The sequence below is a fragment of the Massilia sp. 01N410 genome, from assembly GCF_056399665.1.
On the sequence record NZ_JBFTRV010000006.1, the window covers coordinates 222,102 to 318,665 of the forward strand.

93 protein-coding genes and 1 pseudogene (1 of these 94 cut by a window edge) are annotated in these 96,564 nt (G+C 66.1%); 37 read left to right on the top strand and 57 right to left on the bottom strand.

Going from position 1 to position 96,564, the window contains the following annotated elements; all coding sequences use genetic code 11:
• The 14 genes from AC1DOP_RS10815 to ndk all read right to left on the bottom strand — a co-directional run.
• Positions 1-295 carry the start of an ATP phosphoribosyltransferase regulatory subunit gene (locus tag AC1DOP_RS10815; RefSeq protein ID WP_442121879.1) on the bottom strand. 860 nt of this gene lie to the left of the window's left edge, so 295 of the gene's 1,155 nt are visible here — the first part of the coding sequence; its start codon is at positions 293-295; the stop codon falls past the left edge of the window.
• Positions 296-502: 207 nt separating this feature from the next.
• Positions 503-1,381: a protease modulator HflC gene (hflC, locus tag AC1DOP_RS10820; RefSeq protein ID WP_477251043.1), complete on the bottom strand. Its 879-nt coding sequence runs from the start codon at positions 1,379-1,381 to the stop codon at positions 503-505.
• Positions 1,381-2,754, bottom strand: a complete 1,374-nt coding sequence (gene hflK, locus AC1DOP_RS10825; RefSeq protein WP_442121881.1) for an FtsH protease activity modulator HflK — start codon at positions 2,752-2,754, stop codon at positions 1,381-1,383. Before hflK ends, hflC begins: the two co-directional genes overlap by 1 nt.
• Positions 2,755-2,757: 3 nt before the next feature.
• Entirely contained in the window at positions 2,758-3,939 is a 1,182-nt protein-coding gene (gene hflX, locus AC1DOP_RS10830; protein ID WP_477251139.1) for a GTPase HflX, read from the bottom strand.
• 29 nt (positions 3,940-3,968) lie between these two features.
• Positions 3,969-4,205 carry an RNA chaperone Hfq gene (gene hfq / locus AC1DOP_RS10835; protein ID WP_036168820.1) on the bottom strand — a complete coding sequence of 79 codons (237 nt, stop codon included), beginning with the start codon at positions 4,203-4,205 and terminating at the stop codon, positions 3,969-3,971.
• A 260-nt stretch (positions 4,206-4,465) separates the two neighbouring features.
• The gene (gene der / locus AC1DOP_RS10840; RefSeq protein ID WP_442121882.1) at positions 4,466-5,803 is read right to left on the bottom strand and encodes a ribosome biogenesis GTPase Der; all 1,338 of its coding nucleotides are present in this window, start codon (positions 5,801-5,803) and stop codon (positions 4,466-4,468) included.
• 7 nt (positions 5,804-5,810) lie between these two features.
• Complete coding sequence (gene bamB / locus AC1DOP_RS10845) at positions 5,811-6,965, bottom strand: outer membrane protein assembly factor BamB (RefSeq protein WP_442121883.1); 1,155 nt, start codon at positions 6,963-6,965, stop codon at positions 5,811-5,813.
• An 88-nt stretch (positions 6,966-7,053) separates the two neighbouring features.
• Positions 7,054-7,707, bottom strand: a complete 654-nt coding sequence (locus AC1DOP_RS10850; RefSeq protein ID WP_442121884.1) for a YfgM family protein — start codon at positions 7,705-7,707, stop codon at positions 7,054-7,056.
• Between the two features lie 36 nt (positions 7,708-7,743).
• Positions 7,744-9,084 (bottom strand): histidine--tRNA ligase, encoded by a 1,341-nt coding sequence (hisS, locus tag AC1DOP_RS10855; protein WP_477251047.1) that lies wholly within the window; start codon positions 9,082-9,084, stop codon positions 7,744-7,746.
• Between the two features lie 68 nt (positions 9,085-9,152).
• Positions 9,153-10,424, bottom strand: a complete 1,272-nt coding sequence (ispG, locus tag AC1DOP_RS10860; protein WP_442121886.1) for a flavodoxin-dependent (E)-4-hydroxy-3-methylbut-2-enyl-diphosphate synthase — start codon at positions 10,422-10,424, stop codon at positions 9,153-9,155.
• 37 nt (positions 10,425-10,461) lie between these two features.
• Positions 10,462-11,460, bottom strand: a complete 999-nt coding sequence (locus AC1DOP_RS10865; RefSeq protein WP_477251049.1) for a RodZ domain-containing protein — start codon at positions 11,458-11,460, stop codon at positions 10,462-10,464.
• Between the two features lies 1 nt (position 11,461).
• Positions 11,462-12,274: a type IV pilus biogenesis/stability protein PilW gene (gene pilW / locus AC1DOP_RS10870; protein WP_477251051.1), complete on the bottom strand. Its 813-nt coding sequence runs from the start codon at positions 12,272-12,274 to the stop codon at positions 11,462-11,464.
• Positions 12,271-13,440 carry a dual-specificity RNA methyltransferase RlmN gene (rlmN, locus tag AC1DOP_RS10875; protein WP_442121889.1) on the bottom strand — a complete coding sequence of 390 codons (1,170 nt, stop codon included), beginning with the start codon at positions 13,438-13,440 and terminating at the stop codon, positions 12,271-12,273. The genes pilW and rlmN overlap by 4 nt, the downstream gene beginning before the upstream one ends.
• Before the next feature lie 177 nt (positions 13,441-13,617).
• Positions 13,618-14,043 (bottom strand): nucleoside-diphosphate kinase, encoded by a 426-nt coding sequence (ndk, locus tag AC1DOP_RS10880; RefSeq protein WP_047824070.1) that lies wholly within the window; start codon positions 14,041-14,043, stop codon positions 13,618-13,620.
• 257 nt (positions 14,044-14,300) lie between these two features.
• On the opposite strand from ndk, the gene AC1DOP_RS10885 reads away from it, so the two are divergent.
• The 4 genes from AC1DOP_RS10885 (at position 14,301) to AC1DOP_RS10900 (ending at position 20,274) form a co-directional block, all read left to right on the top strand.
• On the top strand, positions 14,301-14,984 hold the full coding sequence (locus AC1DOP_RS10885) for a Bax inhibitor-1/YccA family protein (RefSeq protein ID WP_442121890.1): 684 nt from the start codon (positions 14,301-14,303) through the stop codon (positions 14,982-14,984).
• A 64-nt stretch (positions 14,985-15,048) separates the two neighbouring features.
• The gene (locus tag AC1DOP_RS10890) at positions 15,049-15,393 is read left to right on the top strand and encodes a DUF2946 family protein (protein WP_442121891.1); all 345 of its coding nucleotides are present in this window, start codon (positions 15,049-15,051) and stop codon (positions 15,391-15,393) included.
• A 79-nt stretch (positions 15,394-15,472) separates the two neighbouring features.
• A complete protein-coding gene (locus AC1DOP_RS10895; protein WP_477251055.1) occupies positions 15,473-17,506 on the top strand; it encodes a TonB-dependent receptor in 2,034 nt (677 codons plus the stop codon).
• Between the two features lie 104 nt (positions 17,507-17,610).
• Positions 17,611-20,274 (top strand): hybrid sensor histidine kinase/response regulator, encoded by a 2,664-nt coding sequence (locus AC1DOP_RS10900; protein ID WP_442121893.1) that lies wholly within the window; start codon positions 17,611-17,613, stop codon positions 20,272-20,274.
• A 95-nt stretch (positions 20,275-20,369) separates the two neighbouring features.
• Here AC1DOP_RS10900 and rlmD read toward each other — a convergent pair whose 3' ends face one another.
• The 7 genes from rlmD to AC1DOP_RS10935 all read right to left on the bottom strand — a co-directional run bounded on the left by rlmD (position 20,370) and on the right by AC1DOP_RS10935 (position 27,542).
• On the bottom strand, positions 20,370-21,782 hold the full coding sequence (gene rlmD, locus AC1DOP_RS10905) for a 23S rRNA (uracil(1939)-C(5))-methyltransferase RlmD (RefSeq protein WP_477251057.1): 1,413 nt from the start codon (positions 21,780-21,782) through the stop codon (positions 20,370-20,372).
• Positions 21,783-21,951: 169 nt separating this feature from the next.
• The gene (gene rpoS, locus AC1DOP_RS10910; RefSeq protein ID WP_442121895.1) at positions 21,952-22,977 is read right to left on the bottom strand and encodes an RNA polymerase sigma factor RpoS; all 1,026 of its coding nucleotides are present in this window, start codon (positions 22,975-22,977) and stop codon (positions 21,952-21,954) included.
• Between the two features lie 9 nt (positions 22,978-22,986).
• Positions 22,987-23,904: a peptidoglycan DD-metalloendopeptidase family protein gene (locus tag AC1DOP_RS10915; protein ID WP_442121896.1), complete on the bottom strand. Its 918-nt coding sequence runs from the start codon at positions 23,902-23,904 to the stop codon at positions 22,987-22,989.
• Positions 23,905-23,938: 34 nt separating this feature from the next.
• Positions 23,939-24,799, bottom strand: a complete 861-nt coding sequence (locus AC1DOP_RS10920; RefSeq protein ID WP_442121897.1) for a protein-L-isoaspartate(D-aspartate) O-methyltransferase — start codon at positions 24,797-24,799, stop codon at positions 23,939-23,941.
• Entirely contained in the window at positions 24,796-25,533 is a 738-nt protein-coding gene (gene surE, locus AC1DOP_RS10925; protein WP_442121898.1) for a 5'/3'-nucleotidase SurE, read from the bottom strand. Before surE ends, AC1DOP_RS10920 begins: the two co-directional genes overlap by 4 nt.
• 177 nt (positions 25,534-25,710) lie before the next feature.
• Entirely contained in the window at positions 25,711-26,925 is a 1,215-nt protein-coding gene (locus AC1DOP_RS10930; protein WP_442121899.1) for a hypothetical protein, read from the bottom strand.
• An 8-nt stretch (positions 26,926-26,933) separates the two neighbouring features.
• Complete coding sequence (locus AC1DOP_RS10935; protein ID WP_442121900.1) at positions 26,934-27,542, bottom strand: toll/interleukin-1 receptor domain-containing protein; 609 nt, start codon at positions 27,540-27,542, stop codon at positions 26,934-26,936.
• Positions 27,543-27,702: 160 nt separating this feature from the next.
• Between AC1DOP_RS10935 and AC1DOP_RS10940 the strand changes: the two genes are divergently transcribed.
• Both AC1DOP_RS10940 and AC1DOP_RS10945 read left to right on the top strand, forming a co-directional pair.
• The gene (locus tag AC1DOP_RS10940; RefSeq protein ID WP_477251062.1) at positions 27,703-28,689 is read left to right on the top strand and encodes an NADPH:quinone oxidoreductase family protein; all 987 of its coding nucleotides are present in this window, start codon (positions 27,703-27,705) and stop codon (positions 28,687-28,689) included.
• Positions 28,686-28,937: an MbcA/ParS/Xre antitoxin family protein gene (locus AC1DOP_RS10945; protein WP_477251064.1), complete on the top strand. Its 252-nt coding sequence runs from the start codon at positions 28,686-28,688 to the stop codon at positions 28,935-28,937. The genes AC1DOP_RS10940 and AC1DOP_RS10945 overlap by 4 nt, the downstream gene beginning before the upstream one ends.
• A gap of 16 nt (positions 28,938-28,953) precedes the next feature.
• Here the strand turns inward: AC1DOP_RS10945 and AC1DOP_RS10950 are convergent, their stop codons facing one another.
• On the bottom strand, positions 28,954-30,435 hold the full coding sequence (locus AC1DOP_RS10950; RefSeq protein WP_477251066.1) for an alanine/glycine:cation symporter family protein: 1,482 nt from the start codon (positions 30,433-30,435) through the stop codon (positions 28,954-28,956).
• Positions 30,436-30,478: 43 nt separating this feature from the next.
• Between AC1DOP_RS10950 and AC1DOP_RS10955 the strand changes: the two genes are divergently transcribed.
• Positions 30,479-31,258, top strand: coding sequence for an SOS response-associated peptidase (locus AC1DOP_RS10955; protein WP_477251068.1), 780 nt, complete (start codon positions 30,479-30,481; stop codon positions 31,256-31,258).
• A 35-nt stretch (positions 31,259-31,293) separates the two neighbouring features.
• Here the strand turns inward: AC1DOP_RS10955 and AC1DOP_RS10960 are convergent, their stop codons facing one another.
• Together AC1DOP_RS10960 and AC1DOP_RS10965 are read right to left on the bottom strand one after the other, a co-directional pair.
• Positions 31,294-33,402: a DNA repair helicase YoaA gene (locus tag AC1DOP_RS10960; protein ID WP_442121905.1), complete on the bottom strand. Its 2,109-nt coding sequence runs from the start codon at positions 33,400-33,402 to the stop codon at positions 31,294-31,296.
• Between the two features lie 46 nt (positions 33,403-33,448).
• On the bottom strand, positions 33,449-33,649 hold the full coding sequence (locus AC1DOP_RS10965; protein ID WP_442121906.1) for a YdcH family protein: 201 nt from the start codon (positions 33,647-33,649) through the stop codon (positions 33,449-33,451).
• A 176-nt stretch (positions 33,650-33,825) separates the two neighbouring features.
• On the opposite strand from AC1DOP_RS10965, the gene AC1DOP_RS10970 reads away from it, so the two are divergent.
• Positions 33,826-34,629 carry a PP2C family protein-serine/threonine phosphatase gene (locus AC1DOP_RS10970; protein WP_442121907.1) on the top strand — a complete coding sequence of 268 codons (804 nt, stop codon included), beginning with the start codon at positions 33,826-33,828 and terminating at the stop codon, positions 34,627-34,629.
• Positions 34,630-34,661: 32 nt separating this feature from the next.
• On the opposite strand, the gene AC1DOP_RS10975 is transcribed toward AC1DOP_RS10970, so the two are convergent.
• The 6 genes from AC1DOP_RS10975 to AC1DOP_RS11000 form a co-directional block, all read right to left on the bottom strand.
• The gene (locus AC1DOP_RS10975; protein WP_477251071.1) at positions 34,662-35,360 is read right to left on the bottom strand and encodes a hypothetical protein; all 699 of its coding nucleotides are present in this window, start codon (positions 35,358-35,360) and stop codon (positions 34,662-34,664) included.
• A gap of 14 nt (positions 35,361-35,374) precedes the next feature.
• The gene (gene zapE / locus AC1DOP_RS10980) at positions 35,375-36,472 is read right to left on the bottom strand and encodes a cell division protein ZapE (protein ID WP_442121909.1); all 1,098 of its coding nucleotides are present in this window, start codon (positions 36,470-36,472) and stop codon (positions 35,375-35,377) included.
• Positions 36,473-36,602: 130 nt separating this feature from the next.
• Positions 36,603-38,036 (bottom strand): dihydrolipoyl dehydrogenase, encoded by a 1,434-nt coding sequence (gene lpdA / locus AC1DOP_RS10985; protein WP_442121910.1) that lies wholly within the window; start codon positions 38,034-38,036, stop codon positions 36,603-36,605.
• Positions 38,037-38,161: 125 nt separating this feature from the next.
• A complete protein-coding gene (locus tag AC1DOP_RS10990) occupies positions 38,162-38,500 on the bottom strand; it encodes a PspC domain-containing protein (RefSeq protein ID WP_442121911.1) in 339 nt (112 codons plus the stop codon).
• A 70-nt stretch (positions 38,501-38,570) separates the two neighbouring features.
• Positions 38,571-39,851 carry a 2-oxoglutarate dehydrogenase complex dihydrolipoyllysine-residue succinyltransferase gene (gene odhB / locus AC1DOP_RS10995; RefSeq protein WP_477251074.1) on the bottom strand — a complete coding sequence of 427 codons (1,281 nt, stop codon included), beginning with the start codon at positions 39,849-39,851 and terminating at the stop codon, positions 38,571-38,573.
• A gap of 87 nt (positions 39,852-39,938) precedes the next feature.
• On the bottom strand, positions 39,939-42,794 hold the full coding sequence (locus tag AC1DOP_RS11000; protein ID WP_477251076.1) for a 2-oxoglutarate dehydrogenase E1 component: 2,856 nt from the start codon (positions 42,792-42,794) through the stop codon (positions 39,939-39,941).
• A gap of 311 nt (positions 42,795-43,105) precedes the next feature.
• Here AC1DOP_RS11000 and AC1DOP_RS11005 point away from each other — a divergent pair, with 311 nt between their 5' ends.
• Genes AC1DOP_RS11005 through AC1DOP_RS11025 form a run of 5 tightly spaced genes read left to right on the top strand, consistent with a single transcriptional unit; the run spans position 43,106 to position 47,544 of the window.
• The gene (locus AC1DOP_RS11005; RefSeq protein ID WP_442121914.1) at positions 43,106-43,771 is read left to right on the top strand and encodes a PepSY-associated TM helix domain-containing protein; all 666 of its coding nucleotides are present in this window, start codon (positions 43,106-43,108) and stop codon (positions 43,769-43,771) included.
• 32 nt (positions 43,772-43,803) lie between these two features.
• The gene (locus tag AC1DOP_RS11010) at positions 43,804-44,328 is read left to right on the top strand and encodes a DUF2271 domain-containing protein (protein ID WP_442121915.1); all 525 of its coding nucleotides are present in this window, start codon (positions 43,804-43,806) and stop codon (positions 44,326-44,328) included.
• A 9-nt stretch (positions 44,329-44,337) separates the two neighbouring features.
• On the top strand, positions 44,338-45,180 hold the full coding sequence (locus AC1DOP_RS11015) for a DUF4198 domain-containing protein (RefSeq protein WP_477251079.1): 843 nt from the start codon (positions 44,338-44,340) through the stop codon (positions 45,178-45,180).
• Positions 45,181-45,190: 10 nt separating this feature from the next.
• Positions 45,191-46,201 (top strand): FAD:protein FMN transferase, encoded by a 1,011-nt coding sequence (locus tag AC1DOP_RS11020; RefSeq protein ID WP_477251081.1) that lies wholly within the window; start codon positions 45,191-45,193, stop codon positions 46,199-46,201.
• Between the two features lie 2 nt (positions 46,202-46,203).
• Positions 46,204-47,544, top strand: a complete 1,341-nt coding sequence (locus AC1DOP_RS11025) for a sulfite reductase subunit alpha (RefSeq protein ID WP_477251083.1) — start codon at positions 46,204-46,206, stop codon at positions 47,542-47,544.
• 16 nt (positions 47,545-47,560) lie between these two features.
• On the opposite strand, the gene AC1DOP_RS11030 is transcribed toward AC1DOP_RS11025, so the two are convergent.
• From AC1DOP_RS11030 to AC1DOP_RS11045, 4 genes are all read right to left on the bottom strand, one after another.
• The gene (locus AC1DOP_RS11030; RefSeq protein ID WP_477251085.1) at positions 47,561-48,130 is read right to left on the bottom strand and encodes a hypothetical protein; all 570 of its coding nucleotides are present in this window, start codon (positions 48,128-48,130) and stop codon (positions 47,561-47,563) included.
• A gap of 120 nt (positions 48,131-48,250) precedes the next feature.
• Positions 48,251-48,823, bottom strand: a complete 573-nt coding sequence (locus AC1DOP_RS11035; protein ID WP_477251087.1) for a hypothetical protein — start codon at positions 48,821-48,823, stop codon at positions 48,251-48,253.
• A 113-nt stretch (positions 48,824-48,936) separates the two neighbouring features.
• Entirely contained in the window at positions 48,937-51,165 is a 2,229-nt protein-coding gene (locus tag AC1DOP_RS11040) for a TonB-dependent receptor plug domain-containing protein (protein WP_477251089.1), read from the bottom strand.
• A 103-nt stretch (positions 51,166-51,268) separates the two neighbouring features.
• Positions 51,269-51,967 carry a hypothetical protein gene (locus AC1DOP_RS11045; protein WP_477251091.1) on the bottom strand — a complete coding sequence of 233 codons (699 nt, stop codon included), beginning with the start codon at positions 51,965-51,967 and terminating at the stop codon, positions 51,269-51,271.
• 312 nt (positions 51,968-52,279) lie between these two features.
• On the opposite strand from AC1DOP_RS11045, the gene AC1DOP_RS11050 reads away from it, so the two are divergent.
• The 8 genes from AC1DOP_RS11050 (at position 52,280) to AC1DOP_RS11085 (ending at position 59,103) form a co-directional block, all read left to right on the top strand.
• Positions 52,280-53,872, top strand: a complete 1,593-nt coding sequence (locus AC1DOP_RS11050) for an ATP-binding protein (RefSeq protein WP_442121923.1) — start codon at positions 52,280-52,282, stop codon at positions 53,870-53,872.
• A complete protein-coding gene (locus AC1DOP_RS11055; RefSeq protein WP_442121924.1) occupies positions 53,869-54,543 on the top strand; it encodes a response regulator in 675 nt (224 codons plus the stop codon). Before AC1DOP_RS11050 ends, AC1DOP_RS11055 begins: the two co-directional genes overlap by 4 nt.
• An 86-nt stretch (positions 54,544-54,629) precedes the next feature.
• A complete protein-coding gene (locus tag AC1DOP_RS11060; protein WP_442121925.1) occupies positions 54,630-55,082 on the top strand; it encodes a hypothetical protein in 453 nt (150 codons plus the stop codon).
• Between the two features lie 20 nt (positions 55,083-55,102).
• Entirely contained in the window at positions 55,103-55,498 is a 396-nt protein-coding gene (locus AC1DOP_RS11065; protein WP_442121926.1) for a BlaI/MecI/CopY family transcriptional regulator, read from the top strand.
• Entirely contained in the window at positions 55,495-55,686 is a 192-nt protein-coding gene (locus AC1DOP_RS11070) for an oxidoreductase-like domain-containing protein (protein ID WP_442121927.1), read from the top strand. The genes AC1DOP_RS11065 and AC1DOP_RS11070 overlap by 4 nt, the downstream gene beginning before the upstream one ends.
• Entirely contained in the window at positions 55,673-57,427 is a 1,755-nt protein-coding gene (locus AC1DOP_RS11075; RefSeq protein ID WP_477251095.1) for a ClcB-like voltage-gated chloride channel protein, read from the top strand. The genes AC1DOP_RS11070 and AC1DOP_RS11075 overlap by 14 nt, the downstream gene beginning before the upstream one ends.
• 10 nt (positions 57,428-57,437) lie before the next feature.
• Entirely contained in the window at positions 57,438-58,118 is a 681-nt protein-coding gene (locus AC1DOP_RS11080; protein ID WP_442121929.1) for a GNAT family N-acetyltransferase, read from the top strand.
• Between the two features lie 391 nt (positions 58,119-58,509).
• A complete protein-coding gene (locus AC1DOP_RS11085; RefSeq protein ID WP_477251098.1) occupies positions 58,510-59,103 on the top strand; it encodes a CHRD domain-containing protein in 594 nt (197 codons plus the stop codon).
• A 12-nt stretch (positions 59,104-59,115) separates the two neighbouring features.
• On the opposite strand, the gene gluQRS is transcribed toward AC1DOP_RS11085, so the two are convergent.
• The gene (gene gluQRS / locus AC1DOP_RS11090) at positions 59,116-60,039 is read right to left on the bottom strand and encodes a tRNA glutamyl-Q(34) synthetase GluQRS (protein ID WP_477251100.1); all 924 of its coding nucleotides are present in this window, start codon (positions 60,037-60,039) and stop codon (positions 59,116-59,118) included.
• A gap of 178 nt (positions 60,040-60,217) precedes the next feature.
• On the opposite strand from gluQRS, the gene pyp reads away from it, so the two are divergent.
• The 3 genes from pyp to AC1DOP_RS11105 are packed head-to-tail and all read left to right on the top strand — an operon-like array spanning position 60,218 to position 62,798.
• Positions 60,218-60,607 carry a photoactive yellow protein gene (gene pyp / locus AC1DOP_RS11095; RefSeq protein WP_477251102.1) on the top strand — a complete coding sequence of 130 codons (390 nt, stop codon included), beginning with the start codon at positions 60,218-60,220 and terminating at the stop codon, positions 60,605-60,607.
• 3 nt (positions 60,608-60,610) lie between these two features.
• The gene (locus AC1DOP_RS11100; RefSeq protein WP_477251104.1) at positions 60,611-61,864 is read left to right on the top strand and encodes an AMP-binding enzyme; all 1,254 of its coding nucleotides are present in this window, start codon (positions 60,611-60,613) and stop codon (positions 61,862-61,864) included.
• A gap of 13 nt (positions 61,865-61,877) precedes the next feature.
• Complete coding sequence (locus tag AC1DOP_RS11105) at positions 61,878-62,798, top strand: MerR family transcriptional regulator (protein WP_477251106.1); 921 nt, start codon at positions 61,878-61,880, stop codon at positions 62,796-62,798.
• Here AC1DOP_RS11105 and AC1DOP_RS11110 read toward each other — a convergent pair whose 3' ends face one another.
• From AC1DOP_RS11110 to AC1DOP_RS11120, 3 genes are all read right to left on the bottom strand, one after another.
• Positions 62,799-65,099, bottom strand: a complete 2,301-nt coding sequence (locus tag AC1DOP_RS11110) for a putative bifunctional diguanylate cyclase/phosphodiesterase (protein ID WP_477251108.1) — start codon at positions 65,097-65,099, stop codon at positions 62,799-62,801. It abuts the gene before it with no gap.
• A 131-nt stretch (positions 65,100-65,230) separates the two neighbouring features.
• Positions 65,231-65,722, bottom strand: a complete 492-nt coding sequence (locus tag AC1DOP_RS11115; RefSeq protein WP_442121936.1) for a nuclear transport factor 2 family protein — start codon at positions 65,720-65,722, stop codon at positions 65,231-65,233.
• An 11-nt stretch (positions 65,723-65,733) separates the two neighbouring features.
• Positions 65,734-66,762, bottom strand: a complete 1,029-nt coding sequence (locus AC1DOP_RS11120) for a proline iminopeptidase-family hydrolase (protein WP_442121937.1) — start codon at positions 66,760-66,762, stop codon at positions 65,734-65,736.
• A gap of 123 nt (positions 66,763-66,885) precedes the next feature.
• Here AC1DOP_RS11120 and AC1DOP_RS11125 point away from each other — a divergent pair, with 123 nt between their 5' ends.
• Positions 66,886-67,284 (top strand): hypothetical protein, encoded by a 399-nt coding sequence (locus AC1DOP_RS11125; protein ID WP_477251111.1) that lies wholly within the window; start codon positions 66,886-66,888, stop codon positions 67,282-67,284.
• Between the two features lie 33 nt (positions 67,285-67,317).
• On the top strand, positions 67,318-67,569 hold the full coding sequence (locus AC1DOP_RS11130; RefSeq protein WP_442121939.1) for a DUF3297 family protein: 252 nt from the start codon (positions 67,318-67,320) through the stop codon (positions 67,567-67,569).
• A gap of 74 nt (positions 67,570-67,643) precedes the next feature.
• On the opposite strand, the gene rnk is transcribed toward AC1DOP_RS11130, so the two are convergent.
• The 4 genes from rnk to AC1DOP_RS11150 form a co-directional block, all read right to left on the bottom strand.
• Positions 67,644-68,051 (bottom strand): nucleoside diphosphate kinase regulator, encoded by a 408-nt coding sequence (gene rnk / locus AC1DOP_RS11135; protein WP_442121940.1) that lies wholly within the window; start codon positions 68,049-68,051, stop codon positions 67,644-67,646.
• A gap of 291 nt (positions 68,052-68,342) precedes the next feature.
• Positions 68,343-68,921 (bottom strand): TetR/AcrR family transcriptional regulator, encoded by a 579-nt coding sequence (locus AC1DOP_RS11140; RefSeq protein WP_442121941.1) that lies wholly within the window; start codon positions 68,919-68,921, stop codon positions 68,343-68,345.
• On the bottom strand, positions 68,918-69,454 hold the full coding sequence (locus tag AC1DOP_RS11145; protein ID WP_477251114.1) for a dihydrofolate reductase family protein: 537 nt from the start codon (positions 69,452-69,454) through the stop codon (positions 68,918-68,920). Before AC1DOP_RS11145 ends, AC1DOP_RS11140 begins: the two co-directional genes overlap by 4 nt.
• 99 nt (positions 69,455-69,553) lie before the next feature.
• Positions 69,554-70,396 carry a class I SAM-dependent methyltransferase gene (locus AC1DOP_RS11150; RefSeq protein ID WP_477251116.1) on the bottom strand — a complete coding sequence of 281 codons (843 nt, stop codon included), beginning with the start codon at positions 70,394-70,396 and terminating at the stop codon, positions 69,554-69,556.
• Positions 70,397-70,539: 143 nt separating this feature from the next.
• Between AC1DOP_RS11150 and AC1DOP_RS11155 the strand changes: the two are divergent.
• Positions 70,540-70,799: pseudogene (locus tag AC1DOP_RS11155) on the top strand (IS3 family transposase); the annotation flags it as partial.
• 77 nt (positions 70,800-70,876) lie between these two features.
• Here the strand turns inward: AC1DOP_RS11155 and gltA are convergent.
• From gltA to AC1DOP_RS11190, 7 genes are all read right to left on the bottom strand, one after another.
• On the bottom strand, positions 70,877-72,178 hold the full coding sequence (gene gltA, locus AC1DOP_RS11160) for a citrate synthase (RefSeq protein WP_442121944.1): 1,302 nt from the start codon (positions 72,176-72,178) through the stop codon (positions 70,877-70,879).
• Positions 72,179-72,229: 51 nt separating this feature from the next.
• Positions 72,230-72,496, bottom strand: coding sequence for an FAD assembly factor SdhE (locus tag AC1DOP_RS11165; RefSeq protein ID WP_442121945.1), 267 nt, complete (start codon positions 72,494-72,496; stop codon positions 72,230-72,232).
• 129 nt (positions 72,497-72,625) lie between these two features.
• The gene (locus tag AC1DOP_RS11170; protein WP_442121946.1) at positions 72,626-73,336 is read right to left on the bottom strand and encodes a succinate dehydrogenase iron-sulfur subunit; all 711 of its coding nucleotides are present in this window, start codon (positions 73,334-73,336) and stop codon (positions 72,626-72,628) included.
• Between the two features lie 15 nt (positions 73,337-73,351).
• Positions 73,352-75,130, bottom strand: a complete 1,779-nt coding sequence (gene sdhA, locus AC1DOP_RS11175) for a succinate dehydrogenase flavoprotein subunit (RefSeq protein ID WP_477251120.1) — start codon at positions 75,128-75,130, stop codon at positions 73,352-73,354.
• A gap of 2 nt (positions 75,131-75,132) precedes the next feature.
• Positions 75,133-75,507 (bottom strand): succinate dehydrogenase, hydrophobic membrane anchor protein, encoded by a 375-nt coding sequence (gene sdhD, locus AC1DOP_RS11180; RefSeq protein WP_442121948.1) that lies wholly within the window; start codon positions 75,505-75,507, stop codon positions 75,133-75,135.
• A 2-nt stretch (positions 75,508-75,509) separates the two neighbouring features.
• A complete protein-coding gene (gene sdhC, locus AC1DOP_RS11185) occupies positions 75,510-75,941 on the bottom strand; it encodes a succinate dehydrogenase, cytochrome b556 subunit (RefSeq protein ID WP_442121949.1) in 432 nt (143 codons plus the stop codon).
• Between the two features lie 183 nt (positions 75,942-76,124).
• Entirely contained in the window at positions 76,125-76,946 is an 822-nt protein-coding gene (locus AC1DOP_RS11190) for a GntR family transcriptional regulator (RefSeq protein WP_442121950.1), read from the bottom strand.
• A 273-nt stretch (positions 76,947-77,219) separates the two neighbouring features.
• Between AC1DOP_RS11190 and AC1DOP_RS11195 the strand changes: the two genes are divergently transcribed.
• The 6 genes from AC1DOP_RS11195 to AC1DOP_RS11220 all read left to right on the top strand — a co-directional run bounded on the left by AC1DOP_RS11195 (position 77,220) and on the right by AC1DOP_RS11220 (position 83,605).
• Entirely contained in the window at positions 77,220-78,212 is a 993-nt protein-coding gene (locus AC1DOP_RS11195; protein ID WP_442121951.1) for a malate dehydrogenase, read from the top strand.
• A gap of 122 nt (positions 78,213-78,334) precedes the next feature.
• The gene (locus tag AC1DOP_RS11200) at positions 78,335-79,336 is read left to right on the top strand and encodes an HpcH/HpaI aldolase/citrate lyase family protein (RefSeq protein WP_442121952.1); all 1,002 of its coding nucleotides are present in this window, start codon (positions 78,335-78,337) and stop codon (positions 79,334-79,336) included.
• Positions 79,336-79,848: a hypothetical protein gene (locus AC1DOP_RS11205; RefSeq protein ID WP_442121953.1), complete on the top strand. Its 513-nt coding sequence runs from the start codon at positions 79,336-79,338 to the stop codon at positions 79,846-79,848. Before AC1DOP_RS11200 ends, AC1DOP_RS11205 begins: the two co-directional genes overlap by 1 nt.
• 73 nt (positions 79,849-79,921) lie before the next feature.
• Positions 79,922-82,630 (top strand): aconitate hydratase AcnA, encoded by a 2,709-nt coding sequence (acnA, locus tag AC1DOP_RS11210; RefSeq protein WP_442121954.1) that lies wholly within the window; start codon positions 79,922-79,924, stop codon positions 82,628-82,630.
• Between the two features lie 133 nt (positions 82,631-82,763).
• Positions 82,764-82,991: a hypothetical protein gene (locus AC1DOP_RS11215; protein WP_442121955.1), complete on the top strand. Its 228-nt coding sequence runs from the start codon at positions 82,764-82,766 to the stop codon at positions 82,989-82,991.
• Positions 82,992-83,062: 71 nt separating this feature from the next.
• Positions 83,063-83,605, top strand: a complete 543-nt coding sequence (locus tag AC1DOP_RS11220) for a hypothetical protein (RefSeq protein ID WP_442121956.1) — start codon at positions 83,063-83,065, stop codon at positions 83,603-83,605.
• 6 nt (positions 83,606-83,611) lie between these two features.
• Here AC1DOP_RS11220 and AC1DOP_RS11225 read toward each other — a convergent pair whose 3' ends face one another.
• Positions 83,612-84,289 (bottom strand): Fe2+-dependent dioxygenase, encoded by a 678-nt coding sequence (locus AC1DOP_RS11225; protein ID WP_477251125.1) that lies wholly within the window; start codon positions 84,287-84,289, stop codon positions 83,612-83,614.
• A 13-nt stretch (positions 84,290-84,302) separates the two neighbouring features.
• Positions 84,303-86,621, bottom strand: a complete 2,319-nt coding sequence (locus AC1DOP_RS11230; protein ID WP_442121958.1) for a TonB-dependent receptor — start codon at positions 86,619-86,621, stop codon at positions 84,303-84,305.
• A gap of 224 nt (positions 86,622-86,845) precedes the next feature.
• Between AC1DOP_RS11230 and AC1DOP_RS11235 the strand changes: the two genes are divergently transcribed.
• From AC1DOP_RS11235 to AC1DOP_RS11245, 3 genes are all read left to right on the top strand, one after another.
• Positions 86,846-88,093, top strand: a complete 1,248-nt coding sequence (locus AC1DOP_RS11235) for a DUF2863 family protein (protein ID WP_477251127.1) — start codon at positions 86,846-86,848, stop codon at positions 88,091-88,093.
• A gap of 106 nt (positions 88,094-88,199) precedes the next feature.
• Complete coding sequence (locus AC1DOP_RS11240; RefSeq protein ID WP_477251129.1) at positions 88,200-89,096, top strand: alpha/beta hydrolase family protein; 897 nt, start codon at positions 88,200-88,202, stop codon at positions 89,094-89,096.
• Positions 89,093-89,521, top strand: a complete 429-nt coding sequence (locus AC1DOP_RS11245; RefSeq protein WP_442121961.1) for a MarR family winged helix-turn-helix transcriptional regulator — start codon at positions 89,093-89,095, stop codon at positions 89,519-89,521. The genes AC1DOP_RS11240 and AC1DOP_RS11245 overlap by 4 nt, the downstream gene beginning before the upstream one ends.
• A gap of 90 nt (positions 89,522-89,611) precedes the next feature.
• Here the strand turns inward: AC1DOP_RS11245 and AC1DOP_RS11250 are convergent, their stop codons facing one another.
• From AC1DOP_RS11250 to AC1DOP_RS11275, 6 genes are all read right to left on the bottom strand, one after another.
• Positions 89,612-91,357 (bottom strand): FAD-dependent oxidoreductase, encoded by a 1,746-nt coding sequence (locus tag AC1DOP_RS11250; protein WP_477251131.1) that lies wholly within the window; start codon positions 91,355-91,357, stop codon positions 89,612-89,614.
• Between the two features lie 41 nt (positions 91,358-91,398).
• Entirely contained in the window at positions 91,399-92,550 is a 1,152-nt protein-coding gene (locus tag AC1DOP_RS11255; RefSeq protein WP_442121963.1) for a serine hydrolase domain-containing protein, read from the bottom strand.
• A complete protein-coding gene (locus AC1DOP_RS11260) occupies positions 92,550-93,026 on the bottom strand; it encodes a CYTH domain-containing protein (protein ID WP_442121964.1) in 477 nt (158 codons plus the stop codon). Before AC1DOP_RS11260 ends, AC1DOP_RS11255 begins: the two co-directional genes overlap by 1 nt.
• Positions 93,027-93,042: 16 nt before the next feature.
• Positions 93,043-94,167 carry a M14 family metallopeptidase gene (locus AC1DOP_RS11265; protein WP_442121965.1) on the bottom strand — a complete coding sequence of 375 codons (1,125 nt, stop codon included), beginning with the start codon at positions 94,165-94,167 and terminating at the stop codon, positions 93,043-93,045.
• Positions 94,168-94,178: 11 nt separating this feature from the next.
• Entirely contained in the window at positions 94,179-94,583 is a 405-nt protein-coding gene (locus AC1DOP_RS11270; protein ID WP_442121966.1) for a hypothetical protein, read from the bottom strand.
• Positions 94,584-94,738: 155 nt separating this feature from the next.
• Positions 94,739-94,978 (bottom strand): KGG domain-containing protein, encoded by a 240-nt coding sequence (locus AC1DOP_RS11275; RefSeq protein ID WP_047823953.1) that lies wholly within the window; start codon positions 94,976-94,978, stop codon positions 94,739-94,741.
• Positions 94,979-95,303: 325 nt separating this feature from the next.
• On the opposite strand from AC1DOP_RS11275, the gene AC1DOP_RS11280 reads away from it, so the two are divergent.
• Positions 95,304-96,368: a hypothetical protein gene (locus AC1DOP_RS11280; RefSeq protein WP_442121967.1), complete on the top strand. Its 1,065-nt coding sequence runs from the start codon at positions 95,304-95,306 to the stop codon at positions 96,366-96,368.
• Positions 96,369-96,564 lie beyond the last annotated feature (196 nt).

Below are 96,564 nucleotides of genomic sequence, written 5' to 3' on the forward strand. Positions count from 1 at the left end.
TGACGCTATCCCTGTTCAAGAGGTGCGCGTCGATGCGGGCGACCTGGGTCGTCATGTCGGCGCGCAGGCCGAGCAGGCGGCCGCTCATCGAATCGACCAGCTTGAAGGTCTTGGAGTCGGTGTCCTGCCCTGCGCCGGCCAGCAGCGATTCGACGTACTCGAGCATCGGCGGCATGACCAGCTCGTATCCATAGGTGCGGAAGGTGTCGAGCATGAGGCGGCGCAGTTCCTCGATCTTGCGCGCTTCGGACGGCAAGACGTCGGCGATATTCTCGGGCAGTAGCCAGGTAGGCATGGGCAAAGCGATTGGGTTCGTTAAAGATAGGGCAACGGAGCACGCGGCTTTGCACGCGTATTCTGCGCCGAATCGACGATTTTAACCGAAAACCGGCCGGGATTGGCGCGGAAGATGGGTGGAGCGATTGTTAACGTTGCTTCGTGGGCACGGGGTGCCCACCCTACAGTATGCGTAGGGTGGGCGCCCCGCGCCCACGCCCACACGTCATTTACCCGCGCCGGGCCCGCGGAAATACTTGAAGAACTCGGAATTCGAATCCAGCACCAGCACGTCGCTGCGGCTCTTGAAGGTGGCGCGATAGGCCTCCAGCGAGCGGTAGAAGCGGTAGAACTCGGGGTTCTTGCCAAAGGACTGGGCATAGATCTGGCTCGCCTTGGCATCGCCCTCGCCCCTGATGGTTTCGGCGTTGCGGAAGGCTTCGGCCAGGATCACGCTGCGCTGGCGTTCGGCGTCGGCGCGGATCTGCTCGGCTTCGGCCGTGCCGGTCGAGCGGGTCTCGGCGGCCACGCGCAGGCGCTCGGCCTTCATGCGCTCGAACACCGCGTTGTTGACCTGGGCGGTGAAGTCGACGCGCTTGAGGCGCAGGTCGACGATCTCGACGCCGAGCTGGCGGCTGTTGGCGGCCACGCGCTCGCGCAGGGCATTCGCCAGCTCCTGGCGCTGGCCGGAGACGACTTCGCCGACCTTGCGGGTGGCGATCTCGGCGTTCATGGCCACCTGCACCACCTGGGCCACGCGTTCGGCGCCGCGTCCGGCGTTGCCGCTGCCGACCGCGCCCAGGTACTGGCGCGGATCCGTGATGCGCCATTTGACGAAGGCGTCGACCAGCAGGTCCTTCTTCTCCGCCGTCACGAAGCGTTCGCCGTCGGCGGTGTCGAGGGTCTGCAGGCGCTTGTCGAGGTAGACCACGGTCTGGAGCGGCGACGGCAGCTTGAAGTGCAGGCCGGGCTCCTTGATCACCTCGCGCAGCTCGCCGAGGGCATAGACCACGGCATAGCGGTGCTGGTCGACCACGAAGAAGCTCGAGGCGAGCAGGCTCAGGACGATGGCCGCCCCGATCACGATCGAAATCAGACGGCTCATCAGCGGGTCTCCCTTTCACGCGAGGAATCGCGGCTGCGCGGATCGATCTTGCGCACCGATTCCAGCGGGTGGTTCTCCGTTGCGGGCACGGCCTGGACCTGCTGTTGCGGGTTCTGCGGCTGCGGCGCTTGCTGACCCTGGGCCTGCTGCTGGGCCTGGGGCTGCTGCGCCTGGTTCGGCTGGCCCTGGGCGCCCTGCGGCGCCGGCATGACCGGGCCCGAACGGCTGCCCATCGCCTGCTCGTTGGCGACCGACTGGTTCAGCATGCGGTCGAGCGGCAGGTAGATCTGGTTCGAGGTCTTGGCGTCGATCATGACCTTGCTGGTGCTGGAGAAGATCTGCTGCATGGTGTCGATGTACATGCGGTCGCGGGTGACGCCCGGCGCCTTCGCGTATTCGGCCACGACCTGGTTGAAGCGGGCGACATTGCCTTCCGCCGTGTTCACGGTGGTCGCGCGGTAGGCTTCGGCATCCTGCTTCATGCGCTCCGCCTTGCCCTTGGCCTGCGGGACGATGTCGTCGGCATAGGCCTGGGCTTCGCTGCGGGCACGGGACCGGTCTTCCTGGGCCTTGACGGTTTCCTCGAAGGCGCTTGCCACCTGCTCGGGCGCCGCCAGCGACTGCACGGTCACGCCGGTGACGTCGGCGCCCATCTTGTAGCGCTCCAGCATCTGCTCGACCATGACGCGCGCTTCGCCGGCCAGCTTGTCGCGGTTTTCGGCGAGCACGGCATCCATGCTGCGGCGGCCGACCAGTTCGCGCACGGCGGTTTCGGCGGCATCGCGCATGGTCTCGACCTGGTCGCTGTTGTTGAACACCCAGGCGACCGGATCGGTGACCTTGTACTGCACCGAGAACTGGACGTCGACCAGGTTCTCGTCCGCGGTCAGCATCAGGGCTTCGTTCAGCTGCTTGTTGCGCACGTTCGCGCGGTAGCCGACTTCGACGGTCTGGACCTGGCTCACGTTGACCGTCTGGTGGGCCTGGAACGGGGCCGGCCAGCGCCAGTTGAAACCGGCGCCGGTCTTGTGCGACAGCTCGCCGAAGGTGGTGACGAGGCCGACCTGGCCTTCCGGCACGATGAAGGCGCCGCTGGCGAGCCAGATCAGGACCAGGATGGCGCCGACCACGGTCGCGGTGACGCCGACGCCCCGGGCATCCGGGCGATAGCCGCCACCATCGCCGCCGCGCTTGCCGAACAGGCGGTTCAGGCGCTGATTGAAATCGCGCCACAGCTGGTCGAGATCGGGCGGACCGTCGTTGCCCTGGTTCTTACCCTGCTGGATCTTGCGTTCGTCGCCGGGTTTGTGGCCCCAGCGGGGATCGTTCAGTGACAGGGTGATGCCGAGACGTTTGAAGAGTGAAACGAGCATAGGCTAGTGTGGTCCCACATGGGTGGAATTCGGAATATTCTCAGCCGTCCCGGGCTGCACCTCGTGCGCGAAGCCGGAATCGTCGCCGTCCTGCTCGTCGGCATGCGTCACACCGGGCTCGGGTCTGGCCGCCTCGACGATCGCGTCGCGCAGCAGATCCAGGCCGGCGCCACTATGGGCGCTGATAAAAACGCGGCTGATTTTATCATATTCATCACGTTCCACCCCGGGCTCGAGCCCGGCCGCATCGATCTTGTTCCAGACCAGGATCTGCGGGATGTGGTCTGCGCCGATTTCGCGCAGCACCTCGTTGACCTGCTCGATCTGCTCCATCCGCACCGGTGACGAGCCGTCGACCACGTGCAGCAGCAGGTCGGCATGGATGGTTTCTTCCAGGGTGGCGCGGAAGGCGGCCACCAGTTGGTGCGGCAGTTCGCGCACGAAACCAACCGTGTCGGACACCACCACGTTGCCGGTTTCCTGCCCCAGGTAGAGGCGGCGGCTGGTGGTGTCCAGGGTCGCGAACAGCTGGTTCGCGACGTACACCCCGGCCTTGGTCAGGGTGTTGAACAGGGTCGACTTGCCGGCATTGGTATAGCCGACCAGCGACACCGAGAATGTCTGGTTGCGTCCGCGCGAGCGGCGCTGGGTTTCATGCTGCTTGCGCAGCTTGGACAGGCGGGTGCGCAGCATCTTGACGCGCTCGCCGATCAGGCGGCGGTCGGTCTCGAGCTGGGTTTCGCCGGGACCGCGCAGGCCGATACCGCCCTTCTGGCGTTCCAGGTGGGTCCAGCCGCGGATCAGGCGCGTGGCCAGGTGCTGCAACTGGGCCAGCTCGACCTGCAGCTTGCCCTCGTGGCTCTGGGCGCGCTGGGCGAAGATGTCAAGGATGAGGCTGGTACGGTCGACCACGCGGATATTGAGGCGGCGCTCCAGGTTACGTTGCTGGGCGGGCGACAGGGCGTGGTTGAAGATGACGATCTCGATCCGCTCGGCCAGGCAGGCCTGGGCGATTTCGTCGGCCTTGCCGCTGCCGACGAAATGCGCTGGATCAGGACTGTTGCGTTTTGCGGTGATCGTGGTGATCGGATCCGCTCCGGCGGAACGCGCCAGCAATGCCAGTTCTTCCAGGCTGGCCGCGAAATCGCCACGGCCAAAGTCGATACCGACCAATGCTGCGCGCATGGTGTTGCCGGACACGTCAGCCATCGACCTCACTCGGCGTCTTGTTCGAGGTTGAGGTTGACGGCGCGTGCGGGAACGACGGTGGAAATGGCGTGCTTGTAGACCATCTGGGTGACGGTATTACGGAGCAGAACCACATACTGGTCGAAGGACTCGATGTGTCCCTGGAGCTTGATACCGTTGACCAGATAGATCGAAACGGGGACGTGCTCCTTGCGCAAGGCGTTCAGGAATGGGTCTTGTAACAGTTGCCCTTTGTTGCTCATAACAGCTCCGTGGTGTTGTTGTCGTATAAAAATTGAGGCGCTATGCCGATTTTCAAGTGCTTGGGCCAACATTCTCACTTTGTGAATGTTTTTCCAAGCCTACTGTAACCTGTTTTACCGTTTTCTGTCGTACTCGTACGGTTAATTCTGGCTTAAAAACCGGTAGGGTGGGCAGCAGGTGCCCACGCGTGACGCCGGCAAATCACATGCGCTACGCGTGGGCACGGTGTGCCCAGCGTGATCGATGCCCCCGGCATCGATCACTCCTTGGCGAAGGGGTTTTTGCCGCTGCGCAGTTCGATCCTGAGCGGGGTACCGATCAGGTCGAAAGTCTCGCGGAAGTGCTTCTCCAGATAGCGCTTGTACGGCTCGGTGATGCCGTCCAGGGCATTGCCGTGGATGACGATGATGGGCGGATTCTGGCCGCCCTGGTGGGCATAGCGCATCTTCGGACGGGTGCTGCCCTTGCGCTTCGGCTCCTGCTTCTCGACCGCTTCCTGCAGCGCGCGGGTCAGGCGCGGCGTCGACAGCTTGGCGGTGGCGGCGGCATACGCGGTATCGATCGCCTTCATCAGGTGATTGATGCCGGTGCCCTTGAGCGCCGAGATGAACTTGGTCTCGGCGAAGGACAGGAAATCGAGTTTGCGGTCGATGTCGTTCTTGACCTGGTCGCGCTGGTCGGAGGTCAGGCCGTCCCACTTGTTGACGGCAACCACCAGCGCGCGCCCGGTTTCGAGGATGAAGCCGGCGATGTGGGCGTCCGACTCGGCGATGTCCGCCTGCGCGTCCAGCATCAGGACGACCACGTTGGCTTCCGAGATCGACTGCAGGGTCTTCACGACCGAGAACTTCTCGACCGCCTCGAACACCTTGCCGCGGCGGCGGATGCCGGCGGTGTCGATCAGCGTATAGTGCTTGCCGTTCTTCTCGAAAGGTACTTCGATCGAATCGCGGGTGGTGCCCGGCATGTCGAAGGCGATCACGCGCTGCTCGCCGACCAGGGTGTTGATCAGCGTGGACTTGCCGACGTTCGGGCGCCCGATCAGGGCGATCTTGACGCCGTAGTCGGCCGGATCGAATTCCGCCTCTTCCTGCGGGCGCAGGGTGGCGGCTTCGTCGATCGCCTCGTTGACGAGGTCGAGCACGCCGTCGCCGTGGGCGGCCGAGATCACGTAGGGATCGCCCATGCCGAGCTCGTAGAACTCGGCGGTGACGCTGGTGTACTTCATGCCCTCGCTCTTGTTCACCACCAGCATGACCTTGCGGCCGGACTTGCGCAGGAAGTCGGTGATGGTCTTGTCGTGCGGGGTCAGGCCCTGGCGGCCGTCGACGATGAACATCACGATGTCCGCTTCGGCCACGGCCTGCTTCGTCTGCAGCGCCATCTCGTGCATGATGCCTTCCTTGGCGACGGGTTCGAAGCCGCCGGTGTCGATCACCAGGAAGGGGCGTTCGCCGAGGCGGCCCTCGCCGTAGTGACGGTCACGCGTCAGGCCCGGCAGGTCCGCCACCAGCGCATCGCGCGAGCGGGTCATGCGGTTGAATAAGGTGGACTTCCCGACGTTGGGACGTCCTACGAGTGCGATTACCGGCTTCATTTAATTGTTATTCGACCGCGATGGCGGTCACAGTTCCATTTTGTGTTTGAAAAATCAGGTTCGAACCCGCCACCAGCGGAGTCGTACTGATCGCACTGCCGTCGGTGGCGGCACGGGCCAGGAAGGCGCCGTCCTCACGCGACAGGAAGTGCACGTAGCCTTGATAGTCGCCGACTGCGACCGTGCGGCCGTAGGAGACCGGGGTCGAGAGGCGGCGGAAGGCCAGCTTGTCGTTCTTCCATGCGCTGGTGCCGCTGTCGCGGTTGAAGGCATAGACGGCGCCCTTGTCGTCGCTGGCGAACAGGAAGCGCTGGTCGACCGCCACGCCGGCTTCCGACGAGAGGTCGCGGGTCCAGCGCGGGCTGCCGTTCAGCAGGTCCCAGCAGCCGGCGCGCCCCTGGTAGGAGACGGCGCAGACGTCGCCCTCGAACACCGCCGGATAGCCGCCGATGTCGGTCACGCGCTCCAGTTCGGTGGCGCCGCGCGCCACGCCGACTTCGACTTCCCAGCGCGGTGCGCCGGTCGCCAGCAGCAGCGACAGCAGCTTGCCGCCCGGCTGGGCGACGATGACATCCTTGTCGTGCACCACCATGCCCGGCGCCAGGCGCAGGGTCAGCGGCGGCGAGGTGCGCTGCACGGTCCATTTCTTCTGGCCGGTCGCGGCGTCGTAGCCGACGATGCGATTGTCGATGCTGCGCGCCACCACGATGCCCTGCCCCACCACCGGCGACGACAGGATCTCGCTCGACAGCTGGGCCTTCCACAGCTGCTTGCCGTCCATGTCGAAGGCCATCAGCGTGCCCTTGTCGCCGCCGACGACGATGTAGTTGCCGTCGGTGCCGACGCCGGCGGTCAGTTCCATGCCGGCCTTGACGCGCCACAGCTGGCGGCCGCTGTCGGCTTCGGCACGCACGAGGGTACCGTCGCCGCCGGCGGCGATCACGGTATTCCCGGCCAGCGCGGGGCTGAACTGGTAGTTGCGGGACTTGCCGACTTCCAGCTTCCAGGCGGTGCGCACCGCCATCGAACCTTTCAGGTCGACCAGCGGCGCCGGCAGGTTGCCCTTCGGCTTGGATGCGAACGGGTTCAGGGAACTGATCGTCGAGCAGCCCGTCATCAGGGCGAGGACACCGACACCTACGAGCTTCCGGGTAATACGCATATTCTTTTGCCTTGTTCTTGGACGTACAAATTACGAATACGTGTGCGCGGTAAGGCGCACGTTAAAACGTCGGGAATGACCGTGGTTCTTATGCCGCGGCCTTCTCAGCCGGCACAGCACCACCGATCGCCTCCAGCTTGATCTGCACGATCTGGCGGCCCGGGTGCTTCTTGTCCATCTTCTCGAGCGCGGCCTGGTAGGCGGTGCGGGCTTCGGGCAGCTTGTTCTGCGCCACCAGCACGTCGCCCTTGCGGTCCGCAACCTCGGCGGCGAACTGCGGCAGGAAGTCGCCGTTCAGCAGGGTCAGCGCCTGGTCATAGGCTTTCTCGTCGAGCAGCACGCCGGACAGGCGCAGGCGCGCGATCGACTTGTACTCGTCGTTGCCATGGTCGACCGCCCACTGCAGCTGGGCCTTGGCGGTCTTCAGGTCGTTGGCGTCGAAAGCGGTCTTGGCGGCGGCCAGCGCAGCCATCTGGGCGTAGGCGGTGCTGTCGTACTTGCTTTCGATGTCGGCGGCCATGCGCTGGACCTTGGCATTGTCGTTGGCCTGGGCGGCCTCGAACATCTGGTCGTACAGGCCCGAGGCTTCGGCTGCCTTGCCGCGCTGGTGCGAATTCCAGAAGTTGTAGCCGGCGTAGCTGCCCAGCGCGATGATCAGCACCCAGCTGATCAGGTTGCCAAAGCGGTTCCAGAAGGCCTTGAAATTGGCTATCTGTTCCTGTTCTTCGAGATCGTATGCCATGGACTCAGTTTCGTGTTTGGTTAATGGATGGGTGGATTACGGATGATAGTGCACGTGGTCGTGATCGTGATCGTGGCCGCCGATGACCTGGTCGACGATGAAATCGACCGCCTCGTCGAAGGCGACGCTGGTCTGCTGGGCAGCACCCTCGGCTTCGCGCAGCGACTTCACCGCCACCACGTCGTTCTTGACCTCGTCCTCGCCGATGATCACGGCGAACGCCGCGCCCGAGGCGTCGGCCTTCTTCATCTGGCTCTTGAAGCTGCCGGCGCCCTGCGCGGTCGCGCAGTGCAGGACCACGTCCAGGCCGGCGTCGCGGATGCGCTCGGCCAGGATGAAGGCCTTCATTTGCGCTTCCTCGCCCTGGTGGACCATGTAGACGTCGCACTGGCTCGGCGCGGCCGGCTCGCCCTGGCCCTTCATCAGCTCGATCAGGCGCTCCATGCCCATCGCGAAGCCGATGCCCGGGGTCGGCTTGCCGCCCACCATTTCGATCAGCGGATCGTAGCGGCCGCCGGCGCACACGGTGCCCTGGGCGCCCAGCTCGTCGGTGACCCACTCGAACACGGTGCGGTTGTAGTAATCCAGGCCGCGCACCAGGCGCGGGTTGACGGTGTACTGGACGTTGTTGGCGTCGAGGATCTTCTTCAGGCCTTCGAAATGGGCCAGCGACTCGCCGCCCAGGTATTCGATCAGCTTGGGCGCGGCATTGACCAGGTCCTGCATCGCCGGATTCTTGGTGTCGAGGATGCGCAGCGGGTTGGCGTGCAGGCGGCGCTGGGCCTCGGCGTCCAGTTGTTCGCTATTGGCTTCGAAGTAGGCGATCAGGTCGGCGCGGTGGCGCTGGCGCTCTTCCGCATTGCCGATCGAGTTCAGTTCGAGGCGGATGTTGTCCAGGCCGAGATCATCCCAGACGCGGCGGCACAGCATGATCAGTTCGGCGTCGATGTCCGGGCCGGCAAAGCCGATCGCTTCCGCGCCGAACTGGAAGAACTGGCGGTAGCGGCCGCGCTGCGGACGCTCGTGGCGGAACATCGGGCCCTTGTACCAGAGGCGCTTCGGACCGTCGTAGGCCAGGTTGTGCTCGACCACGGCGCGCACCGCGCCGGCCGTGCCTTCGGGGCGCAGGGTCAGCTGGTCGCCGTTCATCGAGTCTTCGAAGGAATACATTTCCTTCTCGACGATGTCGGTGACGGCGCCGATGGCGCGCGCGAACAGGCCGGTTTCCTCGACGATCGGGGTGACGATCTTCTGGTAGCCGTAGCTCTTCAGCACGGATTCCACGGTGTTTTCGAACAGCTCCCACAGCGGCGCGTCGGCCGGGAGGATGTCGTTCATGCCTTTGATGGCGACAATCTTTTCTTTTTTATCGGACATTTCAATTTCCCGTTACTGTCGTGCCGGACACTGCCCGGCCCGCCTTCCCGCGAAAGCGGGAATGACAGTTAAATGGTTTCAGCCTGCTTCGAATAATTCTTCTGCACGTAATTCAGCACGATCGTCTTGAACTCATCCACGATCCGCTCGCCCCGCAGTGTAGCGACCTTTTGGCCATCCACAAAGACCGGCGCCGCCGGCGACTCGCCGGTGCCGGGCAGCGAGATGCCGATGTTCGCGTGCTTCGATTCGCCCGGACCGTTGACGATGCAGCCCATCACGGCCACGTTCATCGCTTCCACGCCCGGATAGGTCTTCTTCCACTCCGGCATCTGCTCGCGCAGGAAGGTCTGGATATTGTCGGCCAGTTCCTGGAACACCGTCGAGGTCGTGCGGCCGCAACCCGGGCAGGCGATCACCATCGGGGTGAACTTGCGCAAGCCCATGGTCTGCAGGATTTCCTGGCCCACCACCACCTCCTTGGTGCGGTCGCCGCCCGGTTCCGGGGTCAGCGAGATGCGGATGGTGTCGCCGATGCCCTCCTGCAGCAGCACGGACAGTGCCGCGGTCGAGGCGACGATGCCCTTGCTGCCCATGCCGGCCTCGGTCAGGCCCAGGTGCAGCGGGTAGTCGCAGCGCTTGCCGAGTTCGCGGTAGACGGCGATCAGGTCCTGCACGCCCGACACCTTGCACGACAGGATGATCTTGTCACGCGCCAGGCCGATTTCTTCGGCGCGCACGGCATTCTCGATCGCCGAAGTGATCAGGGCTTCGTACATCACGGCCTGGGCGCTCCACGGCTGGGCGCGGGCGGCGTTCTCGTCCATGATGCGGGCCAGCAGCGACTGGTCCAGGCTGCCCCAGTTGACGCCGATACGGACCGGCTTGTCGTGCTTGATCGCGATTTCGATCATCTGGGCGAACTGGGTGTCGCGCTTGGCGCCCTGTCCCACATTGCCCGGATTGATACGGTACTTCGACAGCGCCTGGGCACATTCCGGATAGTCGCGCAGCAGCAGGTGGCCGTTGTAGTGGAAATCGCCGACCAGCGGGACGTCGACCTCCATCTTGTCGAGCTGTTCGCGGATGGCCGGCACGGCGGCCGCGGCTTCCGGCGTGTTGACCGTGATGCGCACGATCTCGGAACCGGCGCGCGCCAGCTCCTTGACCTGGATCGCGGTGCCGATCACGTCGGCGGTATCGGTATTCGTCATCGACTGCACGACGACGGGGGCGTCGCCGCCGACCCAGACCTTGCGCTCGCCGTGCTGGACCAGCACGCTGCGGCTGGCGCGGCGCGCCAGCGGACCGGAGGGAATGGGCGAATGTGTAGTGGTCATGTTGCGGTGTAGTCCGTTATTGCAATTTATTGCACGCTTATTGCACGTTAACCAGGGAGTAGGTCTTGCCCGGCACCAGCGGCAGCGCCACCGGGGCGCCGCGCAGGCTGGCCGAGACAGCGCCCGGGTTGCCGACGATCACGCGCACGGGCTGGTCGACGTTCACGGTTTCGGTACTGCCAGCCTTGACGAGGCGCTTGATCATCGGGGTACCGCCCTTGGCCGGACGCACTTCGATCCAGGCATCCTCGCGCACGTTCAGCACCAGGGCGTTGGCGCCGCTGGCCGGGGCGGCAGCCGCCGCCTGCACGGTCGCCGGGTTGGCCGGCGGGGCGCTCAGCTGGGCGGTCGAGCTGGTGGTCGGCGGCGCGCCGGTGGCGGTGCTGGCCGGCGCATTCACGACGGCGCCCGGCGCGGCGGCCGGCGCTTCGGCCTGGCTGCCCGCCGAGCCCGGCACCGAGATCAGCGGCACCGACGGGTTCTGCAGGGTCTCGGTCGAGCTGCCGCTGGCGGCGTCGGCGGAAGCGCCATGCGCCGCTTCCGGCTTGGCCACGCTGCCGGATTCGGCACGCTGGCCGCCCGGGATCAGGCCGAAGTGCCAGGCCGCGCCGGCGACGGCGACCACCGCCACGGCGCCGGCGATCCAGCCCAGCGGCAGCGAGGAACGCTTGCCGTGCGAGGGGAATTTCGCCTGCGAGAACGAGGCCGGGCTCGGGCGGCGCACCGCGGCCGGGTTGGCTTCGGCCGGGGCCGGCGTGTCGATCGCGATCTGCGCGACCAGCGGCGCCGGATCGAGTTTCATCAGCTTGGCATAGGCGCGCACGAAGCCGCGCGTCACGGCCGGGCTCGGCAGCGATGCGTAATCGCCGGCCTCCAGCGCCACCACCTGGCGCACGGCCAGTTTCAGCTGGTCGGCCACCTGCTCCACGGTCCAACCCATCGCTTCGCGCTGGGCGGCCAGCACCTTGCCCGGGATCTCATGCTGGCTGGCGGGCGTCGTCGGCTCTTCTGCGCGCTCGGAACTCATCGTCGTCATCTCACTCGTTAAATGCACCGCGCTCGAACGCTGCGTACTCGGCCGAGCCGGGGAAGCGCTTGCGCAGCTGCGCCGCGAGGGTGGCTTCCGTGGCCCGGTCGCCCAGCATGTGCTTGACCCGGATGGCCAGCCACAGCACGTCGGCCGACAGCGACTCGAGCTTCGCTGCGTCCGTCAGGCGGTTGATGAAAAACCCGGCGCGGGTATAGTCGCGCCGCTCGAAATAGACCCTCGCCAGGCCGGCCTGGATGGCCGGCAGCTCGGGTTCGTAACGCAGGGCCTCGAGCAGGTAGCGTTCGGCCGTGTCGGTATTCTTCAGTTTCAGACTGCAGTTACCCGCATTCGTCAGCGCTTTCGCCGGCGAGCGGTACTGCGGGTTCTTCAGCGCCGACTCGAACAAGCCGAGCGCCTGGTCGGGCCTGCCGCCGGCATCGCACAGGAACATGCCGTAGTTGTTGGCCAGGTCGGGATTGCGCGGCGCCAGGCGCAGGGCATGGCGGTAGTTCTCGTCGGCCAGCGCGTTCTCGCCCATCGCCGTGTAGATCAGGGCGCGGAAGCCGTAGGCGTCGGCAAAGTCGGGCGCGGCGGCGATCGCCTGCTTGACCTCGTCGAGGGCGATCTCGTACTTGCGGTCCTGGTAATAGCCGACCGCCAGCTGCAGGCGGATCTGGGCGCGCTTTTCCGCGGCGGTCTGGTCGGATGCCGTCTTGAGTTCGCGCGGCGCATCGCCGCCCGCTCCGGCGCAGCCGGCCAGCAGGGCCAGCGCAAGCGCGCCGGCAATCGCGTTGACGGATGCGGCCAGCACCGGCTTCAAGAAGGGATCTCCACGATCTTGCCGAAATTCGGACCGAACTTCTGCTGGTACTCCGCCATCTTGCTCATCCGCTCGTTGACGCGGGTACGGTCCTTGACCTCGCCTGCCAGCTGGCCGCAGGCGGCGTCGATGTCGTCGCCGCGGGTCTTGCGGATGGTGGTGACCAGGCCCGCGTCCATCAGGATCTGGGCGAAGGCCTTGATGCGCGGGTTCTTCGAGCGCACCAGGCCCGATTCCGGGAAGGGATTGAACGGAATCAGGTTGAACTTGCACGAGACGCCGACCACCGGATCGTTGACCAGGGCGATCAGCTCGCGCGCGTGCTCGTCGGTGTCGTTGACGCCGTCGAGCATGCAGTATTCGAAGGTGATGAAGTCGCGCGGCGCGAACGCCAGGTAGCGCTTGCACGCGGCCATCAGCTCGCGCAGCGGGTATTTCTTGTTCAGCGGGACCAGCATGTCGCGCAGCGGGTCGTTCGAGCCGTGCAGCGAGACGGCCAGCGCCACCGCGCATTCCTGGCTCAGCTTGTCCATGTTCGGCACCACGCCCGAGGTCGAGACGGTCACGCGGCGGCGCGACAGGCCGTAGGCGTTATCGTCCAGCATCAGCTTGAGCGCGGTGACGGTCGGCTCGAAGTTCAGCAGCGGCTCGCCCATGCCCATCATCACCACGTTGGTGATCTGGCGCTCGCCTTTCGGACCGCCTTCGATGCCCTTGGTCTTGCGCAGCTCGAACTCGGCCATCCACAGCTGGCCGATGATCTCGGCCACGGTCAGGTTGCGGTTGAAGCCCTGCTTGCCGGTCGAGCAGAAGCGGCAGTTGACGGCGCAGCCGGCCTGGGTGCTGATGCACAGCGTGCCGCGCGTCTCTTCCGGGATGAACACGGTCTCGACCGCGTTGCCGTTGCCGACGTCGACCAGCCATTTGCGGGTGCCGTCGCTCGAGGTGTGATCGCTGATGATGGCCGGCGCGCGGACTTCGGCACGGGTTTTCAGTTTTTCGCGCAGCGACTTGGCGAGGTCGGTCATGTCGTCGAAATTCGACACGCCGAACTGGTGGATCCAGCGCTGCAGCTGCTTGGCGCGGAATGGCTTCTCCCCCAACTCGGCGCAGTAAGCGACGAGCTGCGCGGGATCGAAGTCCAGCAGGTTGGTGAGAGTTGCCATCTTTAAATCCTGTATCTTCTAAATGAATCCCGCCCGCCGGGGCCCGCCACACAGTGGCGGGCGAGCTTGGGCGAGCGGGTTGCTACGGGTGGGTATGCAGCTTAACGCAGCAGACCGCCTGAGCGCGAAAAAATTTCGCGTCTTTACAAACTTCCCCGCCTGCGCGGGGCAGCACCATTAACGCGAGTAGACGTTCAGCGCCGGGAAGTAGTAGGCGATTTCGACTGCGGCGGTTTCGGCAGCGTCCGAACCGTGCACGGCGTTGGCATCGATCGAGTCGGCGAAGTCGGCGCGGATGGTGCCCTTGTCGGCCTTCTTCGGGTCGGTAGCGCCCATCAGTTCGCGGTTCTTGGCAATCGCGCCTTCGCCTTCCAGCACCTGGATCATGACCGGACCCGAGATCATGAAGTCGACCAGATCCTTGAAGAACGGACGCTCCTTGTGGACGGCGTAGAAGCCTTCCGCTTCAGCGCGCGACAGCTGGGCCATGCGGGCTGCGACGATCTTCAGGCCGGCGCCTTCGAAACGGCTATAGATTTGACCGATAACGTTTTTTGCAACTGCGTCCGGCTTGATGATCGACAGGGTGCGTTCGATTGCCATATAAACTCCAATAAAAATAAAGGTTTAGATAAAGAAATTCGCGAGAACATCGGAACTCAATCAACCTTCGATTTTACCATATATCCGGAGGCTGGCCGATATTGCGAGGCCGGCATCGCCGGTGTTACAGTGGCGGTAATAAATACTCGTCCATATCGCGGCCTTAACCCGGCCTTAAGCGGCGCCCGGTAAGGTCTTTAACGGACAGGAAACGTCCTCATCTTGGACACGACAGAAGTTCTTCACCCGGAGGCAATATGATTCCCAATCTGCAGAAAACCTATGACGTCTCGGCCGGCCGCGCCGTCCGCCACCGCGTACTGCGCAATACCTACTGGCTGCTCGCGCTGTCGATGGTCCCGACCGTGTTCGGCGCCTTCATCGGCCTGACGACCCACATGCCGATCATGGGCGGCGGCCTCGGCGCCCTGCTGTTCCTGGCAGTCGCCTTCGGCTTCATCTTCGCCATCGAGAAGACCAAGAACTCGGCGGCCGGCGTGCCGGTGCTGCTCGGCTTCACCTTCTTCATGGGCCTGATGCTGACCCCGCTGCTGCGCTACACCCTGGGCTTCGCCAACGGCGGCGCCCTGATCATGGGCGCGGTCGGCGGCACCGCCGTCATCTTCGCGGGCATGGCGACCATCGCCACCGTCTCGAAGCGCGATTTCTCGGGCATGGGCAGCTGGCTGTTCGCCGGCACCATCGTGCTGATCCTGGCCTCGGTCGCCAACATCTTCCTGCAGCTGAGCGCGCTGCAGCTGGTGGTACTGGTAATGGCGATGGGTATCTTCTCGGCATGGCTGATCTATGACGTGCAGCGCGTGATCAACGGCGGCGAAACCAACTACATCAGCGCCACCCTGTCGATCTACCTGGATCTGTACAACATCTTCACGGCCCTGCTGCGACTTTTGGGCATCGGCTTCGGCAGCCGCGACTGATCGTCTTCTCGATCACCTGAAAGGAGACCGGCCCAGGGCCGGTCTTTTTTTGTACAATAGCTGGATGTCACGTAGCCTGGTCCATGTATTACTGTCGCTGCTGCTGCTCGTTTCGCAGCAGCTGTCGCTCGGCCATGCCTACTCACACTGGAACGACGTCAAGGAATCGCTGGCGCAGCAGAGCGCCTACGACCCCGACGGCAACGGCGGCAAGCCGACCAAACCGGTCCTGCACGACCAGTGCGGCCAGTGCGCGGCCAGCGCCCAGGTCGCCTTCGCACTGCCGGCCACGGTCCGGCAATTCGTTCCCGCCGAGCTCGCGTACGCGGTTCCCAGCCTCGCACCGACGCCCGGCATCTGCCTGCTGGCGGCCTGCCCCTTCCAGCAGCGCGGCCCACCCCGAGCCTGATAACGCCCTGCTTCAACCGTCCTGCCGCGCCTGCGCCCGGCAGCGCGGACCGTTATCCATTTGCTCGAGGTTTTAAACAATGAAAAAGATTCAACCGACGCTGATCGCCAGCGCGATCCTGTTCGCCTATTCCCCCGCTTTTGCTCAAGCCCAGAGCCAGGAAACGCCCGACGGCGGCCAGACCATCAATAACGGCAAGGTCCAGCAGGTGGTGGTCACCGCCAATCCGCTGCGCAACGGCGAGGGCGACCAGATCCTGACCCCGGCCAAGGTGCTGGCCGGCGACGAACTGCGCGACAAGGTCGGCAGCTCGCTCGGCGAGACCCTGCAGAACGAGCTGGGCGTGTCCGCCTCGGCCTTCGGCGCCGGCGCCTCGCGCCCCATCATCCGCGGCATGGAAGGCTCGCGCGTGAAGATGCTGGAAAACGGCATGGCCACCTCGGACGTGTCCGGCCTGTCGAACGACCACGCGGTCGCTTCCGAAGGCGCGGTGGCGCGCCAGATCGAGATCCTGCGCGGCCCCGCCGCCCTGCTCTACGGCTCCGGCGCGATCGGCGGCCTGGTCAACGTCGTCAACGAGCGCATCCCGACCGCACTCGAAGACAAGCCGACCGGCCAGGCCGAGACCCGCTACAGCAGCGTCGACAACGGCCGCAACGTGTCCGGCTCGATGGACGGTGCGGTCGGCCACGTCGGCATGCACATCGACGGCAACTGGCGCGACACCAACGACTACAAGATTCCCGGCAACCGCGTGCTGAACGACCCGGCGTCCACCAGCGGCCGCCTGCCGGACAGCGATACCAGCGAGCGCAGCATCGGCGCCGGCGCTTCGTATATCCGCGACTGGGGCTATGTGGGCGTGTCGGCGAACCACCTGTCGAACAACTACGGCATCCCGAGCGCGGACGGCTCGCGCATCGACCAGCGCCAGAACCGCTACGACTTCGACAGCCTGGTGCACGAGCCCTTCAGCGGCTTCGAGACGGCGCGCTTCAAGGCCGGCTTCACCGACTACCGCCACGCCGAGCTGGGCGTGAACATGGCGCCGCAAGTCATCTTCAAGAACCGCTCCTTCGAGTCGCGCCTGGAGCTGACCCACAAGCCCCTCGATGTCGGCGGCCTCGGCTTCCACGGCACCTTCGGCGTACAGACCGAGAACACCCACTTCTCGGCGCTGTCGGCGGCCGGCGGCCCGGACACCGTGCCGGTCACCCACTCGACCTCCCAGGCCGCCTTCCTGGTCGAAGAGACCGCGATCGGCCCGGTACGCGTGAACGCCGGCGCGCGCTACGAGAACGTGCGCCGCGAACCGGTCGGCAACGCCGAGCGCAGCTTCAACCTGGGTTCCGGCTCGGTCGGCGCCCTGTGGCCCTTCGTGAAAGGCTACAGCGCCGGCGCGACCCTGTCGTATGCCCAGCGCGCACCGGCCACCGACGAGCTGTACTCGGGCGGCCCGCACGACGCCACCCTCACCTTCGACGTCGGCGATGCCAACCTGAAGAAGGAAGTCTCGCGCAACATCGAACTCTCGCTGCAGAAGGACACCGGCCTGCTGCGCTGGAAGGCCAACCTGTTCCGCAACAATGTGTCCGATTTCATCTACGGCCACATCACCGGCCTCGAACTCGACGAGGAAGGCCTGCCCGGCGGCGAATTCCGCCAGCGCCTGTTCCAGCAGGCCCCGGCCCACATCCAGGGCGCGGAAGCCGAGCTGACCTGGAACGCGGTGGGCATGGGCTGGAACGGCCGCCTGTTCGCCGACGGCTCGCGTGGCAAACTCGACAACGGCGAGAACCTGCCGCTGCAGCCGGCCGACCGCATCGGCGCCAGCATCGGCTACCGCCAGGCCGACTGGCGCGCCGGACTGTCGTGGACGCATGCGCGCGGCCAGGACCGCCTGGCGGCCTTCGAGAATACGCCGACGCCGGCCTACAATCTGGTCGACGCCAACCTCTCCTACACCCAGAAGCTCGACAAGATGGACCTGACCTGGTTCGTGCTGGCGAAGAATCTGCTGAACCAGGACGTTCGCCTGTCGACTTCGCTGTTGAAGGACATTTCGCCGCTGCCGGGCCGCAACCTGGTGTTCGGCGTGCGGGCACATTTCTAAGGGAAATTTTTCTTAGTTGCCGGAAAATGTATTTTTTCTCAGCCGCGTTCCAGCTAATGCATTTGCGCATAGAATGACCACTTTCGGACTCGAAGGCGATCAGCATGGAAGCGGCTACGCGCGACTTTCATCTCCTCGACACCTCCGGCGCCGTACGCGCCGGGTACCACCTGCATGACTGGTCGGGCTCGCCGCTCGGCTGGCCCGACCATTGGGATCCGGCCCTGCGCAATGCGGTCAGCCTGATCCTGGAATCCGAATTTCCGATGTACATCGCATGGGGCCCACGCCTCATCATGCTGTACAACGCGGCCTATATTTCCCTGCTGGACGGCAGGCATCCGTCCACGCTGGGCGCACCGCTGCTCGAGGTCTGGCCCGATCAATGGCCGGCCATCAAGCCGTTGGCCGAACGCGCCCTCGGCGGCCATTCCACCTACGGCGAAGACCTGCCGCTGACGATCCGGCGCGCCGGCAAGCCCTACCGCGGCTGGTTCACGCTCGCCTATTCCCCCGTACGCGACGGTGCCGGCGCGGTGCGCGGCTTCCTGTGCGTGATCAGCGAGACCACGCCGCGCGTGCAGCTGGAACGCCGCCACGCGGTGCAGCTGCAGGTGGTCGACAGCCTGCGCCGCCTGCACCACCCCTCCGATATCGTCGAGTGCGCCTGCGCGATGCTCGGCAAGCACCTCGAGCTCGACCACGCCTGCTATGTCGAAGGCGACGGCACCGGGGCCGGCTTCGAGGTCGTGCACGACTGGGCCCGCGACGGCGCCTCCGCGCTCGGCGGCAGGCGCGCCCGCATCCGCGATTTCGGCCCGGCCGCGCTGGCCCTGCTGCGCACCGGCGCGCCGCTGGCGATCCGCGACACCACCAGCGACCCGCGCGTGCCCGAGAGCGGGGCGCGCTACGCGGCCGCCGGCGCGCGCGCGATCCTGGCGCTGCCGCGCCTGCGCCGCGGCCAACTGCAGGCAGCCCTGGTCGGCTATTCCTCCAGCGAGCGCGGCTGGGACGAGGAAGAATGCAAGCTGGCCGCCGACATCGCCGAACGCAGCTGGGAAGCGCTGGACCGCATGTCGGCCGAGCAGGCCCTGCGCAACGCGGTGGCGCGCCAGACCACGCTGCTGGACATGAACGAGTTCCGGCTCGAGCTGGCCGACCTGCTGCGGCGCCTCGACGACCCGGGCCAGATCTTCGTCCAGACCAGCGCCATGCTGGGCCGCTTCCTGCAGGCCAGCCGGGTGCTGTACGGCGACTACGACGCCGACCGCCAGCTCGTCACCTTCCATTCGAACTATACCGACGGCATCGTCCCCGAACTCAGCGGCACGTTTCCGGCAGCCCTGTTCGGCGCCGCCAACTTCGCCCCGTTGGTGCAGGGATCGACCATGGTGGCGAGCGACGTGCAGCGCGACCCGCGCACCGGCGGAGCGGACACCTGGCCCACCTACGCCTCGCTGCAGATCCGTTCGGCCGTGGTGGTGCCGGTGCACCGCAACGGCGCCCTGACCACCTGCCTGTTCATTAACGACAACCTGCCGCGGGTCTGGAGCGCCGACATCGTGCGCCTGATCGAGGACGTGGCCGAACGCTCCTGGAGCGCGCTCGAGCGCGTGCGCGCCGAGGAGGCGCTGCGCCTGGCCGACCGCCGCAAGGACGAGTTCCTGGCGATGCTGGCGCACGAACTGAGGAATCCGCTGGCGCCGATCTCGGCCGCCGCCCAGCTGCTGAACATGGGGCCGCCCGACAGCGGCCGCGTGGAGCGCACCAGCGCCATCATCGCGCGCCAGGTGGCGCACATGACCGAACTGATCGACGACCTGCTGGACGTCTCGCGCGTGACCCGCGGCCTGGTGGTGCTGGCGCGCGACCAGGTCGACCTGCGCTGCGTGATCGACGACGCGGTCGAGCAGGTGCGCCCGCTGATCGAGGCGCGCCGCCACCGGCTGACGCTCGACCTGGCGCCGGACACCGGCCCCGCCTTCGTCGAAGGCGATACCAAGCGCCTGGTGCAGGTGCTGGCCAACCTGCTCAACAACGCCGCCAAGTACACGCCCGAAGGCGGTGTGGTCGGCGTGTGGATGGGCGCCTCCGCCGAGCACGTGCTGGTCAGCGTGAAGGACAACGGCATCGGCATTCCGGCCGACCTGCTGCCGACCGTGTTCGACCTGTTCTCCCAGGCCGAGCGCACGCCGGACCGCTCCCAGGGCGGCCTGGGCCTGGGCCTGGCGCTGGTGAAGAGCCTGGTCGAACTGCACGGCGGCATGGTGACCGCCAGCAGCGAGGGCCGCAATATGGGCACGGAATTCACGGTGCGGCTGCCGCGCCTGCAATGCAAGGAATCGCCTGCGGGCGAGCTGCCCGGCGTGCCTGCCGCGGCCGGCGACGACGAGGCGCGCGGCCTGAGGCTGATGCTGGTGGACGACAACGAGGACGCGGCCATGACCCTGGGCCTGCTGCTGGAATCGAGCGGCCACGTGGTAACGGTGATGCACGACCCGCTGGAAGCGCTGGTACGCGCCGGTGACGAACGCTTCGACGCCTTCCTGCTCGACATCGGCCTGCCGGGCATGAGCGGCGTCGAACTGGCACGCCGCCTGCGCCGGGTGCCGGGCAACGAGCACGTGGTGCTGATGGCGATTTCCGGCTACGGCCAGCAGTCGGACCGCGAGGATGCCGAGGGGGCGGGGTTCGACCGCTACTTCGTCAAGCCGGTGGATGCTGAGGAGTTGCTGGGGGCCTTGGGTGGGGTGACGGCGAGGCGCTGACGTTGACGCAGGCCCCGGCACCGCCAACACGTCGATCCCCGGCAGAATCAACACGTCATCCCTGCTTTCGCGGGAATACCCCTTGGTTTGCGCTGTTACCGAGCGTCCTGCTGCGGCTCCTGCTGCCCCTGCTGCTCAGCCACCTGAAACTCCCGAGGCACAAAATCCTCGACCAGATCGAACACCCCGATCGACTCCACGTGAGACGTATGCGGGAACATGTTCGCCACCCCCGCCTTGCTCATCTTGTAGCCGGCGCGGTGGGTCAGGATGCCGGCGTCGCGCGCCAGGGTCGACGGACTGCATGACACGTACACGATCCGCTTCGGCATCAGCTCCGGATGCGTCAGGCGCAGCTCGGCCAGGGCGATGGCCAGCGCTACCGCGCCGTCGCGCGGCGGATCGACCAGCATGCGGTCGAACTTGCCCAGCGCGACCAGGTCGTCCCTGGTGACTTCGAACAGGTTGCGGGTCGAGAAGCTGGTCTTCGCGTCCAGGCCGTTGGCGCGGGCGTTCTCCAGCGCGCGGGTGGTCAGCGCGGTGCTGCCTTCGATGCCGACCACTTCGCGCGCCTGGGTCGCCAACGGCAGCGTGAAGTTGCCGAGGCCGCAGAACAGGTCGGCCACGCGGTCTTCCTTCTGCACGTCGAGCAGGGTCAGGGCCTTGTGCACCAGCAGGCGGTTGACCTGGTGGTTCACCTGGGTGAAGTCGGTCGGCTTGAACGGCATGCGGATGCCGAATTCCGGCAGCGTGTAGTACAGCTCTTTCTTCTTCGGATAATAGGGATAGGCGGTGTCCGGCCCTTTCGGCTGCAGCCACCATTCGACGTTCCACTGGTCGGCGAAGGCCTTGACCAGCTTTTCGTCGTTGGCGTTGAGCGGCGCCATGATGCGCAGCACCAGCACGGTGCTCTCTTCGCCCACGGCAAGCTCGATCTGCGGCATCTGCTGGTAGATCGACAGCGAAGCGATCAGCTCGCGCAGCGGCACCAGCATCTCCGACACATGCGGCGGCACGATCTCGCAACTGGTCATGTCGGCCACGTAGCTCGAATGGCGTTCGTGGAATCCGACCAGCATGCCGCCCTTCTTCGCCACGTGACGCACCGACAGGCGGGCGCGGTAGCGGTAGCCCCAGGTCGGGCCGTACATCGGGCGCATGATGTTCTCGGCCCTGGTCTTGCCGATGTGCCAGAGATTATCTTCGAGCACGCGCTGCTTCATCGCCACCTGGGCGCTCGGCTCCAGGTGCTGCATCGAACAGCCGCCGCAATGCCAGAAGTGCGGGCACTTCGGCTCGACCCGCATCGACGAGGCCTTCTGCAGGGTGACCATGCGGCCCGATTCCCAGTTCTTCTTCTTGCGCAGGGTTTCGAAGCTGACCGTCTCGCCAGGCAGCGCGCCTTCGACGAAGATCACCTTGCCCGGTGTGCCGTCCTCGTTCTCCAGGTGGCCGACGCCGCGCGCGTCCATGTCGAGGGATTTGATGTTGATGAAGGTTTCTTGCATGGGGATGGAAGAGAGCAAAGTGCAACGTCGTCCCCGTGAAAACGGGGACCCATACTGAGCAACCGCAGTCGATACGCCGGCATCACGGCTTCGTGACATTCAGCATGGGTTCCCGCCTTCGCGGGAACGACGGGAACACGGCCGCCGGCAGTTCAGGGAAAGCCGGACATCATAGCAAGGAATCGCGCACCACGCCACGGGCGGCCATGGCCCGCTTCAGCTTGACGAGGGCTTCCTGCTGGATCTGGCGCACCCGTTCGCGCGTCACGCCCATCTCTTCGGCCAGGGTTTCCAGGGTCGCTGGGTCGTCGTTGTCGAGGCCGAAGCGGCGCATCACGACCACGCGCTGCTTGTCCGGCAGCTTCTGCAGCCAGTCGCGCACCAGCACGGTCATCTCGTGGTGTTCGGCGCGGGCGTCGGGGCTGACGTCGCCCTCGTCCGGCAGCATGTCCATCAGGCTGGTCTGGGGATCGTTGTCGAGCGGGGCGTCGAGCGAGGCCGCGTGCTCGGACAGCGCCAGGATGTCCTGCACCTCTTCCACCGGGCGGCCGACCAGGCTGGCAATGTCCTCGGCGCTGGCCTCCTTGCCGTCGTGGTGCTGGGCTTCGAGGTGGTATTTGGCGCGCAGCACCTGGTTCAGTTCGCGCACCATGTGCACCGGCAGGCGCACCGTACGGGCCTGGTTCATGATGGCGCGTTCGATGCTCTGGCGGATCCACCAGGTCGCGTAGGTCGAGAAGCGGAAACCGCGCTCCGGCTCGAACTTGTCGATGGCGCGCATCAGGCCGATGTTGCCCTCCTCGATCAGGTCGAGCAGGACCACGCCGCGGTTGATGTAGTGCTTGGCGATCGAGACCACGAGACGCAAGTTGTGTTCGATCATTTTTTGCCGGGCGGCAAAATCTCCGGCCTTGGCCAGGGTCGCGTAATGCACCTCCTGCTCGGCGCCGAGCAGGGGCTTGGCGCCGATCCGGTTCAGGTAGTGCTGGGTGGTATCGGTGGAGAGCTCGGCCTGCAGCACGCTCTTGAGCTCGTCCGTCGTGTCGGCCGGCGCCGCTGCCGGCCCTTCGGCCCGCATGCCGGGGTGTTCGTCGCCCTCGGCGCCGAAATCGCTGTCGCCCAGCGCTTCCTCCGGCACCTCTTCCGGCGCATTGTCCGGCATTTCCTGGTCCATCGGGTTGGGCGGCAGCGTCATTGGTCCTCGCTAACGACTGGGCAGGAACTTCGACGGGTCGACCGGCTTGCCCTGCTGGCGTATCTCGAAATGCAATTTGACCGTGTCGGCATCGGAATCGCCCATCTCGGCGATCACCTGGCCCTTGGTCACGCTCTGACCTTCCTTGACCACGATCGTACGATTGTGCGCATACGCCGACAGCAGGCTGTTGCTGTGCTTAACAATCACGAGATTACCATATCCGCGGATACCACTGCCCGCGTACATCACCTTCCCGGAACCGGCCGCCATCACCTGCTGGCCCAGCTTGCCGGCGATATCGATGCCCTTGTTCTTGCCTTCGTCGAAAGTCGCGATGATCTTGCCGTCGGACGGCCACATCCAGCTCAGCTTCTCGTCGTCGCTGGCGGTGACGGTGCTTCCGGTCACCGGGCCGGACGGACGCTCGGCCGCCTTCGGATTCACGCCCGGATTGTCGTCCTTGGCATCGGCCAGGCCGCCTTCGCTGTAGGCCTTCTTGTCGCCGCGCGGGGCGGTCTTCTTCGGCGGCGCCGGGGTCTTGTCGGCGCCCGGCATGGTGATCGGGTTGGTGCCGGCGATGGCGCTGCCGTTGCGGTCCTGGGGCGTCACGCGCAGCACCTGGCCGACCTTGATGTCGTCCGGATCGGCCAGGTTGTTCCAGGCGACCAGGTCGCGGTAGTTCTGGCCGAAGTCGAGCGCGATGCGCAGCAGGGTGTCGCCCTTGCGCACGGTATAGGTGCCGCGGGCGTCGGCCTTCGGTTCGTCGGAGGCCGGCGCCGGCGGGGTTGCCGGATGCGGACGCGGATTCTTGTTGGCGGCGACCGGGGCCGGACGGTCGATCACGGGCGCCTGGCGGGTTTCGGTGCTGCAGGCGCTCAGCACGATACTGACGGTCAGCAGGGCTAGGCGGGTTGTTGGTTTCATTCTCATCTAATTCTGTTACGACTTTCTGGCATTCTCATACGATGCCTGGCCGCAGCGGGACAAAATGGCAGGCTTCCAGCGTCTCGCTGGCCCATTCCGATGTGCCGGTGCGGGTGATGCGCTGCAGGTGCTGGACCTGAGCGCCGACGGGCGCCACCAGACAGGCGCCGATGGCCAGCTGCTCGAGCAGTGCGCGGGGCACCTCGAGACCGGCCGCCGCCAGGATGATGCCGTTAAAGGGAGCAACCTGCGGGAGCCCAAGCATACCATCTCCATAGTGCAAGCGCAGATTAGGGATGCGCAAGGGCCGCAGATTGGCCTTGGCCAGCTCGTGCAGCGGCTTGATGCGCTCGATCGAATACACCTCCTGGGCCACGCAGGACAGGACCGCCGCCTGGTAGCCGCAGCCGGTGCCGATCTCGAGTATGCGGCGCAGCGGCTGGCCGCTACCTTTGAGCAACTCGATCATGCGGGCGACGATGTACGGCTGCGAAATCGTCTGATTATGGCCGATCGGCAGCGAAACGTCCGCATAAGCCTGGCCCAGCAGGGCCGGCTCGATGAACATATGGCGCGGCATGGTTTCCAGCGCGGCCAGCACCTGCCGGTCCTTGACACCCTGGCGCGCGACGTGGCCCGCCATCGCCCGCCGCGGCGCTTCGGTGGCGGCGAGGTCGGAGCGCGCCAGCGGCTGCTGGGGCGTGGCCTGGGGCGCGGTGCCTGCCTGGGCCGGACGCGCGGGCGCCGGCGCCGGGCGCGTCTGGGCCTGGCTGGTGCGGGCATTCTGGGTGGCCGTCTGCGGCGTCGCCATCGGCCCCGGCGCCACCGGCTTGCGGGCCGCGGGGCTGGTCACGGAAGACAGCGGCAGGGGGAAATTGCTGCGCTTTTCACTCATTCCAGCCATCCTCGCAGCGCGGCCAGTTGTTCGCGGTGGGTCAGGTCCACCTGCAGGGGCGTGATCGACACCCGTCCCTGGCTGGTGGCAAAGAAATCGGTACCCTCGCCGGCATCGCGGCAGGCGCCCGGCGCGCCGATCCAGAAGATCTCGCGGCCGCGCGGATCCTGGCCGCGGATCACGGGCTCGGCCTGGTGGCGGCGTCCCAGGCGGGTCGCGGTCAGCGGCCCCATCTGCTCATACGGCAGGTTCGGGATGTTCACGTTCAGCAGGAAGGGGGCTTCGAGGGTCTCGAAGCGGCGCAGCACGATGTCGCGTGCCACGCGCGCGGCCGACTCGACTTCGGACCAGCCGGAGTGGACCTGGGAAAAGGCGATCGCCGGGATACCGAACAGATAAGCCTCGGTCGCGGCCGCCACGGTGCCGGAATACAGGGTGTCGTCGCCCATGTTCTGGCCGTTGTTGATGCCGGAAACGACCAGGTCCGGACGCTGGTCCAGCATCCCGGTCAGTGCGATGTGCACGCAGTCCGTCGGGGTGCCGTTGACAAAATAGAAACCGTTCGCAGCTTTCGACACCGACAGCGGCCGGTCGAGCGACAGCGAGTTGGACGCGCCCGAGCGATTGCTGTCGGGAGCGACCACCACGATGTCGGCAATGCCGGCGAGTGCATCGGCCAGCGCCTGGATGCCAGGCGCGAGATAGCCGTCGTCGTTACTGATAAGGATTCGCATGCGTGCGATTTTACCCGAAGCAACGGGGGTATCGACGACCGCGGCTGCACATTTATTGCTCATCGGGATGCACGCGGCGGCGGCGGCCCGGCGCCGGCGCGGCTTGCCGTCGCGCAAGCGCCACAACCGCGCCCGGCCGGCCCGGCCGCGGACCCGCTCGCGGACCCGGTGGCGGACTCAGTGACGGACAGGTCGCCTGCCCTCTTCCATCGCATGCAGTCCCTCTTCCAGCGCGATCACATGCTGCTCGAAGCGGCGCGCCGCTTCCAGTTCGTCGCCCTGCTGGCCCAGGTAGAGCTGGCCCAGGCGCGCCAGTTCGCGCGCCAGCGGCGGCGCCTGGGTATCGCCGGCGCGCTCGCGCAGGGCCTCGACCGCCTGCACCAGGCGCACCTCGGCCAGCGGCCGCCACGGAACATGGCCCGGCTCCATCCACTCGAGCAGGGTCTCGATGCTGCGCACCGGGCCCAGCCGGTCGCGTTCGGCGCCGCGCGCGGCGAACCGGCGGGCCTCGCCCAGGCTGGCGGACGGCAGCTGCACCTCGTCGAGATAGCTGTCGAGCGCGACGCCGTCGAGGCCGTAGCACTCGCCCAGCAGCTTTTCGAGCGCCGCCTGGTAGCCGGCGCCGTCCTGGCGGGCATCGCCATGGCGCCAGCCGAGGCGTTCCTCGACGCCGCCGTCTGGCGGGCTGGGCAGCGGGTAGACCATGAGCGGACGCTGCTCGTCCTCGTGGCTGCAGCGGTAGTCGAGGGCGCGCCGCACCACGCCCTCCAGGCCTTCCAGGCTGCGCGGCTCGGGCGTGAACAGCCCGACCATCCTGTCGGGCAGCAGCGCGGTGCAGACGCTGGTGGCGGCCGAGCGGCCGCTGCGGCAATCCACCAGCACGTGGGCAAAGCGTCGCGTCAGGTGGGCGGCGAAGCCGCGGAACAGGGCCGGGCAGGCGCAGAACAGCGCGTCCCAGTCGAGCCGGTCGACCCGTTCGCCGTAGCTGTCGTCGAAGCGGCCGGCGCGCATCAGGTACAAGGGGCGGCTGTCGTCGACTCTTTCGAGGTAGCTGTCCCAGTCGAGGCCGTCGAGCACTCGCTCGGCCAGCTCGCGGGCCTCGTCGGACGGCGCTCGCCCGAGAACGCGCAGCTGCTCGCGGCACGCTTCGAACAGCTCGAGCACGCCCTGGCGTTCGTGGTGCGGCCGGCCGCCGGAAAAATAGTGGTGCAGGCCCGGCGCTTCGAGGTCCCAGTCGATCATCAGCACGGGTGTTTTTGCATGATTTCTTCCAGACAATAGCCATGCGGCATGAGCAAGCGCGCGACTACGCGCGCCCGCGCCATCATAGGCGTAAAACGTCGTCACCTCGCCGGCCACGGCCGGCGCAGCGGTGATGCGGTTGGTATCCATGTTTCTCCTCATTTTTTGGGGAAGGTGATATCCGTGATCTCGCGCCATGGGGGTGGGACATCGGGGAGCATGAAATGGTTGCAGTCATGCTCCTGCGGCATGTGTTTTTTCAGGCACTGATAATGCGCGACGATGCGCCGGACCATCTTGTCGATGTCGGGCAGGAAGTCGGGATTCGATTTCAGGTCGCCGGTCGCCATCGTGAAGCGGGAGAAATCGACGTAGAAGCTGGATTCCATGATCTGCCGGGGCAATTGCTCCGGATGCTGGGTCATGATGACGGGAATGATCAGGTGGCTGGGCAGCGCATACCACTTGCCGCGCTCGATCTCCAGTTGGCGCATGGCGGCGTACTCGCGCCGCGTGTAGGCGTGGGCTTCGTATTTCGGGGTGTAAATCAGGATCATGCAGACGCTCTCGCACATCGCGCGAGCGATCTTGCGGTCGAGGTCGTCGCCGCCGCCAAGCTGTTCGGTATCGACGAAGAGTTCATCTTCGTTGTCGAAGTAGGGTTCCAGATAGCAGCGCAAGGCGTCCACCAGGGTGGCCTTGAAGCGCTGCATGAGCTCGTGCCGCCCATGGGCATAGCTGAAGAAACAGCCGTAACGGATCGACATTCCCTATTCCCTTTCATCGCCGCCACCGGCAGCGGACCCTGCTGACTCTAGCAAGCCATGCATCCCGCATGTTGTGGAAGCACAAGCGCCCCGCCAGCCTCGGCCGTCGTGCCTTGCGGCATAATCCCGACTTTGAAGTGGCATCGAACAGGAGAATCAAATGAAAGCCGTCGTCTGCAAGGCGTGGGGCCCACCGGACAGCCTGGTGGTGGAAGAACGTGCGGACCTGGTTCCGGCAGCGGGACAGGTGGTGGTCGACGTGAAGGCGGCCGGCGTCAACTTCCCGGATGTGCTGACCGTGCAGGGCAAGTACCAGGTGAAGCCGGAACTGCCCTTCACCCCGGGCAATGAATTTGCCGGCATCGTGCGCGCGGCCGGCGACGGCGTCACCACCTGGAAGCCGGGCGACCGCGTGATCGGCTTCACCCGCACCGGCGCCTTCGCCGAGCAGGCCCTGGCCCCGAGCGAGATGCTGATGCCGATGCCGCCCGACATGGACTTCGACGTCGCCGCCGCCATCACCCTCACCTACGGCACCTCGCACCACGCGATCGTCGACCGCGGCGCCCTGCAGCCCGGCGAGACCATGCTGGTGCTGGGCGCGGCCGGCGGCGTCGGCCTGGCGGCGATCGAGATCGGCAAGGCCCTCGGCGCGCACGTGATCGCGGCCGCCTCCAGCCCCGAGAAACTGGCGGTGTGCAAGGCCCACGGCGCCGACGTCCTGATCGACTACAGCAGGGAAGACCTGCGCGAAGCGATCAAGGCGGCCACCGGTGGCAAGGGCCCGGACGTGGTCTACGATCCGGTCGGCGGCGTCTACAGCGAGCCGGCGCTGCGCTCGATCGCCTGGCGCGGACGCCACCTGGTCGTCGGATTTGCCAACGGCGAGATCCCGAAGCTGCCGTGGAACCTGATGTTGCTGAAAGGCGCCTCGGTGGTCGGCGTGTTCTGGGGCGACTTCGTGCGCCGCGAGCCGCAGGCGAACCTGGCGGCGATGCGCCAGATGCTGGGCTGGATGGCGGAAGGCAAGTTGCGTCCGCTGGTATCGCGCCGCTACGCGCTGGCCGATACCGCAACGGCATTGAACGACATGGCCGAACGCAAGGTCACGGGCAAGGTCGTGATCGTACCGGGAGAAGGAAAATGAGCAAGGACGAACAATTGAACCCGGACGGCCTGGCCGCCCTGCGCGCCCGCTTCGAGCAGCAGTCGCGCAAGGCCCAGGCCTATTACACGGCCATGCACGCGGTGCGCGCCGTGCTCGGCGACGACGATGCGGCCGGCGCCTGGATGGAGGCGCCGCTCGCCGCATTCGAGGGCCGTACGCCGGCCCAGCTGGTGAACGAAGGCCGCGTGGACGAGCTGCTCGCCCACGTGCGCACCCTCAAGGCCTGAGGGCTCGCGCCATCGCTTAATCTGCCGGGGCCGCCTCGCGGGCCCGGCCTTCGCGCTGATGCAGCCCGGCGGCGCGCTTTTCCCAGTAGTGGGCGTTGGGAATGCCCAGCGCCACCGGATCGAATTCCGGATCCTTCCCGAGCGCCTTCTGCGCCTCGTAGTCGCGCAGGCACTTGAAGGCGGTGTTGCGCATCAGCAGGATGGCGACGATGTTCAGCCAGGCCATCAGGCCCACGCCCAGGTCGCCCATCGCCCAGGCGACGTCGGCCGTCTTCACCGTGCCGTACACGGTCGCGCCGATGATTACGACCTTCAGCAGGAAGTTCATCCAGGGACGCGGCGTGTGGCGGTTGATGTAGGCGATATTGGTTTCGGCGATGTAGTAGTAGGCGACGATGGTCGTGAAGGCGAAGAACAGCAGGGCCAGCGCGACAAAGATCGAACCGAAGCCCGGCAGCACGTTTTCCAGCGCAGTCTGCACATAGCCGGGACCGGCCGCCACACCCCGCACACCCTGGTAGATGTGGCTGCCGTCGGCGCGTTCGACGTTGTACTGGCCGGTAATCAGGAGCATGAAGGCGGTGGCCGAGCACACGAACAGGGTGTCGATATACACCGAGAAGCCCTGCACCAGGCCCTGCTTGGCCGGGTGGCTGACCTCGGCGGCCGAGGAGGCGTGCGGGCCGGTGCCCTGTCCCGCCTCGTTCGAATACACGCCGCGCTTGACGCCCCACTGGATCGCCATGCCGATGATGGCGCCGAAGCCGGCGTCCAGGCCGAAGGCCGAGCTGAAGATCAGCTTCATCACATGCGGCAGCTGGCCGATGTTCAGGAAGATGATGACCACGGCCACGATGATGTAGGCCAGCGCCATGAAGGGCACGACGATCTCGGCGAAGTGGGCGATGCGCTTGACGCCGCCGAAGATGATGAAGCCGAGCACGATTGCCAGGCCGGCGGCGGTGACGTTCCGGTCGATGCCGACCGCGGTCCTGAGGCCGTCGGCAATCGAGTTCGCCTGCACGCCGGGCAGCAGCACGCCGGTGGCCACCACGGTCACGGCCGCGAACAGCCAGGCATACCATTTCACGCCCAGGCCCTTCTCGATGTAGAAGGCCGGACCGCCGCGGTATTCGCGGTTGATCTGTTCCTTGTAGACCTGGCCCAGGGTCGATTCGACGAAGGCCGAGCTGGCGCCCAGGAAGGCGACCGCCCACATCCAGAACACGGCGCCGGGGCCGCCGAAGGTGATGGCGGTGGCGACGCCGGCGATGTTACCGGTGCCGACCCGGCCCGCCAGGGTCATCGCCAGCGCCTGGAAGGAGGACACGCCCTGTTCAGAGCTCTTACCTTCCATCATCAGCCGCGTCATCTCGCGCATGTGGCGGACCTGCAGGAAGCGCGAACGGACCGAAAAATACAGTCCGGCGCCCAGGCAGAGGGCAATCAGGGCCGGGCTCCAGACGTAGCCGTTGATGGCGTTGACCAACTCATTCATCGATAATGTCCTCCTTGGAGTGAAGTCGCTTACAAAGTTGTATATGCAACAATTTCCAACAAGATACCCGAAGCGCCTGAACCTGCCTATCACTTTTTCCGCCGGGCGCGGCGCCTGCTATGATGACGTCATCATGTGCGTCAATTACCGCCCTCCCCTGCCCGAACAGCTGGACATGGTCCTCGGCACCCTGGTCGACTTGTACAGGGACTGGGACTGGCCCACCGAAACCTGGAAAGACTACCTGGCGCCGATCGTGCGCTCGGATGCGAACAACCAGCGCATCCTGAACCTGGCCAGCTACGGCATGGTCCCGCGCCGCCACATCCCGGCCGGCGTGAAGGTCTTCGATACGATGAATGCGCGCGCCGAGTCGATCGGCGAGAAGCGTTCCTTCGCGCCGGCCTGGCACCGCACCCAGCTGTGCGCGGTGCCGATGACCTGCTTCTACGAACCGAACTACGAAAGCGGGAGGGCCGAGCGCTTCGGCATCGGCATGGCCGACGAGGCGCCCTTCTTCGTGGCCGGACTGTGGCGCGAGTGGCGCGAGATGGACGGCAAGGCGGCGACCTCGTTTACCCAGATCACGATCAACGCCGACGAGCACCCGCTGATGAAGCGCTTCCACAAGCCGGGCGACGAGAAACGCGCGCTGGTGGTGCTGCCGCCCGAGGACGTGGATGCCTGGCTGGCCTGCCGCGATCCGGAACTGGCGCGCAGCTTCCTGCGGCATTATCCGGCCGAGCGGATGAAGGCATGGGCGGCGCCGGCGGCGCCGCGGGCGAAGAAGGTGGTGGTGCCGGAAACGGGATCGCTGTTCTGACGTCACGCGTGGGCACGGCGTGCCCACGTTTCACATCAAGCGGCCGGTGTTGGCTGCTTGAAAAAATCGATCACGTCCGCCTGCACCCGCGTACGGCGGAACGGCGGCAGGCTCTGCCAGATGCGGCGGCCGTAGGGCTTGCTGATCACGCGCGGGTCGCACAGCATCAGCACGCCGCGGTCGTCGACGTCGCGGATCAGGCGCCCCGCGCCCTGCTTCAGGTTGATGATCGCTTCCGGCAGCGTGTGGTGGACGAAGCCGTTCATGCCCTTCTTTTCCATCACCTCGATGCGCGCCGCCAGCACCGGATCGTCCGGCGGGGCGAATGGCAGCTTGTCGATGATGACCAGCGACAGCGCCTCGCCGCGCACGTCCACGCCTTCCCAGAAGCTCTGGCTGCCCACCAGCACGGCGTTGCCGGCGCTGCGGAAGGAATCCAGCAGCTCGGTGCGGCCACGCTCGCCCTGCACGAACAGCGGGAATTCCAGGCCGCGCGCGGCGAATTCCTCGCGCAGGCGCTCGGCCACGCGGTTCACCGCGCGGATCGTCGTGCACAGGAAGAAGCAGCGTCCGCCTGCCGCCTCGATCACCGGCAGCGCCATGTCGACCACCGCGTCGGTATAGCCGAAGGTGTTCGGCTCCGGCAGGCCGGTCGGCACGTACAGGATGCCCTGCTCCTGGTAGTTGAAGGGGCTGGGCCAGGTGCGCGCCGGCTCGCCGGTCATGCCCATCTGCGACGTGAAATGCTTGAAGTCGCTCTTCACGGCCAGAGTGGCCGAGGTGAAGATCCAGCTGCGCGGCGTGCTTGCGCGCTGGCCGGCGAAGATCGGCGCGATCGACAGCGGGGTCTTGTGCAGCTGCAGCGAGGACGAGAAGGCCTCGACCCACAGCACCGCGTCGGCGCCGCCGAACTCGTTGTAGTTAGTCTTATCCTTGTCCTTTTCCTTCGGATCCTTCTTGACCGGGGCCTGCTTCCAGCCCTTGAAGTTTTCCAGCAGTTCCACCGCGCGCCCGCGGCACTGCTCGATGGTCTCGGCGCGCTCGGCGTTTTCTTCGAGTACGTCGACCATGCCTTCCAGTTCTTCCTTCAGCTTTTCCAGGGCCGGGAAGAAATCCGAACTCGGCGGAATCTGCGGCAGCGACAGGCGGGTGCCGCCTTCCGGGAAGGTCAGGCGCAGGTCGCGCGCGGCCTTCTCGACCACCATCACGACCTTGGCCCAATCCGGGCCGCCGCGCGCGTGGGCGAGGCCTTCGGCCAGCACGTCGCGGCACAGTTCCAGCGCCTGGGAAGTCGACACCGTGGTGCCGAAGAACAGGGTTGCGACTTCCGGCAGCTGGTGGGCCTCGTCGAAGACGATGGTGTTCGCCGACGGCAGCAGTTCGGCCATGCCGCCTTCTTTCAGCGCCACGTCGGCGAAGAACAGGTGGTGGTTGACCACGACCACGTCGGCCTGCTGGGCCTCGCGGCGCGCCTTCATCACGAAGCAATCCTGGTAGTACTGGCATTCCTGGCCGACGCAGTTTTCGCGGGTCGAGGTGACCAGGTTCCACACGGACGCCGTCTCGGGCACCTTGGCCAGCTCGGCCTTGTCGCCCGAGTTGCTCATCTTGATGAAGCGCGAGATCTCGCGCAGGTGGCCGACGTCGTCGCGCGAGGTCAGGCGGCCGTTCTGCAGCGTGCGCTCGAGGTGGTAGTGGCAGACGTAGTTGGCGCGGCCCTTCAGCAGGGCCACCGAGACCGGCGCGCGCAGGGCCTGGCGCACGTTCGGGATGTCGCGCGAGAACAGCTGGTCCTGCAGGTTCTTGGTGCCGGTCGAGATGATGGTCTTGCCGCCCCACAACAGGGCCGGCACCAGGTAGGCGAAGGTCTTGCCGGTTCCCGTGCCGGCCTCGGCGATGAGGGTGCCCTGGTTGCCGATGGCGTCGGCGATCGCCTTCGCCATCTCGGTCTGCGACTGGCGCGGCCTGAAGCTGCCGACGGCGGGCGCGAGCGGGCCGTTTGGGCCGAAGATGCGGTCGATCTCGGCGTCGTATTTACCCGGCGCGGCAGGTGCATGAGACTCGGCGCCGGACTCGGCGGACGAATCGGCGGGAGGCGTTGCGGCGGCGTCGGCAGGAGTGGCCTCGGCATCGAGGCCGGGCATGGGCAGGTGATCGGTCAAAGTCGTCGGAAAGGGTAAAACTGCCAGCTTACGCCGGCACGTCCGGCACCAACTGCATTTTCAGCAAAGTGATGTGATCCTTCAGCTGCAGCTTGCGCTTCTTCAGACGGCGCAGCTGCAACTGGTCGGAATGGCCGTCGCGGGTCAGCATGTCGATGACAGCGTCGAGGTCGCGATGTTCCACGTCGAGTTCAATAATACGGCGATGGATCTCCTGGACGTCGATCATAGTGGACATTTCCGAACTAAAGGGCTGATGTTGGGTGGGAAGACGCGACTCGTCGTGATTCTTCGTTACGGCTTGCAACTGTAGTTGCAACTGTAGTGCAAACCAGTGCATAGTTTAATCTACGCCGACGTTGCCGCCAACAAAGATCGGCACGCCGGTATCGGAAAGCCACGTTTATGAGTTCATACAAGTTAGAAGCGGGAACCGCGCAGCACATCGGCAACCGTCCGCAGCAGAACGACCGGGTCGCCCTGATGACGGGCGCCCGCGCTCCCGGATACGTGCTGGCGGTGCTGTCCGACGGCATCGCCGGCGCGGCCGCTTCGGAACAGGTGCTGCACACGGCCAAGCAGGTGTTCGACCTGTTCAAGCCCGGTGACGGTCCCGCCGTCGAGCGTTTGGAGCAACTGCTGCGTGACATCGTGCAGGAGACTCACCTGGTCATCAAGATGAACGCGGTCAGCCATCAACTCGATGCCCACGCCAGCTTCGTCGGCCTGCTCCTGAGCCCGCACGGCGAAGCCGTCTGGGCGCACGTCGGCGACTCCCGCCTCTACCACTTCCAGAACGGCGCCTGCCTGGCGCGCACCGGGGACGCGGCCTATATCGAACATCTGGTCTCGAGCGACCGCCTGCCGCCCGACGCGGCGAAGAACCACCGCAAGTCCAAGCTGCTGCTGAATGTGCTGGGCAATGGTCGCAAGGATCCTTACGTCACCGTCGGCCACCATACGGACCTGGCCGCTGGCGACGTCTTCCTGCTGGCGTCGGACGGCTTGTGGCACTTCTTCACCGATGCCGAACTGGGCGCCGCGACCTCGCGGGCGACGCCGCGCCAGGCGGCCGAGATGCTGATCAACAAGGCGGGCGAACGCGCCCAGGGCAAGGGCGGCAATTGCACGATGGCGATCGTCAAGCTGGTGCAGCCGCCCCAGGAAGTGGGTAATTACACGGTGCAAAAGCTCAGGCGCGCCGTGTGACCCAGGGTGGGCACGGTGTGCCCACCCTAGCCTTACTGCGCCGGGGTCGGGGTCGGCGCTTTGGCCGCCTTGGCCTTGTCTTCCTCGGCTTTCTTCGCCTTCGCCGCCCGTTCCGCCTTCTTGCGCGCGACTTCGCGCTGGCGCTCCTCCGACTCGGCCTTGCGGCGTTCGAAGTCGCGCACGCTCTGGGCGCGCTTCGATGCGTCGGCGGCGTCCTTGGCCTGTGCGGCCTTCAGGCGGGCGTCGCGCTCGGCGATGCGGCCCGGCGCGGTGGGCGCACGCGGCGGCGGCGCTTCCTCGACGGTTTTCGGCGGCCGCGGCGGTTCGGTGGCCATGCGGGCTTCCTCTTCGCGGTAGCGCTTGTCGGCATCAAGCAGCTTGCGGTCGCGCTCGTCGACCGCGGCCTGGCGCTTGAAGCGCTCGGCCTGCACCTCGATCGCGCGCTGGGCCGCCAGGGCGCTGCGGCGCTGCTCCTTGGCTTCGTCCAGGCAGCGGTTCACGAAGAACTTGTCGTAGCAGACCCGCTCGCGCTCGGCGAAGCGGGACTCGATGATCGCGCGTTCGCGGACCACGGCGGCCAGTTGCTGGTCGGCCTGGGCCACGGAGCTGACCGGCGGCGGCGGCACTTCGCGCGGCGCCGGGCGGTTGGCGGCGCAGGCGGCCAGCAGGGCGCACAGCAGGGCTCCCTGGGCGCCAAGGACGGCGCGGCGCATGAACGGATGAGCTTTCATCTTCTTTTTTTCCTTTAGGCGAGCGAGTCGGCAGCGCCGCGGCGCTCGGCCACCATGTATTCGCGCGATTGCATCTCAATGATACGCGACACCGTGCGATGGAACTCGCCCGCCATCGCGCCTTCCGTGTACAGCTGCTCCGGCGCCACCTCGGCCGACATGATCAGCTTGACCTTGTGGTCGTAGAAGACGTCGATCAGCCAGGTGAAACGGCGCGCCGCCGAGGACATCGACGCCGACATGCGCGGGATGCCGGACAGGATCACGGTGTGGAACTGGCTGGCCAGCTCCAGGTAGTCGTTCTGCGAGCGCGGGCCGTTGCACAGGGTCGCGAAATCGAACCAGATCACGCCGCCCGCGCGCCGCAGTGCGCGCAGCTCGCGCTGTTCGATGTGCACCACCGGGCTTTCGTCGGCGGTGTCGGCGATCTTCGCATAGGTCTCGCGCAGCGCGTGGTCGCTGGCCGCGTTCAGCGGCGTGTAATAGGCCTGCACCTGCTCCAGCGTGCGGTGGCGGTAGTCGATGCCGGCGTCGACGTTCATCACGTCCAGCTTGTCCTTCAGCAGCGCGATGGTCGGCAGCATGCGGTCGCGGTGCAGGCCGTCCGGATACAGCTTGTCCGGATCGTAGTTCGAGGTCATCACGAAGGACACGCCGTTGGCGAACAGGGCGGACAGCAGGTTGTACATGATCATCGCGTCGGCGACGTCGTTGACGTGGAATTCGTCGAAGCAGATCAGGCGGTATTTCTTGGCGATGCGCTTGGCGACCTCGATCAGCGGGTCTTCCATGCCTTTCAGCTCGTCGAGCTGGCGGTGCACGGCGCGCATGAATTCGTGGAAGTGCAGGCGGGTCTTGCGCACCACCGGCACCACCGAATAGAAGCTGTCCATCAGGAAGGACTTGCCACGCCCCACCCCGCCCCACATGTACACGCCCTGCGGGACGTCGGGACGGTTGATCAGGCGCTTGAAAGCGGACGACCGCTGGGCCTTGTAGTGGACCCAGTCGTCGTACGCCTGCTGGAGCCGGTCTACCGCGCGCTGCTGGGCCGCATCGGACTTGAAACCGCGCTCGGTCAGCGCGTGCTGGTAATACTCTTGGACGTTCATGGAATACCGGTGGATTAACGCAGCGTGGGCAGCGTTTCGGGCTAGATGCCCGAAGCGCAAAGTGCCCACCCTGCGGATGCCGACGGCCGGCATGCAGGGTGGGCAGCCGTGCCCACGTCACGTGTATTGCTTAGAAGTTCAGCGAACGCTTGTCGACGGCGAGCGCGGCTTCCTTGGTCGCTTCGGACAGGGTCGGGTGAGCGTGGCAGATGCGGGCGATGTCTTCGCTTGATGCCTTGAACTCCATCGCGACCACGGCTTCCGAGATCAGCTCGGAAGCGACCGGGCCCACGATGTGGACGCCCAGGATCTCGTCGGTGGCCGCGTCGGCGATCACCTTGACCATGCCGGTGGTGTCGCCCAGCGCGCGCGCACGGCCGTTGGCCATGAACGGGAAGGTGCCGGCTTTATACGCCACGCCATCCTTCTTCAGCTGCTCTTCGGTGCGGCCGACCCAGGCGATTTCCGGCGAGGTGTAGATCACCCACGGAATCGTGTTGAAGTTGACGTGGCCGTGCTGGCCGGCGATGCGCTCGGCAACCGCGACGCCCTCTTCTTCCGCCTTGTGCGCCAGCATCGGGCCGCGCACGACGTCGCCGACTGCCCAGATGCCCGGCACGCCGGTGCGGCACTCGTCGTCGACGGCGACGAAGCCGCGCTCGTCGAGCTGCAGGCCGACGGTCTCGAAGCCCAGGCCGATGGTGTTCGGCACGCGGCCGATCGAGACGATCAGGCGGTCGAATGTCGCGGTCTGTGCGGCGCCGCCGGCATCGGCGTATTCCACGGTGACGCTGTTGTCGCCCTTGGTGATGTTACCGATCTTCACGCCCAGGTGGATGTCCAGGCCCTGCTTGGCGAAGGCCTTCTGCGCTTCCTTGGCGATCTGCTGGTCGACCGCGCCCAGGAAGGCCGGCAGGCCTTCCAGCACGGTGACCTTGGCGCCGACACGGCGCCACACGGAACCCATTTCCAGGCCGATCACGCCGGCGCCGATCACACCCAGCTTGGCCGGGACGGCGTCGATGGCCAGTGCGCCGGTGTTCGACAGGACGAGCTTCTCGTCGAACGGGGTGCCCGGCAGTTCGCGCGGGTTCGAGCCGGTGGCGACGATCACGTTCTTGGCGGTGATGGTGTCGTTGGTCGGGCCAGTGACGTTGATCGTGAAGCCTTCGCCTGCCTTGCCGGCGAGGGTACCGCGGCCGTGGAAGAAGGTGACCTTGTTCTTCTTGAACAGGTAGACGATGCCGTCGTTGTTGGCCTTGACCACGCCATCCTTACGCTTCAGCATCTGGGCCAGGTCCAGCTCCAGGCCCTGCACGTTGATGCCGTGCTCCTTGAAGGCGTGGCCGGCGTGCTCGAAATGTTCCGACGATTGCAGCAGCGCTTTCGACGGGATGCAGCCGACGTTGGTGCAGGTGCCGCCCAGGGCCGGACCGCCCTTGGCGTTCTGCGCCTCGTCGATGCAGGCGACTTTGAAGCCCAGCTGGGCAGCGCGGATGGCGGCCACGTAGCCGCCGGGGCCGCCGCCGATCACGACGACGTCAAATTGTTTTTCGGTGCTCATTATTCAATCCTTTTATTGGCCACTCATCCGTCGTTCCCGCGAAGGCGGGAACCCAAGTTCTGCTTGAACTATCGATACGCATACAAACTTGGATCCCCGCCTTCGCGGGGACGACGAGCTGGCAATTATTCTTCCGGTACGAAGATCCACAGCAGCAGGTAAATCACCGCCCCGAACCCGAACGTCAGGGTGAACAGCGCGAAGACCAGCCGCCACACCCACGATTCCACACCCGAGGCCTTGGCCAGGCCGCCGCATACGCCGCTGATCCAGCGGTCGGTGCGCGAGCGGCGCAGGGTGTTGAGCTCGTCGGCGAAGCTGCCGTTGCCGCTCGATGCGGTGCCCTTGTTCAGGTTCACCGTCGACGAGGACAGGATCTTCGCCTTGGCCTGTTCGAATTCGGCGTCGGTCAGGGCGCCGGCCTGGTGCAGCTCGTGCAGGCGCTTGATTTCATCGGCAATCATGGTGACTCCCTTCCATCATTCAACAGCACAAAATACACCGGGCCTTCGGCCCTTTCCGACCCGCGGGTGATTACAGGTCCAGCAGCAGGCGGGCCGGATCTTCCAGCGCGTCCTTCATGGCCACCAGGCCCAGCACGGCTTCGCGGCCGTCGATGATGCGGTGGTCATAGGACATGGCCAGGTAGTTCATCGGACGGATCACGATCTGACCGTTCTCGACCACGGCGCGGTCCTTGGTCGCGTGCACGCCCAGGATCGCCGACTGCGGCGGGTTGATGATCGGGGTCGACAGCATCGAACCGAAGGTGCCGCCGTTCGAGATCGAGAAGGTACCGCCGGTCAGGTCTTCCAGGGTCAGCTTGCCTTCCTTTGCTTTCTGGCCGAATTCACCGATCTTCTTCTCGATTTCGGCGATCGACATCTGGTCGGCGTTGCGCAGGATCGGCACCACCAGGCCGCGCGGCGAACCGACGGCGATACCGATGTCGAAGTAGCCGTGATAGATGATGTCGTTACCGTCGACCGAGGCGTTCAGGATCGGGTACTTCTTCAGCGCGTGCACGGCGGCCTTGACGAAGAAGGACATGAAGCCCAGCTTGACGCCGTGTTGCTTCTCGAAGTTGTCCTTGTACTTGGCGCGCAGGTCCATGACCGGCTTCATGTTGACTTCATTGAAGGTGGTCAGGATCGCGTTGGTCGACTGCGATTGCAGCAGGCGCTCGGCGATACGGGCGCGCAGGCGGCTCATCGGCACGCGCTCTTCCGGACGGTCGCCCAGGTTGGCCGGGGCCGGGGCAGCGACTTGCTGCAGGGCCGGCCGGGCCGCCGCTGCGGGGGCGGCTTGCTGCTGCAGCGGTGCCGGAGCGGCCGGCGCAACGCCTTTGTTGGCGACGGCGGCCAGGGCGTCGCCCTTGGTCACGCGGCCGTCACGGCCGGTGCCGGTGGCGTCGGCGGTGCTCATGTTGTTGTCGGCCAGGATCTTGGCGGCGGCCGGCATGGCGACGTCGCCTTTCGAGCCGGTGGATGCGGAAGCCTGCGGTGCCGGTGCCGCGGCCGGTGCGTTGGCGACCGGGGCCGAGCTGATGCCGATCGGGCTGGTCTGGGCCGAAGCTTCGGTATCGATGATGGCGATGGTCTCGCCCGAGACGACGGTGGCGCCGTCGGCCTTGATCAGTTGCACGATCACGCCTGCGTTCGGGGCCGGCAGTTCCAGGACCACCTTGTCCGTTTCGATGTCGATCATGTTCTCGTCGCGCGAAACGGCTTCGCCGACTTTCTTGTGCCAGGACAGCAGGGTCGCTTCAGCAACCGATTCCGACAGTTGGGGGACCTTGACTTCGATTTGTGCCATTTAAAACTCCGTTATTTATTCTTTGCGAAAACCCCGCGCCGTCTGAAACGGCGCGGGGTGCTCATGGGCTTGCGATCTACCGATCTATTACTTGGTCAAAATGAAGCCCTTGAGCTTCGAAAACGCGGTTTCCAGCAGTTCCTTCTGCTGCGCCACGTGCTTGTCGGCGTAACCGACGGCAGGCGACGCGGAAGCCGGACGGCCGGCGTACGACAGGCGCTGGCCCGACTCCATGCTTTCGAAGAGGTTGTGCTGGATCTGGAACCACGGGCCCTGGTTCTGCGGCTCGTCCTGGACCCACACCACTTCGGTCGCGTTCGGGAACTTCTTCAGTTCGGCGACGAAAGCCTTGTGCGGGAACGGATACAGCTGCTCGATACGCACGATCGCGGTGTCGTTCGCATTGCGGGTCTTGCGGGTGTTGACCAGGTCGTAGTAGACCTTGCCCGAGCAGACCAGCACGCGCTTGACCTTGTTGGCGTCGATCTTGTCGTCCAGTTCGCCGATCACGGTCTGGAAGCCGCCCTTGGCCAGGTCGGTCAGCGGCGAGCCGGCGTCCTTGTTACGCAGCAGCGACTTCGGCGTGAAGATCACCAACGGCTTGCGGAACTGGCGCACCATCTGGCGGCGCAGCAGGTGGAAGATCTGGGCGGCGGTGGTCGGCTGCACGACCTGCATGTTGTGGTCTGCGCACAGCTGCAGGAAGCGCTCGATGCGTGCCGACGAGTGCTCCGGACCCTGGCCTTCGTAGCCGTGCGGCAGCATCAGCACCAGGCCCGAGGCGCGGCCCCACTTGACTTCGCCCGACGCGATGAACTGGTCGATCACGACCTGGGCACCGTTGACGAAGTCGCCGAACTGGCCTTCCCAGATGGTCAGGGTGTTCGGCTCGGCGGTCGAGTAGCCGTATTCGAAGCCCAGCACCGCTTCTTCCGACAGCACGGAGTCGATGACGGTGAAGTTGGCCTGGTTGTCCGACACGTTTGCCAGCGGCAGGTAGATGCCCTGGTCCCAGCGCTCGCGGTTCTGGTCGTGCAGCACGGCGTGGCGGTGCACGAAGGTGCCGCGGCCGGCGTCCTGGCCCGACAGGCGGACGGCGTAGCCCGACGACAGCAGCGAAGCGTAAGCCAGGTGTTCGCCCATGCCCCAGTCGAGGTTCATCTCGCCCTGGCCCATCTTGGCGCGGTCGCCCAGCACCTTCTCGACCAGCGAGTGCAGCTTGAAGTTTTCCGGCACGGTGGTGATGCGCTGCGACAGGCGCTTCAGCTCGGTCAGCGGCACGGCGGTGTCGGCGGCGTCGGTCCACTTCTTGTTCAGGAACGGCGCCCAGTCGACGGCGTACTTGTTCTTGAAGTCGGTCAGGACCGGATCGATGGTGTGCTTGCCGGCGTCCATGGCGTTGCGGTACTCGGCCACCAGCTGGTCGCCGCCGTCCGCGGCGATGGTGCCCTGCGCAGCCAGCTTGTCCGCGTACATCTTGCGGGTGCCCGGGTGCTTGGCGATCTTCTTGTACATCAGCGGCTGGGTCAGGGCCGGGGTATCCTGCTCGTTGTGGCCCAGCTTGCGGTAGCAGACGATGTCGACCACGACGTCCTTATGGAACTCGGTGCGGTAGTCCATCGCGATCTGGGTGGCCAGCACGACGGCTTCCGGATCGTCGGCGTTCACGTGCAGCACCGGTGCTTCGATCATCTTGACCACGTCGGTGCAATAGATGGTCGAACGGGCGTCGCGCGGGTCCGAGGTGGTGAAACCGATCTGGTTGTTGATGACGATGTGGACGGTACCGCCGGTGCCGTAGCCGCGGGTCTGGGCCAGGTTCAGGGTTTCCATGACCACGCCCTGGCCGGCGAATGCGGCGTCGCCGTGCACCAGGATCGGCAGCACTTCCTTGCCCTTGCGGTCGCCGCGGCGTTCCATGCGCGCCTTGACGGAGCCTTCCACGACCGGATTCACGATTTCCAGGTGCGACGGGTTGAACGCCAGCGACAGGTGGACCGGGCCGCCCGGGGTCGAGATGTCGCTCGAGAAGCCCTGGTGGTATTTCACGTCGCCTGCCGGCAGGTCGTCGGCGTGCTTGCCTTCGAATTCTTCGAACAGCTCGGACGGGGCCTTGCCCAGGGTGTTGACCAGCACGTTCAGGCGGCCGCGGTGGGCCATGCCGATCACGATTTCCTGCACGCCCTGCTCACCGGCGCGCTGGATGACTTCGTCCATCGAGGCGATGAAGGACTCGCCGCCTTCCAGCGAGAAACGCTTGGCGCCGACATACTTGGTGTGGAGATAACGCTCCAGGCCTTCGGCCGCGGTGAGGCGCTCGAGGATGTGCTTTTTCTTTTCTGCGGTGAAGCTCGGGGTCGAACGGAGCGATTCCAGCTTTTCCTGCAGCCAGCGCTTCTCGGTCGGGTCGCTGACGTACATGAACTCAGCGCCGATCGAACGGCAGTAGGTATCGCGCAACATGTTCAGCAGGTCGCGCAGCGATGCGTCTTCCTTGCCGAAGTAGGTGTTGCTGATGTTGAATTTGGTGTCGAGGTCGGCTTCGGTGAAACCGTAGAAGGCGGGGTCCAGTTCCGGGATCGGCGGGCGCTCCTGGCGCTGCAGCGGGTCCAGGTTGGCCCAGCGGGAACCGAGGTAGCGGTAGGCGGCGATCAGCTGGGTGACCGACACGCGCTTGCGGCCGAGTTCGGCATCCGGGGAGGCGCTGACGGTGCGGATCGGACCTTGCTTGGCACGTTCGGCGAAGGAGGCAATCACGGAGGAGTGATCCACGTCCGGCTTGGCGGTACCGTCGACGGCGGGCATGTGCTGCATCGCGTCGAAATAGGCGCGCCAGTTGTCCGGCACCGAGCCCGGGTTGTTCAAATATGCTTCGTACAACTCTTCAACGTACGGCGCATTACCGCCGAACAGATACGAGTTGGCTTCGTATTGTTGCATCATTCTTGCTCACCTTTCTTCGCGCTTCGCGAGTTTGGGGCGGGTTAGTCTAACCTTCCGCGACACGGCCTGACCGGTTAGCGGATCGCACTTACTACTCAAGTTGTGGGGGAAGGACTCTACAAGCGGGACATTTGCGGTGGATCAATGCAGCAGATCATCGCCGCGTGCTGCCAATTTGCGCACGACATTGTAACGCAAGCGGCCCAGCACGACAGCGAGGAGAGTTGTTTTTATTTGTTACTGTGTGGCATCGAGTGTGCCATCTCAGCGGCCGAGTTGACCAGCTAAATGATAATCGTTATCATTTGCCCATGCACACGACCAGCTCTCCTCAATCCAGCCAGCCATCCGCCTCCCTTCCCGGCCCCGGCCGCGCAGTCTGGCTGCGCCAGCTGCACCAATGGCACTGGATCAGTTCCGCCATCTGCCTGATGGCGATGCTCCTGTTCAGCATCACCGGCTTCACACTGAACCACGCCTCGCAGATCGAGGCGAAGCCGCAGGTCACGCGCCAGAAAGCCGCGCTGCCGGCCCCGCTGCGCGAACGCCTGGCAGCCTTCGCCGAAAGCCATGCCGACGCCAAGCTGCCGCTGCCGGATGAGGTGGCACGCTGGGCCAACCAGTCCTTCCCGGTCGACGTGCGCGGCCTGGACGCCGAATGGAGCGAAGAGGACGCCTACGTCGCCCTGCCCCGCCCGGGCGGCGACGCCTGGCTGCGCATCGGCGTCGACGGCCAGGCCGAATACGAGAAGACCGACCGCGGCTGGATCTCCTGGCTCAACGACATGCACAAGGGCCGCAACGCCGGCGCCGTGTGGAGCTGGTTCATCGACATTTTCGCCGGCGCCTGCCTGGTGTTCTGCATCACCGGTTTCCTGATCCTGAAATACCACGCCGCCAACCGGCCCTCGACCTGGCCGGTGATCGGCTTCGGCATCGTCCTGCCGATCGTGCTGGCCCTGCTGTTCGTTCACTGAGTTTGCTTCCTACCAACTACGAAAGAAAGTCCATGAAACTGTCCCGATCGCTCGCGCTGACGCTGCCGCTGGCTCTGCCCCTGGTATCGAACGGCGCGATGGCCGCCGACCTGACCGTCAAGTTCGAACTGCCGCAGCTGAACGTGGCCGAGTACCACAAGCCCTATGTAGCGATCTGGATCGAGCGCGCCGACCAGGGCGTGGCCTCGCCCCTGGCGGTGCTGTACGACGTCAAGAAGAAGGACAACGCCGGCACCAAATGGGTCAAGGACCTGCGCACCTGGTGGCGCAAGGCCGGCCGCGACGTCGAGCTGCCGATGGATGGCGTGTCCGGCGCGACCCGCCCGGCAGGCCTGCAGACCATGAACTTCTCGACCGCCAGGGCCGGCCTGGACAAGCTGCCGGCCGGCGACTACAAGCTGGTCATCGAGGCCGCGCGCGAAGCCGGCGGCCGCGAACTGGTGCGCGTGCCCTTCACCTGGCCCGCCAAGGGCAAGCTGGCCGCGAGCAGCTCGGGCAAGGAAGAGCTGGGCGCGGTATCGATCTCGGTCCAATAAGGAGGCAGCATGCAAGCCCGATTCATGAAACAGTTCGTCATCGCCGCCGCCCTCGCCGGCATCGCCTGCGCCGCCCAGGCCCACCGTCCGTGGATGCTGCCGACCAGCACCTTCATCGAGACCGAGCGCGAAGCCTGGGTCACGATCGACGGCGCCGTCTCGGAAGGCCTGTTCAACGTCGACCACATGCCGCTGCGCATGGATGGCCTGACCGTCACCGATCCGGACGGCCAGACCGCGCCCGCCCCGGCCGCCACGGTCGGCAAGTTCCGCTCCAGCGTCGACCTCAAGCTGCCGAAGGACGGCACCTACCGCGTCACCCTGGCCGCGACCAACGTCATGGGCAGCTACAAGCTGAACGGCGAGATGAAGCGCTTCCGCGCCACCGAACAGACGGCGGACAAGGAGATCCCGGCCGGCGCCACCGAGGTCAAGCGCACCACCATGGTCCAGCGCCAGGACACCTTCGTCACCCTGAACAAGCCGAGCAACGGCGCCCTCAAGCCGCTGGGCACCGGCCTCGAAATGGTGGCCGTCTCCAATCCGACCGAGCTGCGCGCCGGAGAGAAAGCCACCTTCCGCTTCCAGCTGGACGGCAAGCCGCTGCCGAACTTCCCCTTCAGCCTGATCCCCGGCGGCGTCAAGTACCGCGGCACGATCAACGAAGCGCGCCTGAGCACCGACGCCAAGGGCGAAGCCAGCTTCACGCTGCCGGCGCCGAACATGTACTGGCTCAGCGCCAAGTATCCGGCAACTGAGCCGGCGAATGCGCCGCGCGGCCCGGGCGCGGAAGGCCCGGCGGACGCCAAGCGCTACAGCTACTCGGCGACCCTCGAAGTCCTGCCGGAGTAAGCGGTCCAGCATGCGCGCCGTTCTCGTTCCGCTGGACATCGATCCGCTCCTGCCCGAAGCCGGCAGCCGCCCGCACGGGCTGGCCGGGACCTCGATGGGCACCGACTGGTCGGCGCGGATGCTGCTGCCTCCCGGCGTCGATGCCGAATTGCGGGGCGTCCTGCAGCAGGAGCTGGACGAGATCGTCGCGCAGATGAGCCACTGGGACGGCGGCTCCCTGCTGTCGCGCTACAACCGCGCGCCGGCGGGCAGCTGGCATCCGCTGCCGCCGCAATTCTTCGCGGTGATGGACTACGCGCTGTCGGTGCATGAGGACAGCGGCGGCGCCTACGACCCGGCCGCGGGCGCGCTGGTGAACCTGTGGGGCTTCGGCCCGACCGGCCGCTACGACCAGGCCGGCTTCTACGCCCCGGGCCACGAAGCGGTGGCCGCCGTGATCGCCCGGCGCCAGGACCAGCGGCCGCGGCTCGACCGCGAAGGCCGGCGCCTGTACCAGCCGGGCGGCGCCATCCTCGACCTGTCCTCGGTGGCGAAAGGCTACGCGGTCGACTGCCTGGCGCAGCGCCTGCAAGCGCTGGGCGTGCGCCACTACCTGGTCGAAGTCGGCGGAGAACTGCGCGGCGCCGGCGTCAAGGCCGATGGCCAGCCCTGGTGGGTCGAGCTGGAAGGCGTGCCCGACACCGCCGGCGCAACCGTAGCGCAATCGGTGGTGGCGCTGCACGGGCTGGCGGTCGCCACGTCCGGCGATTATCGCCGTTACTTTCACCATGCGCGCCGGCGCGCCTCGCACACCCTGGATCCGCGCACCGGCGTCCCGATCGACAACGGCGTCGCCTCGGTGACGGTGCTGGCGCCGACCTGCATCGCGGCCGACGCCCTCTCGACGGCGCTGACCGTGATGGGCCTTGCGGCCGGCCTGCCCTACGCCGAACAGCGCGGCCTGGCGGCCCGCTTCCTGCTGCGCACCGACGAGGGCCTGCGCGAAATCGACACACCGGCCTGGCGCGCGCTGCTGCAATGAACATGATGACGATCGAACCGCTGCGCTGGGGCAGCGCCCTGCTGCTGTCCAGCGGCTACCTGGCGATGTGCGCCGCGTATTTCCGCGCGGCCCGCGCCCGCACCAGGGCAAGCGCCGCGCCGGCCGATTGGCTGGTTGTCTACGCGAGCCAGACCGGCAGCGCCGAAGTCCTCGCGCGCCGCAGCGCCGAGCTGCTCGCCACCGGCGGCCTGGCGGCGCGCGCGGCCTGCATCTCCAGCCTCGACGAAGCCGGCCTGCGCGGCGCGACGCGCATCCTGTTCATCGCCAGCACCTACGGCGAAGGCGACGCCCCCGACACCGCCGCCCGTTTCGCCGCCCGCCTGATGGCCGAGGGCGTCGATCTGCCCCACCTGCACTACGCCGTGCTGGCCCTGGGCGACCGCAGCTACGCCAACTTCTGCGGCTTCGGCCGCGCCCTCGACGCCTGGCTGGCGCAGGCCGGCGCCACGCCGCTGTTCGACCGCATCGAGGTCGACCGCGGCGCCGCGAAGGCGCTGGAAGACTGGCAGCACCACCTCGGCCGCCTGGCCGGCACCATCGACGCCCCCGACTGGGAAGCGCCGGCCTACGCCGACTGGCGCATCACCGAACGCGAGCTGCTGAATCCGGGCAGCCTGGGCGCTCCCCTGTACCGCCTGGCGCTGGCGCCCGTGGACGGCCAGTTGCCCGCCTGGGAAGCCGGCGACCTGGCCCAGGTCAGCGCCCCGGCCGACCCCGGACACCCGCGCGAATACTCGATTGCGTCCATCCCATCCGACGGCCGCCTGGAACTGCTGGTGCGCCTGCAAAGGCACGAGGACGGCAGCCCCGGCGCCGCTTCCGGCTGGCTGTGCGAAAGCGCGGCGTCCAGCGATGCGATCCGCCTGCGCATCCGCGAACACGCGCGCTTCCGCCTCGGCGACAACGCGCGCCGGCCCATGCTCCTGATCGGCAACGGCAGCGGCCTGGCCGGCCTGCGCGGCCTGCTGCGCGCCCGCGTCAAGCTCGGCGTGAGGGAAAACTGGCTGCTGTTCGGAGAGCGCAACAACGCCCACGACTTCCTGCTGCGCGGCGAACTGGAAGGCTGGCGCGAATCCGGCTGGCTACAGAAGCTCGACCTGGCGTTTTCGCGCGACCAGCAGGCGCGCCTGTACGTGCAGGACGCGCTGCGCGCCCAGGCGCCTTTCGTGCGCGAGTGGATCGAACGCGGCGCGGCGATCTATGTGTGCGGCAGCCTGCAGGGCATGGCGGGCGGCGTGCACGACGCGCTCGGCGGCATTCTCGGCCAGGAGCTGCTCGAGCAGCTGGGCGCCGACGGCCGCTACCGGCGCGACGTGTACTGAGCGCTGTATCGGGCGCTCAGGCCCACAGCTTTTTCCACCAGCCGGTCTTCGGCCTGGCCCGCAGGTCCTTCAGCTCCTGGAACGGGACCGCATCGAATGCGGGGTCGGTCTCGGCGTAGTGGAAGCCGCCGAACTCCTTCGCGAGGATCAGGGGGATGTCCGCCAAGAAGTAGCCGTCCAGGTCCTCGCTGTCTTCCGGCGTGACGTTCGCCAGCAGTTCCTGGAAGCGCGGCGGCAGCTCGCCTTCGTGGCCGAACTCGTACGGGTCTTCGCTGCCGGCAAAATAGACCTGCCAGATCCGCCTGCCGTCCCGCCACAGTTCGGACATTGCCCAGGACACGTGCTCCTCGACCGAGCAGGCCAGCGCTTCGCAGCCCGCCGACAGCCGGGCCATGCTGTCGGCCTCGATGATGCGGTGCGCGCAGTCGAGGGCCGCCACCATCTGGGCGCCGCCGGCCAGGGGATGCGCGGCGATATCGGTCTCGAGGATGTCGCAGTCTCTCCCCGTCGGCGCCAGGTCGAGCCTGGCCAGGATGGTGTCCGCATCGAGTCCCTTGACCGCGACCCACGCCAGCGAAATGCCCATGATGTCCCTATCCTTATCAGCCTGGAATCCGGACAAGCTTATCAGGGCGCGGCGGCGCGAAATGCGCGCTTTGTCACGTGCGGCGGGGCCAATCACGTGCCATCAAGCTGACTTTTCGTCCTACTCTTCCCACCTGACGGGAACGTTCAGCACTTCGCGCTCGTTCCAGGCCTGGACCATCGCGGACACCACCGCCGGCTTCGCGGACGCCGCCGTGATCGGCCTCGTGTGCTGCAGCGTCTGGGTGTAGTACCGGTATCCCGGGCCCAGGCGTTCCGCGACCAGCCGGCTGGCCTTCCGGCCGGCTTCGCCGTCCAGGACGCGCACCTGGACCACGGCGGCGCCCGCCGCGAGGACGATGCCGATGACCAGCGGGATGCGCGCGCTGTGCACGGGCCGGCCGGCGCGTGCGCGTGCCGCAGGCAGCAAGGGGTGACTCAGGGCGCCCGCCGCGATGCCCATCATCGCCATCCAGAGCAGCCATGGAATGCAGCTCAGGGCGAACGGAATCGGGTACAGGCGGATCTGGGTGAGCGTCAGGCTGGCGGGGACGACGACGAAAGGCAGGACCAGCCCGAGCAGCATTCCGCCGATCACCAGCAGCGCCAGCCAGCGCACGACGGCATGCACCTTCAGGCCGCCGAACAGGATCAGGAGTCCGGCCAGGATGCCGATGATCCTGAAATTGATCATGCCCGGCGGGGCAAACAGGACCCCGTAGGCCAGGTCGGCGATGCCGATTCCGATGACGCACCAGCCCGCGCGCCGGGCGATCCAGCGGGAGTCCTGCGGCGCCGCCGTTTCGTTCATAGCTTCACCTCGAGATTCACCCCCACTCGCACGGACGCCGGATTGAAGCTGGTCTGGCGCGAGGTGCCCGATACATCCCGGTAGTAGCGGTCCGAAGCGCTGTCCTGGCCGAGGATGTTGTTGGCCGACAGTCGCAGCTGGTAGCGCGGATTGAACTTGTACAGCAGGTAGGCGTCGAGGTCGCGGCGCGACTGCTGGTACTGGAACTGGCCGTCGGAGATGCGCACCCAGCCACCCTTCTGCCAGGACAGGCTGCTGCCCATGGTCAGGTCGCCCTTGCGGTAGTCGATACCTGCGGTGGCCGACATCGGGGTCTGGCCGTCGAGGCGGTTGCCGGGGCCGGGCACGGCAGAAACGTGCGACCAGTTGCGGCTGAAGCTTGCGCGCAGGTCGAAGCCGCCGAGGGCGGCGGCCAGCAGCTTGCCGGGGGCCTTGGCTTCCAGCTGCAGCGAGCGCACCAGAGCGTCGCCGTCGTTGACCGGGCGGTAGACCCAGCGTCCGTCCGCATCGAGGTCAAGGCGGGTACGGATATAGTCCGAGATGGCGCGCCGCGACACGCTCGCCGAGAACATCGCGCCGTCCTTCAGGAAGTGCTCGTAGGTGAGGTCGATGCCGTTCGCCAGTTCGGGCCGCAGGTCCGGATTGCCGCCGGAGTCGGCGTCGAAACGGGTGTTGACCGGGGTCTCGTAGCGGCGCGCGGTGAGTTGCCCGACCTCCGGCGCTTTATACGTGCGGGTCAGGGCCAGGCGCAGCTGGCGTCCGCTGTCGCCGGGGAATTTGTACAGGGTCTGGGCCACGGGGCTCAGCACGTGGTTGCGCGACTTCGTCGACAGTCTGCCGGTGCCCGGCTCGTTAGCTTCGCTGTCGGTCTGCACGCCTTCCCAGCGCGCACCGAGGTAGACCGAGAGCTGCTTGTCGATGCTCCACTCGTCCTGCACGAAGCCGGCCAGGCGCGTGATCTTCGGTTCGAAGGTCTCGATGGTGTGGGTCGGTGCGTCCTGGTTCAGGCGGTCGTTGCGGTTGCGGACTTCGTCGCTGGCCTGCACGCTCGTATCCAGGCCGGCCGCCAGCGAGTGGCCGTCGAACAGCGAGCGCGTGTACTTGCCGCGCAGGCTGGTGCGGCGGCCACGATTGACGGTGTCCCAATCGCGCAGCAGGCTCCCGGCGTGACCGGCGGTGTAGCGGTCGGTGAGCGAATCGCTGTAGTTGCGGCTGCGTTCGCCCGACACCTTGAGGTCCAGCTTGCCGCCGGCGATCTTCGCGATCCAGCCTAGCTCCATCTGTCCCATCCAGCCACCCGACGGCGTCGCGCTCAGGGTCTCGACATAGTCCGGATTGCCGAAGCTGCCGACCAGGTTGTCGTTCAGGCTGCGCCCGCCCCAGTTCATGCGATTCGCATGCACCATGCCCGACAGGTTCAGCTCGTCGCCATCCGGGAACTTCCAGTTCAGGCGCGGGGACAGCACGGCGCCGCGGTAGCTGCCGCCACCGTCGTAGCGCGAGGTGCGCGATTGCGTCACCTGCCCGGACGGCAGCGTGAACAGCTCGCTGCCGGTCGAATGATTGTCGTTGTCGCCGCCGTACAGGCCGATGTAGGTGAAATACGAGAGCTTGTCGATCTTGTCGGCCAGGTTCATGCCGACGTTCGCGTTACGGCTTTGCTGCGAACGGAAGCCTGACAGGCGCAGGTCGTGCACCGCCTTCGAGGTCACCTTCTTCAGCACGATGTTGATGGTACCGGCGATCGCCTGCATCGAATACTCGGCGCTGGCGGCGCGGATGATCTCGATGCGCTCGATCTGGTCGGGCGTCAGCGCATCCATGTTGAAGCCTGGCGGCGGGCGGTCGCCGTTGACCAGGATCTGGGTGTAGCCGGCGCCCAGGCCGCGCATGCGCAGGGTCTTGCCGGTCACGGTCACGCCGGGCGCGCGTTTGAGGACGTCGTAGATATTATCGTCGCCGTACTTGCGGATCTCTTCCGCGTTCATGACGGTCTTGCTGGCGGTGTCGTCGCGGCGCGGATCGTAGTCGCTGGCCGCGCCCTTCACCTCGACGGTCGAGATCTTGCCGTCCTTTTTCGGTGGCGCCTCCTTGGCGGGCACAGGTTCGGCCGCAGTCTGCGTCGATATGGCCGGCTGGACCGCGGTCTGGGCCAGCGCGGCGGCCGGCAGGGTCGACAAGGCGAGGTGGACGGCGGCGGCGAGACGGCGATGCTGGAAGATCATGAAGGGCTGGGCGGAGTTACTGAACAGCCCGTCACGATAGCAAATACATGCCGCTTAAATTACGCCAATTGTCACAATGCACTATTTGTTGCGGCTGGTCCGTTCAGCGCACGCAGCTGACGTAGGCGATGCCGACGTCGGGCCGGTCGGTCGCCGCGCCGGTGGACAGGTCGACCACCATGTGGCTTGCGGTCGTTGAACTCGTGGGCATGGTCGACGACCAGGTGGCGCCAAGGCTCCAGCCCTGCCCGGCGAGGACGCCGGACTGCTGCAGGGCGATCAGCTGGTCCGCGGTCGGCAGCTTCCATCCGGTCGCGCCGCCGATCGTGGAGGTGGTGCAGAAATTGCCCGCATTGCTGAAGTTGTCGACGTTGCTCACGCCCATCCAGGCAAAGCCGCCGAAATGCACCACGGCAGCGCCCGACGTCGGCGGGACGCACTGGTTGTTGCTCAGGACTGCCGGCGCGACGCAGGTCGGCACCACGGCGCAGGCGCCGTTGACGACCGCGCTGCCGGCGCCGCAATCGACCTTGCTGACGGTGAGCGTGGTGCTCGCCGAGGTCGGGCCAAAGCTGCCGATGCTCGGCTGGGAGGCGGTGATCGTGGTCTCGCCCGGGCCCTTGATGGTCACCAGGGTGCCGGCGATGGTGGCGACCGCGGCGTTACTGCTGGTGAAAGTAAAGGCGGCCGGGCTCCGCGAGGACGGCGGCACGATGTCGAAGGCCGGATCGGTTTCCTTCTTGGTGATGGCCGCGAACGGACCCAGTGGCGGACCCTGGTCCGGATCGCTGCACGCTGCCATCAGGCACATCATCAAGAGCAAGCCAACGATCCGCTTCATCATTCCCCCGTCATGGTCAAATTGAACGACTGGCACAGTAACAAATTCCACTGTCCGAAAATGCGTGCTTTGTCACGCGTGCGCGGGCAGGCCCGGCTTCAATGGCGTGCGGCCTGTGCCGCGTCAATCTTCACCAGGTAGCGGCTCATCGATGCTAATGAGCGGGTGGTTTGCCGTCAATCGAATCCGACGACTCGCCATTCCCGCGAAAGCGGGGACGACGGGGATTGATGCTTGCCTTAGAATGAACTGTCGCCAACCTTTTTTAACGCCTTGAAAATCTCGATCGGCCATCGCCTGTTCGCCTCCGTCCTGCTCGCGATCCTCGCGGTGGCGGCGGGTGCCGTCTATCTGCTGCGCCAGAACGTGCTGGCGGGCTTTGGCGATTACGCCGTCGGGATCGAACTCGATCGCCTCGACGAGCTGTCCGGCGCGCTGGCACGCCAGTACCGCGGCCACGGCGACTGGCGCTTCCTGCCCGCGCCGGACGGCCGGCGCCAGTGGATCGCGCGCGAGCTGGAACGCCTGCAGCGCGAACGCGAAGCCGCAGCCCTGGCGCCGCCGGCCGCACCGCCTGCTCCGGCAACACCAGCCGTGCCGGCCGCGGTACCGGCCAAGGCCGCGCGGCCGGCGCCGACTTCCCTCCTCTCCCCACCCGCGCCGCCGGCACCGCCCTCGCCACCGGCGGCACCGGCGCCGATGCCGCCCCTGGCCGCCCCGCGCGTCGGCCCGGCCCTCGCCGCGGATGCCGGGGTGGATGCCCCGCTGCCCGAGCGCATCACCCTGCTCGACGCCGACGGCCGCTACCTGGCCGGGCGCATGCCGGATGCGATTCCGCTGGCGCGCCGTCCGGTCGAGGTGGACGGCCGCACGGCCGGCTACCTGGGCGTGGCGCGCAGTCCCCGTCCGAGCGACGCCATGGCGCTCGCCTTCCTGCAGCAGCTGAGCGCCAGCCTGTGGTGGATCGTCGGCTTCGCGGTCGCCTTCTCGGCGCTGGCGGCGATCCTGCTGGCGCGCCACTTCCGCGGCCCGATCCGAGAACTGGCGGGCGGCGCCGGCATGCTGGCCGAGGGCCGCTTCGACGTCCGCCTGCCGGCAGGGCGCAGCGACGAGCTGGGCGAACTGGCGCGCCACTTCAATACCCTGGCCGAGCAGCTGGACCGCGCCGAAAGCGCGCGCCGCCAGTGGGTGGCCGATACCTCGCACGAGCTGCGCACCCCGCTGGCCGTGCTGCGCGCCCAGCTCGAGGCGATCCAGGACGGCGTTCGCAGCGCCACGCCGGCCACCCTCGACGCCATGCTGCGCCAGGTGCTGGCCCTGAACAAGCTGATCGACGAGCTGTATGCGCTGGCGCGCGCCGACATCAAGGCCCTCGACGTCAAGCCCGAGCGCCTCGACGTCTGGCAGCTGGCCTGCGCCCAGGCCCAAAGCTTCGATGCGCGGCTGCAGGCCGCCGGCCTGGCGCTCGAACTGGGCCAGGCGCCGCCACGCGCGCAGGCCATGGCCGATCCGGACCGCATGCGCCAGGTGTTCGACAACCTGTTCGAGAACAGCCTGCGCTATACGGCCGCCGGCGGCCGCGTGGCACTGAGCGCGGAAAGCGCCGGCGCCCTGCTGCGCCTGCACCTGGACGACAGCGCGCCCGGCGTGCCGGACGATGCCCTCGATCGCCTGGCGCAGCGCTTCTACCGCGTCGACGCCTCGCGCAGCCGCGCGCACGGCGGCGCCGGCCTCGGCCTGGCCCTGTGCCGCCGCCTGCTGGAAGCCCAGGGCGCGCAGCTGTCCTTCGCCCATTCTCCACTCGGCGGCCTGCGCGCCACCGTCACGATTCCCCTTGGTTACGACTTCCATTGCGAGCATCCATGAGCGCCGACATCTTCATCGTCGAGGACGAACCCGAACTGGCGGCGCTGGTGGCCGACTACGCGCTGGCCGCCGGCTACCGGCCCACCGTGTTCGGCGACGGCGCCCTGGCCCTGGAGGCGATCCGGCGCCAGCCGCCCGCGCTGGTGGTGCTGGACCTGATGCTGCCCGGCCTGGACGGCCTGTCGGTATGCCGCGAAGTGCGCGCCTTCTCCAGCGTGCCGGTCGTGATGGTGACCGCGCGCGTCGAGGAGATCGACCGCCTGCTGGGCCTCGAACTCGGCGCCGACGACTACCTGTGCAAACCCTTCAGCCCGCGCGAGCTGATGGCCCGCATCAAGGCGATCCTGCGCCGCGCAGGCCCGGCTTCCGTGCCCGCGGTGCCGGCGATCGCCGTCGACACCGCCGCGCGCCGGATCCGCATCCATGGCCGGCCGCTGGAGCTGACGCCCACCGAATACGGCATCCTGGCGGCGCTGGCGCGGCGGCCCGGCCAGGTGTTTTCGCGCGCCCAGCTGCTCGACGCCGCGCGCGAGGGCAATGCCAGCCTCGAGGTGGCCGACCGCGCCATCGACAGCCACGTCAAGAACCTGCGGCGCAAGCTGGACGCGGCGCTGCCGGGCGTGGAAGCCATCCATGCGATCTACGGACTCGGCTACCGCTTCGATTTATAGCCTTCTTCATTTTTTCTCCACATTCGCAATGCACCATGCACATATGGCCCGCCGCCCCGGACGGGTTCCAGCCTGAGGAGAAGAAGATGAAACATACCGCCGCCATCCTGACGTTCGCCCTGCTCTCCGGCGTCGCCGGTGCCGCCGTGGCCGACGTCCATGTCTACGTCAACTGCGATGCCAAGGGCGCCAACTGCCCGCCGCCGCCCAAGCCGCCGAAACCGCCGCGCCCGCCGGGACCGCCGGCACCACCGGCCCCGCCCGTACCCGGCGATGCGAGCGCGTACGCGCCCGCCATGCCGGCCATGCCCGCGATCCCGGCCGTGCCGGCGCCGCCCGACGTTCCGGCTCCGCCGTCCCCGCCGCCGCCGCCGAAGCTGCCGCCGGTGCCGGACAGTGCCCACGCCGACTGCGCCGCGAAGCAGCCGGGCACCCGCCTCAGCTTCACCCTGCGCCCGGGCGAAACCATGACGGGCGTCTGCGTGAAGCAGGACGGCAGGATGAGGTTCTCGCTGCGCGAATACCAGCTCACCGAGTGACTTTCACGGCGGGAGCGGGTATGCTGCAACGCATGTCGCATCCCGCCCCACCCAAACCGACACCGTCCGAACTGGAACTGCTGCGCATCCTGTGGCAAACCGGCCCGTCCACGGCCAAACAGGTGCACGAGGCGCTAGCCACCGACCGTCCCGACATGACGGCCGCCACGGTGCTGCGCCTGCTGCAGCTGATGCATGCCAAGGGCCTGCTGCTGCGCGACGAAAGCCAGCGCGCCCACGTGTATTCGCCGGCCCAGCCGCAGGACGCCCTGCAGACCAGCCTGGTCAGCGAATTGATCGTGAAAGCCTTTTCCGGCTCCGGCAAGGCGCTGGTGCTGGCCGCCCTGCGCGGCCACGTCAGCAAGAAGGAGCGCGAAGAGATCCAGCGGATCCTCAACGGCGGGAAGGAATCGTGAGCGCCGCCCCCTCGCCCGAAACGGATCCGCGCCCGCTGCCGCCGAAAGAGCCCGAGCTCGAAGACTGCTGCGGCACCGGCTGCGTCAACTGCGTGTTCGACATGTACCAGATCGCGCTCGAGAACTACGAGCGGGCCTTGAAGGCGTGGGAGGAGCGCCATCCCGGGCAGGCCGGTGCAGGCGCCTGACGCCGGCCGGGGCGAACGCCTCGGCGGCCGGCTGCGCGAGCTGCTCGGCAAGAACTCCCTGCTCCTGCTGGCGGCCCTGGTCGGCTTCGTCGGCGCCCTGGCCACGGTGGTGTTCCGCGAAGGCCTGGTCCTGATGCAGGAACTGCTCTACGGCCGCTCCGGTTCCTTCGTCGAGATCGCCGCTTCCCTGCCCTGGCATACCCGGCTGCTGCTGCCCTGCGCGGGCGGACTGCTGGCCGGCTCCCTGCTCGCCCTCGGCCGCCGCCTGCCCTCGCAGCGCCGCCCGGACTACATGGAGATCGTGGCGATCGGCGACGGGCGGGTGCCGATCCGCCTCACCCTCGTCAACGGCCTGTCCTCGCTGCTGTCGATCGCCTCCGGCGGTTCGATCGGCCGCGAAGGCTCGATGATCCAGCTGGCGGCGCTGTCGGCGTCCCTGAGCGGGCGCGCGCTGCGCCTGAACACGATGCGCCTGCGCCTGCTGGTGGCCTGCGGCGCCGCGGCCGGCATTGCGGCGGCCTATAACGCGCCGATCGCCAGCGCCTTCTTCGTCACCGAAATCGTGCTCGGCGCGATCGCCATGGAAAGTCTGGGCCCGATCATGGTGGCGGCGGTGGTCTCGAACATCACCATGCGCCACCTGCCCGGCTACCACCCGACCTACGAGATGCCGGCCTTCGCGCCGATCGCCGGTACCGAGATGCTCGCCTTCGTGGTGCTGGGCGTGCTCGCCGGGCTGGTGGCGCCGGGCTTCCTCGGCGCCCTCCAGCGCACCCGCCGCCTGTTCCAGGCATCCAGGCTGCCGCTGCCGCTGCGGCTCGCGCTCGGCGGCCTCGGGGTCGGCGCGATCTCGCTGTGGGTGCCGCAAGTCTGGGGCAACGGCTACAGCGTGGTGAACTCGCTGCTGCACCAGCCCTGGCTCTGGCAGGGCGTGCTGCTGGTGCTGGTCTGCAAGGTGCTGGCCACCTGCCTGACCTGCGGCTCCGGCGCCGTCGGCGGCATCTTCACGCCGACCCTGTTCGTGGGCGCCACGGTCGGCTACCTGTTCGCGCTGGCGCTGCAGGCCCTGTGGCCCGGCGCCGCCGCGCTGCCCGCCGCCTATGTCGCGGTCGGCATGGGCGCGACCCTGGCGGCGGCCGCCAGCGCGCCGCTGATGGCGATCCTGATGATCTTCGAGATGACCCTCAGCTACCAGCTCATGCTGCCGCTGATGCTGGCCTGCGTGGTGGCCTACGCGGTGGCGCGCGCGCTAGGGGGCGCCTCGATGTACGAGATCACGGCCCAGCGCCTGGCCGAGGCCGAGGAGCGCGAACGCTTGCGCACCATGCGCGTCGCTGAACTGATCAGGCCCGCCGAAACGGTGCTGCCCGACACCGCGCCGCTGTCCGCCGCGGCCGAGCTGTTCGGCCAGCACAACGTCAAGTACGTCTACCTGGTCGACGGCGCCGGGCGCTACCGCGGCACGGTGGCCCTGCACGAGATCGCGCCGCGCTTCCAGGATCCGCTGCTGGCGAGCCAGCCCTGCAGCACGATGGCCCGCCGGGATGCGCTGCCGCTGCTGGACGCCGGCATGGGCCTGGACGAAGCCCTGCGCCAGTTCATGCGCCACCACGGCGAACGCCTGCCGATCGTGCGCGCGCCAGGCGATCCGGAACTGCTCGGCACCGTCCACAAGACCGATCTGCTGGATGCCTACGTGCGCCTGAACCGCAGCCTGCTGCACGCCCGCATCGAGGCGTAGAATGCCCGGCATGGACCACCTGCTCGACAACATCTTCTGGAACACCCTGAGCGGCATGCACGCCCACCTGTCGGCCGGCACCGGGACGGCCAGGCGCTATGCCCCCGGGTTCTCGCCGATCGTCGGCTTTCCCGACCCGCGGCAGCCGGACTTCGCGGCGCTGGCGCCCTTCTGCGAAGCCGGCGAACACTTCTACTGCGACGCCTGGTCCGGCCCGGCGCCCGCGGGCTGGCGCATCGAGGCCGAGTCGACCATGTACCGCATGGTCTGGGACGGCGTCATGCCGGAGCGCGACGAAGCGCCGGATGCCATCCCGCTCGGGAAAGCGCATGCGGAGCAGGCGCTCGCGCTGGCCCGGCTCACCCGTCCCGGTCCCTTCGGCCCGCGCACCATCGAGCTGGGCGAGTACTTCGGCCATGTCGACGGCGGCAAGCTGATCGCAATGGCCGGCGAGCGCATGGCCGCGCCCGGGCTGCGCGAGATCAGCGGCGTCTGCACGCATCCCGATGCCCAGGGCCGCGGCTACGCGCGGCGCCTGATGCTGAAGCTGATCCGGCGCCAGCTGCTGCGCGGCGAGACGCCCTTCCTGCACGTGATGCGGGCCAACGAGGCGGCGCACGGGCTCTATCTGCGCATGGGCTTTCGCGATTATTGCGAGACGGTGGTGCGGGTGGTGACGCCAGCCTGCTGATCCGCTACGTTCCCTGGCGAACAATCAAACCGCGCACTCGTCACTACCACCCTCTCATCCGTGGGCATTCGCTGGGAGGAGGCGCTGGTCGAGGGCGCTGCGCTCGGCCGACTGCGCCCGCCATGAGATGCAATGCGCCTTCCTGGAACCGGACGGCAGCATCAGCATGAAGCGCAAGTAGGCGCAAGTAGGCGCACGCCAGACATGATACAAAAATCAGAGGAATGGCAAAATTTCTGTATCACATCATTACTGAATTTCCTAAATTCAGTCGACCATGGGCACTATCTCAGCCGTACGGTGCGAGTCCCGGCCAAGCTCCGGTGCTAAGTTTTTGAGCGCATCCCAGGACGGGGTGCGTTGCAGAGACTCTGTTCAACAGGAGGTATCCATGAAACAAGTTCTGTCTGTTCTAGCACTGGCAGCGACGGCGGGGCTGGCCACCCCGGCTTTCGCCCAGACCTACAAGGCGACCGCCAGCGGCCCGGCCGAAAGTCCGCCCAACGCTTCACCGGGCAGCAGCTTGGTAACGCTCGAGTTCGCCGGCACCAAGCTGACGGTCGACCTGCCGTTCAGCGGCCTGGCCGGCGACTCGACCGAGGCCCACATCCACTGCTGCACCACCACCGCCTTCACCGGCACTTCGCCGGTGGCCTTGCCGTTCACCGATTTCCCGACCGGCGTCAAGGACGGCAGCTACACGAAGACCTTCTCGCTGTACGACACCGCGACCTATGACCCGGCCTTCCTGGCGGCGAACGGCGGCACGGCGTCCGGCGCGGCGACGGCCTTCGTGAACGGCATCAATGCCAACGAAGCCTACGTCAACATCCATACGACCTCGCATCCGGCTGGCGAGATCCGTGGCTTCGTGGTGGCCGCACCGGTGCCGGAACCGGCCGAGTGGGCGATGCTGGCGGGCGGCCTGGCCGGCCTGATGTGGATGGGCCGCAGGCGGCGTTGGGAGAGCAGCTGGCAGCGCTAGCCGGCGGTTCGGCTAGCCGGTAAGCAGGGCGCCGCGTTCGGCAAGCAGCTTGGCCCAGGCCGGGACCGCCTCTTGCCAGAACGCGGCCAGGGAAGTGAGCCGTGAAGCGGCCGGCGCAGCCAGGCGCAGTCCAAGGAAGCCGGCGGCTTGGTGCAGGGCCGCGACGGCGGCCTCGTCGTTACCCGGCAGGACGGCCAGCGCACCGGTCTGCTTGGACAGTTTCTCGCCGTTGGCATTGCGCACTACCGGCACGTGCAGGTAGCGCGGCGTCGGCACGCCGAGCAGGCGCTGCAGGTAGATCTGGCGCGGGGTCGAATCGAGCAGGTCGGCGCCACGCACGACGTCGGTCACGCCCTGCTCCGCATCGTCCACCACCACGGCCAGCTGATAGGCCCAGTAGCCGTCGGCACGCTTGAGCACGAAATCCCCCGATTCCAGCGCCAGCCGCTGCTCCTGCCAGCCGGCGAAGCGGTCCTGGAAGCCGATCAGGTCTTCTCCCGGTTCCGGCACCCGCAGGCGCAGGCTGCGCGCCTCGCGGCCCGGCGCCAGGCCATGGCGGCAGGTGCCGGGATAGATGGCGGCGCCGTCCGGTCCCACGCCCAGGCGCGAATCGGCGATCTCCCTGCGGTTGCAGCCGCAGCCGTACACGTAATCTGCGATGCGTTCGCGCGCGGCCTGGTACAGGTCCTTGCGCCGGCTCTGCCAGACGATCTCGCCGTCCGAATGCATGCCCAGCCAGTCGAGCTGAGCGAGGATGGTCTCGGCGGCGCCGGGCACGGCGCGGCCCTCGTCGATGTCCTCGATGCGGATCAGCCAGGCGCCGCCGTTGGCGCGCGCGTCCAGGTAGCTGGCCAGGGCCGCCACCAGCGAACCGGCGTGCAGGGGGCCGGTGGGAGACGGGGCGAAACGGCCGATGTAGGAGCTGGGAAGGGTCATGCTCGATGGAGAAAAGCGCAACCTTAGCACAGGCCGGGGCGCGGCGCCGGACCGTGCGGGCAGCGTGATATTCTTGTCCAGGACAAAATTATGCAACAGTGCTTGTAATTTCTAAAAAGCAATATACAATCTCACTTTGTCCTGGACAAACCATCAACCAAGAACAATCGAGGAGCATATGCTGTCTACCCTGAACGTCGTCGCCTTCGGCAAGGACGACATCGACAACACCCTGTCCCGCCTGTCCGGCCAGCAGATCGACGAACTGGCCTTCGGCGCCATCCAGCTCGATGCGCAGGGCAAGGTCCTGCGCTACAACCAGGCGGAAGCGATGATCACCGGCCGCCATGCGAGCGCCGTGATCGGCACCAATTTCTTCCGCGACGTCGCGCCCTGCACCAACACCGCCCGCTTCAAGGGCGTGTTCGATGCCGGCGTGCGCGCCAACAACCTGAACACGATGTTCGAGTACGTGTTCGACTACAAGATGACGCCGACCAAGGTGAAGATCCACATGAAGAAGGCCATCAGCGACGGCAGCTTCTGGATCTTCGTCAAGCGCCTGTAAGCGATGCGGGAAGCTGGCCTTGACCTCGCCCCGTGGTGGGCCGATCGCGGCGCGCTGCAGCGCTTCGTCGCCGACCTGGTGGCCGCCGAGCTGACGGCGCTGCGCTACGAGCGGATCCTGCCCGACGGCTGGAGCGGCGCGCTGTCGCTGGACCAGGACCTCGGCGTCGATTCGCTGGAGCTGCTGCAGCTGGCCGGCGCGCTGGCCGAAGCCCTGCAGATGCAGCGCAGCGGGATCGAGGATTACCTGCTGGCGCGCCGCACCCTGGACGACTGGCTCGACATCGCCACCGCCGCCCTGCAGCACTGGAGCGAGGAACTCACCTTCCGCACCTCGGGCAGCAGCGGCGAGCCGAAGCGCTGCAGCCACGAGCTCGTCCTGCTGGAACAGGAAGCGGCGGCGCTGGCCGCGCTGTTCCCGCGCCGCCGGCGCCTGCTGCTGGCCGTGCCCTGCCATCACATCTACGGCTTCCTGTTCGGCGTGCTGCTGCCGCGCCACCTCGGCCTCGCACCGGACCAGGTGCAGAGCGTGCGTGCGCGCCTGCCTTCCCAGCTCGCGCGCCACGTCCTGCCCGGCGACCTGGTGATCGGCCATCCGCATGTCTGGCAGGATGCGCTCGGCGCCGGCGCGGCTTTTCCGGACGACGTGGACGGCGCCAGCTCGACCGCGCCCTGCCCCGACGCGGTGGCCGAACGCGCGGGGGCCGCCGGCCTGCGGCTGGTGCAGGTGTATGGCGCCTCCGAAACCGGCGGCCTGGGTTGGCGCGCCTCGCACCGCGAGCCCTACCGCCTGATGCCCTACCTGGACCGCGCGCCGGACGGCGTCGATGCCCTGCTGCGCAACTGCCCCGACGGCCGCACCGCGCTGCTGCGCCCGCAGGACAGCCTGGAATGGCAGGCGCCCGACCTGTTCATGGTGGGCCCGCGGCGCGACGCCGCGGTCCAGGTGGGCGGCACCAACGTGTTCCCGGAGCGGGTGCGCCAGGTACTGCTCGAGCATCCGATGGTGGAAGACGCGGCGGTGCGCCTGATGCGCCCCGACGAGGGCATGCGCCTGAAGGCCTTCATCGTGCCGCGTGCCGGCGCTGGCGCCGGCGATGGATTCACGCGCGAGCGTTTCACGAGGGAGCTAAGGGCCTGGATCGACACCAGGCTGGCGGCGCCGGAGCGCCCGAAGGCGATCACGCTGGGCGAGCGCATCCCGCGCGGGGCACTCGACAAGCCGGCCGACTGGAGCATCGGCCCCACGAACGGCTAGAATAAGTGCCTACATGACGATATCGACAACCTCCCCCGCCGCTTCCGCATCGGCCGGTTTGAGCATCGCCGCCGTCGAGCGCGAGACCCGGCTGTCCAAGGACGTGCTACGGGTCTGGGAACGCCGCTACGGCTTTCCGCAGCCGGAGCGGGATGCGAACGGCGAACGCTGCTACCCGGCCGACCAGGTCGAGCGCCTGCGCCTGATGAAGCGCCTGATGGACCAGGGCCACCGCCCCGGTGCCCTGGCCGCGATGGCGCACCCGGAACTCGCCGCCCTGGCCGCGCCGGAGCGCGCCGCGCTGGCCGACGATGCGCTGGACGGCGCCAACCTGCGCCTGCTGAAGATGATCGGCGCGCGCGACCCGGCCGCCTTCCGTCACGCGCTGCGGCAGTCGCTGGCGCGCCAGGGACTCGAACGCTTCGTCGAGCAGACCATGGCGCCGCTCACGGTAGCCGTCGGCGCCTGCTGGGAAGACGGCAGCTTCGACGTCTTCGACGAACATTTCTATACCGAGTCGGCGGAACGGCTGCTGCGCCAGGCGCTGGCCGACCTGCCGCCCGCGCGCCACGGTGCGCGCATCCTCCTCACCACCGTTCCCGGCGAGGCCCACGGCCTCGGTCTCATGATGGCGGAAACCATGTTCGCGCTGGAGGGCGCAAGCTGCATCTCGCTGGGTACCGAGACCCCGCTGCTGGACATCGCGCGCGCCGCCGCGGCCTATGGCGTGGGCGTGGTCGCGCTGTCGTTCTCGGCTGCCTATCCGCGCCGCCAGGTGGCGCCGGTGCTGCTGCAGTTGCGCCAGGCCCTGCCCGATGTCGTGGAATTGTGGGCCGGCGGCGCCGGCGTGGAAAGGCTGGAGGAAGTCGCCGGCGTGCGCCTGCTGCCGACCCTGGACAGCGGCCGCCAGGCCCTGGCCGGCCTCAAGGCCTGATCAGGCGGCCTGCGCTTCCCAGCCCTGCAGCTGGGCGATGAAGTCGTCCAGCGGTACCGGACGCGAAAAAAGGAAGCCCTGCATGGCCGGCTGGCGGTTGGCGGCCAGGAAGCTGGCCTGCTGCTGGGTCTCGACGCCCTCCGCCACCACGCGCAGGCCGAGGTGGTCGGCCATCGCCAGGATCGACTGCACGATCGCGGTGCCGTTGGCATCGCCCGGGGTATCGCGGATGAAGCTCTTGTCGATCTTCAGTTCGTACAGCGGCATCTTCTTCAGGTAGGCCAGGCTCGAATAGCCGGTGCCGAAATCGTCGATCGAGAAGCGGATGCCCATGCGCGCCAGCTCGTGCATGCGGCCGATGGTTTCGTTCAGGTCGTTGACCAGCAGGCCTTCGGTGACCTCGAAGATCAGCTGGGAAGCCGGGGCCCCGGTCTCGACCAGCACCGCGCACACCTGGTCGACGAAATCGGGCTGGCGGAACTGCAGCGGGCTGACGTTCACCGACAGCGGCACGGCGAGGCCGGCGCGGTCCAGGCGCAGCCAGGACAGGCAGGCCTGGCGCAAGGCCCACTGGCCGAGCGGCAGGATCAGGCCGCTCGATTCGGCGGCCGGGATGAAGACGTCCGGGGCGACCATCGTGCCGTCGGCGCGGCGCCAGCGCATCAGCAGCTCGGCGCCGACCGGCGTGCGCTCGTGATCGATCTGCAGCTGCAGGTGCATCGCCAGCTCGCCGTTCTCCATCGCGGCGGCGAGGTCGCGCTCGAGGGTCAGCTTGCGCTCGGCCTCGGTCAGCATGCTGGATTCGAACAGGGTCACGCCGTTGCGGCCGGCCACCTTGGCGCGGTACATGGCGGTATCGGCTTCGCGCAGCAGGTCCTGTCCGGTCCTGCCGTCGCGCAGCGGCAGCGCAACGCCGATGCTGGCCGAGGCGTGGTAGAGCTGGCCGCCGATCTCGACGTCCTCGGCCAGGGCGGCGCGGATCTTCTCGGCCACCGCCTGCGCGGCGCCGGTGGCGCGCTGCACGTCGCGGCCCAGGTTCTCGAGCAGGACCACGAATTCGTCGCCGCCCAGGCGCGCCACGGTATCGCCCTGGCGCAGCACCGCCGCCACGCGCTGGGCCGCATGCTTGAGCATGACGTCGCCGATCGCATGGCCGCGCGCATCGTTGATGGTCTTGAAGTTGTCGAGGTCGATGAACAGCACCGCGCCCAGCCCGCCGCCGGTATGGGCGCGCACGACCATGGCGTCGAGGCGCTCGATCAGCAGGCGCCGGTTCGGCAGGCCGGTGAGCACGTCGTAGAAGGCCAGGCGGTGGATGGCGTCGGCGGCATTCTTGCGGTCCGTGATGTCGCGTCCGACCACCACCCAGTGGGTATTCCGGCCGCCTTCGCCGGCGAAGGGCACCAGTTCCATCTCGACCCAGTATTTTTCGCCGTTCCTGGTGTAGTTCACCAGCTCGGAAGTCACCGCTTCGCCGCGCGCCATGGCGTCGACGATGCGCCGGACTTCGTGGTCGTCGGTCTCGGGTCCGTGCAGCACGCGCATGCTGCGCCCGACGATCTCCTCGCGCGAGTAGCCGGTGCGGCGCACGAAGGCGTCGTTGGCGAAGATGATCGGCTGTTCCGCGCCTTCGCGGTGATCCACTCTCGCGATCAGCACCATGTCGTTCAGGCGCGCCACCGCGGCCGAGGTCAGGCGCAGCTCGGCGTTCAGCTCGTGCAGCCTGGCGTGGCCTTCCTCGAGCGAGTCGGCGGTCCGGCTCAGCTCTTCCATCGAGCTGTCGAGGCGCTGCAGCAGGCCGCCGCAGGTCAGGGTGATCAGGGCGCCGACGAACAGGTAGTTCAGGGTGACGATCAGGCAGGGCAGCAGCGCATGCTCTTCCATGCCGCTCACGTAAAGCCGGGCGTAACCGCCGAGGCCGAGGAAGAAGATGGAGGCGCCGCAGAAGCACAGCGCGCCGAGCGCCGGCCGCATGCCCAGCAGGACCACGCCCAGCACAGGCAGCGCCATCAGGAAGATCTGGCTGACCGGGCCGATGGTGAGCATCAGGCCGATGCCGATCATGTACAGGATCGCCAGGAAGTTCAGGACCCTGAAGGTGTAATTCAGGCGCGGCAGGCGCCACAGCGCGGCCACCCAGGCCAGCGCCACGCTGTCCATCAGTGCGACCGGCCACAAGCCTTCGCTGATGGACAGGCCGATGCTGGGCACCGCGGCCAGCGTACCGAGCAGGACGACATACGACAGCAGGGATTCGAAAACCCTGGAGCGCCAGTGTGCGATGTCGTAGTAAGTTCCCATTAAGCCGAGGGCCAATTGTTGCAAAGCAACATTCTATGTGAGCGCGGGTCGCGTGTCAGCATTTGCAGGAAAGCCTGTTGTGTGCGCGGGACGAAACAATAGCTTTAAGAAACTGAACAGTTGATGAACATTTACTTGGCGGGCGCGGCCTCGGCTTTCCTGGCCAGCGCCGTCACCTGCCCGGCGATCTCGTTCGGCACCGCGATCGACAGCTGGTAGTGCAGGATCTCGAAGCCCTTGCCGGTCTTGCGGATCACGCCGCTGGCCATGCAGTGGCCCATATTGGCGGTGTCGAGCAGTTCGTCGAACCAGATCAGCTTGCCGTCTTCGGAGGCGTAGACGTTGCGGCGACTGGCCTTGAAGGTCCAGGCCGACTTCTTGCCCTCGAAGTATTTGCGGGCCCAGGCCTTGAAGGCGTCGCGCTGCCACAGCTCGCTGCGGTCGGTGCCGATGTAGACGCCGTCCGGCGCCATCTTGTCGAAATAGGCCATGCGGGCATGGGCCGCGTCGTCGTGCCAGGCGTCGACGAAGGCGTTCACCTGCTTTGCCAGCGCGGGATCGGCATTCGCGGCCTGGGCGATTCCGGCGAAGAACAGGCAGCACGCGAGGAGCAGCGATTTCATGGCGAATCCTTTCATTGGAAGCGGCCGCCGTCGACGTCGCGCAGGAATTTGATGAGCCCGCTGAAATAGGTCTTCTGGTCGTCGTACATCGACATGTGGCTGCCGTTCTCGCACATCAGCAGGCGGCCATGCCGCAGCTCCTGCGAGACCATCTTCATGTGGGCCGGGTCCATGGTGTCATGGCGGCCGGCGATCACCAGGGTCGGCACGGCGATCTTCGGCAGGTCGGCGACGCGGTCCCAGTGTTCGAGTTTGGCGTTGTGGGCGCCCAGTTCGCTCGGGCCCTGCATCGGCACGTAGACCTTCGGATTCATGTGTTTGATCGAGCGCGTCACCGGCTCCGGCCACTGCTCGAAGGGCATGCGCAGCACGTGCTGCACATAGTGGTTCGGCAGCAGCAGTTCCATGTAGCGCGGATCCTCGTACTTGCCCTCGGCTTCCAGGCGCTTGATCTCGGCCAGGGCCTTCTGGTCCATCGCCGGCATCAGCACGGTGTCGGCGTATTTGTTGTACGCCGGGATGCTCATCATCATGTTCGAGATGACCAGGCCTTTCAGGTTCCGGCCATATTTCAGGGCGTACTCGGCCGCCAGCAGGCCGCCCCAGGAGTGGCCCAGCAGGTAGAAGTTCCTGTTGTCCAGGCCCAGCGCCTTGCGCACCTGCTCGACCTCTTCCACATAGCGCGGCAGCTCGACCAGCGAGGGATCGTCGGGCTGGTCGCTGTAGCTCGAGCCGAGCTGGTCGTAGTAGTAGTACTCGATGCTCGCGCCGGGGAAATAGCTGTCGAAGGCTTCGAGGTATTCGTGGGTCATGCCCGGGCCGCCGTGCAGCAGCAGCACCTTGATGGTCGGGTTATTGCCGACCCGCTTGGTCCAGACCTTGAACGTGCCCTTCGGCGTGGTGATCGGGATCATGCGGACGCCCCCGGACAGCACGTCGCCGCGGCCGGCGTTGTCGAAATAATTGCTGGCTGCGGTGGATGCGGCAGCTGCCGGCAGGGCGATCAGCACAGCGGCCATCAGCGCAAGAAAGCGTTTCATCGGGACCTCGTTGTTGGCAATATCGATATATTGTACGTTGGAAATGTAAGCAAATGTGCAAGATGAAACGCGCGTTCAAGAACTCGTGTAAGTTTGATTACCCGACAACTCGATGGGCAAGCGATGAGAGCGAGGACCTGGATGACGGTGTGCGGGCTATGCCTGGCGACGCAGGTGGTGGCGCAGGAATTGGAAACACGCAAGGATGATGCGAAGCCGCCGCCGCTGAGCCTGCGCCTGAGCGACGAGGTGATCAGCAAGGCGGTGCGCGAGACCCTGGCCGAGAGCAAGGGCAATTCCGGGCTGCAGTCGGGAAAAGCGCTCAGCGGCGATGCCTACCAGAAGTTCGAAAAGGGATTCTCGGAAGCCGAAAAGCCGGGCTGCCTGGGGCCGGACGCGCTGAAATTCCAGCCCTCCGGCACGGTGGTCAAGACGCCTTTCGGCGCCTTCAACGTCGGCCTCGGCGGCATCTTCGCCCTGCCCTTCTGGGCCGCCGCCGTGGTGCGCGGCAAGTGTAATTGAGGCCGGATCGGGAATCGTGGATAATGTCGCACCATGAACGATACTACCCAACTCCCTCCCCTGCCCGACCGCCTGTCCATCGACCCGAAGAGCCCGCACCACGATGCGGAAGTCTTCAAGCACCCGGTCGGCATCCGTTTCAACGGCAAGGACCGCACCGACGTCGAGGAATACTGCATCAGCGAAGGCTGGATCAGGGTCGCTGCCGGCAAGGTCCTGGACCGCAAGGGCCGTCCGATGCTGATCAAGCTGAAGGGCACCGTCGAGCCGTACTACGCGGACTGATCCCCTTACCTTTCACAAATGCAACGGCCGCCGGAGTCATCCGGCGGCCGTTTTCGTTTGCGGCACCGGACGGCTCAGCGGTGCAGCTCGCCCGAGCGTTCCGGCTGGTACAGCAGTTCCAGCGCGGTCAGCTTGAACAGTTCGCCGCCCGGGCGCGCCCACTCGATCGTATCGCCCACCGCCAGGCCGAGCAGTGCGCTGCCGATCGGCGACATCACCGACAGGCGGTCGCTGCCGAAGGCCACGTCTTTCGGGTAGACCAGGGTCATGCAGAATTCCTGGGGCGGATGGTCGACCGCGAAGCGCACCGTCGAATTCATCGTCACCACATTGGACGGCACCTCGTCCGGATCGACGACGTCCGCCCGGCCCAGTTCGTCGAGCAGGTTGTACTCGCGATCGCCGGGAATGACCGGCATGTCGTCGAACAGCGCTTCAAGGCGCGCCATGTCGAGGGTGGATACGGTGATGTTCGGTCTCATGTTCAACTCCTGTAAAAATAGACCAGCAAGACGGATTGGCCAGCGCCTGTCGGCGGCGGCCGGGTGTGTCGTTGGAACAGGCTCGGAAGGACGGCCGCGCGGGCGGTCGGGTCCTACCGAGCCCAGGAGGGCCGGGCGAGATCTCGCGGGAAAAACCGCGCGTGCGGCAGCCGTACTCCCTCGTGCAGGGACGCACGTTGACAGCAGGCATGAACGGCGGGGTGAGACATGGGCGGTGACGAACGATGTTAGTGATACCAGTATAGCCGTGTTGGACGATTGTTGCGACCTTCAGGCGGCGCGTGCGGATGCGGCGCCGGCGAACTGCGCCAGCAAGGCATCCAGGGCGCGCCGGTACTGCTCGCGCAGGGCTGCCGATTGCTGCGAATCGGCGTGAAAAGCGCCGAGCGCCAGGCCGCTGCCGTGGGCATGGTCGACCAGGATGTCGCGCCACAGGATATGTTCCGGGCTCAAGGGCTCCAGCAGCGCCTCCAGGCGCTCGGTGATCCGCTGCGCCGCCCCCGCCATTGCCGCCGGCTCGGCAAAGATCGCGAGGGTCAGCTGGGGGTGCCTGCCGACGGCGTCGTGGTAGCGGATCAGCAGCTCGCGGACGGCATCGATGGCGTCTGCCGGACTGTCGGCATCGATCGGCACCGCGCCGTACACCTTGTCGGCAAGCAGCCGCAGCAGGCCGGCGCGGTCCTCGACGTGATGGTAGAGGCTCATCGGCGTCAGGCTCATCTGCGCAGCGAGGGCCCGCATGCTCAGCCCCCGGCCGCCGTCCTGTGCCAGCAGGACCAGGGCGGCATTGAGGATGGCGTCGAGGGTGACGCCCTGCCCGCGCGTGGGACGGCCGCGCGGACGGTTCATGCGAGCACGCGCCAGGTCGACTGCACCAGGCCGGACGGGAAGCTGCGGCTGGCAACCAGGGCCAGGTCCTTGTCCTCCGGAAGCGCGCCGAACAGCGGACGGCCGGCGCCGATCAGTACCGGCACGGTGGTGACGACCATGTCCGCGATCAGCCCTTCGCGCAGGAAGGACTGCACCACCTGTCCGCCATCCACGTAGACCTTGCGCGCGCCCTTGCGCTCCAGCTCCTGCATCGCCTCGCGCGGAGCGAGGTCCGTGAAGCGCACTTTTCCCCGCAGGCGCTCAGGCACCGGGCTGCCTTGTAATTGCTTCGACAGCACCACCACCGGGCGGTCGTAATGCCATTCGCCGAATTCCACCACTTTTTCATAGGTGCCACGGCCCATCACGATGGCGTCCTTGTCGGCGATGAAGGCCTTGTAGCCGTGGTCCTCGTCTGGATCGTCGCGCTGCAGCAGCCAGCCGATGTCGCCGTCCGGGCGGGCGATGTAGCCGTCGAGGCTGGTGGCGATGAATACGTGTCCTGTGATCATGTCTCCTCCGTTTTATTTATACACCGTATATTTTAACCGCAGGACGAAAAAAAGCGAGCCCGCAGGCTCGCTTTTCGTGTTCGAGAAACCGGACCACCCTCACTTCTTCAGTACGACGATCCCGGCCTGGTGCTTCGAGAACAGCACGACCAGCATGCCGATCAAGGTCCGCATGCCCGGCAATTTCATGAGCTTGCTGAGAAGGCCGCGGCCCGACTGCCGGTACAGTGAAATGTACAGATAAGAAGCGTGTGCGTGCACGCTGAAGCGGCGGAACCCGACCTTTTTACCTGCTCGAATGATCTTGGCCGGGTGCATGTCGCGTTCGGTGACGCCGAATTTCTCCATGACTTCCGCCGAGCGGCGTTCATGGCCCAATCCGGGCTCCGAGGTAATGCAGATGCCGCCCGGCTTCAGCGCGCGATAAGCGCTTTCGAGCGCGGCGACTTCGTCGACCGCATGGTGCAGGCAATCGAAAAACACGACGATGTCGAATTCCTCCCTGAATGCCAGCGATTCATAATCCCCGACCACGAATTCGAGATTCCCGATGCCGTTTTCCTGTTTCATGCGGCGGCCGGCCTCGATCGCTTCCGGCACCAGGTCCTGGCCGACCACTTCATAACCTCGTTTGGCGAACAGGATGCTGGTCCAGCCGGTGCCGCAGCCCATGTCGAGCAGACGTCCACCTTCCGGCATCAGGCCGAGCATGGCGCCCAGTTCCATCAGGTACAAACCGCATTGGGCATCCGACCATGGCTTCAGGATGGCGTGCCGCATATTCGCTTCGCCGATATTCTTGAAGTAATCGTGTTCGCCTTGTGTCGCCATATTCTTTTTTAAAATAAAACGGGCCTCATCATACCAAACAACAGAAACAAAAAAGCCAGCCCGCTGAACTAAAGCCCAAAAGTTGGACTCCAACTTTTTGGTTTTTTTCATGGCGAAGTACGATGAGCGGTTCAAGCCTTGGTTCAAGCCCGGCAGCAGAAAACACCGCCGAAAAACGAAAGACAAGACCGCACGTCAATCATAAAACCGTGCAGCGATTGATGACGGTGTTGGGACGACCGGTTGAATCCGCCCGATACCGAATGCCCGCCTATCAGCGTATTCTCCGGGAACACGGCCTTGCCCAGAGCATGCCACGCAAGGTAATAGCCTCGACAACGCGGCAATGGAAAGCTTCTTTGCCGTGCTCAGGCCCGAGTGCTTCTACCTGAACAAATTCTCCAGCGTCGATTCCCTGCAGGCAGAACTGTCCCACATCCACTATTACAATCACGACCGTATCAAGTTCAAACAAAAAGGCCCGAGTCCTGTGCAATACAGGACTCGGGCCTTGGTCACCTGGCAAACCAACCGTCCAACTTTACGGCGTCAGTTCACGCAGGCTCGCTTTTTGACGACGACTGACGCAAATTAACGCTTGTCGATGCTCGGCACGTCGCGGCGCGGCGAGCCGACGAACAGCTGGCGCGGACGGCCGATCTTCTGTTCCGGGTCGGCGATCATCTCGTTCCACTGGGCGATCCAGCCGATGGTACGGGCCATCGCGAAGATACCGGTGAACAGCGAGACCGGGATGCCCAGGGCCGACTGCACGATACCCGAGTAGAAGTCGACGTTCGGGTACAGCTTGCGCGACACGAAGTATTCGTCGTTCAGGGCGATCTTTTCCAGTTCCATTGCCAGCTTGAACAGCGGGTCGTCCTGCAGGCCCAGTTCGTTCAGCACTTCGTGGCAGGTTTCACGCATCAGCTTGGCGCGCGGGTCGAAGTTCTTGTACACGCGGTGACCGAAGCCCATCAGCTTGACGCCCGAGTTCTTGTCCTTGACCTTCTCGATGAAGGCCGGGATGTTCTCGACGCTGCCGATTTCCTTCAGCATGTTCAGGGCGGCTTCGTTGGCGCCGCCGTGTGCCGGGCCCCACAGGCAGGCGATGCCGGCTGCGATACAGGCGAACGGGTTGGCGCCCGACGAACCGGCCAGGCGGACGGTCGAGGTCGAAGCGTTCTGCTCGTGGTCGGCGTGCAGGATCAGGATGCGGTCCAGGGCGCGCACCAGCACGTCGTTGACCTTGTACTCTTCGCACGGGTTGGCGAACATCATGTGCATGAAGTTCGCGCTGTACGACAGGTCGTTGCGCGGGTACATGAACGGCTGGCCGATCGAGTACTTGTATGCCATTGCGACCAGGGTCGGCAGCTTGGCGATCAGGCGGATTGCCGAGATCTCGCGCTGCTCCGGATCGTTGATGTCCAGCGAGTCGTGGTAGAACGACGCCAGTGCACCGACGGTACCGACCAGCACCGACATCGGGTGCGCATCGCGGCGGAAGCCACGGAAGAAGAAGTTCATCTGCTCGTGGACCATGGTGTGCTTGGTCACGGTGTCGACGAACTTTTCCTTTTCAACCTTGTTCGGCAGTTCGCCGTTCAGCAGCAGGTAGCAGGATTCCAGGAAGTCGCAATTGACGGCCAGTTGCTCGATCGGGTAGCCGCGGTACAGCAGCTCGCCCTTGTCACCGTCGATGTAGGTGATGCTCGAGTTGCACGATGCCGTCGACATGAAGCCGGGGTCGTAGGTGAACTTGCCGGTCTGGCCGTACAGCTTGCGGATGTCGATGACGTCCGGGCCGATGGTGCCTTTGTAGATCGGCATGTCTACCGACGGGCTGCCATCCGAGAACGACAGGGTGGCTTTGGTATCAGAGATGTTCATGGCACTTCCTTCTGTGGGAGGTGATATACAAAAAAACGAAACCAGGTTTCGTTACGCTTGCCGCAACCGCGCCACCAGGGCACGTACATGCGGCAGGTCGACCTCGCCCGCGGGCTCGGCGCGTCCCAACAGCAGGTCCATCAGCGGATTGTCCGCCAGGTCCAGCAAGCGGGTCAGCGCATCGACCTCTTCGTCCGTCAATTCCTCTTCGTGCGCATCCAGGAAGCGCGTGAGGATCAGGTCGTTTTCGAGCAGGCCCCGGCGGGCGCGCCAGCGCAGGCGCGCTCGGTTGGCGGGGTCGGATTGATGCGTTTTCACACTAGAGTCCGTTGTTCGGTCAACACTATACTCCGGCTGCCGTTTCGCGGCAGTACGGTAGTTTTACTATATTTATGACGGTGTTCGCGCGGGGCACGGGTGCCCACGCCCCACGCGACAAATCGCAGCTTAGATCGCGCGGCGGACCAGCAATTCCTTGATCTTGCCGATCGCCTTGTTCGGGTTCAGACCCTTCGGGCAGACGTCCGTGCAGTTCATGATCGAGTGGCAGCGGAACAGGCGGTACGGGTCTTCCAGGTTGTCCAGGCGCTCGTTGGTCGCTTCGTCGCGCGAGTCGGCGATGAAGCGGTAGGCCTGCAGCAGGCCGGCCGGGCCGACGAACTTGTCCGGGTTCCACCAGAACGACGGGCAGGAGGTCGAGCAGCAGGCACACAGGATGCACTCGTACACGCCGTCCAGCTCTTCACGCTCTTCCGGCGACTGCAGACGCTCTTTCTCCGGCGGGATCGAGTCGTTGATCAGGAACGGCTTGATCGAGTGGTACTGCTTGAAGAAGTTGGTCATGTCGACGATCAGGTCGCGCACGACCGGCAGACCCGGCAGCGGACGCAGCACGATCGGCTGGGTCAGTTCGTTCAGGTTGGTGGTGCAGGCCAGACCGTTCTTGCCGTTGATGTTCATCGCGTCCGAACCGCACACGCCTTCGCGGCAGGAGCGGCGCAGGGCCAGCGAGTCGTCGACGTCGGACTTGATGCGCTGCAGTGCGTCGAGCAGCATCTTGTCGGTGTCTTTCAGCTCGACGGTGATGTCTTGCATATAGGGCTTCGTATCCTTGTCCGGATCGTAGCGGTAGATCTTCAGTTGGACTGTGCGTGCCATGTTTTACCTAAATTCTTAGAAAGTACGTGGTTTCGGTTTGAAGGTATCGACCGTCAGCGGCTTCTGGATCACCGGCTTGTATTCCAGGCGGTTTCCTTCCGAGAAGAACAGGGTGTGTTTCATCCAGTTCTCGTCGTCGCGGTGCTCGTAGTCGCTGTGGGCGTGGGCGCCGCGCGATTCCTTGCGGGCCGCTGCCGAGACCATGGTCGCCTTCGCCACTTCGATCAGGTTGTCCAGCTCCATCGCTTCGATACGGGCGGTGTTGAACACCTTCGACTTGTCCTTGAACGAGATGTGCTTGCGGCGCTCGTCCAGCTTCATGATTTCCTTCACGCCTTCGTCCATCAGCGCCTGGGTACGGAACACGCCGCAGAACTTCTGCATGGTGGCGCGGATGGCGTTGGCGACGTCCTGCACCTTCTCGCCGCCGGTCGAGTTCTCGAGGCGGTTCAGGCGGTCCAGCGCGTAGTCGGCGGCATCCTTCGGCAGCGCGCGGTTGCCCTGCGCCTTCAGGTTCTGGGCGACGATGTGGTTGCCGGCCGCGCGGCCGAACACCACCAGGTCGAGCAGCGAGTTCGTACCAAGGCGATTCGCGCCGTGCACCGAGACGCAGGCGCATTCGCCGATGGCGTACAGGCCGCCCACGATCTTCTGGCCGCCGGTGCCGTCAGGGGCCACCACCTGGCCGTGGATGTTGGTCGGGATGCCGCCCATCTGGTAGTGGATGGTCGGCACGACCGGGATCGGTTCCTTGGTCGCATCGACGTTGGCGAACTTGTGGCCGATTTCCAGGATCGACGGCAGGCGCTTGCGGATGGTGTCCGCGCCGATGTGGCGCAGGTCCAGCAGCACGTGGTCCTTGTTCGGGCCGACGCCGCGGCCTTCCTTGATCTCCTGGTCCATCGAGCGCGAGACGAAGTCGCGCGGCGCCAGGTCCTTCAAGGTCGGCGCATAGCGCTCCATGAAGCGTTCGCCGTTCGAGTTGATCAGGATACCGCCCTCGCCGCGCACGCCCTCGGTGATCAGCACGCCCGCGCCGGCCACGCCGGTCGGGTGGAACTGCCAGAATTCCATGTCCTGCAGCGGCAGGCCGGCGCGTGCCGCCATGCCCAGGCCGTCGCCGGTGTTGATGAAGGCGTTGGTCGACGCCGCGAAGATACGGCCGGCGCCGCCGGTGGCGAACACGGTGGTCTTCGCCTGCAGCATCATGACCTCGCCGGTCTCCATTTCCAGCGCCACCACGCCCAGCACGTCGCCGTCGGCGTTGCGGACCAGGTCCATCGCCTGCCACTCGACGAAGAAGTGGGTGCGCGAACGGACGTTACGCTGGTACAGGGTGTGCAGCAGCGCGTGGCCGGTACGGTCGGCGGCCGCGCAGGCGCGCTGCACCGGCTTCTCGCCGAAGTTGGCGGTGTGGCCGCCGAACGGACGCTGGTAGATGGTGCCGTCCGGGTTGCGGTCGAACGGCATGCCGAAGTGTTCGAGCTCGTACACGACCTTCGGTGCTTCGCGGCACATGAATTCGATCGCATCCTGGTCGCCCAGGTAGTCGCCGCCCTTGACGGTGTCGAACATGTGCCAGAACCAGTCGTCCTCGCTCATGTTGCCGAGCGAAGCACCGATGCCGCCCTGGGCCGCCACGGTGTGCGAACGGGTCGGGAAGACTTTCGACAGCACGGCGACGTTCAGGCCGGCTTCCGACATTTGCAGGGCGGCGCGCAGGCCGGAACCGCCGGCGCCGACGATCACGACGTCGAAGTGGCGGGTGGGAATTGAAGAATTAAATGCTGCCACGATTAAACGCTCCAGAGAATTTGCACAGTCCAGGCGGCGCAGGCAAGCAGCCAGAACACCGTGAGGGTCTGCAGGGTCAGGCGGATACCGACCGGTTTGACGTAGTCCATCCAGATGTCACGGATGCCGACCCATGCGTGGTAGAACAGGCCGAAGAGGGTAACCATGGTGAAGAGCTTGAACCACTGGCGCGAGAACAGCCCGGCCCAGCCTTCATAGGTGAAATTCTGGCCGGTCAGGAAGGAGACCAGCAGGACGACGGTAAACACCGCCATCAGGATCGCGGTCAGGCGCTGGGCCAGCCAGTCGCGCATGCCGTAGTGGGCGCCGACGACCAGGCGGCGCTGTCCGATATTCTTGTTAGTATGGGATTGCATGATTAAAACACTCCGAACAGTTTGAGGGCGACCAGCAGGGTCAAGACCAGGCTGACGACCAGCACCCAGCGTGCGGTCTTCTGGGAAGCGTCCTTGTCCAGGGCCATGTGGTTGTCCATGAACAGGTGGCGCACGCCCGCGCAGAAGTGGTGCAGGTAAGCCCACGACAGGCCGAGGATGATGATCTTGGTGAACGGATGGCTGACAACGCCGGCAAAGTGCGCGAACGAGATTTCCGAACGCAGGCTTTCCTGGAACAGCCAGAGCAGGAACGGCAGGAAAAGGAACAGGCCGGCGCCGCTCACGCGGTGCAGAATCGACACGATCGCCGACGGCGGCTGTTTGTAATACCCCCGGTAAGTAATATCGCCAAAGTCGACATTACGAATTACCGGTCGGCCCTTCTTTTGAGCCTCTCTCACGGCTTCGGACATTGCAACACCTCCCTCAAATACTGAAATTTATCGAACCCATTGCATCGATTTTGCGACCTGCTCGGAACCGTTTCCGACTCCGGGGGAACGTCGACCGGGCCTCGTCTTCGCTTTCCCAAAACCAACTCATTTTACTCGCTCAAAGCGATTCCTGCACCAGCATAGAGCGGGCACAAAAACTTATCAGGACAATTCGTTTTGGTAATGATGCTGCGCGGTCAAATACAGTCCGCGACGCAACTCCACCGCCTTGTCTCCATAGGTGAACGAGAGCCTGTCGGCGCACAGCAGAGGCGTTCCCTCCGGCACTTTCAGGTACTCGGCCGCACCGGCGTCGGCCGCCACCGCGCGGATCTTTTCCGTCGCGCGGATCATGCGGGTGCCGAACTCCGATTCGAACAGGCCATACATCGGCCCCTTGTATTCCGCCAGGCGCTCCGCCGTCAGCCCCTTGAACAATTGCCCCGGCAGCCACAGCTCTTCCAGGATCGTCGGCACGCCCTCGAACGACATGATGCGCTTGATATAGACGACCGCGTCGCCGGATTTCAGGTCGAGCAGGCGCGCCACCTCGGCCGCGGCGCGGATGCGCTTGACTTCGAGGTACTGGTGGTCGGGATGCTGGGTCACGCCCTCGTCGGGCACGAGCTTGAGGAAACGGAAGTGCGCGCGCGCCTCGTTGTGCGTGGCGACGAAGGTTCCCTTGCCCTGGCGCCGCACGACCAGGTTCTCGGCCGCGAGCTCGTCGATCGCCTTGCGGACCGTGCCCTGGCTGACCTTGTAGCGGCCGGCCAGCTCGACTTCGCTGGGAATCAGTTCGCCCGGTTTCCATTCGCCGGATTGCAGGCTCTGGGTGATCAGGGCCTTGATCTGTTGATACAGCGGGGAAAAGGTAGGGGACGTGCCGGTCTGGGACATGCCCGATCCGGAGGTGCCTCCGGCGCTACCCGCAGCGCTGCTGCTGGCGGCTCCATTGCTGTTCGGATTGGACGGTGCTTGGTTCATAGTCTGCGATTTTTTCACAAAACCCCCTCTGCGTCCAGTGTGGAAAGACGCAGATTATGTGTCTTATATAAGACATATGATATGAATTGACAGATGGAATATCGGAGGACTACACTCGCGGTCGACTGGACGTGGGCGCCCCCTCTCCCGGCAACGCGCCTCATGCCCGAATCGCGGGTGAGCTTTGGTATGATTGCAGTTTTCCCAAACTGGCGTATCCTCGGCGTCGCCCGCTCATTTGTCAGTTCTTTATCCCACTTTTGGAGATTCATCATGGCTAAAACCCCAATGCGCGTCGCCGTTACCGGCGCGGCCGGCCAGATCGGCTATTCCCTGCTGTTCCGCATCGCCAACGGCGACATGCTGGGCAAGGACCAGCCGGTCATCCTGCAGCTGCTCGAAATCGACAACGAGAAGGCACAGAAGGCGCTGAAGGGCGTCATGATGGAAATCGACGACTGCGCATTCCCGCTGCTGGCCGGCATGACCGCCCATAGCGACCCGATGACCGCATTCAAGGACGCCGACGTGGCCCTGCTGGTCGGCGCCCGTCCGCGCGGCCCGGGCATGGAGCGCAAGGACCTGCTGGAAGCCAACGCCCAGATCTTCACCGTGCAGGGCAAGGCGCTGGACGCCGTCGCTTCGCGCAACGTGAAAGTGCTGGTGGTCGGCAACCCGGCCAACACCAACGCCTACATCGCCATGAAGTCGGCCCCGAACCTGCCGGCCAAGAACTTCACCGCCATGCTGCGCCTGGACCACAACCGCGCCCTGTCGCAGGTCGCCGCCAAGATCGGCAAGCCGGTCGGTTCGATCGAGAAGATGGTCGTGTGGGGCAACCACTCGCCGACCATGTACGCCGACTACCGCTTCGCCACCGCCGACGGCCAGTCGGTCAAGGACCTGATCAACGACGACGTCTGGAACCGCGACACCTTCCTGCCGACCGTCGGCAAGCGCGGCGCAGCGATCATCGACGCCCGCGGCGCCTCGTCGGCTGCTTCGGCCGCCAACGCAGCGATCGACCACGTGCGTGACTGGGTCCTGGGCACCAACGGCAAGTGGACCACCATGGGCATCCCGTCGGACGGTTCCTACGGCATCCCGGAAGGCACCATGTTCGGCTTCCCGGTGACCACCGAAAACGGCGAGTACAAGATCGTGCAAGGCCTGGCAATCGACCAGTTCTCGCAAGAGCGCATCAACAACACGCTGAACGAACTGAACGAAGAGAAAGCCGGCGTGGCGCACCTGCTGGGCCAGTAAGCACCACCACCACCACGTCGTCCCCGCGCAGGCGGGGACCCAGGTTTGGTGGCGTTTCGTCAGCTCACGCAAACCTGGGTTCCCGCCTTCGCGGGAACGACGGTATTAACACTCATCCGAACATGCATCCTTCCAAGGTTTTATTCCAGGGCCAACGCCAGCCGCTGCTGCTACCTGCCTGCGACCACTACGCCGGCAGCGAAAAGCTGATGCGCAAATCGATGGCCCTGCAACAAGAGCTTGGCCCGGTATTCGACATCACCTTCGATTGCGAGGACGGCGCCAGCGCCGGCCGCGAACGCGAACACGCGGAACTGGTGGCGAGCCTGCTGAACGACGAGGGCAACCGCTTCGGGCGGATCGGCGCGCGCCTGCACGACGCCGGCTCGCCGCACTTCGCCCAGGACGTCGAGACCATCGTCGGCGCGGCGGCGCAGAAACTGGCCTATGTGGTGCTGCCCAAGCCGAACGGCGTGGCCGACGTGCTGCGCGCGCAACAGATCGTCAACGCGGCGGCAGAGAAGGCCGGACGTCCCGCATCCGCCAAACCCGTGCCGCTGCACGTGCTGATCGAGACCCACGGCGCCCTGCACGAGGCATGGCAGATCGCCGCCCTGCCCCAGGTCGAATGCCTCTCGTTCGGCATCATGGATTTCGTTTCCTCGCATTACGGCGCGATTCCGGCCGCCGCCATGCGCACTCCGGGGCAATTTACGCACCCACTCGTAGTACGGGCGAAGCTGGAGATGGTTGCGGCATGTCATGCGTATGACAAGGTCCCCTCCCATAATGTGACGACCGATATCAAGGACAGCGCGGTTGTCGCCAACGACGCCACCCGTGCCGCCGGCGAGTTCGGGTTCACGCGGATGTGGAGCATCCACCCTGACCAGATCAAGCCGATCGTCAAGGCCTTCACCCCGCGCTTGTCCGAAGTGAACGAGGCAACCAACATCCTGCTCGAAGCAATGGCGGCGGATTGGGGGCCGATCGCCCAGCATGGACGCTTGCACGACCGCGCCAGCTACCGATATTATTGGACGGTGTTGCAGCGCGCGAAGCTGGCCGGCCTTGCGCTGCCAGATGCCGCGGCGGCAATCGTCAATCAACCGGAATCCATCTGATGGCCATCACTCTGAATCAAACGCTCGCCGCCTGCGCTCTCTCGCTGGCGGCCGCCGGCCTTTGCGCGCCGGCATTTGCCGCATCCAACGTCCACGAAACCCACCCGAAGGCGACCCAGGTCCTGAAGGAAAAGGCCAAGGCCAAGGCCAAGAAAGCCAAGAAGGAAGAAAAGCAGGAGGTCGCCGACGACCCGGAGCCGGACATCACCGATACCGTCGTCACCGACTATGCCTGCGAGCTGAACAACAAGATCACCATCTATACCAACGACAAGGATAGTGGCCACATCGCACTGCGCTGGAAGAACCGCCTGCACCGCCTCGAGCGCGTGGGCACCACCACCGGCGCGCTGCGTTTCGAGAACACGAAGTTCGGCCTGGTCTGGATCGGCATCCCGAGCAAGGGCATCCTGCTCGACTCGAAGCAGAACCGCCAGCTGGCCAACGAATGCAAGAACGCCGAACAGGCCAAGCCGCTGGTGGCGGCCGCACCTGTCACGGCGAAGAGCTGATTTCCCGTCGTCCCCGCGCAGGCGGGGATCCAAGACGGCTGGATAACAAGTAGTCCCTAACGAAGGAGAGTTCATGTCTCACAATACCTTGAACACGCTGAAGGAATTCCCGCTGCAAGCGGGCCAGACCGGCCAGTTTTACTCGCTGCCGGCACTGGGCGAATCCCTGGGCGTGAACCTGTCGCGCCTGCCGGTGTCGATCCGTATCGTCCTCGAGTCCGTGCTGCGCAACTGCGACGGCAAGAAGGTCACCGAAGAGCACGTCCGCCAGCTGGCGAACTGGGGTCCGACCGCCGCCCGCACCGAAGAGATCCCCTTCGTCGTCGCGCGCGTCGTGCTGCAGGACTTCACCGGCGTGCCGCTGCTGGCCGACCTCGCCGCCATGCGCAACGTCGCCTACAAGATGGGCGCCAACGCCAAGAAGATCGAGCCGCTGGTGCCGGTCGACCTGGTGGTCGACCACTCGGTCACCATCGACCACTTCCGCACCCCGGACTCGCTCGACCTGAACATGAAGCTCGAGTTCCAGCGCAATAACGAGCGCTACCAGTTCATGAAGTGGGGCATGCAGGCCTTCGACACCTTCGGCGTCGTGCCGCCGGGCTTCGGCATCGTCCACCAGGTCAACCTCGAGTACCTGGCGCGCGGCGTGATGAAGAGCGGCTCCATGTATTACCCGGACACCCTGGTCGGCACCGACTCGCACACCACCATGATCAACGGCGTCGGCGTCGTCGGCTGGGGCGTGGGCGGCATCGAAGCGGAAGCCGGCATGCTGGGCCAGCCGGTCTACTTCCTGACCCCGGACGTCATCGGCGTGAACCTGACCGGTTCGCTGCGCGAAGGCTGCACCGCGACCGACCTGGTGCTGACCATCACCGAAATGCTGCGTAAAGAGAAGGTGGTCGGCAAGTTCGTCGAATTCTTCGGCGAAGGCACCGCCTCGCTGTCGACCACCGACCGCGCCACCATCGGCAACATGGCACCGGAATACGGCGCGACCATGGGCTTCTTCCCGGTCGACGAAAAGACCGTCGACTACTTCCGCGGCACCGGCCGCACCGAAGAAGAACTGGCCGCCTTCGAAAACTACTTCAAGGCCCAGCAGCTGTTCGGCATCCCGCGCGAAGGCGAGATCGACTACACCCGCGTGGTGTCGCTCGACCTGTCGACCGTGACCCCGTCGCTGGCCGGCCCGAAGCGTCCGCAGGACCGTATCGAACTGGGCGCGATGAAGTCGACCTTCACCGACCTGTTCTCGAAGCCGACCACCGCCAACGGCTTCAACAAGTCGCCGGACGACCTGAACAAGGTCTACGAGACCACCAACGGCGTGCGCGTGAAGAACGGCGACATCCTGATCGCCGCCATCACCTCCTGCACCAACACCTCGAACCCGAGCGTGCTGCTGGCCGCCGGCCTGCTGGCCAAGAAGGCCGTCGAGAAGGGCCTGACCGTCGCTCCGCACATCAAGAGCTCGCTGGCGCCGGGATCGCGCGTGGTCACCAACTACCTCGAAGCCGCCGGCCTGCTGCCTTACCTGACGCAACTGGGCTTCGGCGTGACCGCCTACGGCTGCACCACCTGCATCGGTAACGCCGGCGACCTGACCCCGGAACTGAACGCCACGATCACGTCGAACGACATCATCGCCGCCGCCGTCCTGTCGGGCAACCGTAACTTCGAAGCGCGTATCCACCCGAACATCCGTTCGAACTTCCTGGCCTCGCCGCCGCTGGTCGTCGCCTACGCGATCGCCGGCAACGTCAACAAGGACCTGATGAGCGAGCCGGTCGGCAAGGGCAAGGACGGCGTCGACGTCTACCTGGGCGACATCTGGCCGACTTCGCAGGAAGTCCAGGACCTGATGAAGTTCGCGATGAACTCGGAAGTCTTCAAGGCCAACTACGCCGACGTCAAGGGCAACCCGGGCCAGCTGTGGGAAGCCGTGTCGTCGGTCGCAGGTCAGGTCTACAACTGGCCGGAATCGACCTACATCGCCGAACCGCCGTTCTTCAGCGACTTCGAGATGACCCCGAAAGCCGCTTCCGCAGGCATCGCCGGTGCACGCGCACTGGGCGTGTTCGGCGACTCGATCACCACCGACCACATCTCCCCGGCCGGTTCGATCAAGGAAGACGGCCCGGCAGGCAAGTACCTGAAAGAGCACGGCGTGCTCAAGGCGGACTTCAACTCCTACGGCTCGCGCCGCGGCAACCACGAGATCATGATGCGCGGTACCTTCGCGAACGTCCGCATCAAGAACAAGATGATTCCGCCGAAGGCCGACGGTTCCGCAGTCGAAGGCGGCATCACCATCCACCAGCCGAGCGGCGAACAGCTGTCGATCTATGATGCCGGCATGAAGTACATCGCCGAAGGCACCCCGACCATGATCTTCGCCGGCGAAGAGTACGGCACCGGTTCCTCGCGCGACTGGGCAGCCAAGGGCACCCAGCTGCTGGGCGTCAAGGCCGTGATCGCCCGTTCCTTCGAGCGTATCCACCGTTCCAACCTGGTGGGCATGGGCGTGCTGCCGCTGCAGTTCATCGGCGACGACAGCGTCGAATCGCTGGGCATCACCGGCACCGAGACCTATGACCTGAAGGGCCTGGAAGGCGAGATCCGTCCGCAGATGCAGGCAACCCTGGTGATCCACCGCGCCGACGGCTCGACCAAGGAAACCCAGGTCCTGCTGCGTATCGACACCCCGATCGAAGTCGACTACTACAAGCATGGCGGCATCCTGCCGTTCGTGCTGCGCCAGCTGCTGGCTGCGTAATTGGCATCCCTGCCCGCTTCGCGCGGGCAGCGCGAAAAGGCCGGACCCCGCAAGGGCTCCGGCCTTTTTTTCCACCAATCAAGCAAAGAATATTTGTACAATAGCTTTATATGCTCAATGCTTACCGGTAGGAATGGGAAAACTCAACAGGCAGCAGCTGCTCGAGCTACTGGACAGCATCACGCCGCCGAAGGCGGACCTGCTGTCGGACGCGGAATTCGATGGGGTGGTCGCCGCCTTTTGCGCCGGCTGCCCGGATCCGTCGCACGCGCAGTGGCTGCTGTTCGAATGCCTCGATCCGCTCTCGGATGAGGAACTCGTGGAGCGCGCCATCGGAGCGGCGCCGCCGGACAGGCGGTGACAATCCGCGCATTTCCGCGCATCGGACTCTGATAAGGTCGGCGTCATCATGACCTGTCAGAAAGGAAACCCATGAAGTCCGTCGTCAACACCGCGCTGGCGCTGTCTTTCGTGTTCGCAGCTTCCGCATCCGGCGCCAGCACGGCGCCCGCGGGACAGCTTGCGCCAGCGCGCAATCCCGCCCACGTCAAGGCGGTGCAGGATCTGCTTGGCGCCATGCAAATCGAAAAGCTACTGCGTGGCGTCGCCGCCCGCACCCGCTTCCCGAGCGAAGCGCAGCGGCAGGCAATGTTCGCCAGGCTCGACAAGATGCCGCCCGCGGAGGTGTATCAACGAATGGCGCCGCCGCTGGCGGACCGCATCTCCGCCGACACCGCAGCCGAGATGACCCGCTTCTACAACACCCCCTACGGCAAGCAGCTCATCCACCGGAAGTACAACAACAGCGGCGGGATCATCTTCCCGGGCGCGGCGGCGGGTGTGCCGCCGGAAGAAAAGAAGGAGCGCAAGCGCGCCGCCTATGTCCAGGCCAGCAAGGAACTCGCGGCCGCGGAGCCGGCGATCGATCACGAAGCCTTCGTACTCCTGCAGGCGATCAACAAGGAAAAGCGCTGAGGCTTCTCAGGTTTCGGCCCACTGCCGCAGCAGGTTGTGATAATGCCCGGTCAGCCCGACCAGTTCGGGCCCGTCGCCATGCCTTGCCCGCAAGGCCTGGATATTCGTATCCAGCTCGTACAGCATCGCCCTCTTCCAGTCGTCCCTCACCATGCTCTGCACCCAGAGAAAGGACGCCACCCGCTCGCCACGCGTGACCGGCTGCACTTCGTGGATGCTGGTCGAGGGATACACGATCGCATCGCCGGCCGGCAGCTTGACTTCGTGGGTGCCGTAGGAATCGATCACGGTGAGCTCGCCGCCCTCGTAGTCTTCCGGATCGCTCAGGAACACGGTGCAGGAGACGTCGGTACGCACGGGAGCGCCGCCGCGCTGGGCACGGATGGCGCCGTCCACGTGCGGGCCGTAATGCTCGCCGCCGGCATAGCTGTTGAAGAAGGGCGGCAGGATGCGCAGCGGCAGCGCGCAGGAAAAGAACAGCGGATTGGCCATCAGCGCCGCGCTGACGATCTGGCCGAGTTCCAGCGCCGGCGGCGACCCTTCCGCCAGCTGGCGGTTGCGCTTGACCTGCGCTCCCTGGCTGCCGACGCTGGCTCGGCCGTCGACCCAGTCGGTCGACGCCAGACGTTCACGCATCGACCTTACCTGCTCCGGCGACAGCACGCCAGGGATATGCAGCATCATGATGGCCTCGGACTCAGAACTTGAAGTTGGCGGTCAGGGTGGCGGAACGGCCCGGCGCCACGCCGGCGTAGTGCGGCGACGAGACCTTGTCGAAGTACAGCTTGTCGGTCAGGTTCTGCAGGTTCAGCTGCAGCGAGATGTCCTTGTTCAGGGCATAGCTGGCCATCGCGTCGAAGCGTGCATAGCCCGGCACCCACTTGTTGTTGTTGACGTTGGCGTAGACCTTCGACATCGCGCTCACGCCGAAGCCGGCCGTGAAGTCCCTGGTGAAGGCATAGCTGGTCCACAGCGAGGCGCTGTGTTTCGGCGTGGTCGGGAAGCGGTTGCCGTTGAAGGGCGACGCGGTCCAGATCGGCGCGGCGGTGGTGCCGGTGTTGGTGTAGCCGTTGTCGGCGATCTCGGCGTCCAGCCAGGTGTAGCCGCCGAACACGGTCCAGGCCGGGCTGAGCTTGCCCGAGAAGCCGAGTTCCACGCCCCGCACTTGCTTGCGGCCGACGTTCTGGGTGGTGCCGTCCGGCGCCGTCACGCGGGCATTGTTCATGGTGCTCTTGAACAGCGCGCCGGTCACGGACAGGCGGCCGCCCGGCAGCAGGTCCCACTTGGTGCCCAGCTCGAGGTTGCGGCTGCGCTGGGGCTGCAGGTTCTGGATCGCCGCCGTCAGGCCGTCCAGGCCGTCGCCGCCGTCGTTGCCCGGCGGGGTCGCCGAGCTGGCGAAGGACAGGTAGACGCTGCCGTTCTTGGCCGGCTTGTAGACGATGCCGGCCTGGGTGCTGACGAAGTTGGTGTCGACCACGGCATGGGCGGCGGCCGTGGTGGCGGTCGGCAGGGTGTCCAGGGTGCTCTGGAAATCGTCCCAGCGCAGGCCCAGGTTCAGCAGCCACTGCGGATTGATCTCGATGGTGTCGAAGGCGTAGACGGCCTTGGTCTTGGTGCTGACGTGGGTCAGCGCGCCCGACAGGCTGCGGGTGTAGAGCCACGGGTCATACGGATTCGGGTTGACCAGGGTGGTGCAGTTGTACAGCGTGGACGCGCCCGAGGTCGGGCAGGTGAAGCTGCCGGTCAGCGGGTTGTTGGTGCCCGGCGTGAAGACGTAGGCGGCGCGGTCGGTCGTCTCGCGGTCGAATTCGACGCCGGCATTGAAGCTGTGCTTCAGGCCGGCCGCGACGGCTTCGCCGGTCAGGCTGGTGACGTTGGCGAAGGTGCGGGTCTCGGTGGCGCGGGTGTTCGCACGGCGCCACACAGTGCCGTAGAGGACGGTGTTGCCCTTCGAATCGTCGGGCTGGGTCCAGACGTAGTCGTTGTTCGATTTGCCGTAGCGGGTCACGTTGCGCAGCGCCAGCCCTGCGCCGAACTCGTGGCGCAGGTCGATCGTGCCGACGTCGCTTTTCGTGTCGCGGAAGTCGCGGTTGGCCAGGCCGTAGAAGGTCTTGCGGTCGACGTCGAACGGGGTGCCGTTGCCGTTCTTGCTGACGTTGGCGCCGCTGCTGAACGGGTTGTTGAAGGGGATGCCGGTATCCGGGATCTCGTGCGAGGTCAGGTGGTAGAGGCTGATGATGGCGCGGTCCGGACCGGTCAGGCCGAAGGTGACGGTGGGCGCCACGCCCCAGCGCTTGCCGCCGACCACGTTGCGGCCGGGGACGTCGTTCTCGTGCGCCATGAAATTCAAGCGGAAGGCGCTGTTGCTGCCGCTGACGTTACCTCCCATTACGCGATTCACGTCGCCGGTGATGCGCCTGTACTTGTCGCTGCCGAGGCCGACCGAGGCGCTGTTGAAGTCGTAGGCCTGGGCGGTCTTGCTGACCAGGTTGACGCCGCCGCCGGCCGAGGAACGGCCGCCGTAGGCCGAGTTCGGGCCCTTCACGACCTCCACCTGCTCGAGGTTGAAGACTTCGCGCGACTGCGAACCGGCGTCGCGGATGCCGTCGATATAGGTATCGGTCTGGGCGTTGTAGCCGCGGATGAAGAGGTTGTCGCCGACCGGGTTGCCGCCCTCGCCCGCGCCGATGGTAATGCCCGGCACGGTGCGCAGCGCATCCGTCAGCGATACCGCGCCGGTCTGCGCGATCACGTCGGCGGAGACGACCGTCACCGACTTCGGCGTGTCCAGCAGCGGCGCCGTGAACTTGTCGCTGCTGGCCGTCTGCGACTGGGCCGCACCCTTCACCTGCACCGCCGGGATGCTCTGGTCGATCACGGCGTCCGGTGCGGCCTGGGCGGCGGACATGCCGAGCGTGGCCAGCATGGTGAGCGCCAGCGCCGGCGCCGGCGATGGGAGAACGCGGGCGTGCTTGCGGCTCTTAATGAAGGATGCTTGCTTCTTGTTATTGGTCATGGGGGCGGTGACGGCAGGGCAAACCGTGAAAGATGAATGAGAACGATTCGCATTATGATTCTTGTTGCGCGTTTTGACAAGCGCGGCTCGACAACACCCTGCTTTTCCCTCCTGCGGCCGAACTTGTCAGTGTGTTACAGGCATGTGGCCGAATCAACTACAATACCGGGGATTAGGGTTTATCATGGCCCTCTGGACCATCGATCCACATTCAATCATTTACTATGCGTCGCTCCTCCAAAGACTCACCCAAACTATCGGCAGACAGCCAGCGTCTAGTCAGCATCAGCCAAGCCATCGTGCAGGCCGCCAGCCGCGTTGAAGAACGGACCTGGGAGCGCAACCTGGATTCGCAGCTGCAGAAGCTGCTCAAGACCAACCACCAGGACAGCATCGACGCCGCACTGAACGTCCTGTTCAAGGGCGACCTCGCGGTCTACGACGTGCTGATGGACGGCGTCGAAGCGGTCAGCGAATCCGCGACCATGACCGAACAGGTCGACGGCGAAGACGTCACCTGGCAGGCCCTGCTGGTGGCCGCGCCGGTGCTCGCCTGGACCCGCTTCTCGATCGCTTCCGGGACCATCCCGAACGACATCGTCACCACCCTGTCGGCCCACTTCTCGGCCCATCTGCTGGCCGACGGCGCCCGCATGGCGATGGCGCCGACCCTGTACTCGCTCGACCAGCTGCCGCGCACCCACGCCGAAACCTATGGCCTGACCCACAAGCTGGCCCAGGCCGCCCACAAGGGCACGAGCGTCAAGCCGGCCGCGCCGGGCCCGGACGCCTCCCAGTTCCTGGCCGACACCCGCTACCTGCTGGTGGCCGTCATCGCCCCGGTCGGCGGCCCGCTGTTCCGCTGGCAGGAGCCGCAGCACCACGTCAACTTCGAAGTGGTGCGCGACGCCGCGCTGGAGCAATGGCGCGCCCAGGCCGGCCCCAACATCGCGCGCCTGCTGCCGGGCTGCGGCACCGAACTGCTGCTGCCGGAAGCCTATTACGTGGCCTGCCGCGAGGCGGACAAGATGATCCGTCCGGTGTCGGTGCGCGCCGCCGTCCACTACCTCACCTACACGCTGGGCGTCGAGCCGGGCGACCTGCGCGCCGTGATCGCAGGCTTCGGCGACGAAATCAACGACAGCCAGGTTGACGAATACCGCATCGGCTTCACCCTGCGCCAATCGTCGGACGTGGTGTACGGCATCGTCTGGCCGCTGTACGGCCAGGAAGACGAAGAAGGCACGCCGATGGAAGGCCCGGTGCACGGCGGCCCTCCGGCGGCGCCGATGGACGAGATCGTCAAGCACCTGAACGAGATGGGCATCGCCCACGTCAAGCGCATCGCCGAGCGCTATGTCGCGGAATACTGCGACGACTGCGGCGCCCCGCTGTTCGCCGACCCAAGCGGAGAGCTGGTGCATGCCGAGATGCCGGAAGATACCCCGGCCGGCAACGAGCACTTCCACTGAGCGCGCACCGCCCCCAGGAAGCCCGGTTCGAACCGGGCTTTTTTTTCGCTTGCGGCCCGGCGTCCCTGCTGCTAAATTGGTTAACACGTTAACTAATTCAAGCATCATGGACAGCCAGTCGATCGACATCAGCACGGCCGGCGGCGAGCGCATCGCCGCCCGCCTGTATCCGGCCCCGGCCCCGCGCGCGCTGGTGCTGCTGCACCCGGCCACCGCCGTCACCCAGGGCTATTACGAAGCCTTCGCGCGCTGGCTGGCCGGCCTGGGCCTGAGCGTGCTGACCTACGATTACCGCGGCACCGGCGCCTCGCGTCCGCACGACCTGCGTACCTGCACGGTGACGATGGCGGACTGGATGGAAGAGGATGTCGGCGCCGTCACGCGCTGGGCCGCGGAGCGCTATCCGGCGCTGCCGCTGCTGGCCGTCGGCCACAGCGTGGGCGGCCATGCGATCGCGCTGTCCGACGAGACCGTGCGCCTGCGCGCGGCGGTGCTGGTGGCCTCGCACGCCGGCGCGACCCGGCTGGTCCGCGGCCTTGGCGAACGGCTGCGCATACGCCTCGTGATGCGCGTACTGGGCCCGCTGCTGTGCGCCCTGTACGGCTACATGCCGGGCCGCCGCATCGGCCTGGGCGAAGACCTGCCCGCCTCCGTGATGCGCCAGTGGAGCCGCTGGACCAGCCTGCCGCGCTACTTCTTCGACGACCCCACGATGTACGCCGGGCGCCGCATGCGCGCCCAGCGCCTGCCGCTGCTGGTGCTGGGCTTCGACGACGATCCCTGGGCCAATCCGGAAGCGATCTCGATGCTGGTCGCGCCGCTGGCCAAGGCCGGCGTCGAGCGCAGGCAGGTCGCGCCACGCGACGCGGGCGTACCGGCGATCGGCCACATGGGCTTCTTCCGCAAGCGCTGCGCGACCCTGCTGTGGCCACAGGTCGGCGACTGGCTGCTGGAGCAGGCCGTCCGTCGTTCGGCGCCTGCCAGGTCGGAGCCTCAGCGATGAGCGGCCCGCGCCAGCCGCGCTTCGTCTTCCTGCTGAACCGCGCCCAGCGCGTCCTGCAGCGCTGGGTGGAGACGCGCCCGGAAGGCTGGGAAGGCATCAGCTCGGCCCAGGCCGCGGTGCTCTTCATCCTCGGCGCGCGCGGCAGCGCGGCGGTCGGCGAGATCGCCGCCGAACTGAAGGTGGCGCCGGCTGCCGTCACCAACCTGTCGAAGCGGATGCAGGCGGCCGGGCTGATCGAACGCGTCGCCGACGAGATTGATGCGCGCATCACGCGCCTGCGCCTGACGCCGGCGGGCGCACAGGCCGGCGACACGGCGCGCGCCGTGCTGGCCGGGCTGAATGCGCGGCTGACCGCAGGGTTCTCGAAGGAAGAGCTGGCGACCGTGGCCCGCTGGCTGGAGCGGGTGGCGGAGCTGGAGGAGTAATCGCCCCAACGCATTCCACCGTCGTCCCCGCGAAAGCGGGACCCATGCTGAACTTCCGAGATCGGCAACGCCGCCTTGACGCGCAATACGCTACTTCGGTGCCTCAATATGGATCCCCGCTTTCGCGGGGATGACGGTGTGGTTTGCCAGATACCCATGAATCTGCGCCACCACCGCAGCCCCTTCCCCCGCCGCGGCCGCCACCCGCTTGGTCGACCCGGCCCGCACATCCCCCACCGCAAACACCCCGTCCACGCTGGTCTCCAGCGCACGCGCTTGATGATCGCGGCCGGCATCCGGGCCGGTCAGCACGAACCCCTTGTCATCCAGCGCCACCGCACACTCGCGCAGCCAGTCGCTGTTCGGGTCGGCGCCGACGAAGAGGAACATGTGGCGGGTCTCGAAGGCCTGCTCCCTGCCGTCCTCGATGCCGTGGCAGCGCACCCGGCTCAGGCCGTTCTCGTCGCCCTCCAGTGCGTCCAGGCCGATGCGCGTGTGCAGCGTGATGTTGGGCGTGGCCGCGATGCGCTCGATCAGGTAGCTCGACATGGTGTCCTCGAGTCCGGCGCGGCGCACCATCAGGTGCACGGTCGAGGCATGCGCCGACAGGAACACGGCCGCCTGGCCCGCCGAGTTGCCGCCGCCGACCAGCACCACCGGCTGGCCGCGGCACAGTCCAGCCTCCACCGGCGAAGCCCAGTAGTAGACGCCGCGCCCCTCGTAGCGCTCGAGGTCCGGCAATTCCGGGCGGCGGTAGCGCGCGCCGGACGCCAGCACCACCGACTTCGCGCGCAGGCAGGTGCCGTCTTCCAGCTCCACCCTCAGCGGCCGCTCGTGGCACAGCAGGCGCGTGGCGCGGGCCGGGATCGCGATCTCGGCGCCGAACTTGATCGCCTGCACGTAGGAGCGGCCGGCCAGGGCGCGGCCGGTAATGCCGGTCGGGAAGCCAAGGAAGTTCTCGATGCGCGCGCTGGCGCCGGCCTGGCCGCCGTAGGCGCGCTGGTCCAGCACCATCACCGACAGGCCCTCCGAGGCCGCATACACGGCGGTGGCCAGGCCGGACGGGCCGGCGCCCACCACCAGCACGTCGTAGACCTTGCCGCGGTCGATGCGCGGCAAGGTGCCGATGCAGCGTCCGAGTTCCGCCAGGCTGGGATTGCGCATCACGAAGCCGTCGGGCAGCGCCACCAGCGGCCAGTCGGCGTCCTGATGCCAATGCTCGCGCACCAGCTGGGCCGCCTCCGGATCCCGAGCCGGATCGCGCCGCGTGTAGGGATAGGCGTTACGGGACAGGAAATTCTCGAGCTCGAACAGGCCGGCGTGGGCGGGCGGGCCGATCAGGATGGGTCCGCCGGGATGGTCGCCGATCAGCAGCACGCGGCGCAGGATGAAGGCGCGCATCAGGCGCTCGCCGAGGTCGGCCTCGGCCATGAGAAGGGCGCGGATCGAGGCGGCGTCCAGCACCAGGGCGTCCAGTTGGCCCACCGCCATGCCGTCCACCAGCGGCGGCCGGCCGGACAATTGCGCGACCTCGCCGCTGAACTGGCCGGGTCCGTAATCGACCACCTCGACCCGCTTGCCGAGCGCATCGGTGCGGCTGCACACCAGGTGTCCGTTCAGGACGACGATCATGCCGGGCGAGTCGACGCAGGCACGGAACACGCAGTCGCCGTCCTGCCAGCGGCGCGGGACGCCGAAGCGCCGCACCCGCCGCAGGTCGTCGGCGTTCAGGGTGGGAAAGATCTGGTGGCCGCGGGTGGCGAGGTCGACGGCGGCTCGCGGCTCGGCGTCGGCCCCGAGGGCATAGGAACCGAATGCGGGAAATTGGTCTGGCATGGCGGGTATTCCTCGCTGAGGATCATGGCCGCCAATGTACGCTAGTTTTGGCGGATCGCGGCAATCACCCGCTTCGCGAACTCGGCCGGATTGCCGGCATGCCAGCGCCACACGATGACCAGGTCGTGCTCGGGTGAAATCACGATGTCGTTGCTGCCCGCGCCCAGCGCCGCATAGGCGGTGGCCGGCAAGCCCGGCAGGTTCTTGCCTTTGGTGTTGAGCCACCACAGGTAGCCGTAATCCGGACCGTGCTCGCTCGGCGTCAAGGCCGCTTTCACATAGTCCTGCGGCACGATCTGGCGGCCAGCCCAGGCGCCGCCGCGCAGCCACAGGTAACCGAAGCGCGCCATGTCCCAGGAATCGATCCACATGCCGCCGCCCCAGCGCGTGCCGCCGCTGACGGAAGGCGCCGGCTTGCCGTGCAGCTCGACGTAACTGTTGTGGTAAGGCACCCACTTCCAGGAATTCGAGGCGCCGATCGGGTCCATCACTTCCTGCTGGAACACGTCCGGCAGCGGGCGGTCGAATACGCGCAGCAGCGACAGCGCCAGGCGGTTGATGCGCACGTCGTTGTATTCGTAATAGCTGCCCGGCGCGCCGAACTGGCGCGGCTTGCGTTCGCCGGCGCCGAAGGCGTCAACGCCGATGAAGTCGGCGTTCTTGCCCCACATGCTGCCTTCCCACTCGGATTCCTGCTGCAGGTGCTGCTTCCAGGTGATGGCGGCATTGTGCGGCGAGGCATAGCCGCCGTCCTGCACGCTTTGCCCCACCGGCTGGTTCAGGTCGGCGATCCTGCCATCGCGCAGGGCGATGCCGGCCACGGTCGAGAGCATGCTTTTCGCCACCGAATAGGTCGGATCGACGAACCGGGTATCGCCGAACTCGGCCACCACATAACCCTTGTAGATCACCACGCCATTGGTGGCGGCGCGCTTCGTCGGCAGCGAGCCGAGCGGCTGGCCGAAGGTCTTTTGCTGGTCCGAGAAATCCGCGGCCCTTTCGGTTTCGTGGGCGCCGGCGTAGGCGATGGCTTCAGCCAATTTCGCGGGATCCATGCCCAGCGCCGCGGGAGACTTGTGCTCCCAAGATCCGGCGGGCGGGAAATACGGTGTGCCGGCGGCGGCGGCGAAGGCGGCAGGCGCGGCCGCCAGTACGACTGCCAGGGACAGGATCGTACGGCGGCCTGTGCGCATCAGGCCTGGTCTTTCCACTTGGAATATGGCAGCCGGATCAGGCTGGAGTTGTAGTAGCGCGGATCGCCCGTCACTTCCTGGCCGATCCAGTCGGGCTTCTCGAAGGCTTCGTCTTCGCTGCCGAGCTCGATCTCGGCCACCACCAGGCCGGCGTTCTCGCCCCGGAACTCATCGACTTCCCAGGTGTGGCCGGCATGCTCGATGCGGTGCCTGGTCTTCTCGACCAGGGGCTGCTCGCACAGGCGGTCCAGCAGCTCGGCGGCGTCCGGCACCGGGATCTCGTATTCCCATTCGCCGCGCGTGGCGCCGGTGTTCTTGCTCTTGATGGTGATGACGGCCCGCTCGCCCTCGATGCGCACGCGCACGGTGCGCACCGGGTCGGAGCTCAGGTAGCCCTGGCGCAGCAGGGTCGGCTGGCCGAGCCCGCGCCAGCCTTCACCGTTGAGGAGGAACTTGCGCTCGATTTCGATGCCCATGATTCCTCCCTTCCCTTCAATCGTCCAGCGACAGCAGGATCGGCTGCAGCATGTCCGCGCCCAGCGCGCTGCTCCTGGCGCCGTTCCAGCCCACGTGCGGGTCGGGCAGGTTGGCGTTGTCCTTGAACGGCATTTCCAGGGTCAGCGACAGGCACTTGTAGGTGTGGCCGATATACTTGGATGCCAGGGTCAGCAGTTCCTCGTTGTACTTCGAGGCCGCGTAGCCGTAGACGTTCTGGAAGTCCGGGCTCGACGCCATGTAGCGCTGGATGAAGGCGTTCTGGGCCGCCAGGCGTTCCGGCGTGAAGTCGGTCAGCATCTCGCTGCCGGCCACGAAGTTGTACGGCAGGGCTTCGTCGCCGTGGATGTCGAAGAACATGTCGACGCCGGTTTCCTCGATCTTGCGCTTCACGCACAGGACTTCCGGGCTGCGTTCGAGGGACGGGGTCATCCACTCGCGGTTCAGGTTGGCGCCGGCCGCGTTGGTGCGCAGGTTGCCGCGCACCGAACCGTCGGGGTTCATGTTCGGCACGATGTAGAACACGGCGCGCTGCAGCAGCTTGCGCGAGACCGGGTTCGAATCGTCGAGCAGCGCATCCATCATGCCCTCGACGAACCATTCGGCCATGGTTTCGCCCGGGTGCTGGCGGGCGATCACCCAGATCTTCTTCTCGGCGTTCGGGTTGCCGATCACCACCAGGTTCATGTCGCGGCCGTCGACCGTGGTGCCGATGTCGTGCACGCGGGCGATCGGGTTCTCGGCCACTTCGCCCAGCAGGCGCAGGTGGCGCTCCCAGGTGTAGGGCTCGAAATAGGCGTAATAGATGCTGTCCAGTTCCGGCGTGTGGTTGATGGTCATCACCTGGCCGTCGAAGCTGGTCGGCACGCGGAACCAGTTCTCGGTGTCGTAGCTGGCGACCGCCTGGTAGCCTTCGAAGCCCTTCGGATAGGTTGCCTGGCCGGCGTTCAGGAAGCGGATGGTGCAGGCCTGGCCGCGCGCGCCCTGCAGGCGGAAGTGGAACCACTGGTGGATGTCGGCGTGCGAATCCTGGCGCAGGTTCAGGTCGATCTTTTGCGGACTTTCCGCGCTGACGACGTCGATGGCGCCGGAGTCGAAGTGCTGGCTGATCTTGATGGGCATGGTCACTCCTTTCAGATGGCGTCGAGGTCGATCAGGTCCTGGCTGTAGGCAAGCAGGATCTGGCGCATCAGTTCGACGTTGCTGCGATCCAGGACCAGGGTCTGGTCCGGCTTGACGTCGAGGTTGAAGGTCATGCTGATCTTGCCCGGCAGGACCTTGCAGTTGACCGTGAAGGCACGCGGAACGTTCGGACTGTCCCAGTCCGCCTGCGTGATCTGCGGCCCGGCCGGCGGCGGCTGCAGGGTGGGATCCTGGTTCGCCGGCAGGTTCTTGATCAGGAAGAACACGATCGAGGCGGGAAGGACGAAGCAGGTGTCATTCGCACCCTGTGCCGAAAACTTGGCCAGCAAGAGATTACCGACCCGGTCGCACGACATGCTCATGCTCTTGACTTGACGGATGACCGCAGATTTCACGAACAACTCCTATGAGATTGGACAAAAAGGCGCAGCGATTCTACCGCATCCCATACGCGAATTGTGTGAAAGAAAAACAAAACGGGGAGCTCGCGCTCCCCGGTCGATTGCTGGCAGGAAGGGATGGCGCCGCCACCGTCCTCCGAACCGGCTGCTTACTGTTTGTTGCCGCGCGACGAGCTGCGCGACGAGCCCGAGGCCGATTGGCGATTGCCATGGCTCATGCTGCCTGCGCGACGAGCCTCTTCCGAGGTGAACTCGTGCGCCGTGCCCTTCTGGTGAGCGGCCTTGCCACCCTGGCTGGCGATCTCGCGCTGACGTTCAGGATCCATCGATGCGAAACCGCGGTTTTTGGTACCGCCACTCTGTTTGTTGCCCTGGTTGTTCGAAGCCATGATGCTTTCTCCTCAATGCTCTAGAAACCGCCGCGTCCTGCGGCAGGCCGAATCCGATGCTCTCGGCAGACACCGATGAGTGCTCGGTCGGAATCATCTTAGGCATGCATGATGGATGAGGGTATAGGACATTTTCAGATGACTTTGTAGGACAATGTGAGACAGAAAATGCACATCCGCAATCTACTTCCAGTAGTAAATGTCCAAGAGGTGGGGTCGTCAGTATTAGTCCTACAATCACCCGCAGTCTCTTCCTATACTGAATGTCTTATCAAGGGCGCATCATCGTCCTGAGAATGCATGTTCCAGTTGAAAGGAGTCGGCTATGGACGCGAACCAACGCAGCGAAGTCAACAACCAGACAAACAACCTCGCCAACGAAAAATGGACGCCCGGTTCGAAGGGCAAGACCGCGGATGACGGACCGCTCGACCACACCTACCCGCAGGGTCTGGGCGTGCAGCAGCAGGGCAACCAGGGCATCGACACCATGGGCGCCGGCCCGGCGCCGCAAGCCGGCGGCAAGGCTGAACGGGCGGACAGCTGCAGGCAGTCGATGGCATCGGAGGGCTCGATGCAGAGCCAGATGAGCGGCGGCTCGGGCACGGTGCAAGGCATCACCGACAGCCACCAGCGCCAGATGGAACAGAAGTCCGGCGCCTACGGCATCCTGGAAGAGCCTGTCGGACATCGCCCACACGATACGGGTGTCGATCTGAAGCAGCAGCGCGATATGCACCGCGACGTGGTCCGTGGCACGATGGCCTCGCAGAACCCGAACCAGCCGGACCTGCAGGGCGGCTCGCTTGGACCTTACCACGGCAGCATGCAGTCGGGCTCGGTGATCGAGGGAACCTCGGACACCAGTACCAGCGGCGGCGGCATGCGTGGTCCGCAAAGCCCGCCGGCCAGCCTGAACGCCGGTTCCGCGACCGGCAACCGCCAGCAGGGTAGCAGCCTGTACGTGTCCGACAACTCGACCCGCAGCGGCGGCGGCATGCGCGGCCCGCTGAGCGGATCGCAGGGCAATGCCCAGGGCAGGCTGGACGAGAACGAGCCGGGCCAGGAAGCCCAGCGCGGCAATACCCAGCTGGGCGTGGCCGGCTCGCACTCGATGTCCAACCAGGCCCCCAGCATCGGCGGCGTGCACGAATCGAACGACGTGGCCGGCGGCCTGCCGCGCTCGCCGGGCAATACCGGCGCCCAAAACGCTGTGACCAGCACTGACCGCAGCGGCTCGCAGACCGGCGCCGGCGCGGCCGACGGCGGACCACCGGCGCACCAGTCCAACGATGCCGCAGGCGGCTATCCGCGCAGCCCGGGCTACGCCAACCGCCTGTCCGGCGACCAGGACATGGACGACGACACCGGCTTCAAACGCAAGCCCTGAAGTAAAAGAGCCGGTCCAGAGCGCGCCCTCCGGGGCGCGTTTTCTTTGGCTGTGTGCGCGTTAATTATGTGAACTGAAACGGGTTGCGCAGGTCATACGCATTGTCGAGTTAACTCATGTGGAGTGACGATGCCGGGCCCGACCTTCGATCAACTGTTCGGCTTGTTAACGGCGGCAAGCCTGGCTACCCCGGACG

What these genes read in the sequence shown, in the direction of transcription:
- AC1DOP_RS11235 (WP_477251127.1), top strand. Translation starts at nt 86,846, where the DNA reads ATGCGTCGCTCCTCCAAAGACTCACCCAAACTATCGGCAGACAGCCAG.
- AC1DOP_RS11105 (WP_477251106.1), top strand. Translation starts at nt 61,878, where the DNA reads ATGACGATATCGACAACCTCCCCCGCCGCTTCCGCATCGGCCGGTTTG.
- AC1DOP_RS11215 (WP_442121955.1), top strand. Translation starts at nt 82,764, where the DNA reads ATGGGAAAACTCAACAGGCAGCAGCTGCTCGAGCTACTGGACAGCATC.
- AC1DOP_RS11100 (WP_477251104.1), top strand. Translation starts at nt 60,611, where the DNA reads ATGCGGGAAGCTGGCCTTGACCTCGCCCCGTGGTGGGCCGATCGCGGC.
- AC1DOP_RS10975 (WP_477251071.1), bottom strand. Translation starts at nt 35,360, where the DNA reads ATGAAAGCTCATCCGTTCATGCGCCGCGCCGTCCTTGGCGCCCAGGGA.
- AC1DOP_RS11005 (WP_442121914.1), top strand. Translation starts at nt 43,106, where the DNA reads ATGCACACGACCAGCTCTCCTCAATCCAGCCAGCCATCCGCCTCCCTT.
- AC1DOP_RS10890 (WP_442121891.1), top strand. Translation starts at nt 15,049, where the DNA reads ATGTCACGTAGCCTGGTCCATGTATTACTGTCGCTGCTGCTGCTCGTT.
- AC1DOP_RS11110 (WP_477251108.1), bottom strand. Translation starts at nt 65,099, where the DNA reads ATGGGAACTTACTACGACATCGCACACTGGCGCTCCAGGGTTTTCGAA.
- AC1DOP_RS11240 (WP_477251129.1), top strand. Translation starts at nt 88,200, where the DNA reads ATGGACAGCCAGTCGATCGACATCAGCACGGCCGGCGGCGAGCGCATC.
- AC1DOP_RS11000 (WP_477251076.1), bottom strand. Translation starts at nt 42,794, where the DNA reads ATGATGCAACAATACGAAGCCAACTCGTATCTGTTCGGCGGTAATGCG.
- AC1DOP_RS11195 (WP_442121951.1), top strand. Translation starts at nt 77,220, where the DNA reads ATGGCTAAAACCCCAATGCGCGTCGCCGTTACCGGCGCGGCCGGCCAG.
- AC1DOP_RS11060 (WP_442121925.1), top strand. Translation starts at nt 54,630, where the DNA reads ATGAAACATACCGCCGCCATCCTGACGTTCGCCCTGCTCTCCGGCGTC.
- AC1DOP_RS11145 (WP_477251114.1), bottom strand. Translation starts at nt 69,454, where the DNA reads ATGATCACAGGACACGTATTCATCGCCACCAGCCTCGACGGCTACATC.
- AC1DOP_RS11170 (WP_442121946.1), bottom strand. Translation starts at nt 73,336, where the DNA reads ATGGCACGCACAGTCCAACTGAAGATCTACCGCTACGATCCGGACAAG.
- AC1DOP_RS11040 (WP_477251089.1), bottom strand. Translation starts at nt 51,165, where the DNA reads ATGATCTTCCAGCATCGCCGTCTCGCCGCCGCCGTCCACCTCGCCTTG.
- AC1DOP_RS10945 (WP_477251064.1), top strand. Translation starts at nt 28,686, where the DNA reads ATGAGCAAGGACGAACAATTGAACCCGGACGGCCTGGCCGCCCTGCGC.
- AC1DOP_RS11190 (WP_442121950.1), bottom strand. Translation starts at nt 76,946, where the DNA reads ATGAACCAAGCACCGTCCAATCCGAACAGCAATGGAGCCGCCAGCAGC.
- hflK (WP_442121881.1), bottom strand. Translation starts at nt 2,754, where the DNA reads ATGCTCGTTTCACTCTTCAAACGTCTCGGCATCACCCTGTCACTGAAC.
- AC1DOP_RS11260 (WP_442121964.1), bottom strand. Translation starts at nt 93,026, where the DNA reads ATGGGCATCGAAATCGAGCGCAAGTTCCTCCTCAACGGTGAAGGCTGG.
- pyp (WP_477251102.1), top strand. Translation starts at nt 60,218, where the DNA reads ATGCTGTCTACCCTGAACGTCGTCGCCTTCGGCAAGGACGACATCGAC.
- AC1DOP_RS10930 (WP_442121899.1), bottom strand. Translation starts at nt 26,925, where the DNA reads ATGGATACCAACCGCATCACCGCTGCGCCGGCCGTGGCCGGCGAGGTG.
- rpoS (WP_442121895.1), bottom strand. Translation starts at nt 22,977, where the DNA reads ATGACGCTGCCGCCCAACCCGATGGACCAGGAAATGCCGGACAATGCG.
- AC1DOP_RS11275 (WP_047823953.1), bottom strand. Translation starts at nt 94,978, where the DNA reads ATGGCTTCGAACAACCAGGGCAACAAACAGAGTGGCGGTACCAAAAAC.
- AC1DOP_RS10920 (WP_442121897.1), bottom strand. Translation starts at nt 24,799, where the DNA reads ATGAGTGAAAAGCGCAGCAATTTCCCCCTGCCGCTGTCTTCCGTGACC.
- AC1DOP_RS10900 (WP_442121893.1), top strand. Translation starts at nt 17,611, where the DNA reads ATGGAAGCGGCTACGCGCGACTTTCATCTCCTCGACACCTCCGGCGCC.
- AC1DOP_RS11200 (WP_442121952.1), top strand. Translation starts at nt 78,335, where the DNA reads ATGCATCCTTCCAAGGTTTTATTCCAGGGCCAACGCCAGCCGCTGCTG.
- AC1DOP_RS11130 (WP_442121939.1), top strand. Translation starts at nt 67,318, where the DNA reads ATGAACGATACTACCCAACTCCCTCCCCTGCCCGACCGCCTGTCCATC.
- rlmD (WP_477251057.1), bottom strand. Translation starts at nt 21,782, where the DNA reads ATGCAAGAAACCTTCATCAACATCAAATCCCTCGACATGGACGCGCGC.
- AC1DOP_RS11205 (WP_442121953.1), top strand. Translation starts at nt 79,336, where the DNA reads ATGGCCATCACTCTGAATCAAACGCTCGCCGCCTGCGCTCTCTCGCTG.
- der (WP_442121882.1), bottom strand. Translation starts at nt 5,803, where the DNA reads ATGAAGCCGGTAATCGCACTCGTAGGACGTCCCAACGTCGGGAAGTCC.
- hflX (WP_477251139.1), bottom strand. Translation starts at nt 3,939, where the DNA reads ATGCGCGCAGCATTGGTCGGTATCGACTTTGGCCGTGGCGATTTCGCG.
- AC1DOP_RS11080 (WP_442121929.1), top strand. Translation starts at nt 57,438, where the DNA reads ATGGACCACCTGCTCGACAACATCTTCTGGAACACCCTGAGCGGCATG.
- AC1DOP_RS11025 (WP_477251083.1), top strand. Translation starts at nt 46,204, where the DNA reads ATGATGACGATCGAACCGCTGCGCTGGGGCAGCGCCCTGCTGCTGTCC.
- AC1DOP_RS11280 (WP_442121967.1), top strand. Translation starts at nt 95,304, where the DNA reads ATGGACGCGAACCAACGCAGCGAAGTCAACAACCAGACAAACAACCTC.
- AC1DOP_RS10940 (WP_477251062.1), top strand. Translation starts at nt 27,703, where the DNA reads ATGAAAGCCGTCGTCTGCAAGGCGTGGGGCCCACCGGACAGCCTGGTG.
- zapE (WP_442121909.1), bottom strand. Translation starts at nt 36,472, where the DNA reads ATGAACGTCCAAGAGTATTACCAGCACGCGCTGACCGAGCGCGGTTTC.
- acnA (WP_442121954.1), top strand. Translation starts at nt 79,922, where the DNA reads ATGTCTCACAATACCTTGAACACGCTGAAGGAATTCCCGCTGCAAGCG.
- AC1DOP_RS11115 (WP_442121936.1), bottom strand. Translation starts at nt 65,722, where the DNA reads ATGAAATCGCTGCTCCTCGCGTGCTGCCTGTTCTTCGCCGGAATCGCC.
- AC1DOP_RS10850 (WP_442121884.1), bottom strand. Translation starts at nt 7,707, where the DNA reads ATGGCATACGATCTCGAAGAACAGGAACAGATAGCCAATTTCAAGGCC.
- AC1DOP_RS11230 (WP_442121958.1), bottom strand. Translation starts at nt 86,621, where the DNA reads ATGACCAATAACAAGAAGCAAGCATCCTTCATTAAGAGCCGCAAGCAC.
- AC1DOP_RS11225 (WP_477251125.1), bottom strand. Translation starts at nt 84,289, where the DNA reads ATGATGCTGCATATCCCTGGCGTGCTGTCGCCGGAGCAGGTAAGGTCG.
- AC1DOP_RS11125 (WP_477251111.1), top strand. Translation starts at nt 66,886, where the DNA reads ATGAGAGCGAGGACCTGGATGACGGTGTGCGGGCTATGCCTGGCGACG.
- AC1DOP_RS10935 (WP_442121900.1), bottom strand. Translation starts at nt 27,542, where the DNA reads ATGTCGATCCGTTACGGCTGTTTCTTCAGCTATGCCCATGGGCGGCAC.
- gluQRS (WP_477251100.1), bottom strand. Translation starts at nt 60,039, where the DNA reads ATGACCCTTCCCAGCTCCTACATCGGCCGTTTCGCCCCGTCTCCCACC.
- AC1DOP_RS11120 (WP_442121937.1), bottom strand. Translation starts at nt 66,762, where the DNA reads ATGAAACGCTTTCTTGCGCTGATGGCCGCTGTGCTGATCGCCCTGCCG.
- AC1DOP_RS11265 (WP_442121965.1), bottom strand. Translation starts at nt 94,167, where the DNA reads ATGCCCATCAAGATCAGCCAGCACTTCGACTCCGGCGCCATCGACGTC.
- AC1DOP_RS11140 (WP_442121941.1), bottom strand. Translation starts at nt 68,921, where the DNA reads ATGAACCGTCCGCGCGGCCGTCCCACGCGCGGGCAGGGCGTCACCCTC.
- bamB (WP_442121883.1), bottom strand. Translation starts at nt 6,965, where the DNA reads ATGCGTATTACCCGGAAGCTCGTAGGTGTCGGTGTCCTCGCCCTGATG.
- rlmN (WP_442121889.1), bottom strand. Translation starts at nt 13,440, where the DNA reads ATGGCAACTCTCACCAACCTGCTGGACTTCGATCCCGCGCAGCTCGTC.
- AC1DOP_RS11010 (WP_442121915.1), top strand. Translation starts at nt 43,804, where the DNA reads ATGAAACTGTCCCGATCGCTCGCGCTGACGCTGCCGCTGGCTCTGCCC.
- AC1DOP_RS11045 (WP_477251091.1), bottom strand. Translation starts at nt 51,967, where the DNA reads ATGGCAGCGTGCAGCGATCCGGACCAGGGTCCGCCACTGGGTCCGTTC.
- AC1DOP_RS11035 (WP_477251087.1), bottom strand. Translation starts at nt 48,823, where the DNA reads ATGATCAATTTCAGGATCATCGGCATCCTGGCCGGACTCCTGATCCTG.
- AC1DOP_RS10950 (WP_477251066.1), bottom strand. Translation starts at nt 30,435, where the DNA reads ATGAATGAGTTGGTCAACGCCATCAACGGCTACGTCTGGAGCCCGGCC.
- sdhC (WP_442121949.1), bottom strand. Translation starts at nt 75,941, where the DNA reads ATGTCCGAAGCCGTGAGAGAGGCTCAAAAGAAGGGCCGACCGGTAATT.
- AC1DOP_RS11250 (WP_477251131.1), bottom strand. Translation starts at nt 91,357, where the DNA reads ATGCCAGACCAATTTCCCGCATTCGGTTCCTATGCCCTCGGGGCCGAC.
- AC1DOP_RS11085 (WP_477251098.1), top strand. Translation starts at nt 58,510, where the DNA reads ATGAAACAAGTTCTGTCTGTTCTAGCACTGGCAGCGACGGCGGGGCTG.
- AC1DOP_RS11055 (WP_442121924.1), top strand. Translation starts at nt 53,869, where the DNA reads ATGAGCGCCGACATCTTCATCGTCGAGGACGAACCCGAACTGGCGGCG.
- AC1DOP_RS11020 (WP_477251081.1), top strand. Translation starts at nt 45,191, where the DNA reads ATGCGCGCCGTTCTCGTTCCGCTGGACATCGATCCGCTCCTGCCCGAA.
- gltA (WP_442121944.1), bottom strand. Translation starts at nt 72,178, where the DNA reads ATGAACATCTCTGATACCAAAGCCACCCTGTCGTTCTCGGATGGCAGC.
- hflC (WP_477251043.1), bottom strand. Translation starts at nt 1,381, where the DNA reads ATGAGCCGTCTGATTTCGATCGTGATCGGGGCGGCCATCGTCCTGAGC.
- ispG (WP_442121886.1), bottom strand. Translation starts at nt 10,424, where the DNA reads ATGACCACTACACATTCGCCCATTCCCTCCGGTCCGCTGGCGCGCCGC.
- AC1DOP_RS11245 (WP_442121961.1), top strand. Translation starts at nt 89,093, where the DNA reads ATGAGCGGCCCGCGCCAGCCGCGCTTCGTCTTCCTGCTGAACCGCGCC.
- AC1DOP_RS11065 (WP_442121926.1), top strand. Translation starts at nt 55,103, where the DNA reads ATGCTGCAACGCATGTCGCATCCCGCCCCACCCAAACCGACACCGTCC.
- AC1DOP_RS11255 (WP_442121963.1), bottom strand. Translation starts at nt 92,550, where the DNA reads ATGCGCACAGGCCGCCGTACGATCCTGTCCCTGGCAGTCGTACTGGCG.
- AC1DOP_RS11220 (WP_442121956.1), top strand. Translation starts at nt 83,063, where the DNA reads ATGAAGTCCGTCGTCAACACCGCGCTGGCGCTGTCTTTCGTGTTCGCA.
- AC1DOP_RS10915 (WP_442121896.1), bottom strand. Translation starts at nt 23,904, where the DNA reads ATGAAACCAACAACCCGCCTAGCCCTGCTGACCGTCAGTATCGTGCTG.
- AC1DOP_RS11015 (WP_477251079.1), top strand. Translation starts at nt 44,338, where the DNA reads ATGCAAGCCCGATTCATGAAACAGTTCGTCATCGCCGCCGCCCTCGCC.
- ndk (WP_047824070.1), bottom strand. Translation starts at nt 14,043, where the DNA reads ATGGCAATCGAACGCACCCTGTCGATCATCAAGCCGGACGCAGTTGCA.
- sdhD (WP_442121948.1), bottom strand. Translation starts at nt 75,507, where the DNA reads ATGCAATCCCATACTAACAAGAATATCGGACAGCGCCGCCTGGTCGTC.
- AC1DOP_RS11150 (WP_477251116.1), bottom strand. Translation starts at nt 70,396, where the DNA reads ATGAAAAAAACCAAAAAGTTGGAGTCCAACTTTTGGGCTTTAGTTCAG.
- AC1DOP_RS10885 (WP_442121890.1), top strand. Translation starts at nt 14,301, where the DNA reads ATGATTCCCAATCTGCAGAAAACCTATGACGTCTCGGCCGGCCGCGCC.
- surE (WP_442121898.1), bottom strand. Translation starts at nt 25,533, where the DNA reads ATGCGAATCCTTATCAGTAACGACGACGGCTATCTCGCGCCTGGCATC.
- AC1DOP_RS10990 (WP_442121911.1), bottom strand. Translation starts at nt 38,500, where the DNA reads ATGATTGCCGATGAAATCAAGCGCCTGCACGAGCTGCACCAGGCCGGC.
- rnk (WP_442121940.1), bottom strand. Translation starts at nt 68,051, where the DNA reads ATGAGACCGAACATCACCGTATCCACCCTCGACATGGCGCGCCTTGAA.
- AC1DOP_RS10955 (WP_477251068.1), top strand. Translation starts at nt 30,479, where the DNA reads ATGCAACAATTTCCAACAAGATACCCGAAGCGCCTGAACCTGCCTATC.
- hfq (WP_036168820.1), bottom strand. Translation starts at nt 4,205, where the DNA reads ATGAGCAACAAAGGGCAACTGTTACAAGACCCATTCCTGAACGCCTTG.
- odhB (WP_477251074.1), bottom strand. Translation starts at nt 39,851, where the DNA reads ATGGCACAAATCGAAGTCAAGGTCCCCCAACTGTCGGAATCGGTTGCT.
- AC1DOP_RS10965 (WP_442121906.1), bottom strand. Translation starts at nt 33,649, where the DNA reads ATGATCGACGTCCAGGAGATCCATCGCCGTATTATTGAACTCGACGTG.
- AC1DOP_RS10895 (WP_477251055.1), top strand. Translation starts at nt 15,473, where the DNA reads ATGAAAAAGATTCAACCGACGCTGATCGCCAGCGCGATCCTGTTCGCC.
- lpdA (WP_442121910.1), bottom strand. Translation starts at nt 38,036, where the DNA reads ATGAGCACCGAAAAACAATTTGACGTCGTCGTGATCGGCGGCGGCCCC.
- AC1DOP_RS11030 (WP_477251085.1), bottom strand. Translation starts at nt 48,130, where the DNA reads ATGGGCATTTCGCTGGCGTGGGTCGCGGTCAAGGGACTCGATGCGGAC.
- AC1DOP_RS10960 (WP_442121905.1), bottom strand. Translation starts at nt 33,402, where the DNA reads ATGCCCGGCCTCGATGCCGAGGCCACTCCTGCCGACGCCGCCGCAACG.
- hisS (WP_477251047.1), bottom strand. Translation starts at nt 9,084, where the DNA reads ATGTCCGATAAAAAAGAAAAGATTGTCGCCATCAAAGGCATGAACGAC.
- AC1DOP_RS10865 (WP_477251049.1), bottom strand. Translation starts at nt 11,460, where the DNA reads ATGACGACGATGAGTTCCGAGCGCGCAGAAGAGCCGACGACGCCCGCC.
- AC1DOP_RS10970 (WP_442121907.1), top strand. Translation starts at nt 33,826, where the DNA reads ATGAGTTCATACAAGTTAGAAGCGGGAACCGCGCAGCACATCGGCAAC.